52 protein-coding genes and 1 other RNA gene are annotated in these 81,240 nt (G+C 55.8%); 20 read left to right on the forward strand and 33 right to left on the reverse strand.

From position 1 onward, the window contains the following. The 3 genes from HDF08_RS21020 to HDF08_RS21030 all read right to left on the reverse strand — a co-directional run. The coding region (locus HDF08_RS21020; RefSeq protein WP_179640670.1) for a beta strand repeat-containing protein at positions 1–6,810 on the reverse strand (6,810 nt) is incomplete at its 3' end. 682 nt (positions 6,811–7,492) lie between these two features. After that, positions 7,493–8,392: an NAD(P)-dependent oxidoreductase gene (locus tag HDF08_RS21025; RefSeq protein WP_179640671.1), complete on the reverse strand. Its 900-nt coding sequence runs from the start codon at positions 8,390–8,392 to the stop codon at positions 7,493–7,495. A 112-nt stretch (positions 8,393–8,504) separates the two neighbouring features. Next, positions 8,505–8,942, reverse strand: a complete 438-nt coding sequence (locus HDF08_RS21030; protein WP_257031329.1) for an MGMT family protein — start codon at positions 8,940–8,942, stop codon at positions 8,505–8,507. Positions 8,943–9,341: 399 nt separating this feature from the next. Here HDF08_RS21030 and HDF08_RS21035 point away from each other — a divergent pair, with 399 nt between their 5' ends. Beyond that, positions 9,342–10,580 (forward strand): MFS transporter, encoded by a 1,239-nt coding sequence (locus HDF08_RS21035; RefSeq protein ID WP_179640672.1) that lies wholly within the window; start codon positions 9,342–9,344, stop codon positions 10,578–10,580. A 49-nt stretch (positions 10,581–10,629) separates the two neighbouring features. On the opposite strand, the gene HDF08_RS21040 is transcribed toward HDF08_RS21035, so the two are convergent. Together HDF08_RS21040 and HDF08_RS21045 are read right to left on the reverse strand one after the other, a co-directional pair. Next, positions 10,630–12,000 carry a cytochrome P450 gene (locus tag HDF08_RS21040; RefSeq protein WP_179640673.1) on the reverse strand — a complete coding sequence of 457 codons (1,371 nt, stop codon included), beginning with the start codon at positions 11,998–12,000 and terminating at the stop codon, positions 10,630–10,632. Positions 12,001–12,103: 103 nt separating this feature from the next. Further along, on the reverse strand, positions 12,104–13,240 hold the full coding sequence (locus HDF08_RS21045; protein WP_179640674.1) for a fatty acid desaturase family protein: 1,137 nt from the start codon (positions 13,238–13,240) through the stop codon (positions 12,104–12,106). 419 nt (positions 13,241–13,659) lie between these two features. Here HDF08_RS21045 and HDF08_RS21050 point away from each other — a divergent pair, with 419 nt between their 5' ends. Further along, positions 13,660–16,956, forward strand: coding sequence for a fatty acyl-AMP ligase (locus tag HDF08_RS21050; RefSeq protein ID WP_179640675.1), 3,297 nt, complete (start codon positions 13,660–13,662; stop codon positions 16,954–16,956). A 3-nt stretch (positions 16,957–16,959) separates the two neighbouring features. On the opposite strand, the gene HDF08_RS21055 is transcribed toward HDF08_RS21050, so the two are convergent. Continuing rightward, the gene (locus HDF08_RS21055) at positions 16,960–17,724 is read right to left on the reverse strand and encodes a hypothetical protein (RefSeq protein ID WP_179640676.1); all 765 of its coding nucleotides are present in this window, start codon (positions 17,722–17,724) and stop codon (positions 16,960–16,962) included. Between the two features lie 106 nt (positions 17,725–17,830). Here HDF08_RS21055 and HDF08_RS21060 point away from each other — a divergent pair, with 106 nt between their 5' ends. Then, the gene (locus HDF08_RS21060) at positions 17,831–20,119 is read left to right on the forward strand and encodes an MMPL family transporter (protein WP_179640677.1); all 2,289 of its coding nucleotides are present in this window, start codon (positions 17,831–17,833) and stop codon (positions 20,117–20,119) included. A gap of 154 nt (positions 20,120–20,273) precedes the next feature. On the opposite strand, the gene HDF08_RS22300 is transcribed toward HDF08_RS21060, so the two are convergent. Beyond that, positions 20,274–20,969 carry a response regulator transcription factor gene (locus tag HDF08_RS22300; protein ID WP_179640678.1) on the reverse strand — a complete coding sequence of 232 codons (696 nt, stop codon included), beginning with the start codon at positions 20,967–20,969 and terminating at the stop codon, positions 20,274–20,276. Next, positions 20,966–22,411, reverse strand: coding sequence for a sensor histidine kinase (locus HDF08_RS21070; protein ID WP_179640679.1), 1,446 nt, complete (start codon positions 22,409–22,411; stop codon positions 20,966–20,968). Before HDF08_RS21070 ends, HDF08_RS22300 begins: the two co-directional genes overlap by 4 nt. 130 nt (positions 22,412–22,541) lie before the next feature. Here HDF08_RS21070 and HDF08_RS21075 point away from each other — a divergent pair, with 130 nt between their 5' ends. Continuing rightward, the gene (locus tag HDF08_RS21075; protein WP_179640680.1) at positions 22,542–26,063 is read left to right on the forward strand and encodes an outer membrane beta-barrel protein; all 3,522 of its coding nucleotides are present in this window, start codon (positions 22,542–22,544) and stop codon (positions 26,061–26,063) included. Positions 26,064–26,349: 286 nt separating this feature from the next. On the opposite strand, the gene HDF08_RS21080 is transcribed toward HDF08_RS21075, so the two are convergent. From HDF08_RS21080 to HDF08_RS21090, 3 genes are all read right to left on the reverse strand, one after another. Next, entirely contained in the window at positions 26,350–27,756 is a 1,407-nt protein-coding gene (locus tag HDF08_RS21080) for a sigma-54-dependent transcriptional regulator (RefSeq protein ID WP_179640681.1), read from the reverse strand. After that, positions 27,749–29,413 carry a sensor histidine kinase gene (locus HDF08_RS21085; protein ID WP_179640682.1) on the reverse strand — a complete coding sequence of 555 codons (1,665 nt, stop codon included), beginning with the start codon at positions 29,411–29,413 and terminating at the stop codon, positions 27,749–27,751. The genes HDF08_RS21080 and HDF08_RS21085 overlap by 8 nt, the downstream gene beginning before the upstream one ends. A gap of 624 nt (positions 29,414–30,037) precedes the next feature. After that, positions 30,038–30,382 (reverse strand): hypothetical protein, encoded by a 345-nt coding sequence (locus HDF08_RS21090; RefSeq protein WP_179640683.1) that lies wholly within the window; start codon positions 30,380–30,382, stop codon positions 30,038–30,040. A gap of 147 nt (positions 30,383–30,529) precedes the next feature. Here HDF08_RS21090 and HDF08_RS21095 point away from each other — a divergent pair, with 147 nt between their 5' ends. From HDF08_RS21095 to HDF08_RS21115, 5 genes are all read left to right on the forward strand, one after another. Continuing rightward, the gene (locus HDF08_RS21095) at positions 30,530–31,105 is read left to right on the forward strand and encodes a hypothetical protein (protein ID WP_179640684.1); all 576 of its coding nucleotides are present in this window, start codon (positions 30,530–30,532) and stop codon (positions 31,103–31,105) included. Between the two features lie 90 nt (positions 31,106–31,195). Further along, a complete protein-coding gene (locus tag HDF08_RS21100; RefSeq protein ID WP_257031330.1) occupies positions 31,196–32,467 on the forward strand; it encodes an MFS transporter in 1,272 nt (423 codons plus the stop codon). Then, positions 32,464–33,606, forward strand: a complete 1,143-nt coding sequence (locus HDF08_RS21105) for a metallophosphoesterase family protein (RefSeq protein ID WP_179640686.1) — start codon at positions 32,464–32,466, stop codon at positions 33,604–33,606. Before HDF08_RS21100 ends, HDF08_RS21105 begins: the two co-directional genes overlap by 4 nt. Next, positions 33,606–34,910, forward strand: a complete 1,305-nt coding sequence (locus HDF08_RS21110) for an arsenic transporter (protein ID WP_179640716.1) — start codon at positions 33,606–33,608, stop codon at positions 34,908–34,910. Before HDF08_RS21105 ends, HDF08_RS21110 begins: the two co-directional genes overlap by 1 nt. An 18-nt stretch (positions 34,911–34,928) precedes the next feature. After that, positions 34,929–35,375, forward strand: coding sequence for a DMT family transporter (locus tag HDF08_RS21115; RefSeq protein WP_179640687.1), 447 nt, complete (start codon positions 34,929–34,931; stop codon positions 35,373–35,375). Between the two features lie 50 nt (positions 35,376–35,425). Here HDF08_RS21115 and HDF08_RS21120 read toward each other — a convergent pair whose 3' ends face one another. Beyond that, entirely contained in the window at positions 35,426–35,893 is a 468-nt protein-coding gene (locus tag HDF08_RS21120) for an aminotransferase class V-fold PLP-dependent enzyme (protein WP_373563251.1), read from the reverse strand. Between HDF08_RS21120 and HDF08_RS21125 the strand changes: the two genes are divergently transcribed. Further along, positions 35,875–39,597 carry an Ig-like domain repeat protein gene (locus HDF08_RS21125; protein ID WP_179640688.1) on the forward strand — a complete coding sequence of 1,241 codons (3,723 nt, stop codon included), beginning with the start codon at positions 35,875–35,877 and terminating at the stop codon, positions 39,595–39,597. The two genes, HDF08_RS21120 and HDF08_RS21125, sit on opposite strands and share 19 nt — an antisense overlap. 124 nt (positions 39,598–39,721) lie before the next feature. Here HDF08_RS21125 and HDF08_RS22305 read toward each other — a convergent pair whose 3' ends face one another. Beyond that, positions 39,722–40,099, reverse strand: a complete 378-nt coding sequence (locus tag HDF08_RS22305) for a LysR family transcriptional regulator (RefSeq protein WP_179640689.1) — start codon at positions 40,097–40,099, stop codon at positions 39,722–39,724. Positions 40,100–40,442: 343 nt separating this feature from the next. On the opposite strand from HDF08_RS22305, the gene HDF08_RS21140 reads away from it, so the two are divergent. From HDF08_RS21140 to HDF08_RS22310, 3 genes are all read left to right on the forward strand, one after another. Next, positions 40,443–40,871 carry a hypothetical protein gene (locus tag HDF08_RS21140; protein ID WP_218884928.1) on the forward strand — a complete coding sequence of 143 codons (429 nt, stop codon included), beginning with the start codon at positions 40,443–40,445 and terminating at the stop codon, positions 40,869–40,871. A gap of 52 nt (positions 40,872–40,923) precedes the next feature. Next, on the forward strand, positions 40,924–41,553 hold the full coding sequence (locus HDF08_RS21145; RefSeq protein WP_306459736.1) for an SDR family NAD(P)-dependent oxidoreductase: 630 nt from the start codon (positions 40,924–40,926) through the stop codon (positions 41,551–41,553). A 73-nt stretch (positions 41,554–41,626) separates the two neighbouring features. Next, positions 41,627–41,830 (forward strand): winged helix-turn-helix transcriptional regulator, encoded by a 204-nt coding sequence (locus HDF08_RS22310; RefSeq protein ID WP_353070315.1) that lies wholly within the window; start codon positions 41,627–41,629, stop codon positions 41,828–41,830. Between the two features lie 812 nt (positions 41,831–42,642). Here the strand turns inward: HDF08_RS22310 and HDF08_RS21155 are convergent. Then, positions 42,643–45,981, reverse strand: coding sequence for an alpha-mannosidase (locus tag HDF08_RS21155; RefSeq protein ID WP_179640692.1), 3,339 nt, complete (start codon positions 45,979–45,981; stop codon positions 42,643–42,645). A gap of 1,018 nt (positions 45,982–46,999) precedes the next feature. Here HDF08_RS21155 and HDF08_RS21160 point away from each other — a divergent pair. From HDF08_RS21160 to HDF08_RS21180, 5 genes are all read left to right on the forward strand, one after another. Beyond that, a complete protein-coding gene (locus tag HDF08_RS21160; RefSeq protein ID WP_179640693.1) occupies positions 47,000–47,872 on the forward strand; it encodes a helix-turn-helix domain-containing protein in 873 nt (290 codons plus the stop codon). Positions 47,873–48,194: 322 nt separating this feature from the next. Next, positions 48,195–50,333, forward strand: a complete 2,139-nt coding sequence (locus HDF08_RS21165) for a DUF6351 family protein (protein WP_218884930.1) — start codon at positions 48,195–48,197, stop codon at positions 50,331–50,333. A gap of 720 nt (positions 50,334–51,053) precedes the next feature. Further along, complete coding sequence (locus HDF08_RS21170; protein ID WP_179640695.1) at positions 51,054–52,367, forward strand: right-handed parallel beta-helix repeat-containing protein; 1,314 nt, start codon at positions 51,054–51,056, stop codon at positions 52,365–52,367. A gap of 134 nt (positions 52,368–52,501) precedes the next feature. Then, the gene (locus HDF08_RS21175; RefSeq protein WP_179640696.1) at positions 52,502–53,044 is read left to right on the forward strand and encodes a cupin domain-containing protein; all 543 of its coding nucleotides are present in this window, start codon (positions 52,502–52,504) and stop codon (positions 53,042–53,044) included. 714 nt (positions 53,045–53,758) lie between these two features. Next, positions 53,759–55,132 (forward strand): sugar porter family MFS transporter, encoded by a 1,374-nt coding sequence (locus HDF08_RS21180; protein WP_353070317.1) that lies wholly within the window; start codon positions 53,759–53,761, stop codon positions 55,130–55,132. Between the two features lie 55 nt (positions 55,133–55,187). On the opposite strand, the gene HDF08_RS21185 is transcribed toward HDF08_RS21180, so the two are convergent. The 9 genes from HDF08_RS21185 to HDF08_RS21225 form a co-directional block, all read right to left on the reverse strand. Next, positions 55,188–56,000 carry an alpha/beta hydrolase gene (locus HDF08_RS21185; protein WP_179640697.1) on the reverse strand — a complete coding sequence of 271 codons (813 nt, stop codon included), beginning with the start codon at positions 55,998–56,000 and terminating at the stop codon, positions 55,188–55,190. Continuing rightward, positions 55,990–57,063, reverse strand: a complete 1,074-nt coding sequence (locus HDF08_RS21190) for an alcohol dehydrogenase catalytic domain-containing protein (RefSeq protein WP_179640698.1) — start codon at positions 57,061–57,063, stop codon at positions 55,990–55,992. The genes HDF08_RS21185 and HDF08_RS21190 overlap by 11 nt, the downstream gene beginning before the upstream one ends. After that, complete coding sequence (locus tag HDF08_RS21195; RefSeq protein ID WP_179640699.1) at positions 57,063–57,329, reverse strand: 2Fe-2S iron-sulfur cluster-binding protein; 267 nt, start codon at positions 57,327–57,329, stop codon at positions 57,063–57,065. The genes HDF08_RS21190 and HDF08_RS21195 overlap by 1 nt, the downstream gene beginning before the upstream one ends. A 32-nt stretch (positions 57,330–57,361) precedes the next feature. Next, positions 57,362–58,804, reverse strand: coding sequence for a hypothetical protein (locus HDF08_RS21200; RefSeq protein WP_179640700.1), 1,443 nt, complete (start codon positions 58,802–58,804; stop codon positions 57,362–57,364). Between the two features lie 917 nt (positions 58,805–59,721). Continuing rightward, entirely contained in the window at positions 59,722–59,886 is a 165-nt protein-coding gene (locus HDF08_RS21890; protein ID WP_257031332.1) for an acyl-CoA dehydrogenase family protein, read from the reverse strand. Positions 59,887–60,091: 205 nt separating this feature from the next. Next, positions 60,092–61,678, reverse strand: coding sequence for a long-chain-fatty-acid--CoA ligase (locus HDF08_RS21210; RefSeq protein ID WP_179640701.1), 1,587 nt, complete (start codon positions 61,676–61,678; stop codon positions 60,092–60,094). A 76-nt stretch (positions 61,679–61,754) separates the two neighbouring features. Beyond that, positions 61,755–63,806, reverse strand: coding sequence for a glycoside hydrolase family 2 protein (locus tag HDF08_RS21215; protein ID WP_179640702.1), 2,052 nt, complete (start codon positions 63,804–63,806; stop codon positions 61,755–61,757). A 102-nt stretch (positions 63,807–63,908) separates the two neighbouring features. Then, a complete protein-coding gene (locus tag HDF08_RS21220; protein WP_179640703.1) occupies positions 63,909–65,585 on the reverse strand; it encodes a CocE/NonD family hydrolase in 1,677 nt (558 codons plus the stop codon). A 22-nt stretch (positions 65,586–65,607) separates the two neighbouring features. Beyond that, the gene (locus HDF08_RS21225) at positions 65,608–69,219 is read right to left on the reverse strand and encodes a TonB-dependent receptor (protein WP_179640704.1); all 3,612 of its coding nucleotides are present in this window, start codon (positions 69,217–69,219) and stop codon (positions 65,608–65,610) included. Positions 69,220–69,419: 200 nt separating this feature from the next. Here HDF08_RS21225 and HDF08_RS22315 point away from each other — a divergent pair, with 200 nt between their 5' ends. Both HDF08_RS22315 and HDF08_RS21235 read left to right on the forward strand, forming a co-directional pair. Beyond that, positions 69,420–70,289, forward strand: coding sequence for an IclR family transcriptional regulator (locus HDF08_RS22315; RefSeq protein WP_179640705.1), 870 nt, complete (start codon positions 69,420–69,422; stop codon positions 70,287–70,289). A 315-nt stretch (positions 70,290–70,604) separates the two neighbouring features. Beyond that, entirely contained in the window at positions 70,605–71,336 is a 732-nt protein-coding gene (locus HDF08_RS21235) for an SDR family oxidoreductase (RefSeq protein WP_179640706.1), read from the forward strand. Positions 71,337–71,442: 106 nt separating this feature from the next. Here HDF08_RS21235 and HDF08_RS21240 read toward each other — a convergent pair whose 3' ends face one another. The 10 genes from HDF08_RS21240 to HDF08_RS21280 form a co-directional block, all read right to left on the reverse strand. Continuing rightward, positions 71,443–72,030 carry a hypothetical protein gene (locus HDF08_RS21240; protein WP_179640707.1) on the reverse strand — a complete coding sequence of 196 codons (588 nt, stop codon included), beginning with the start codon at positions 72,028–72,030 and terminating at the stop codon, positions 71,443–71,445. A gap of 195 nt (positions 72,031–72,225) precedes the next feature. Continuing rightward, on the reverse strand, positions 72,226–73,380 hold the full coding sequence (locus HDF08_RS21245; RefSeq protein ID WP_257031333.1) for a VWA domain-containing protein: 1,155 nt from the start codon (positions 73,378–73,380) through the stop codon (positions 72,226–72,228). A 28-nt stretch (positions 73,381–73,408) separates the two neighbouring features. Continuing rightward, positions 73,409–74,524, reverse strand: a complete 1,116-nt coding sequence (locus HDF08_RS21250; RefSeq protein WP_179640708.1) for an RluA family pseudouridine synthase — start codon at positions 74,522–74,524, stop codon at positions 73,409–73,411. After that, on the reverse strand, positions 74,514–75,263 hold the full coding sequence (locus HDF08_RS21255) for a prolipoprotein diacylglyceryl transferase family protein (RefSeq protein ID WP_179640709.1): 750 nt from the start codon (positions 75,261–75,263) through the stop codon (positions 74,514–74,516). The genes HDF08_RS21250 and HDF08_RS21255 overlap by 11 nt, the downstream gene beginning before the upstream one ends. Positions 75,264–75,534: 271 nt before the next feature. Further along, positions 75,535–75,719, reverse strand: a non-coding RNA gene (ssrS, locus tag HDF08_RS22340) — 6S RNA. A 68-nt stretch (positions 75,720–75,787) separates the two neighbouring features. After that, the gene (locus tag HDF08_RS21260; RefSeq protein WP_179640710.1) at positions 75,788–76,837 is read right to left on the reverse strand and encodes a TlpA disulfide reductase family protein; all 1,050 of its coding nucleotides are present in this window, start codon (positions 76,835–76,837) and stop codon (positions 75,788–75,790) included. A 106-nt stretch (positions 76,838–76,943) separates the two neighbouring features. After that, the gene (locus HDF08_RS21265; protein WP_179640711.1) at positions 76,944–77,327 is read right to left on the reverse strand and encodes a cell division protein ZapA; all 384 of its coding nucleotides are present in this window, start codon (positions 77,325–77,327) and stop codon (positions 76,944–76,946) included. Positions 77,328–77,343: 16 nt separating this feature from the next. After that, on the reverse strand, positions 77,344–77,601 hold the full coding sequence (locus HDF08_RS21270; protein WP_179640712.1) for a hypothetical protein: 258 nt from the start codon (positions 77,599–77,601) through the stop codon (positions 77,344–77,346). Between the two features lie 287 nt (positions 77,602–77,888). Then, positions 77,889–78,170 (reverse strand): hypothetical protein, encoded by a 282-nt coding sequence (locus HDF08_RS21275; RefSeq protein WP_179640713.1) that lies wholly within the window; start codon positions 78,168–78,170, stop codon positions 77,889–77,891. An 88-nt stretch (positions 78,171–78,258) separates the two neighbouring features. Next, on the reverse strand, positions 78,259–80,820 hold the full coding sequence (locus HDF08_RS21280) for a phenylalanine--tRNA ligase subunit beta (protein ID WP_179640714.1): 2,562 nt from the start codon (positions 80,818–80,820) through the stop codon (positions 78,259–78,261). Positions 80,821–81,240: the final 420 nt, after the last annotated feature.

Genomic DNA, 81,240 nt, shown 5'->3' on the forward strand with positions numbered 1-81,240 from the left:
GGCGGTGACGGTGACGGCTGGGCCTACGGGGAGGACTCCGGCAGGGCTATAGGAGAAGCTGCCGGGGATGGAGGCGGTGGCCTTGATGCCGGTGGCGCCGCCGATGGCGGTGCCGTAGACGATGGACTGGCTGGCCCAGGTGATGGTGTAGCTTCCCTTGTTGATGGTGAGGGAGCCGTTGACGTAGGTGAAGGTGTAGTTGGTGGAGGCGAGTGTGCCTGGTGCGGCAGTGATGGTGTAAGTGTTAGCGGCTGCGGGAGCTGCCGGGGTGGTGGTCAAGGACGGAGCGCCGGTGGTGGCTGAGGCAGCGGTGTCACCGTTGACGAAGCCGGTGATGGTTGCCGTATAGGTTGGGTCGGCGGTGCCGTAGGTAATGGTGTAGCTGTTGGCGGTGACCGTGAGGTTGACTGCAGTGACAGTGAGGGTTCCGTTGACGTAGACGACGTTGTAATTGCCGATGTTGGTGCCCGAAGCAGTAGGAACGATATTGTAGGTTCCGGCTGGGCTGGTCGTCGTGGCGGTGGTGGTCTCGGAGAAGGTGAAGGTATCACCGCTCGCGGCGCCTGTGGCGGTTGCGGAGAAGGTTGGATTCGCTGCTCCGTAGGCGCGGGTGGCGTTGCCTGCGGTGACGGTGAGAGTGCCCTTGGTGATGGTGAGGGTTCCGGGGGCGTAGGTGAAGGTGTAGTTCGTAGAGGCGAGGGTTCCCGCTGCAGCGGTGATGGTGTAGGTGTTAGCGGCTGATGGGGCTGCGGGGGTAGTGGTGAGGGATGGAGTGCCAGTGGTGGCTGTGGCAGTCGTGTCTCCGTTGACGAAGCCGGTGATCGTGGCGGTGTAGGTCGGATCTGTGGTGCCGTATGGGATGGTGTAGCTGTTCGCCGTTACCGTGAGGCTGGCCTTGGTGACGGTGAGGGTTCCGTTGATGTAGACGACGTTGTAGTTTGCGAGGTTGGTGCCTGAGGCAGTCGGAACGATGTTGTAGGGGCCGGCTGGCGAGGTCGCGGTGGCGGTGGTGGTCTCGGAGAAGGTGAAGGAGTCACCGTTTACAGCGCCGGTGGCGGAGGCGGTGAAGGGTGGGTTAGCTTGTCCGTATACGCGGGTGGCGTTGCCGGCGGTGACGGTGAGAGTGCCCTTGGTGATGGTGAGGGTTCCAGGGGCGTAGGTGAAGGTGTAGTTCGTAGAGGCGAGGGTCCCGGGTGCAGCGGTGATGGTGTAGGTATTCGGAGCAGAGGGAGCCGCGGGATTGGTGGTCAGAGACGGAGTGCCGGTGGTGGCTGTGGCAGCGGTGTCGCCGTTGACGAAGCCGGTAATGGTTGCGGTGTAGGCCGGGTCTGCGGTGCCGTAGGGGATGGTGTAGCTGCTGGCGGTGACCGTGAGGTTAGCCGCGGTGACGGTGAGGGTGCCGTTGACGTAGACGACGTTGTAGTTGGCGAGGTTGGTGCCTGAGGCGGTGGGGACGATGTTGTAGGGACCCACTGGCGAGGTGGCGGTGGCGGCGGTGGTCTCTGAGAAGGTGAAGCTGTCACCATTCATGGCGCCAGTGGCGGAGGCGGTGAACGTGGGGTTAGCTGCGCCGTAAACGCGGGTGGCATTGCCTGCGGTGACGGTGAGAGTGCCCTTGGTGATGGTGAGGGAGCCGGCGACGTAGGTGAAGCTGTAGTTCGTGGAGGCGAGGGTTCCCGGTGCAGCGGTAATGGTGTAGGTGTTCGGAGCCGAGGGAGCCGCTGGGGTGGTTGTCAGCGACGGAGTGCCGGTGGTGGCGGTGGCGGTGGTGTCTCCGTTGACGAAGCCGGTGATCGTGGCGGCATAGGTTGGGTCAGCGGTGCCATACGGGATCGTGTAGCTGCTGGCTGTTACGACGAGGGGGGCCTTGGTGACGGTGAGGGTTCCGTTGATGTAGGTGACGTTGTAGTTTGCGAGGTTGGTGCCTGAGGCAGTCGGAACGATGTTGTAGGGGCCGACTGGGCTGGTCGCGGTGGCGGTGGTGGTCTCAGCGAAGGTGAAGGTATCGCTGTTCACGGCTCCGGTCGCGGTGGCGGAGAAGGTGGGATTAGCCGATCCGTAAACGCGGGTGGCGTTGCCGGCGGTGACGGTGAGAGTGCCCTTGGTGATGGTGAGGGTTCCGGGGGCGTAGGTGAAGGTGTAGTTCGTAGAGGCGAGGGTCCCGGGTGCAGCGGTGATGGTGTAGGTGTTCGGAGCCGAGGGAGCCGCGGGATTGGTGGTCAGAGACGGAGTGCCGGTGGTGGAGTTGGCTTGCGTGTCGCCAGTGGCGAAGCCTGTGATGGTGGCCGCGTAGGCGGGGTCAGCCGTGCCATACGGGATGGTGTAGCTGCTGGCAGTAACCGTCAGGTTGCGTTGATTGACGATTATTTGAACGGAAGCAGTTGCCGTGGTGTAGTCGGTGGTGTCAGTCGGAGTAAAGGTGACGGTGAGGGTTTGGGGGCCGGCAGGGAGTACGGTGCCCGCGGCTGGGCTGTAAGAGAAGGTACCTGGGATCGACCCGGAGACGGTAGCGTTCAGCTGGCCCGTGCTGCTTTGGACGAGGGCCGTACCATACGTGATGTTGGCCGGGTTCGACCAGTTGATCCCCGGTGTGGCTTTCGTGATGGTGAGCGATCCGGTGGCGAAGGTCAGACTATAGTTTGAGGACGCGAGGGAGCCGGTGGCGGGCGTGATGGTGTAGGTGCCTGCGGCTGTGGGAGCTGCCGGGGTCGTCGTCAGAGAAGGATTTCCGGTGAAGGCTGTCGCGGCGGTGTCGCCGTTGACGTAGCCCGTGACCGAGTAGGTATAGGGGGGAACTGCCGTTCCGTAGACCACAGTCTCATTGTTGGCGGTGAAGAGAAGCGCCTGTTTGGTGACGACGAGGTTGACGGTCTTTGTTGCTGTCCCGAAGTTCGGGTTGGTCGGGGTAAACACAACTTTGAGTGGAATGGTACCGACCGCAGGAACCACTCCGGCAGCCGGAGTGTAGGCGTAGGTGCCTGGCACTACCGTTGGAGTAGACGATGTGTTGAGTCCCATCGCCACAATGACGACGTTGCGATTGTTCGGGAGGGTGATGCTTTGTACGGTCCTCGTGTTATCGAGGGCTATTTGATATCCGTACAGGTCGGCTTGTTGTCCTGTTACTCGACCTCCGCTGCCATTGTTGTAGTATCCGGTGACCGCAACAAAGGATTCGCCAGGGTAACCTTGATTAACCAGCCAACTGCTGAGGCTGATCTTTGTGGTTGCGGTGGTGCCATCCGTATAGGTAATTGTGAAAGGCTGCGCGGTCTGTCCCCCTGTGGTCGCCGCACCAATCAGTGACAAGCTAACAAAATTCCCTTGAGGCAAGGCAATCGTCGTGCTCGTGACGGCATCCGGAACATTCGCGGGACCTAGTGCATACGTCTGCCCGTTCCACACAACGGAAGAGCCAAGGAGGGTGGCTGAGTAGGCATTTCCACCGTTATCGAAGCCTCCAGTAGAGAAGGTCGATCCATCGGTCTCAAAGGCGTTGACGCGATAGTAGGACGAGAGCGAAACGGAGGTCGTTCCTGGTGTTGTCTGTGCGACTGCATTAAGTTGTGTCGCACTGAGTGCTGTTCCGTAGACGATGGGTGCGGGCGTAGGCCAGACCAGCGTTGTGGCGTTCGAGGGATTAACGAGTAGTTGCACACTCGCGGAAGCGCCCGTGTAATCGGTCTGGTCCGTGGGAGTGAATGTGGCTGAAAGAGTATTTTCTCCAGTTGGAAGTACCGCGCCCAGAGCTGGGTTGTAGACCAGCGCGCCTGGCACCGGCGGGGAGACAAGATCCATGGCGAGGATCGAGACATCTCCTGGTCCCTGCCATGCGGGGAGCGTGACACTCTGAACAATCTTTGAGCTATTAAGCGGGATCTGATAGCCATAGACGCAGGTCAAGTGGGCGTCCTGGCCACCAGTGGAGGTGTTGCGGAACGGGACGCAGGTGACTTCCGTTTCGCCAGGCCAGTTCAACGGATAGACCCAGTCGCTCAGGCTCTGCGTATAGGTCGAGGTTGTTCCGTCGGTATACGTTATGATGAATGGGTTCGCCGCGGTCGTGTTGTTGACCATCGCGCCAAGCATATTGAGGCTGGCGTAGTATCCAGCCGGAAGAGGGATGGTCACGGTCGTTCCTGTGCTGCTTAGACCGGCGACTCCATCGAGTGCGTTGGCGGGTCCCAACTGGTAGGTGATGTTGTTCCAGGTGACGGACGTTCCCAGCAGATTCGACGAGTAAGCATTCCCGCTTTGATCAAAGCCACTGGCAAAGTGCGTGCCATTGCTGTAGATCGCGTTGATGTTGTAGTACGAGGTCAACGGGACCGGCGTGTAGACAGCCACCGTCGCGTCGAGCTGGATATTGCTCAACGGCGTGGGATAGGTTATGGCCGCGGGCGAGGGCCAACTGATCTGAGGATTCGCTGGGTTTACCGTGAGGGTGACAGTGGTGGTCAACGGAGTGTAGTTCGTGTTGCTCGGAGTGAAGGTGGCAGTCAGCGTATAGTTGCCGACTGCGAGCAGGGTGTAAGGAGCTGGATTGTAGGAGAAGGTTCCGGGTGCCGTCGTCGTAGCGTTGAGTTGTGTAGAGGACAGCAGGGTGCCATAGCTGATGGCCGCTGGAGTAGCCCAGATGATGACTGGAGTTGCCGGACCCACGGTTATGACGAGAGGGGTAACAGCGGCGCTGGCGACAAAATTAGTGTCGCCCGAGTAGGACGCCGTGATGTTGTTCACGCCGATTGTGAGGCTTGCAGTGGACAACGTCGCGACGCCGCCGGACACGGTGATGGCGGTGCCAAGGGTGTTGCCGTTGTCTTTGAAGGTGACGGTTCCACCCGGAGTCAGCGCTCCCACCAAAGAAGGCTGAATCATTGCAGTGATGACGATCTGTTGACCAAAAGCCGGCGCTGAGTTGGTGGCGCTGAGCAGGGTCGAGGTAGAGATCTTCGTCGCTGCCAGGGACAGGGTGGCGGACTTGCTTGCGGCAAAGTCCAGATTAGTCGGGAAGGAAGCAAGGATATTGTGGTTGCCGCTGCCGGGAATGGTGACGCCGGTGAAAGAGACACTCGCCGTGTCGGTGACCTGATTGAGCAAAATGCTCACGCTCTTGCTGCCGTTGTTGGCGATTGCGAGGTCACTGGTACCGTCGCCATTAAAGTCTGCCGAGGCGACGGCGATAGGGGTCTTCGCTACGGTAGGAGTCGTCGGCGTCTGAAAGGTGAAGTCACCGTTTCCAAGGAACAGACTCGCTGTGGTCTGTCCGGAGTTGGCAACAGCGAGGTCGACATTTCCATCGGCGTTGAAGTCTCCTGCGACGATCGAGGTGGGGGTGGTTCCGGTGGAAAGCAAGGTAGCCTGCACGGCGAAGGCGCCTGCTCCGTTGCCGCGGAAGATCCCGATCTTCTTTGTGCTGCTGTAGGTCACCGCAAGGTCCAGTTTGCCATCGCCATTGATATCCGCGGCAACGAGCGAGTTAGGAGCGGTTCCATTTCCGGTGGAGATTGGCGACCCTGTGGCCTGGGTGAAGCTGCTGCCGTTTCCGTTGCCGAGCATGACGCTGATGGTGTTGCTCGATTTGTTAGTAACGGCAAAGTCAAGATTGCCGCCGGCGTTAAAGTAGCCAGCGACGATCGCGGTTGGATTGGTTCCGACGTTGACTTGAGAGACGTTCGCAGCAGGAAATGCGCCGGACCCATCTCCCAGCATGATGTCCACGACACCGTTTACCGGGACCAGATCAAGAAGCGTGGCGCTCTGGGCTACCGCGAGGTCAGGCTTTCCGTCTCCGTCGAAGTCTCCAACTACCAACGAGGTTGGGGTGGTGACTTCGAGGAAGACGCCTGGGATGGAATAGGTTGAAGGGGCGCTGAATGTACCGTTAATTCCACCGAGATAGATGGCGACGGCTCCGTCTGCGCTGTTGACGACAGCCAGATCGAGTTTGCCATCCTGATTAAAGTCGGCTGCGACGATGGCGACGGGACCGTTGCCGGTAGTCAGCTTGGTTGGGGAAGCGGTGAACCCGCCTGCACCGTCACCGAAGAGAATCCAGACAGTTCTATCGTTGCTGTTCAGAACTGCGAGATCGATGAAGCCATCGCCGTTGAAGTCGCCAGAAGCGATGCTCTGAGGGCCGCTGCCTACCGTTACCGGCGAAGTGCTGCCCGCTACAGTCTGCTGCCCGGACACGCCTGCGCCAAGGGCAGGAGGGGGAGTGACGATGAGATAGTTGGCGTTTGACGTGTCCAGGAGGGAGATATTTCCGACGGGGAAGCTGTTGGTGCTCCCTGTTCCTGTCACGGTTGCGGTAAGCGAAAACGGTGGAGTGGTTCCGGCCGAGGTCTGAACGAGACTGGTGGTTGTGGGATAAGTTCCTGTAATAGTTACACTTTGAACATCAGACGAAGACGAATAGGCCTGGATCGCACCGAAGACCGCCATGATGGAGTGACTGCCAACTCCGCCAAACTCCTGCTGCAAAACGGCGGTGCCCGACACGGATTGCACCTGGACGCTGCCAAGTACTCTGCTGATGCTGTTGTAGGTGTCCAGGAAGGTAACTACTCCGCCTGAGACCGGTGTCGCACCCGCTTTGACCGTCGCCGTCATGGCCAGTACGGATCCGTTCGCGGCGCTAATCGGCGTCACCGAGAGCGACGTCGTCGTGGCACTCTGGGCAAACGCAAGAGAAGCAGACATCGCCAAAGAGAAAGCCGTCAAAGCCGTGAAAGACTTTGAGAAGGAACGGAAGCTGGACTTGACGATTGCCAGGCAGCTTTTGACTTTGGCGCGGTGTGACGACATGCTTATCTCCGTGACGACTAGTGACGTGACAAGAAGCTTCCAGGCAGACAGGTGCGCCTTACGCAGAAGGGTGGGTGGATGGTGGCCACTTTCGACTCCTGCGCTGGTTTTCTGCTAAGAACTTCCTGAGGCGAGAACTATGTTGGTACTGCTAGGACTCCGAAGAGACCAGGAACTCTCGTGACGCTCTCATCAGGCCTGCATCTTCGCTGATAGAGAATGGAACTGCATGAGAGAGTTATTGGCCTCCTTTGCTCCTCACTAGCATCACTTAGCCGAGGCTTCTCATCCATAGTCCAAAGGTGGCAGCATAAACCCCGCAAAATGCAGGCATTTTTACCCAAAACATGGAAATGTTTCCAGCTACTGACACAGAAGTGTCAGAGGCGCGAAGCCATGGACGCCAGTGTTGGTCTGCGGAATGCCATCGAAGCTTTGAGCGGCCCGGGTTTTTGTTAGAACCTGCAACGTAGTCCCCGGAGATCCGTTGGAGATTTGTCGCAAGACTGCGCGGTCGCATCTGTATTAGAGAGCCAAAAAATCTAACTGCGTCCGACAGATGAGCGCTTAAAAGTCCACGGCTCTTCCGGGGCCGGTTCTAGCGGCTTCCTTATCAGCGATCCCAATTGTCGCTGGCCGAGATCTCGTGATTCTTTGTGGCCGTTTTCAGCGTCTTTGGTATCTATGTCTTGGGACGGCTTGCCACTGTGGTGCCTGTGATGTCTTCCAGCAGCCGGATGGAGCCGCAGATGTCGTCCTCGCCGAAGCCCTTGGCGATTGCGGCGCGATAGAGCTGCCGCGAGAGCGAGGTCAAGGGCGCCGGGACGTTGAGCTCAGCCGCAGACTCCAGCATCAGCTCCATATCTTTCTCGAGCCACTTGACGGAGAAGTTGGTGGTGAAGTTTCTGGCGAAGACCATAGGGGCTTTTGCGGTGAGCAGGCCAGATTTAGCCGCGCTGTTGTTAAGGATATCGAGCATCATCTCGGGATCGACGCCGGCTTTTGTGCTCAGGACGATGCTCTCATTGAAGGCCTGGAGCAGGTTGCCAAGGATCATATTTTGCGACAGCTTGGCGTGAAGTCCCATGCCTGCTTCTCCGCAGTAGTACAAAAGCTTTCCCATCACCTCAAAGTACGGGCGGACTTTTTCGAAGATATCCTTTGGCCCACCGACCATAAAAGTCAGTGTGCCCCCTTCTGCTCCGGCTTTGGAGCCGGTACAGGGCGCGTCGAGAAAGCTGATGTCCTTTTTGGCCAGTTCGGCGGCGATAGCGCGGCTTGCAGAGGGGGCAATGGTGCTGCAGTCGACGATGATCGACCTGGCGGCTGCTCCTTCGGCCAGACCATCTGCGCCGAGGATGACACTGCGGGACATCTCGGTATCGCCTACGCAGAGGAAGGTACAGTCGCTCTGGCGCGCAACGTCGGCCGGAGTGGAGCATGCGATGCCGCCTTTGTTAACCAAAGCAGCAACTTTTCCCTCGCTGAACGACCAAAGAGCCACCTGATGATCGGCCTCGATCAGACGAAGAGCCATTGGGCCACCCATAATCCCCAATCCTAAAAAGCCAAGCTTTGCCATTTGTGTTGGACTCCCTTTAAACGATGTTAGAAGTGAAAGGCGCAGGTGTACAGGAGCGCTATCAAGCCACGAAGGCGGCTAGCAGCACGCGGCTCCCAAGTTTCAACTCGCTTTAGTCGAACGACTCCCAGGCGCGAAGTGCGTGTTCAAAAAGTTCCATATTGACGAGTTTGCCGCGGAACTTGACGCCTTCCATCTTCAATCGCGCTCGCTGTTCGATTGCGGGTTCCCCGCGAAGTTTGATCTCACCGCCAGCGCCGAGCACTCGGTGCCATGGAAGATGATCTGGCGGATCGGTGCGCAGGAGTCTTGCCACAGCGCGATGGTAGAGCGGATAGCCAGCCGCTGCCGCAACCTGTCCGTAGGTGCTGACCTTTCCTGCAGGAATGGAAAGAATGATGCGACGAAATGCTGTGTCACGGAGTTCGTTCGCACGAGCCCCATCCCGTAGAATTCTGCGTTTCGCCTGGGATGTGGGGACAGTCGGGATAGCCCCTGGAAAGGGAGGACGAACGGGCTTGTCATTCTTCCTTCGCGTGCTCATCGTCATCCGGTCTTCTAAAGCTCTCTCTGACTTTTGCCTGCTCTGGAAATCAGAGTTCGGGATCATGATATCTCGTTCGTCATTAGTTCAAACTGCATGAGCGCTCCGCGAAGGAGAAGATGCACCCGTTCGAGATAATGGCGGCTAGCTAGAACGGCGGAGAGCCGCTACTAAGGAAGGCGAACTCATTCGTCTTTCGTCCGGAACCATGATCACCCAGACGTATCTGGACCCGTCTAAGACCAGTGAGCCGAGAGACTTAGGTAAAGACGGACCAACCGAGAGATACTGCGACCGTGCACGGGGATTCTCATCTGACTAAGTGCACTATCTTTCAACCTTATTTCGGTTAGGCTTGGATCAACAAGAGGAAAGTCAGTTCGTTGAATGGAGCCTTAGCTTTTCGTGGTCGCCTTCCTTAGTCGCATCTTTCGAGCGTTTCGGTACCGTGATTTTCGGATCATGTGGCTGGGAGCGTGTGTTTCCACCATTGGGACCTTTGTGCAGCAGTTCGCGCAAAGCTGGCTTGTCTATGACCTGACCAAAGACCCTTTTTACCTTGGGCTCGATCTCTTTCTGGGACAACTGCCGATTATGCTCTTTTCTCTTGTCGGTGGTGTTTTTGCGGACCGTTTGGATCGAAAGAAGATGCTGCTCTCTTCGCAGTACATCCAGATGATCTGCGCCTTCGTGCTGGCAACATTATTCGCTACCCATGCGGTCAAGGTCTGGCACATCCTGACCTTGTCTTTCGTCGTTGGGGTTGGGCAATCGTTTGGCGGACCCGCCTATTCAGCCCTGTTGCCCACGCTGGTGGAACCTGAAGACCTTGCCAATGCAATTTCGATGAATTCAATTCAGTTTAACCTTGCGCGCATTATTGGTCCGACCCTTGGAGGTCTCGCGTATACCGTCTTCGGCGCGACGTGGTGTTTTGCACTGAACGGCTTCTCCTATGTCGCGGTCATCATTTCACTCTTTGTGATCAGGGCGCAGTTCGTTGCACCCAAGACTCAGATGTCCGTTTTGAAGAGCATGAAGGAGGGAATCACCTTCATCAGAGATCGTGAAGGTTTGACTCCGCTCGTCGTGCTGGCGTTTTGCACAACCCTGTTTGGCTTTTCTCTGACTGGATTTCTTCCTGTGATTGTACGGACGATCTTTCACAGAGGTCCAGGAACCTATGAGCTTTTGCTGGTTTTCTCAGGTGCTGGATCGATCTGTGGAGCGCTATTGGTCGCGGCGATGGAGAAGTTGAAAGGACAGGGTCGTATGGCAGTGCTCGCCTTGTTCGCACTTGGGCTTACGACGGCTGGATTCGCATTCTCGAAGTGGCTCCCGATCTCCTGCATTCTGATTTTTCTTGCCGGCATGGCCGTAATGGCGTCCGCTTCTCTTATGTTGTCGGTGGTGCAACTTATTGTGGTTGACTCAATGCGAGGGAGGGTGATGAGCGTCTACAACCTGGCATTTCGCGCTGGAATACCGCTAGGGGCGCTGATTCTAGGGAAGTTGATTCCGATTCTCGGCATTTCGACCGCTGTTGCGGGATTCGGATTGTCTCTTGTGGGTGTTGCGGGTTATTTCCTAATCGTCATGACCAAGGCGCCTACCTTTCAGCGGCAGGTCAAGTCAGGTGTGTGACACGGGTAGACGCCAAGGAATGCTTGCAGTAATAGATTGACGCCGGACTTTATTTTGATACCGGGACTTCGCGTGCGACTGCCTTGGTGAAGGTCATGCGGATTCCGTGCTTGGGACGCAGGATGACCATTGGACGCGCTTCGATCGTCTGGTCCGGGACCAGCTGAAAATCGTAGGTTCTGAGGAGTTCGCTCAGAATCATGAGAATCTGCAGCATGGCATAGTGATTGCCAATGCAGACCCGGGGTCCACCTCCGAAAGGCAGGTAGGTGAATGGCGTTCGCAACTTCTCATTTGCTTTGAGGAAACGCTCCGGGTCGAAGCTCTCCGGGCTTGGCCAGTAGTGGGGCGTATGGTGCGCGCCGTAGACGAACACAATGACAGTCGATCCTTGAGGAATGGCGATGTCGCCTACGCGGTCGTCCGCGATAGCCATGCGATCGACCATCCAGAACGGTGGGTAGAGTCGGAGCGCCTCGTAGATGACCTGAGTCGTGAACTCGAGCCTGGTGACGTCGCCGAAGCTCAGAGACGCATCGCCCAAGACGGAATCGAACTCCTGACGTACTCGCTCGAGAGTATCCGGACGCGAGCTTAGAAGATAGAGAAGCCACGATAGAGCATTCGACGAGGTTTCATGGCCGGCAACTAGAAGTTGCATGCTCTCGCTCAGAACCATCTCGTCGCTCATGCCTTCGCCATCACTGTAGCGAGCGTCCATCAAGGTCTGCAGCAGATCGTTGCCGGGTGCCTGCTGGCGACGTGTCTTGATGTAGTCCATCAGAATGGCGTCGGCGTGGGTCCGCATCTCTTCGTGTCTGCGGAGTTCGCCGGAGACCTCAAACCAGGGATTCAGGTAGGGCTGAATGGTCTGCCTAACGATAAATTCCTGGACGGTGCAGATGGTATGGCTTACGGTGTCGATGTCTTCGTCCTTCAGCTTGGCGCCAAAGAGCGAACGGGCGACCATGGCGAAGGTCATCTTCATCAGATGGGGGTAGATATCGACAGGGCCGAGCTGGATTTGCCGGTTGAAGTCCAGCATCGACTCGGCGAGGGAGTCCTGCATGATCGCGGACAGGGCCTCAAGCTGCTTTCGGTCAAAACCTTTCTGAATGAGACGCCGCTGTGTGCGCCAGGGGTCCCCGTGGGTGGTGAGAAGACCCTTGCCAAGGAAGTGGCCCATCCGCTTTACTTGAATTTCGGACTTCTGATAATTTTCCGAGTTGGTCTTCAATACATGCTGCATGACGGCGGGATTGGTCGTAACGATGGCCTCTTTAATGCCGCCTAAATAGAAGCGAAACGTGTCGCCGAAGAGTTCGGTGTACTTTGACAAGACCTGCACAGGATTGGCGGCCATGGCACGCGAATCTGCGAAAGAGCGAAGTCGTGAGACAGCAGGTATGGGTGTGGGCAACGTTACGTCTCGCTTCCGAGGTGCTTCAGGAGAACAGTAGGAGATCTCATGTGGTTTGTCTGAAGTAGTGGGCCTGGTTAGTTCCAGGCGAGGACCGAGGCGGTCACCCTTCGGTTCCCAGTTGCTTCAAAAGTATCAGATGATGCCAGACTGCACGAGTCATCGTGGGATGTTGCCGGTAGGGAACGCCAAACTCTTCCGCGGTTTCTTTCACAATTTGGGTGAGCGGTGCGTAGTGGGTGTGGCAGACGAAAGGACATAGATGATGTGCAATGTGATGATTGAGGCCGCCCGTGAGCCAGCCGACGATCGGATTGCTGGTCGCATAATCGGCCGTTGTCGCGAAGATGTGATAGACGCCGTTGTCGAACTCACTGCGGTCCGAGGGAAAGTAAGTGCTGTCAATGGTGTGGGTTGTCTGGAATACCAGGGATACGGTCAAACCGATGATCAGATGGACCAGCACAAACGATCCGGCGACCAACCAAGGCGATTTTCCCATCAGCAGCACCGGCAAGATGAGCATGTAAGTGAAGTAGAACGCCTTGCCTGCAAAGAGGATGGTGTACTCGCGGTTGGGATGGTTGATGCGTCTCAGGTAGTCGTGGGTAGGTAAGAAGAACGCCTCAAAGTCCCTGACGAAGACGTAATCGAGAGAGAACATCGCGTAGAAGAACAGCGCATAGATGTGTTGGAACCGATGCCAGCGTGCGCGGGGCTCGTGGGGCGTGAACCGAAAGATGCCACGTCCCGTAAGAGCATCGTCTTCACCATGGAGATTGATGCAGGAGTGGTGGCCTCGATGATGGAGGATGCGCCACATGTATGAGTTGATTCCGCAGACATCGAAGACGTAGTTCAGGCTTTTGTTGATGGACGATACAGACGAGATGGCGTTGTGGTTGCTGTCGTGGGCGATGTTCAGCAAAAGGAATGCCTGGGCAAGACCGCTCAAAACGTAAAGAGCGACGAACTTCCATGAATCCGGCTTGAACGCATAGAGAGCAATCCATGCGCCCACGAGCACTGCCAGCCCCGCGGCGATCTTGGTCCACATGGTGAGGTCGGCTTTGGGCGAAAGATTCTGATCGGCAAAGAACTTGTCGAGGCGACGGCGTAGAACTTTTGGGAAAGAAGACGGGCCGGTCGCGCCGACGGACTGCCGTGCCGAAGCCTCAGAAGGTACCAGATCATCTATATCGGGCTTTAGGGTGATTACCGCTTCGATTTCAGACGTCACCGGAGCCTCCGCATCTTATTAAGTCGGCCCGGCGCACCCCGGTCGGTCGCATCAGCGGACCAGGCCAGCAGCGTATCTGTGGCATCTGGTACACCATCTTCTGCGTCAACATCTCATGGTAACGCGAGGATTTATTGAGAATCAAGGAAATTCGGATTAGGCGAGGGGAGCTTATGACGGCTCGTGCTGAAAGTGGAGATCCATTGGATTGGGTCATTGCTCTGCTAACATAAACCGATCGACCGATGAATCGGCACAGAATCTTTTAGGCCTTCCATTGTCACACTCGGCCTACACTGTAATTTCATATTCCGAGACTCAGTTGCATCACCTGACCAGGATACTGGCACGCCGTAACATGTTTCGTGTTTTTCGTACTGAGTTTTGCTATTCAACCTCGGGGGTATTGCTGATTTATTATGGCGTCGATTTTAGACCAACTGGATAGGCTGGGAGAGCAACACCCGCACAAACTCCTTTATTCGTATCTTGACCTGAACGGCAATACACTCGAATGCTATTCCTACGCGTCGTTTCTTAAACGGACGAAGGCCATAGCCGGTCACTTGCTAAAGGATGGTTGTTTCGCGGCGGAGGACCGGGTTCTGCTCGCTTATCCGCCGGGGCTTGAGATGATCTGCGCGTTTTTTGGTTGTGTGCGTGCGGGATTGATCCCTGTGCCCGTCTACCCTCCGAGTTCTCGTGGCTTCCAGAGCGCTCTGTACAAGATGGTCCACATCGCGAAAGATTGTCAGGCGTCCGGGATTTTGACCAGCGCAGACTACCATGCGTCTTTGAAGACAAATCTCACTCGAAGTGGAGTCTCGGCGTCGGGCGTAGACGTCGACTACATCTCCGGTCTTCCTTGGATTGTCACGGAAAAGTTCGTGGATCCGATTTCGGACGAACTTTTTTTCGGCACTTCAAAGATATTGTTTCTCCAGTACACGTCGGGATCGACGATGGATCCCAAGGGTGTAATGGTGACGCACGAAAACATCCTGCAGACCTGTCCTCTTGTGATCGACCATCCTGACCCGGTCGTCGTATCCTGGCTCCCGCAGTATCACGATATGGGGTTGATTGGGTGCTACCTTTATCCCGCCCTGAGAGGCGGTACAACGTACGGCTTCTCTTCCATGGACTTCATCCAGCGGCCGATTCTGTGGTTTGACACGATAACAACCTATCGTGCTACCGCGACGGCAGCCCCCAACTTCGCCTACGACTATTGCCTGCGCGCTGGGAGGTTGTCCAAGGAGAGCCTGGAAGGCTGCGATCTCAGCTCCCTGCGGGTGTTGATGTGCGCTGCGGAACCGGTAAAACCGGATACGTTCACACGGTTTCTGGAGAAGTTTCAGAGTTGCGGACTAAAGTCGGAGAGCTTTTATGCCGCTTTCGGGCTGGCTGAAAATACTCTTGCCGTTTCACTCGGCGGCCGCAATATTGTGTCCGTTAATAAGCGTGCCCTCGCGTTGGGGAAGGCGCGTATGACGACGGAGGTCTCCGAAATCGACGGGGCTACTCAGATTGTCAGCTGCGGAACTCCGCTCGCGGGTATAGACGTTAAGATCGTGGACCCGGAACAACACGTCGCTTTAGATTTAGGCCACATCGGTGAGATCTGGATTGCGGGAAGCGGCAAGTGTCTGGGTTACTGGAATAATCCGGAGCTTACGCTGAAGCAGTTCCGTGCACGGCTGGTGGACGATAGTCCCTATGACGATGGCTATCTTCGGACTGGCGATATGGGGTTTTTCCATGACGGCGAACTCTACGTGTGCGGTCGCATCAAGGACATGATTATCCTGCGCGGGCAGAACTATTATCCGCAGGATATCGAGAACGTCGTAGAGAGAGCGTCCGGGATAATCCGGAATAATTGCGTGGCTGCGTTCCAGATTCATGAAGACAGTGAACCGGCGCTGGCAATCGTGGCAGAAGTGAAGAACCCTAAGATTCTTCCGGATGCGCGAAAGATAGCCGCCGCAATTCGGAGTTATCTGAACGTAGAAGTGGCATTGATCACCTTCATCGCTCCTCGAGCGATCCCGCGAACTAGTTCGGGCAAGATCATGCGTCATAAGACCAAGCACATGTGGCTGGAAGGCGAGTTTACTGTTCTCTCCGAGTTTTCGCGGGAGAAAGACGCCGGGTGCTCTGAGTCTGATTCTGATGTGAAGTCGTCTTTCGACGAGTTGAAGGCCCGGTACAACCTGACGGGCATGGAAACGTACAACCTGGTGGAAGCGGGACTGGATTCGCTGGATCTTGTCGTCTTCATGCATGAGCTGAAGGAGCTTTTGAAGGAAAAAGGCGCGGACATGCTGGCGCGTCAGGTCGATATCGGTGTCATTCAGCAGGTCAGCGTAGCCGATTTGTTTCAACTGGCGCAACAGTTGGAGCATGCACCTGAAGAAGCATTGGTTCAGCTGCGTCATTCCATTGGGGCTTTCCGAGATGAGCAGCGCAGAGCGGAAAAAGAGATGATGAGCAACGATAGAAATCTCATCTTCGCACCTCCGGTACCTGCACCTTTGCCTGAGCTTCCAGTCCCGAATCATGTCCTGCTGACGGGTGGCACCGGTTTCATCGGACCGTTCCTGATGAAGAGCCTGCTGGAACAGACGCGGGCGAAGATCTACGTTCTCGTCAGGGCTTCCGACGACGATCAGGGCAGGCAGAGGCTGCGAGCGGCGATGGAGTCGATGGGGCCTTGCCCGGCAAGGCTGATGCAGATGTTTGAGGCTCGCGTTATTCCCATCTGCGGCGATCTTGGGCAGCCAATGTTGGGCCTGACGCAGGACGTCTGGGATTTTCTCGCAAGTGAAATGGACACCGTGTTTCACAATGGCGCGACCGTAAACTACTTATTCAACTACGACCGCATGCGTGACGCGAACGTGATGGGGACCAACGAGGTCTTGAGGCTGGCATTTGAGGGACGGTCCAAGGAATTCAATTACGTCTCGACTACCTTCGTGTTCGGATGGGCTGTCAAATCGGTTTTGTACGAGACCGATTTCAACAAGAATATGGAGCTTCTCGACTTCGGATACAGCCAGTCCAAATGGGTTGCTGAACAAGTGGTTGCAGATGCCCGTAACCGAGGGCTCTCCACTCGGATCTTCCGCCCCGCTCTGGTGAGTCCCTCGGTTACGGGCGGAGGCAACAACTTTGATATTGCCGTTCGTCTGGTAGCGTTCATGGTGAATCACGGTATAGGAGTCGATGCTCTAAACCAAGTTAGTTTTGTTCCTGCGGACATCGTGGCGAACAATATCGTTGCCATCTCCACTACTCCCGGCACGGCGAATAAGACCTATCACGTGGTGCGGGACGATTATGCGAACATGCTGGATATTACGGGGCTCATTACCAAATCGACCGGGCGGCAATTCGAAATATTCAGCATTTCGGAGTTTGTTCCCGAACTGATCCGAAGATGCCGTAAGGAAGACCTACTCTTTCCTCTGCTGGATTTTCTGGTGGGCTCGGTGGACAACATCTCGGCGATGGAGTTCAAACGGTATGACAGTTCTACTTATCAAGAGGCTCGCGATGCCTCTACATGGGGCATCGCCGATCCTTCGCTTGAGGATACGGTCGACGGCATTTTGAAATTCATGCACCGCAAGGGGATTATTTCGGTTGCGGCTCGTGAGTCTAGTACTGTTCCATCGCTCGCCGAGCCTCTTGCCTTCACGGATGCATAGTCGCTATTGCTTTTTGAACACCAGCTTCTCGGTTAGGTGCTGGCCTGTCTCCAATGTCCCTGTGGTGGTTAGCGTCATCTGCTGACCATCCGCGGAGACCACCCACCGGTCCTTTTGAGTCACTTGATCGTCTCGCCGGTAAATTGAATCTACTGTGTGTGGATCGATAAGCTGAAGCATGATGGAGTCGTTGCGGGAGTTCGCAAGAACATACTGCTTTCCGTCGAAACGGGCGGTGTAGCTGAACTCACCTGAAAAACGAACCCCACCGTTTCCGTCTGTTTCAATCTTGAGCGCCAAGCCTTGTCTCAAACGGGTCTTACTGAGATCCTGGGTCCACTCGCCGGCGAGAAGGTCCCCGGCAGTTTTTTTGCCTCCGCTTCGCGTCCACAAGGTGATCTGGTCGGCGTGGCCAGCGCTCGTAGTCGTGATCGTTAGCTCATTCCCATCTTTCGAGAGCTTTTCGCGAACCGTTGCCACGACAGCTCCATCTTTTTTTTCCTTAACCTCGGCCTGCTTTTTGTCGATCCTGCGCAATTCGACTTGATTGAACGCCAGATTGCCTGGAACTGGCGTCTCATGTCCGTCTGACTTGGCAGTGAAATCGAGGTGGGTTTCGCCGGTCATCACTACGTGCACTGCGTTATGTAGAGCCGTGACGGAGAGTTTGTTGGGAGGATTCAGGCTCGACTGCGCAGAAAAGAGCGTCCAGGAGCCAAGACGTGGATCGGCGGTTCCAGGTTGAAAGGCGGCAAGTAGTGCGAGCAACGCGAATTTAAGAATTGATCCTCCTCATCAGACGGAACCAATTTAGCAGATTCAGAGAGCCGGGCAGGCTACCCATCGGGTACCTGTTCGACCTCCGATCTGTTTGATGCAGGCAAAGAATGGCATATTTGCCCCTGCTCGCAATTATTTGTATGACATCATGGGTCTCATGCATGTGCGCCGTTTCTGGGTAGCCGGAGTGATCCTTATCGCTGTCGTTGCCCTTCTTCCATTCTCTTTTCATTCTGAGCGTCATCTGGAGACGGCAACCCGCGTTGAAGGTAGCGAAGCGGAGACTGTCCGTCAGGAGCTTGTCAGTCGCTTTCATTCGCCATTTGTGGATCGCGTGGTCCTGGTCGTTCAGGGACTGCCTCCCGCCGATTCGGTGGAGGGTGAGCAGGCGTTAGCAACTATTGTGGCGGGTCTGAGAGAAGAACCTGGCGTGTCTGGCGTCGTCTCTCATCTCGACCTTCGCGATCCTGTCTTTGTGGGCAAGGGCGGTGGAACGTTTGTCCTGGTGGGCCTGTCGTCGACCGGGGGGCCGGTGGAGTTGCTGGTCCCTAAGCTTCACGAGCGGATAAACACTCTCGCCAATCAATTGCGAGGCCGCTATCCTGCAGTCAAGATCGAACTGACGGGCGAGATTCCACTTAACTTTGACATCCGGAAAGCGAGCGCGGACGATGTACGGCACGGCGAAAGCCTGGTGATTCCTGCGACCCTTGTACTTTTGCTGGTGGCTTTCGGCAGTCTGGTCGCTGCTGTAATTCCGTTGGCCGTTGGTCAGCTTGCCATCGCAGCCACCCTGGCAATTACAGGGTTGCTGGCCCACCGCTTCCACTTGTCGATTCTGGTTCAAAATCTGGCTACCATGCTTGGATTAGGCTTAGGAATCGATTATGCGCTCCTGATGGTCAGCCGCTTCCGGGAAGCGATCTCCGCTGGCCACGAGGGATCTGTAGCCTCCGTCATGGCGGCACGTCAGGCCGGTCATACGCTTTTGATTTCAGCATCGACAGTAGCAATCGGCTTTTTAGCACTGTTGACGGTTCCCATCAGCGAGATCCGCTCCATCGGCGTCGCGGGATTTTTGGTAGCAGGGATCAGCGTGTTGCTTACCAATACTCTGGTTCCGGCCGTGCTGGGGTTGCTCGGCCCGCGGATTGATGCTGGCCGAATGCCGTTTACTCCGAAACTGGATGCGCAGCGGGCCGCACATACGGGAAACCGCTGGAGGAGATGGGGAAAGGTGATTGTTGCCCACCCGTTGCTTGCCCTGTTTCTTGCAGGCACCCCTCTGCTTCTGCTTGCATGGCAAGCAACGCATCTTGATACAAGTGTCCCCAAAGGGGATTGGCTTCCGGAGTCCGCGGAATCAGTGCATGCGCTGCATACCCTTGAACAGATGGATCGGGCTGGCGTGGTGTATTCACTTCGCGTCATTGTCCAACTGCCAGCGGATTCGATTGCGCAAACCGACGCGGGATGGAACGCGCTCGATCGCCTCAGCAAGCGCATCGCGAGCGATCCTCGTTGTGCAAGAGTCATATCAATCATAACAATTGCGGAGGGTAACCGTGCCTCGCTCACAGACATCTCGCGGGAGACGCGGCGCACGTTTCTGAGTAGTGACGGACACGAGGCGCTGCTTGAGGTACTACCCGCGACTTCGGTCTCATTGCGGGATCAAGTCGACTGGGTTCGTGAACTCCGCAAGACCGGCGCGGCAACTCTTACCGGTGTGCCCGGAGCAACGCTGCAGATTGGTGGTATTCCGGCACTCAACGCCGACTATCAGACGATTGTTACGAAGCATTTTGTGCCGGTAGTGGCGATGGTGGTGGTGGCCACGCTTCTGGCGCTTCTGGTCGGGTTCCGATCGCTCTTCGCCGCGGTGAAGGCAATCGTATTGAACCTGCTCTCGGTTGCGGCATCCTTTGGAGCCTTGGTCTTAATCTTTCAAGATGGGCACGGGAGTAGCCTGCTGGGAGTACCTGGGGGAACGGGCAGCGTATTCCCCCTTGTTCCTATCGTTGCCTTTGCCATCGTCTTCGGCCTAAGCATGGACTACGAAGTGTTCCTGGTCGCGCGAGTTCTTGAGGCCAGGAGGAGCGGGCTAAGTGAAGTGGATGCAATTCCGGAGGGGATGGCCAGGACTGCGGGTCTGATTACGAGCGCCGCAGCGATCATGATCGTGGTGTTCGCGGCATTCACCTTCGGCAACTTCCTGGTGGTCAAGATGATTGGATTTACGCTTGCAATCGCCGTGCTGATTGACGCGACACTGGTGCGTATTGTGATCGGTCCCGCACTCCTTCGCATTGCCGGCGATTGGAACTGGTGGCCTGGCGGACTTGCCGCGCCACGCAAGGCGCCCGTAGAGAGCTGCGAATGATCCGAACGCGTCTCGCCGCCTATCTATATCTTTTCAGGTTCGATCTGAGGACCTCGTTCGATGTCTCTATTGGTCTTGATGCAGACAGAACTGAATGCTTGCTGCCAATCTCTTCAATCTCGGGTCTGGGCATACGCATAGGCATCCGGTTGAACTATTCTTCACGGAAGCGATAGCCGATGTGGCTCTCGGTCAAGATATAAACGGGGTGAGCAGGGTCGTCTTCAATTTTCTTTCGTAGTTGATTGATGACAACGCGTAAATATTCACGCTCGTTGCAGTAAACCGGTCCCCAAATGGATCGCAGCAGATTTTCGTGCCTGACGGGTCTACCAGCATGCTCCATCAAACAACGGAGGGTCTCGTATTCTTTTGGAGCGAGATGTATCGGTTCGCCCTTCTTCTCTACGAGGCGGCGATTGGCGTCGAGCGTAATATCACCCACTATGCTGACCAGATCTGGTTCTCCAATCGGGGCATGGCGGCGCCGAATGACTCCTCGCAGTCTCGCGGTCAGCTCCCGGATCTGAAATGGCTTTGTGACATAGTCGAAAGCGCCCGCGTTTAGCGATTCGACGACATCCTCTTCATCGTCACGAACGGTGAGCATAATGATCGGTAGCCCGGGAAAAGTTTGACAGATTCTTCGGCACGTTTCCTTACCGCCCATGCCTGGCATATTGATATCGAGGATGACTGCGTCATAGTTCACCATGCGCAGTTGAACGAGGGCATCCTCGCCGTTGTGAGCCTCCCCGATCGCAAATCCTAGCGCCCCCAATGTTTCAAACAGGCTCTGGCGGATTCCTGCATCGTCTTCAACGACTAGCACCTTACTCTTCTGGTTCACACCTTCTCCTTTGCCATGCGAGGTAGCGCGATTGCAAACGTAGTTCCATTGATGTAATCACTTTCAACCCATGTTCGGCCGCGATGTGCTTCGGCGATGCGCCTAACTACAGAGAGTCCGATCCCGGTACCGGAAATTGACTTTACTGATTCGGAACAGCGATAAAAGCGTTGGAATACCTTTTCTCTTTCGTAGTCAGGAATGAACGAGCCTTCATTCCTGATGCTGATGATCAGTTCCGCTTCTTCTTCTCGCAGGGCAATGATCACTTGCGACTTAGGACGGCTATACTTTGCCGCGTTGTCGAGGACCTGAAAGAGAGCCATCTGAAGCAGCTTCCTGTCTGCGTATACTGCGTTGCAGAACGCACTCGACTGAAAGTCGATGGAATGCCCATCAAGCTCTTGCGACGATTCGGCTATGGTGTTTCGAATCAGTTGAGCCACGTCGACCTGTTCGCGCTTGACCTTCAGATCACCGCTATCCAGTTTCGCGGTCAGGAGGAGATGATTCGCAAGATCGCTAAGGTGCCCAGCGTGGCGATCGATTAGGCTAACCAATCGTTCTTCGGCACCCGATAACGTATTCATCGCGAGCAAACCCGAGCTTGAGGCTCTGATCGTCGTAAGTGGACTCTTGAAAGCGTGGGCTAATCCGTCCAATATGGCTGAGCGCAATTGCTCACTTTGTTTTGCAGCTTCTGCATTTGCTTCGGTCGAGAAGGAGCGTGCCCTTTCGATTGCAACTGCGGCAAGCGAGGAGGCCGCATTGATAGAGGCTGAGTCTAGCGAATGCCCGCAGAGGAAGAGGGATCCTATAGGCCGGGTTCCTAGTCGAAGGACACGCCGAGAAACACCTGTGATCAAGTCATCGTCATTTGTTTCGAGAAAATAAGCGGAGCGTACCTCGTCATCGGAGAAATCACAATCTCCACTCTTCCATTGATGCATCTCATAGGCATTCCAAAGGGCTACTCCTTTCACGCGCAGGCTGGACCGCATGAGATCGACGAGCTGCTGATCGACCGCCGCTTCCCGATTGAGGAGCAAAATATGCTGGCTGAGTTCGTAAAGCTTCTGTTGTTGAGCCTGCCGTCGCTCTAGCTCGCGAGCGTGGTGACTCACTCGGTCTGAGAGGCTGCTGACGACCAAGGCCGTTGCTTCAAAGACCAGCAGAGCGATCCAGTCGTGCGAATCCGTGATGTAGAACTGGAACAAAGGCTGGGTGAAAAAGTAGTCGAGGCAGGCAACAGACAGAATTGAAACTACGCTCGCTTCGAATAATCCCCAGCGAAGCGCGATGACGACCACCAAAAAGAGGTGGATGGAGGTTGCGGCGGAGAGATTAAAGTGAAGGCGGTAGGAGAGAAGCGTCAACAGCATTCCAGCGGCACAGCCGCCGGCAATCCTGCACAGGACCCCCTGGATTGATTTGGCAATCATTCGGTTGCCCCTGCCGGAACTATAGCGATTCAGGCATAAACAAACCGTTAAGAAGAAGCTTATGCCTTACTAACGTCGGTCACGATTCACTGAAGGTGTCGGCCTTTTCCGGCATATGAGGTGATTCGACATGAACTTACTTAGAGGCCTACCTTCAGCACGTACGTCCCTTTTAGAGGATACGACCGTGTCGCTTCAACAGAAGCAAAACGGGATTCGACAAACTCACGGGCGTGGGGAACGGTTTGTTCTGAGGCGTATTTTATGGGGCGTCGTCTCCGTGATTATTTGCTGTCTGTTGTTTGCCGCGGGATCGTTTGCCCATGCCCAATCTACGTTTGGGAGCGTTAGAGGCCAGGTGCAGGACGCTAGCGGCTCGGCGATTCCAGGCGCACAGATTGTGCTGCACAGTACAGATGAAAACACAGAGCGCACAGTCGATACCGATACTTCAGGTACCTTCATCCTTGAAAATGTAAAGGCGGGCAAGTACTCGTTGCGCGCTCATCGCGATGGCTTTGCCGATACCGTTGTATCGGGGATCTCAGTCGAAGCACGACAGGATTTGAGACTTGAAGCTACGCTCAATGTTGCGGCACAGATGACAACCGTGGAGGTATCGGGAGCAGCCGACCAGATCAATACGGAAAATGGAACGATAAGCGATTCAAAAACGAATATCGAAATGACGCAGTTGCCCCTGAATAACCGCGCTACCACCACGAGCCCGCTAGGCGCGCTTGGCCTGTCTCCAAACGTTCAGACAGACAGTTCCGGCAATATCGCTCTTGGAGGAGCGAGTTCTTCGATGGTAAATTTTTCCGTCGACGGCATTTCGACTGCCAACGTGCGGCAGAATGGAGCGCTCCAGGACGCCTATCCTTCACAGGAAGGCATCGCTGCAGTGAAAGTGACCGCATTCAACAATAGTGCGGAGTTTTCGCAGGTGGGCGATGTGACATTTACGACCAAGAATGGGACAAGCCAGTATCACGGGAGTGTCTTCGAGTATCTACAAAACCAGGCGCTGGACGCCGATCCGTATGGCTCCAGCGGCAAAGCCCCCAAGAAGTTCAATACGTTTGGGTTCTCGTTGAGCGGGCCGATTGTGATTCCGCATCTATATGACGGACACAGTAAGACGTTTTTCTTTGCGGACTATGAGGGCAACCGGCGCAGCACTGCGGTGTTCCAGCAATATGTCGTTCCGACGGCCGCGGACAGGAGCGGAAACCTTTCAGATATAGGTGGTCCTACGATTCCATCTGCCCAGATCAACCAGACAGCAAAGGCGCTGCTCGCCTATTATCCATTGCCGAATGTGGCTGGAGCTATTGACCAGGCACAGGCCATCAACTATCAGAACTTTCAAGCGACTCCGGCACGCACCGACGGTGCGGATATCCGGGTAGATCAGACGATATCATCCAAGCAATCGGCTTACGCGCGCTTCAGCCGCAAGAACATTACCACAGACTTTGCGAACCCTTTTCTGCCGAATGATTCGGATTCCATTCACAATCGGAGCCTGCTGATTTCGCACACTTACACGATTACCTCAAGGCTGCTGAATGAGTTCCGCTACGGCTTCACAAACGTTACGACCAACGTCAACTTCCCGATTCAAGGCTCCACTGCGCTGAGTCAGTTGGATCTGACTGGTGTGGATATCAGTCAGCACCCGCTAACCTATGCATTCCCCACCTTCAATTTCAGTGCGGGAACTCCGTTTCCAGTCGTTGGAAGAGACAAAGCAGGCGTAACCCAGTCGAAGACGACGCAGTTCAGCGATAACCTGACTTACAGCTTCGGCAAGCACACGGTGAAGGGTGGGATCGATATCCGTCGCGTTCGGTACTTCGATTTGGAGAGCTTTGCGCCACAGTTCGCCTCGGACGACTTCGGAGCATTCATATTTCAACCATCTTACGGAAACGCCCCAAGCGATCAGTTTATTGGCAATGCCTTTGGCGACTTCCTCGAAGGCGCGCCAACTACACTTTACTTCGCTGTCTCGAGCCCAGATGTTGGAGGAACCGCCACGCAATATAGTTTCTTCGCTCAGGACGAATTCCAAGTTAATAGTCGTCTAACGCTTAGCTACGGCCTCCGCTGGCAGATTCTCCCCGGTTTCCAGGAGGACGGCGGCAATCTGGCAAACTTCGATCAACGGAATAACTCGATTGTCGTTCCTGATGCTTTGGCGGGATACCTCACGCGTCAGAACATCACTTCTTCCAACACCGCTTTCCTGCAGTCCTTCAATGCGTGCCCGTCCGGCACGGCGGCTGGGTCGACCGTTCACGGGTTACCGTGCACCGGATACATCACGGCCAGCCAGGATGGATTGCCGCAAAGTCTGCGTCAGACCTATAAAGGTGACTTCCAGCCGCGCCTCGCGATTGCCTATCGTCCGTTCAACGACACGAAGACGGTGGTGCGTGCCGGATTTGGCATCTATACGATGACCAACCTCGGACCGTTATCGTTCAATAACAGCGGCAATCCAACTTCGAATCTGCACACCTATTCCAACTCCAACACCGCCGGACCGAATACGCCACAAATTGTCTTTCCGAACACGGCTCCTGCCACCTCCGGCGGTTCAATATTTGGCGGTGGCGGACTGGACCAGGGAGTTGATCCCAACTTCCGCGACCCCCAGTCAAACCAATGGAACGTGACCGTAGAGCGCCAACTCACGAACGCAACGTCGCTTCGTGCGAGCTATGTCGGCATGCACACCTACCGGCTGAGCATTACCGAGGACCTGAACCAGATTCCCGCCAGCACGATTCCGTACAACATGGGAGCAACGGCTGGAGCTTTCGTGGATTCCCGCGCACCATATCAGAACTGGACGACGCTGCTCAGCACGTTCAATGCAGGTGAGGCAAACTATCACGCGTTCGAGTTGCAGGCGACGCATCGTTTGGAGCATGGGCTCTACGTGGATGCAAACTACACCTACGCTAAGAGTGCGGCCGACAATCAGGGTGATGCTCCGAGCGCGTTCGCCGGCGAGGTCAACTACGGACTTCCCATCGCTGATCGGTTTCATATCAAAGAAAACCTCGGCAATGTTTCCGGTACTCGTCGCAACCGCATGCTACTCACGGGGATGTATCAACTGCCTTTTGGTAAGGGCCGACAGTACATGAGTACCAGCACAGCCAAGGATATATTTCTCGGTGGTTGGGATCTTACAACTATCACACTGCTTGAGACGGGCCCCTGGCTTACCCCCAGCATCAGCGGTTCTGCCGATCAGTCGAACACGAACGTCGTCAATCGCAGCGCTGTGCTGCGTCCGGATCTGGTGCCGAGGGGTACTGCCGGAGCAGTGACCTACAACAAGCTGTCCTTCCTGGCGACACCCGCAGGAGCAGGTCGCTTCGGGAACGCAGGAGTTGGGATCATTCAGGGCCCGGGGACGGCCGCAGTGAGCCTTGGCGTGGCAAAGCGGTTCGCTATCACCGAGAAGGTGAATGCACGGTTCGAGACGACTTTTACAAACGTTCTGAACCATACCAACTTTGCGCCACCCGTGACGGCAATCGATAACTCGCTATTCGGTCAGCTGACTGGCCCGCAAACGGCGGAGAACGCGGGAAATCGGACGGGACAGGCGGCGCTCAGGATCGACTTCTAGTTCGATTGCCAACCTTCGGGAGGCGAGAAGATCTCTTTCTCGCCTCCCTCTTATTCCTATCTCAGTATGCGGAAGTGCCTAGGGCGCCTGGTTCACATTTCCGGTAGCATTCCCGCCCAACAAATCGATCGATTTCACTCGCGCATGCAAAAGACGTTCTCGCTTATACGCAATTCCAATGTAGTCACAAATCTGATCTACGGCTCACGGTACCTTTACGGCGGTCCTTTCCTTGGTCTACGACAAAGTGGCGATTCACTCATTGAACCCGGATTGGTAACGCCGCCTAAAGCATTCCAAATTGGGTGAGTTTTTCGTAGAGCAGCCGTCGATGAATTCCGAGTCGACGAGCGGCGTCCGACTTGTTGCCGTGGGCTGCCTTCAGCGCCTGCTCGATGAGATGTCGCTCCCAACTCCCGACCGCCTCATGAAATAAAAGTCCCGTTGCTGCCTGGACATCGAATATGCCTGGTGCTGGAGTTTTTGCTTTGGTCAATTCCTCCTGTATCTGTTCGCCTGTTATGGCTCGTCCGCCTGCTTTGACGGCGGCGCGTTCGATCAGGTGCTCTAGTTCCCGCACGTTGCCCGGGAACGAATAGCCTTGTAAGGCTGATACGGCGTCTGCGGCGAGCCCGGTTTCGATGGCCTGATTTCGTTTGGCATATCGCGTGAGGAAATACTCCGCTAAGGGCAGGATGTCGGACTGGCGCTCCCGCAGTGGTGGCAGGCAGACGGTAAACGCATTGAGCCGATAGAACAGGTCGGCACGGAAGGTCTTTTGTTCCACATCGTCTTCCAATGGACGGTTTGTTGCAGCGATTACCCGAACATCCGTATGGACGGAGGCTGTTCCTCCGACTCTCTCGAAGGTGTGTTCCTGAAGGACACGCAGCAGCTTCGGTTGAAGAGAAAGCGGCAACTCGCCGATTTCATCCAGAAAGATAGTGCCTCCGTCGGCGGCTTCGAATTTCCCGCGTTTTTGGGCGATTGCTCCGGTGAATGCCCCGCGTTCATGTCCGAAGAGTTCTGACTCTAACAACTCGGGCGGCAAAGCTGCACAGTTGAGGATGATGAAGGGACGACGGCATCGTGCGCTGTTTTTGTGGATCGTGCGGGCAATAACCTCCTTACCCGTTCCCGATTCTCCCAACAGCAGAATGCCGACATCGGTAGAAGCAACCCTACCAATGTTCTTGAAGATTTCGATCCATGCCGGCGAGTTACCGATGAGCTGAGGCTTCGAGTCTTCTTCTGGCCCACTGATGTCTTCAATAGAGCGATCTCTGAACCGCTGTTGTCGCAGCAACTCTACCTCGCGCTGCAGTTCCATGTGCCGGATGGCGCGCGCAACCGTCGCGAGGGCCAGGTCGATGTCGAGCGGCTTGGTAATGAAGTCGTAGGCTCCAAGTTGCATCGCTTGCATCGCATTCGGGCCGGTGCCGTGGGCGGTGAGAATGATGACAGGCATGGTAGTCAGTAGCCCTTCCGATTGGAGGCTCTTGAGAAACTGCTCTCCTCCTCCGCCAGGCATCTTCCAATCGCACAACGTAAGGTCGGGTGTTGCGGTCTGAAGTGAGGTGATCGCGTCCTCAGCATTCGTCGCGACGAGGGTCTTGTAACCTGCATCCGTCAGCAGTTCCCGGAGCGTCTCGCGAAAGTTGCGGTCGTCGTCCACGATGAGTACTTCAGCCATCTTGCGTTGCCTCTTCATTCACCTGTCTTAGGGTATCGCGCTCATCACGATTCAACGGTAATCGGAGTGAAGCAATGGCTCCTCCACCCTCATCATTGGCGAGAAGCAACTCGCCTCCGTGAGACTGAACGATCTCGAAGGATATAGAGAGGCCGAGACCCGTTCCGTTGTCTTTGGTCGTGTAGAACGGGTCCATTGCATGGTTTAGAGCCGCTGGAGTGAAGCCTCGTCCATCGTCCATGACGTCGATACGCGCAAAGCCATTCTCCACCGCAGTGCTGATCGTGACGACCGCTCCTTCCGAGCTGCGATATGCCGCTGAATACACGGCATTTTCCATCAGGTTATCGAGCACCTGGATCAATCGCCCTCGATCTGCTATGACGATGTTCTTAGATGTAGCCTTGCAAACGATTTGGACACCTTTTGCCGCTGCTTTCTCTGCCCATGTCGAGGCTGTGGCCGTGCACAGATCATCCAGCGAGACAGCTTGAAGTTGAAGCTGAATCGGTCTGGCAAAGTAGAGGAGACGGCTGATGATCGTGTCCAGGCGGTCAATCTCTTCGAGAATGACCGTGCTGCTCCGCATGGCTGCTTCGGGATCGGCGGAGCGTTGCCACATCTGCGTCCGCATCCTGATAGTGCCCAGCGGATTGCGCAGCTCATGTGCAATACCGGCCGCAAACTGGCCCAGCGCGGAGAGCCGTTCGTTGTGACGTACCTGAGACTCCAGTGTCCGCTCATTTTCGATCTTTTCGTGCAACGCGAGTGCCAGGGAGTCAATGCCGTGGAGTACGCGACTGAACTCCTCCAAAGGCGGACGCTCTGTACTTTGAGGACCAGACGCCGTGAGGCCGCCCTCCATCGAGCCCAAACGCTCAAGAACGGTGTTCACTCCGCTCCGAATTTCCGTTGTAACGAAAACTGCAAGCAACGCTGTCATCAGTGCGGCGATGCCGAATCCAATGCTTCCAAACAGGAGCTGGCGACTCTGTCCGCCTTCGATTCCGGGAATACGCTCCATAAGCCACACGGCACCCGTGATTTCATCCGTAGTCCCAGTCGTCCGGTCTCCACCGGATTGCTCATGGATTGGAACCGCTACAAAGAGGATGGCGTCATGCGGCCCTTCAAAGCGAAGTGTCTTGATGGTGTTTGCCGCAACGGCTTCACGCGCAAGATTCTCAATCGTAGGCCGCTCGCGGTCTGGCATACCCTTCTCCGGCCCCGGCCCCTCATGGGTGGGAAAGGCGTATCCAATCAGAGCGTCGGCTCTGGCAGCGTAGAAGCCACCCTCGATGCCTTCCTCGTGCTGCAATGTTTCTGCCGTGATCTCTTTGAGCAGATCGGGCTTGGGGTGACGTGGCTCGCCGCGTTCAGAGCGTGGCGGCGGAGGAGCGGCGGGAGGAAACGGAGGCGGTGGTGGCCCCGGCTCAATCGTTCGCAGGGAGTTATCCGCAGTCCGATCGTCGGCATAGTTCCGTGCGAGATTGGAGGCTACGCTGACTAGATGATGCTCCGTGAGTGCGAGCGTCTCCGCGTGGCGGTTGCGAAGGAAGGTAAACAGACTGATTGCCGCGGCGGCGAGGAAAAGAAATGTCAGAACGACGAGCAATAAGATGCGTGAACGAAGGCTTCTCCAAAAGATCTTCGGCATTCGGCTCCTCTCGTCATCTTCTAGTACAGCTTTTATCGAGCATCTATCGCTATGGTATGCAACTTGGCTGCCATCGGTGGCGTGCCCGATATTGATGGCTGCTACAGGGATCAGATGCCACAGCCTCTCCGATACGGAACCCAACTGTACGCAATCCGCACACAACCTGAGGGGATTGCGGTCGGGTAAAGATGCTGTCGATGTCTCCGAACCACTAAGTGTGCTGCGATTGAAAGACTTCGGTCGTTTCGATGAATGGCACACCGCTTGCCTTACTGCGGGCAGAGGTACTGCCGATGAACATTCCATCTTCCCTGCGAATCACCGCTCTTGGGCTCGCATTTAGCCCTCTGGCGTTTGCACAGAGTCCGCCTCCCGGTCCGTCAATTTCGCCCGCAGACGGGCCGCCGAGTATGCCTGCTGCACCTGCGGCGTCTTCACAACTCTCCGTAGTGACCCAATCCTCTCGCGTCCGCGCCTTTAACGCAGGTCCAGGCGGAGAGGTACGCAGTCTGTACCTTCAGAATGGCAGCGTCGTTGATTTGGCACCCTCCATCGGCGAACAACTTGGCTCGGCAGTTCGCAAGGGCGAAAAGATTACCGTGATCGGCACGAAATCGGAGATCAATGGACAATCTTTAGTCGAAGCGGCGAGTGTCCGGCTGAACGATCAGACGTTCTCTGCGAACCTGCCCTCCGGCATTCCTCTCGCCCCTGGCGTAGTTGCTGAAGGTGCGGCCCCGCCACCACCAACACCACAAGCACCGCCGCTTGCACCTTCATCACGACGCAAGAATAAAGCTGCTTCACCCCCGCCCTGTGTCGGGTCGGCTGACACACCTCCACCCCCGCCCGATTTTGGTGGGCCTCCTCCTCCGCCACCGGCCGGAATGGCTCCACCACCACCGCCCGACGGAATGGCCCCCCCGCCACCGCCGCCCCAAGACTGAAAACTGTCTTATGCGCCATGCCGCTCCTGACCGGATGTGCAGGCCGTGTGAGTCTGCCATCCGAGGGGAGGCAGTCTATTTTTCGATGCACTGATCTCATCCGTTCGGTGGTGACAACTCTTCTTGCATCGAACTCTTAACCAGAGGAAAGAAAGGACTATGTTTTATGCTCCCGCCCAAAAAAGCCGCGAAGAAAGCTGTAAAGAAGGCCGCCAAGAAACCGGCAGGTCGCCACCACGATAAGCATCACCAGGCGAACGATCTGCGCCGCGCCTATGAACATATGGGCCGTTTGGAGATTCTCCGAAAGTCCCATAAATCATTAACGGCGGACGCTGTTGGCGAACTTACCAAGCTAGCCCAGAAAGAGATAGAAGGTGGACATCACAAAGATGCTGCCGATCTTTTAAGGGCGTCAGAACACCTGAGCTTCGCCGCTCTTGCCGGCGATAGTCATGGGAGTACTCGTATCTCTGCCGAACTTGAACAGTCCATCACAGAACACTTCGATGAACTGACGCGAAGAGCAGACGAGCACTGGGAAGGTCATACGGGGCAATCCAGCATTTTGGATGCACTCTATCAAAGCTCTCGCAGGAGTGCAGTGAGGGCGTTCAAGGATCGTGACTATCACCAGGCCCTCGAGTTTGCGCGTGCTGCGGAGGCCCTCGCTCATGTAAAGCAGGGTGGGCCACTCAAGCTTGAGAGAGGGCACAAGGACCTGCAGCTCAAAGGCGCATAGCACCGCGAGTAGCCCTCGCTACTTGCTGCCTAAATCGGACTGCTGCTGTAGTGACTCGAGGATTACCAGAAAGAACGGATGGTCAATGCTATGGATATCGATTCCGGCAAGAAGCAGAGTGTCCATGCTCTGGAAGCGACAAACTTCTTTCTCGCCGATGTGCAGACCGGCCTCGGTCCATTTCTCGCAGCGTATCTGGCTGGAGCAGGATGGGAGCCGGGACGCGTCGGGATGGCGTTGACCCTCGCCGGCATCATCACGGTTGTACTGCAGGCTCCTGCTGGTGCCATCGTCGATCAACTTAGGTCAAAAAGGTTGATTCTCGTTCTCGCCTCTGCTGTCCTCGCTTTGGGAGCGGTTCTGCTCAGTATCACTGCCGCTCCCTGGGCGGTGTACACATCTCAGGCTCTGATTGGCGGAGCGGGGCCATTTCTGGGTCCAACACTCGCCGCAGTCACGATGGGAATAGTCGGCGTTACCTTCTTCGACCGCCAGTTTGGCAAGAACCAGTCCTTCAACTCCGCCGGTAACGTGGCCTGTGCGCTCCTGATTGCGGGCGTGAGCCACCTGTTCGGCAATCGCGCCATCTTCATTACGGCAGCGGTGCTGACTGTCCCCACAGTGCTCGCCGTCCGTGCGATCAAAAGTAGCGACATCGACTATGACCTCGCACGCGGTGGTGCGAAACAAGTAGATGGGAAAGAAGTTCCTGCGAGAGCGTCCGTGATGAAAACGTTGGTTGGAGACCGGACCCTCCTATTCTTTCTTGCCTGCGCTTTTCTCTTCCACTTTGCGAATGCGGCCATGCTGCCACAGCTCGGCGAGATGCTATCGCACGGCGCGCGGGCCACTGCCGCCCCATTCATGTCGGCCTGCATCATCGTCACGCAGGTCGTCATCATGTGCTTCGCCCCGGCCATTGGACGCTTCGCGAACTTGCACGGACGAAAGCCGCTTCTGATGCTTGGGTTCGGCGTTCTTCCCATCCGCGCAGTTCTTTATACCCTCACCCACAACACGGAAAGCCTGATCGCTATCCAACTACTGGACGGCGTCGCCAATGCGATCTTTGGTGTTGTCTCGATCCTCGTGGTCGCAGACCGCACGCGCGCTACAGGCCGCTTCAATCTTGTGCAGGGTAGTCTCGCAACGGCAGTCGGGTTAGGCGCAGCTCTCAGTACGACGTTCGGCGGAAAGCTGATTCAGCACTTCAGCTATCGCATCTCTTTTCTATCTCTGGGAGCCATCGCTGCACTCGCATTTCTCTTGTTATGGACGGCGATTCCAGAGACGCTTCCGGAGCGCCACAAACCTGATAGCGATCCCTCTTCCCCAGCCATTACACAGGAGCTTCCAGCATGAAAACTATTGAATCGAAGAGTCCCTTTCAACCGCACTTACCCGATGCTGCTGGCATTATTAGCTGGGTCCATCTCGGCGACCTGCACATGACGAAAGCCGGCGAGCAAAACCATCTCGATCTGGCAGAGATCGTCAACGGGGTCAATCGAGCGTTTGCCGATTCGTTGAGCTTTGTCTTCCTGCCTGGAGACGTAGCAGAGGACGGCAGCCGTGCCGCCTACGCGGTGGTGCGTGGAGAACTCGATCGCCTCAACGTCCCATGGTGCGCCATCATTGGCGATCACGATGTTCATGAGAAGAGCTTTACGAATTTTCTGGAAGCGATGTCGGAGCGAACGCACTATGCATTCACGGTCGGCTCCGTTCGATTTGTGGCGATGAATGCGTTCGATGTACCGGAGCCCGGATCGTTCGCTGTGAGCGGGGATCAGCTTGCCTGGGTGAAGCGCGAGTTGCAGACTGCGACGGAGGCAGAACAGTCCAGCGTTCTTCTGCTCCACTGCTACCCAAGTGATCTAAAGGTCGGGGGTGGCGAACTCAAGGATGCTGTTCGCAACTTTGGCGTGCGACTCATCGACATGGGTCACACGCACTACAACGAGATTGCCAACGACGGAAGGACGCTTTACTCCGCCACCCGGTCTACCGGACAGATTGAAGAGGGCCCGGTCGGTTACTCTGTAATCAACATCGATGGCGATGTTGTGAGCTGGCGATTTGTTGAGTTGGGGAAGCTGCCAGTCGTGGTGATTACCTCGCCGAGTGATGAACGCTTACAGACAAATAGGGCCGAAAGTCCGAAAGAAAATCTGAAGGTTCGAGCGAAATTCTGGGGCGAGGCTGAGGCCTTGAAAGCAACAGCCTATCTGGACGGGCATGCTGTCCCTATGAAGCGGATCGACAATAGCCACGTCTGGGAGGCAAATATTTCTACTCCCCATGAGGGCATCTCTTCCTTGAAGGTCTCAATCGAGGATGCACGCGGGGAAGTCGCAACCGATGAGATTCGTGTTGTGATCGGAGATCTCGCGGAACGACAGCGCGTGGAACGCGATCAGGATAACGCGCTGGAGGCGTGGCCGGAGCATGGACTGCTTGGCACGCAGCTCGGACCCAATAAGAACGGGAAGAAGTGGTGATGATCCCTGCACAAATAGCGCACGTTGTTCTACCTTGTATCGTCGCCGTTAGCATCGTGCTTATGCTGATCCGCCCGCGCGGAATTCCCGAAGTCTGGTGGATATCGGGCGGAGCGTTCATTTTGATCGCGCTCCGCTTGATACCACTCAAGCTGGCCGGGCAAGCTGTTGCGAAAGGTAGCGATGTTTACCTGTTCCTGATCGGCATGATGCTTCTGAGTGAACTGGCGCGGGAACAAGGCGTCTTCGACTGGGTGGCCTCGGTAGCAGTACGCGGCGCAAATGGCAGTTGCTCGCGTCTGTTCCTGCTCGTCTATGTTGTGGGAACTCTCGTGACGATCTTCATGTCGAACGATGCTACTGCGGTCGTACTAACGCCAGCCATTCTGACAGCGGTGCGTAAGGCAAGAGTCTCACCTCTTCCATACTTGTTCGTCTGTGCGTTGATTGCAAATGCCGCGAGCTTTGTGCTGCCCATCTCGAACCCGGCTAATCTGGTGGTCTTTCATACCGGTATGCCGCCTTTAGGGACATGGCTGGCAGACTTCGGTGTCCCATCGCTGCTTTCGATAGTTGTGACGTTTGTCGTCATGCGCCTTATGTTTCGCAAGGAACTCTGCAAGACCATTGAGTGCGAGGTAGAAGATACGAAGCTCAGCGCAAACGGCAAACTTGTTCTCGCTGGTCTCGCGCTGATGATCGTTGTTCTGCTCACCGCCTCTGCCATGAAGAAGGACCTGGGGCTGCCGACCTGCCTTGCGGCGCTGGTGATTACCGCTGTTGTCTCCATCAAATCGAAGAGCAATCCCATCACACTCGCGAAAGAGGTTAGTTGGGGAACACTGCTGCTGGTCGCAGGATTGTTTGTCATGGTCGATGCAGTGGAAAGTCAAGGGGCCTTGGACCTGACGCAACGATGGCTCGCCTGGGCATCAAGTCTCGGCCAGAACGTGGGCGCAATGGTTGTCGGCTTCGCCGTCGGTGTAGCAAACAACCTCGTAAACAACCTGCCGCTGGGGCTTATCGCGGGCGGGACAATCCAAGCTGCCCATGCCACGGGACCGATAGCGAATGCAGTCCTAATTGGGGTAGACCTTGGGCCCAACCTCTCCGTAACCGGGTCATTGGCTACGATCCTTTGGCTACTGGCCCTACGTAAGGATTCTGGTGGTGAGACAGGGGAAGGAAACCTCGATGTCAGCTTCTGGCAGTTCCTGAAGATCGGTGCCATCGCGATGCCGGTAGCGCTCTTCGCCGCCTTGGGAGGAGCGATCTTGATGCAGATCCTCGTTGGACAACGTTAAAACATAAAGGAGAGCCGTATGAATGCCGGATGGATTATCCCTTTCATCATCTTTGGAGGCGCGTTACAGAGTTGCGGCGCAGCCATGAACGGTCAACTTAACAAGCATGTCGTGAACCCATGGCTGGCTTCGGCCATCTCGTTTGCGCTAATTACCTTCTTTTTCGCGGGAGCCTCGCTGATTCATCCGCACCCGCTGCCCACTCAGAATGACTTGGCCGAAATGCCTTGGTGGGCAGTCGTCGGCGGTTTGGTCGGAGCGGTACAAGTTTATGCTGGCCTTACGTTGGTCAACAAAGTGGGGGCGGGGCCATTCGTCGGCTTTACCGTAACAGCTGCACTCATCACCTCACTGCTGATCGATCACTTTGGGTGGTTCAGAATGCAGCCACATCCTTTGAACGTGGGTCGCATCATCGGTGGCGTGCTGTTGGTTGGCGGAATCAGCCTCATCGCCAAGTTCTGACACTATTCCTTTTAAACTAGAACCGGGCGCGATGGTCCCGGCACGGTATTTCAGGAGATCGACGTTCGTCCTAGACGTAAATTCCAAATTGCTGCCACAAGCCTGTCGATGTCTTCATTAGTGTTGTACAAGGCCAGCGAGGCACGAACCGTACTCTCCAGCCCGAAGCGACGCAGAATGGGTTGTGCGCAATGATGACCTGAGCGGACAGCGATGCCGTTCTGGTTGAGGTAATCACCGACTTCCTCGGTGCGGAAGCCATCGAGCACAAACGACAACACACCGGCTTTTTCTTTCGCTGTTCCGATGATATGCAGTCCGGGGATACAAGCAAGTTCGCTCGTAGCATCTCGAAACATGAGCATGAACTGCTCGTCTATGCTTTGCGCAAAGCTGTACTTGATTCCCCTCACTTTGTAAATAGCACCTTCGCTCGCCGGCAGTTTATTGCAGCGGACGCAGCCGAACTCTGTCTGTCCAACGGAATTGGAGATATCGCATGGGTAAGGGCATTTCACTCGCTGCAGTTCGTGGCCTCCTCGCCGTGATCGTGTCGTTTTCCTTGCCGGCGCTCGCCATCGGGCAAGTGACCCCGCAGATCACGCAGCGGGTTGATGCAAGCGTTCGAACACAGATCTCCGGCACGGTACACCCATTGGCTAATACGCAGAATGACCGTGGGCGGGTGGATGCATCTTTGGCCATGAAGGATATGGTTCTAACTCTTCACGCCAGCGCGACACAAAAAGCTCAGCTCAAACAGTTGGCGGATGATCTCCACAACGCCAGTTCGGCAAGTTATCACCACTGGCTGACGCCCGCACAGTTTGGCGCGCAATATGGTGCCGCCGATAGTGACGTAAAGGCTGCGAGTGACTGGCTGACCACCAATGGCTTCAAGATCGAGGAGGTCTCTGCGGCGAAGACCTGGATTCGTTTTTCCGGGGTGGCACAGCAGGTAGAGCAGGCCTTCGGGACAGAGATTCACAAGTACTCCGTAGAGGATGTTACTCACTACGCAAACGCCACAGCGCTATCTCTGCCCGCCGCGCTCGCACCGGCAGTCTCCGGGGTAGTCAGCATCAATAACTTCTTGAAGCATCCGCAGCATGTCACTCCAGGTACCGTCGCACGGAGTGAAGACGGCAAGCTGGTGCGGGTGAAAGGTAGTACTGCGGCACCCTCTACCGCTGGTGTCGACACAATGCTCGCGGCTGGCCCAGCCTTCACGTCGACCGGTTCGCAGGAAGAGAACTACCTTGCGCCGGGTGATTTTGCGAAGCTCTACAATACAACCTCACTGATCAACGCGGGAGTGAATGGCGAAGGTGTCTCGATCGCTATCGTCGGACGCTCCGATATCAGCCTGTCGGACGTCGAGGCTTTTCGCAAGCTCTTCAAACTTCCATTCAATGACCCAAAGATCACCTACGCGACAACTGATCCCGGTGTAATCTCGGGGGACGACGAAGAGGCAATTCTCGACGTGGAATGGTCCGGAGCCGTCGCTCCGAAGGCGAACATCAACTTCGTAATCGGTGCCAGCACACTTACAACCGACGGCGTCGATATCTCCGCCGCCTACATCGTTGACCACGCCCTCGCGCCCATCATGTCGATCAGCTTCGGCGAATGTGAGTCTGAGATAGGCGCAACGGAGATGGCCTTCTATCACGATCTCTGGCAGCAGGCGTCGGTTGAAGGAATCACGGTTCTAGTCTCATCGGGTGACGGTGGATCGAGTGGTTGTGTCATTCCAAGCGAATACCGTGCCAGTCCTTTTGGCCTGGGCGTAAACGGCCTTGCCTCGACGCCGTACAACGTGGCGGTGGGAGGAACGGAGCTCAACGACGTCGACACGAATACTTATTGGAATATCGCAAACGGTCCAAACCTGTCTTCGATCAAGGGCTATGTGCCTGAAACTGTTTGGAACGAGAGCTGCAACGTCTTTCTTCCAATCTCTGCGACAAATTGCTACTACAGTCCTAGCAATGAGAGCACCTATGCCGGAGGTGGCGGAGCTAGCTACTGCGCTACAACGACCACAGACCAAAACGGCAACGTCACTTGCGCAGCCGGTTATCCAAAACCCTCATGGCAGACAGGAGTAGGTGTTCCAAAGGATGCCGTTCGCGATCTGCCGGATGTGGCGCTTGCGGCAGCAGGCGGGCATGATGGGTTTCTGCTCTGCTATAACGGCTCGTGTCAGTGGACTACAAACTCGGATGGAAGTTTGACTCTGACGCAGGCCTCTGTGATCGGCGGAACCTCAGCGGCTTCGCCTTCATTCGCTGGCCTCATGGCGTTAGTGGAACAGAAAAATGGCACCTACCAGGGCCAGGCAAACTATCAGCTCTACAAGATCGCCGCACAGCAGACTCCCTCCGCCTGCAATTCGAGCGCGGAGACAAATCCTACCCAGCCGACGTCCTGCGTCTTTCACGACGTGACCGCCGGTTCGAATGCGATCAGCTGCCCTCTTCGTGATCCCAACTGCACGGTTTCGATTGCAGGCAGTACCGTGTTTGGCGATCTGAGCGGATATTCGGCCACAAAAGGCTACGACCAGGCCAGCGGCCTTGGTTCCGTTGATGCCGCGAAACTCGTTGGCGCGTGGGAGAAGGTCAAACTCCTCGGTTCTGCGACGAACCTCGCGCTTTCGAAGACCACCTTTCCCCACGGAACGTCAGTCACGGTTACGGCAGATGTGCAAGCTCTAGTCGGTAATGGAACACCGAGCGGTTCGATCGTGCTGCGTAGCAACGAACAGCCTCTTCTCAATCCGGAGGTCTTGACCGGGGGCACCTACTCGGGCGCGATCAATAACCTTCCTGGTGGCACCTATCGCATTAGCGCAGAGTACGGTGGTGACGCCACCTTCACAGGCAGCACCTCCAGTCCCGTCACACTTACGGTTTCGCCTGAAGGCAGCACCGCGACCGGTACAACATATACCGCCTCCCGCTTCTATATTCTGGGGAAGCGGCCGATCGTCGAAGCGTCCTCGGCGCAGCTTGCAAACAGCTTCTACGTCCAGTTCCAGATCTCTGGGCAATCCGGCAAAGGCGTACCGACGGGAACGATTGCGCTGAGTATGGGCTCGCAATCAATCGGCAAGTTTCCGCTCGATTCTACCGGGAAGATCTATGTTCCGTGCGGCCCCTACACAAACTGTGATTACGGGCTAGGTACTTATAGTTTCGTCGCCTCCTACTCCGGAGACAGCAGCTTTGATCCGAGCACGTCGAGCGTGCCTTTCACCATCACGAAGGGATCGTTGGAATATGGCGTAGCGCTAAACAACCAGACGCCGCCTCCCGGTGGTGAAGTTGTGGGCACGGTCTTCTTCAACAACGATCCGGCTGTGTTGCCGACAGGGCTGGTGACGCTTACACGTGACGATACCGGCGCAATCCTCGCCACAGGCACCATCAGCAAGAACGGTACGGCTGTGATTCCATTCCTCGCCCCAGCGGGCACATATAACGTCCTCGCAAGCTGGAAGGGCGATGCAAACTATCTCCCTGGGTTTCTCTTCTCCTATGAGCAGATCATCACTACGTCATCCGGGACATCGGCAACCAGGACGACCCTATCGGCGAGTGCCAGCACGGCTGCGATGGGCCAGGAGACCCAATTCATAGTGCATGTTGGAGCGACTGGAAAGACCACCAAGCTTCTAAGTGGAACGGTCACTCTCTACTCAGCGGAAGGTCAACTGGCTGGCTCCATGAACCTCGTGGGCGGTCAGGCCACGGGATTCGTTCAGTGGGGTCATGTTGCGGTCGAGAAGGTCTACGCTGTCTACTCTGGAGATGCGAACTTCTCCGCCAGCAGCAGCTCTTCGTTCACCATCACAGTCACACGAGCGACGGCGACTCTTGCGCTCAAGGCAAATGCCATCAAAGTGGTTGCGGGAACCGAGAGCAGTCTCACCGCTATCCTGAGCAGCGGACTTTCTTCAACCAACGTGTTGGCCCCAACCGGAACCATCCAGTTCTATGATTCCGTCAACGGAGCAGCAGAAAAAGCAATTGGCCACGCTCAGGCACTGAACACTGGCAACGGGGGAACCACCCTGGCAACTCTTGCTCCGGTGCTACCTGAAGGGCGAAATGTGATTACGGCTAAATACAGTGGCGATACAAATTGGAACGCCGTATTCTCGCTATCTTCAGCCGTGATCGATGTGACGGCTGCGAACGCAACAAGAAAGTAAGTGTCGATGCTATCTCCACAGTCTTCTCGGTAAATGTGCGCTCTTATCACGAACTTGTCTACTTTCCGTTTGTTGGCAATTCGTATGAGTTGTAGTGCATTTGACGGAGATTTGTTCTGCCGACCTACATGCCGTCTCGATTAGCGATCGCACGCGAGGAAGATCGCAGAGTGTCGACAAGCCGATCTTCAGCGTTTGTTTTTTCTGACGCCTGAGGAAACGTACCAGCGAAGCTGCACTGAGACGGTGTTCGAGTGCTTTGCGCCTCTTTCTGGAAGATACCGCCGGCATTGGTCAAACGAAATCCGCGTGGAAGATGTTCCAGAAGTTTCTCCTCTAGACGAACCTCTACATTGCGGTTCTGTCTCGATAGCGATGACTGTGCGACGTGGCATCGCGTTGCAGCCCGAGTGAAGCTGCGCTCCTCGGCGATCGCCAGGACCTGATCAACGTAAGCGAAAAAGACGTGCCGATTATTGCTTTTTCGAGCAGATTGTTTCATCTGAGGCAATAATCGGGAAATGTGGCCAAGTTATGATTCTTCTTTAGATAGGGCCAATTATCGAAATATGCCGACGATTGTGTGTCAATTCCGACACTAAGGCGTGTCTAATCTCGTTCTTCCCAAAACCACCCACGCATTTGCCGGCGCTCAGCCGAGATCCACCGGCTCCGGTGGTCCGACGTGATGGATAACGAAGGATTGCTGGCGGCTCGGGCAAAGCTGAAGAAGGGCAAGGTGCGTTACGTCCCTATGCCGTCGGAGTTGGCCGCGGAAGTTCGGCGCTATCCTGCGGTGATCGATGAGGATCGGATCACCCTCTCAATTAGAGAGAAAGGTATACATGAGCGACACAATTATTACTGAATCAACGTCCGCCGCCATCATCAATGCTCCGATTGATTTCGTAGACATTGCAGACTGGGTATTTACTCTTCCCGATAAGGAATATCAGCGCTGTTCCCCAACGCACATCGCTGCTGGCTTCACCACCAGCGATGAGGGCAAACGCATGTCATCGGAAAGACGACCCCGAGTACTGGGAGAATCTGAATCGCAATGGAATACCGTTCGAGTTAGCCAAGCAGGCTCAGAACATTGCTTCGGCAGCTCACAACGCTCAAGAGACACCACTCTTCGCCAACAGCATCGAGAAGAAAGCTCTCAAGCGAATGGAAAAGAAGAACTAAAGGTTGGGCGCTCAGGTATGACCTGGGCGCCATCTTGGTTCAGGGCACTGGATCTCATAGCAATGTGTTCCATGCGAGCTTAAGCCCTCATCATCAGAGCGCCCTTACAAAGACTGAGTATCCGGAAGGAACGAAATGCAAAGACTTCAAGACAAAATAGCACTTGTGACAGGCGCATCGAAGGGCATAGGCGCAGCGACCGCGAAGCAACTCGCTGCCGCTGGTGCATCTGTAGTGGTCAACTTTCACACCAGTGCCGATAGTGCTGACCAGGTTGTGAACAAAATCATCAAGTCGGGAGGAACCGCAGTTGCTGTCAAGGCCGACGTCTCTAACGAAGATGACATAGCGCGCCTTATGTTCCAAATCAAAGAGATCTACGGTCGTATCGATATTCTTGTCAATAATGCAGGGGTCTATGCCTTCGGACCGCTCGAAGCAATTACGGCTGCAAGCTACCATCATGAGTACGACCTGAACGTGTTATGGCTTCTCCTGACGACAAAGACAGCATTACACCTATTTCCTGCTGATGGAGGAAGCATCATCAACATCGGTTCAAGAGTCAACTCTATCGCCCCCGCCAACTCAGTCATCTCGTCAGCCAGCAAAGCAGCGGTCAATGCGATTAAGATGGTGCTTGCCAAGGAGCTTGGGCCTCGCGAGATACGTGTTAACTCACTCAATCCTGGCATCATCATGACCGAGGGTTTGTATCTGGCGGTCTGGCAGACATTCCGATGCGAAAGCACTATGAATCCATAACGCCCCTCGGGAGAATGGGCGAACCCGACGATGTTGCTCTTCCAGTCATCTTCTTTGCTTCGGATGATGCGTGGTGGATCCCCATACAAAGATCGGATCTCATCTCCTGAGTTCGCGGCTTCGGCGCTTGGAACGTGATGGCATTATCGAGCGCAGACTATATTGCGATCATCCCCCACTCTTTGAATATTTTGCCACGAACAAAGGAAGAGAACTCGACGAAGTTCTCTTTGCCGCAGCGAATTGGAATATCAAGTGGGACGAATCTGCAGACTAGCCTTCGCTCGCGGTCTTCGACAAAGTGACCGGTGAGAGACTCGGAACCATACCGACTACGAAACGTCAGAAGAGCATTGCGTACTAGCAATCTGTCGGCATCGGTTATTCCCAGAGCTTACGGTCGATTCTGAACGCAAATATTAACAGCAGTTGTTTGACTGAATCGAGTCAGGTCGAACGATGAGGAGCACCGACCAATGAATGTACTTAAGGGAAAGAAGCAGCTTTTCCATTATAACCACCGAAAGCAGACCCAGCGGATGGACAAGGGGGGTTGTGGTTATGCATGTAGCTGCGCTGCTCATCTGGACTCTCCCGATATCGAGCGGTCTTGCGCAAGATCTGCGCGAATTCATTCGCCCTTATATGCTTTGGACGGGGCTCTTTCAGTCGTGGGATACCTTCGCTCCTAATCCTCTGGCTGCCTTTCGCCTGTGCAACAGGTCATAGCCTTGCTGCCCTGATGGGCAAGTGTGCAGACCGCTTGGAACTTACGCACGAGATCAGAGACAGTTCCATAAACGGCATCGGCTCACCGTTGCCTGGGCAAGGCTCGCACTGCCGGCAGATGGACCTAATTGTCCCAGTCATAAACTCCGGAGGCGCAATGGAACGGTAGGGAAGCTCCGCTCTGATAGCGCAGGATGGTCCCCGTCTGCCATCCTCCGATAAAGGATCAGCGAGGCAGGCTGTCGTTCAGGAATGCGCGTGCTTTACCGAAGGGCAGCTCGTAGATCCCACTAAAACGAACATGTGCGGGTGTCTCGGCTGCTCAGGGCCCGCTCTTGTTGGTTGGTGGCTGACTCCAGTTTATTTTGTTTGTGCCTGCTCCAACGGATGCGGATAGTCGGCGCGGATGGTGAGTATCTCATAGGGGCGGATGGGAAGCGTGACCTCGTTAGCTTTTATGGGTAGGGGTTCGCCGAGCGGCTTCTCCATAAGGTTGGTGCATGTCACGGTTGTAGCTCCCGAGGGCAGGGTAAAGGTGACGTTGGATTGCTTGCCGGCCCACTCAACGACGCGGAAGATCAGGCCGTTCGCGTCTTCGGCTTTTTTCACGGCGGTAAGGACGACGTTCTCCGGTTCGACGGAGAGGTAGGAGTGCTCGGCGAGCTGGGTGCCAGTGTGGGCTTCGACCTGGACCGCCCACAACTTGTAGTTGTACTCGTAGCCCTGACGTTCGGTGAGCGCCTGCTGCCAAGTGCCGGCGTGCGGGTAGAGTTGATAGCCGAAGTGATGATGGCCGCGATCGGCTTCGGGGTCGGGCCATGTTGGGGAGCGGAGCAGCGAGAGGCGGAGGAGGTTGTTTACGCCATCGTAGCCGTACTTTGATTCATTGATAAGGCTGAAGCCGTGTTGGGTGTCGCCAAGGTCGGCCCAGCGCATCGCGGGGACTTCGAACTTGGCTTGCTCCCAGGAGTTGTTACGGGTTGTGGGACGTTCGATGGTGCCATAGGGAATCTCGTAGGTCGCCATCGGTGCGGTGACGGCGAGCGGGAAAGCCGCCTTAAGGAGGATATGGGTCTCGTGCCAGTCGATGTCGTTGTCAACGCTGATGGTGTTCGCATTAGCGTAGAGGGTTATGTCCTGAAGGAATTTCGAGCTTTGCCAGGTCCGGGTGACGCGCACGATGGCGCGCACCGCGTCGCTCTCAATGAGTTTGACTGAATCGACGTTCTCAATGGGGGTCATACGATCGAGAGTACCCCGGTCGATGTTCCAGGCATCGAAATCCTTAGGTGTGTCCGTGAAGGTTTGTAGTTGATTGCCGCAGGCGCCCTTGGCGAGGCTTTCGAAATTTGATTTCTTGTCGAATAGGCTAGTGATGCAACCTGTTTTAGGATCGATCACAACACGCAGGGCGGCGTTTTCCATGGTGGTGCCGCTGGCTTTGAGATCGCTGGCGAAGCGCTTTCTGCCGGGAATTACGTGGAGAATTTCATAGCCCATAGAGGGGACGGACCTGGCTTCGATGAGGAGCTTATAGGTGTTGGTCTTCAAGTTTGATTCGAGGACGGTTGATGGCAGGACGTGGTCGCGCGCGTCAATGACTGAGACGCCGTTCGCGCTGGCTGCGGTAAGTTGGACGTCGGCCATTACGAGACCGTCACGCTGCCATGCAAGGGAATTGAACACGAGGATAGGAACGTCGCCGCCTACGCTGGTGTTGATTTCCGCAGAGAGCGTTTGCAGGGCCTTCGTTGAAATTTCGCTGGTGGCCCGGCGAACCTGCTCGTAGTCTTCTTGTGCGTCTTTATAGATGACGCCGATGCCTGAGCCGGCGGCGAGATCGTGGAACTGGTTGAACACGATTTTTTTCCAGGCTTCATTGAACCCATTATTAGGGTACGGGTCACCTTGCAGCCATGCGAGGGAGGCGACTTTCTCAGAGTTCAGGGCCCACTCTTCGCTCTCGCGCATGTTGCGTTTGTGGTTAGCTTGGGTGGTCATGACACCGCGGGTGTACTCCAAGTACATTTCATCCTTCCAGGTGGGGATGACGATTTTACCTTCCTCTAGTTTGGGAAAAGTATAGCCTTTGGCGATGGACTCGTAGTTCCACTCGGGTGACGTGGTGGAGACTTTTTGTTCGGCGTCGGTGAAAAAAGACTGGGCGAGGCCGAAGTGCATTTTGGGTATAACCCTGTCCGGTTGTGCCCAGTGCTGGCCTTCATCGAGGATGACGCGAGTAGGTCCGCCGCCGTGGTCGCCGATGCCATAGAGATCCATCATGTCTTCCATTCCTGGTGAGCGCTGGCGCGAGATGGCGAGATCGGCGGAGAGGCGAAGGGGATTGAGGTTGTCGTTGTAATAGTCGTGAGGGAAATAAGTGAGGACCCTGCTGCCGTCGGGCGACTCCCACCAGAAGAGTTTGAAGGGGAGCTGGTTAGCGTCGTTCCAAGCCATCTTCTGGGTAACGAAGTAATCGATGCCGGAACGCTTATAGATCTGAGGAAGCTGCCAGTTGTAGCCGAAGGAGTCGGGGTTCCAGCCGATGCGTACATCGACGCCGTAGTGTTGCTGGTACCAGCGTTTGCCGATGAGGATGGAGCGTACGATGGATTCTCCGTCGGGCATGTTGAGGTCCGGTTCCACCCACATGCCGCCGACGACCTCCCATCTGCCTTCCTTGATGCGCTGTTTGATCTCGTCGTTCATCTGCGGGTATTTGTCGGCCATCCAGGCGTTATATTGTGCGGCGGACTGGGTGTAGGTGTAGTCGGGATACTCGTTCATGAGTTGGAGTGCGGTGCTGAAGGTGCGCTTGACGACGTCAACGGTTTCGGTCCAGGGCCAGAGCCAGGCGGCGTCGATGTGCGAGTTGCCGGCAAGGTGGAAAGTGACTTGTTGCAGCATGGGCTTAAGCTGCTCAAGTTCTTTGGTCGCCTGTGTGAGCGAGGCGTCGAACTTCGACTGGTCATTGGCGTTGAGCGCGGAGAGATCCACTGTGGTGATGGCATGTTGGAGAGTTGCCATGTCTTGTGTGGGATTTTTGGAGAGCGTTGGAATGAGAATGGAAGAGGTGAGAAACTCGATGCGAAGATCTTCGGGATTGGGGCGGTGGGGGGCGAAGTCAATCTTGAGCGTGGCGCCGGCAAAGGTCTTTTTGTCGACGGTGTGAAGAAGTTTGACGGCGATGAGGACTTTGTCACCGGGTTTGGCATGATCGAAGAGGAAGATGGGTTCGATATCATCGCCAAGCGCCACGCGGCGGCCGTTGAAGTAAATGATCTGCGGCATGGGGCCGTTGGCGTTAGCATGGAAGCTGAACCAGATGCGCGCGTCGGTGAGGTCGTAGCCGTTGAGGGTTTTGGGGACTTCAACGACGCGTCGATACCAGACGGCTTCATTGGGGGCCTCGCTGCGGGCTTTGATCACAGGCCAGCTGGTGTCATCAAGGTCAAGAGCTTCGCCGTGAGGGACGTCGCCTGCGTGATAGCGCCACTCAGCGGCAGGAAGATTGTCGAAGTTCGAGAGACGTTCGATCACCGTTTGCGATTCAGGTGAGAGTGACTGAATTATCCTTGAGAGCTGCTCTGGAGATTGGGCCTTAGCAGACGAAGAGCAGGCAGGCGCGAGGAAGGCAGCGGCAAGGGTGAGGGTTATCGCTGTGCTAAACCCAGCCGCGAAACGCGGTAGAAAAGTCATTTGTAACTTCCTCTTAAGTTCGCACGAATTCAATTGAACTAATCTTTTCACAGGGTCGTCTCAGAGGTTGATAGCGCGTCGGGGACGTCCAAGATCTTCGATGCGTTTTCCCGAGAAATGCCCGGGTCTCCAGAAAGAGCAGTGCAACGACGATAGATAAGCGACAGCTGGAACAAGAGATATAGGCATGCATGTAGCTGCACCCTGCAATCCTTCAGATCTCTAAGACGTGCTTCTTCATTTCTCCTTTTTATCTAACCGCAAGAGCGCAGTGCCGATGCCTCTCCATCAATATCCAATATCAAATTGCGATTTTGCAATACAGACAAGTGGAGACGACCCTTTGCGAGACTACGTAATTACTTTTGTTCCTCTTCCACGACGTGTGACAAAGCGATTGCGAGTAGTACTCATACGCTTTGAACGCGCGGCGAACTCCGAGGCCTCGGAGATAACGCCCGCAGCGACTTGCAATTTGAAAGCTAGAAGGATCAGTAGAAGTTAATCTTTCCACTGAAACATAACCACCTCCTGTTAGCTGGGCAGCTTCGCCCTCTAGCCCATGAGTTGGGTTGATCAATAACCAGAGACTTCTGTGAGGACTTTGCGGATGCATATTTGGGAGAACTAGAAATTTAGCAGCGTGCGGCTGTCAACTGCCTGTCCAATATATTGAGGGCTTTCTGCGGTGGAGACAGGCCGCGCCTAAGCTGGCTGATCACCATGTAGCCTTCTACGCTGGTTGGCTTCTGTAGCCGCCGAATGATTGCTCATGAGGTTTTTTTCCCTCCGAGAACACGATACGCTGCCCAACGATATTCTTTGGAGCAAACGATCGAACAGTGATATTTGTCTAATCGAATCCTGATGAGAGAGCGTCAACGGCGCCATCTATTACCATCGCGGCTTTTCTGGTCTAATTAAGTGTCGTCTCCCGAGTTGTGTTCAGTTGACTGGATTCATTGCAACGGGCAGTATAGTATCCTTCCGGTCCTGTAATAACTGAAGTGGTCCCTCCATGCGCGCTCGCTTTGAAAAGGTCGGAGGTGAAGAGCGGGTTCTCTACGCTTTTGAGCGCTCGGAGACTTCGTTTCCCTTCTACTGGCACTATCATCCCGAATTTGAACTCACGCTCATCCTCGAAGGCTCAGGGCAACGTCTTGTTGGCGACTCGATCGAGGAATATGGCCCTGGAGATCTTGTCCTACTGGGACCGAATTTGCCGCACACCTATCGTTCAGGTCTAGTAGGAGGCCCGAATCGCGCGTTTGTTCTCCAGTTTCGCCTCGAGCTTTTGGGGAACATATTCTTCTCCCTGCCTGAGATGCGTTCTTTGCGACGCTTTCTGGATCGTGCCACGCAAGGGTTTGCCTTCTCTTTTGCTAATGAGAGCAAAAAAGCCTTGCTGCATGCGCAAATTCTTACTCTTCCGACACGATCTACTTCTGCTCAGATTCTAGTTTTGTTGGAGATACTGGACACACTCGCTAGCACGGCCACTGCCCATGCGCTCTCGCGCACGCACGTTTTGCCGCCGGTTAAGGCGGAAGACCAGAAGCGCATCAATACCATCTGCCACTTTCTGTGTGAGCACTACGATCAAGAGATCGACTACGCGCGGCTTACGAAGAAGCTGCATATGAGTCAGGCTTCCATCTGCCGCTTCTTTCACCGCGCGACGGGCCGCACCATGACCGAATACGTGAACAACTACCGTATCTCTGTCGCCGCACATCTGCTAAAGGAGACGGACAAATCGATCTTGGAGATTGCCTTCGAGGTCGGCTTCGGCAACTACTCACATTTCAACCGGCAGTTCCAACGCAGGAAAGGGAAGACTCCTCGACTCTTCCGTGCCACGTTTGGCAACACTGCCGTGCAGCTCAACTGAGTACACATTTTCGTCAATCACATAGAGGGCATGTGCATGCCGCAACCGATACCTTTCTTTGTGAATGTTTTGCCGTTCCGACGGAGAATCACTACACGTGTCCATGACCTCTACTTCCTTTCGCCAGCCTCCAACGCGTTCACGGTGGACGCATCTGTCGTCGTCGACTCGGGTCGCCGCACTCGGTTGCAAGCTCGTTGGCCTCGATACGGCAGTCGCCTCTAGATCCACGGCTTCGCTGATCACTGCATTTCACCTAATGCTAGGTACGGTTCGCCGACAAGGATCCAACAGTTACTTGGCGAAGACTTGCTGCTTTGCCGTGGCGTCGCTTTTCCTGAGCTCGACCGCGTTGTTCCCAGCTTTTGCCTTCGGTGATCCTGTGGTCGAAATCAGTGTTCTATCATCACGGCCTGACATGGTGAGCGGCGGAGATGCGCTGGTTCAAATCACGGGTCCGAAAGATGCCAAAGAAATAACCGTGTGGGACGACAATCGAAACGTCACAAGCGTCTTTCATTTGAACTCCCGTACCCAGACATTGATCGGTCTAGTCAAGGGGCTATCGGCGGGAGAGAACCATCTTAACGTGAAGTCAGGCCACAACGTCGTAGCTCACCTCACGATCGTGAATCACGCTATCGCGGGCCCTGTTTTCTCCGGCCTTCATCAAGCCCCCTTCGTTTGTGAGACGGAGAAATCCGGCTTGGGCGCGCCGATTGATTCCGATTGCAGCGTGAAGACCAAAGTGATGTATCTGTACAAATCGACCGACCCTCCTGTCGCGGGACAGGAGGGTCGGCCTGCAGCGGACGCTATTCCTCCGGGATTCAAGGTTTACGATTCAACAGCACCTCGGCCGAGTGACTTGGCTGAGGCCACCACAACAGAAGGTAAGAAGGTCCCGTATGTCGTGCGCTGGGAAAGAGGCACGATCAACCGGGCGATTTATGACATATCGTTCCTGCATGAACCAGGGACGCCCCTGCCCGATCCATGGACAAAAACGGCCGGGTGGAATGGGCGGTTGGTTTTTCACTTTGCCGGCGGATGTGGTGGCGGTTACCACCAAGGCCGCACTTTCGACGGTGTGAATCCGTTGTTTGTTTCGTTTGGTTACGCTGACGTCGTCACCTCGCTCAACGTGTTACAGAACAACTGCAATGATGTGATCTCTGCCGAGACTGCGGAGATGGTGAAAGAACACTTCATCAAGAGTTATGGTGTGCCCGTGCACACTATCGGATTTGGCGGATCCGGCGGATCCATTCAGCAGCATTTGATCGCCCAGGACTATCCCGGCGTGCTAGACGGCATTATTCCCATAGCAAGCTTTCCCGATGCCGCAACGATTTTGCCCGGTGTTGTGGATTGCAGCCTATTAGCGCACTTCTTTGATCACTCGTCGCATGCATGGTCCGATGAGAAGAAGACGGCTGTATCAGGATTTGCTACGTGGGGAAGTTGTACGAATCCGAATGACTCGTGGATCCAGCAGGGATTTTCACCCAAGCTTGTTGGGGCTGCGGCATGCAACGAAGCACTGCCGGCAGATCTGGTCTATGACCCAGTGAAGCATCCGAAGGGCGCTCGTTGCGATTACTACGACAATGCACTCAACGTGTTCGGCACTGACCCGGCCACGCATCTCGCTCGGCGAGCGCTCGATAACGTTGGTGTCCAATACGGTTTGGCAGCCCTCAACAAGGGGACCATCAGTGCGGACGAATTCTTTGAATTGAACGCGGGCATCGGTGGTTTCAATGCTGACGGAAATGTGGTGAGTCAGCGAACGACCGCAGATCCAGGGGCATTGCATCTCGCATACTTAACGGGACGGGTTGATACCGGCCACGGAGGTCTGGGCTCTATTCCGATTATTGATGTACGCCAATACACCGATACTCAACCGGATATCCACGATGAATACAGATCGTTTGCTACTCGGGCGCGTTTGATCGCGGCGAATGGCAGCGCCGAAAACCAAGTCATTATGACTATCCCGCTCGCATTGAGACCCACTGCAAATCCATCTGCTTCCTTTGCTGGAGTGGGAGTGACGCTTGTTCCCAAGATGGATCAGTGGCTCGACGCTCTTTCGAAAGATACATCGCAACGAAATCTGATCGATAAGATCGCCGCCGCCAGGCCAGCAGATATTACGGATGCCTGTTGGTCTGATGAAGGGGAAAAAATTGTCGAGAAGAGAACATACGAAGGGGATGGACGCTGCAATCGCCTGTATCCACCTCATGGAGATCCGAGAATCGCCGCAGGCGAACCGCTGCGGGAAGACATCCTGAAGTGCACCCTGAAGCCGATTGACCCCAAAGACTACGTGCGGCCATTCACTCACGGTGAGATGGCTCGCCTGGAATCGATCTTTCCATTGGGAGTATGCGATTACAGCGTACCGGGTGTTGGACAGAGTCCGCTAAAAGGGGTGTGGCAAAAATACTGACTTCAGCTTCAAAACGTAAGGTCACGAGTTTTGTTTTTCTTCTCTCATGATGGTCCTGCATTCTATGTTGTCCTATTCGCTTTCGTTACGACCAAAAGCGTCGCTCTCTCGAAGAAACGACAGCTTGCAATTACGGAAGTGAGAAAGATCGTAACCCTCGAGCACAACAGTAGTAGAGATCACTCGAAGGAACGCGGCGTTATCGACCTGGGTGTTTGCCGGTGTACTGTAACGAACTGGTTATGGCACAGCCTCAGATGCCTGAAATCCAACCATCGCACACGCCTCTACCGGGTGTTTGCGCTTGCCAAGAATTCAGGAGGATCTATGTTCCGTTCATCAGGCTCTTCATCTTCTAGTAAAGTATTGAGCAATCGGCTCTGCGATGTGTCAAGGTGGATGCAAAAGAATGGATTGAGGGTGCTACGCCTGTCTTTTGCCTCGCCACTGTTGGCTGTTTTCGTTTCGGGACTGCTTTTAACGTGCGCAACGGCAAACGCAACTACATATTACGTTGACTCAGTAAACGGCTCAGATACTTCATCGGGCACCAGTTTAATGACGCCTTGGCAAACTCTCGCGAAGGTAAGCGCTACTACGTTTTCACCCGGAGACTCTATCTTGTTTCGTGCGGGTGACACATTTGCAGGTCAACTGCATCCGTTGGGTTCTGGCTCGGCTGGTTTGCCCATTACGATTTCGAGCTATTCGACCGGACCGATGCCGATCATTAACGGAGCCTCTCTCAGTGGTGGCGGGGCCGTTTACCTTCTTGCCCAGTCCTACTGGACGATCGAAAATCTGGAGGTCGTGAGCGACTCTGGAGTGAATAACTTCGGGACGCTGACTACACCGGGAGTCAATCGGAGCGGCATCTTCGTAGACAACGAGAGCGGGGTCATCATAAGCGGGATTACGATCCAGCACAACTATGTCCACGATGTGAATGGCTGCTTCAACTGTAACGGATATGACGCACATATGAATGGCGGTATTGTTGTCGTCGCTGACGGAGGTAATCCCCTCGCCCTTTTGTGGTTCGGATTCAGCAGCTATAACGGTGTTTACATCGGATACAACAAAGTTGCGAACGTAGGTCGCACAGGCATCACATTTTATGATTATTCGACCGGGTACCTGCTGAACCTTGACGCTGCGCATCTCAGTACAGGAGTAACGGTAGAGCAGAACACTGTGAACAACATCGACAGTGACGGCATTATAGTCGCCGGCGCGCTGGGAGGAATGATCGATCACAACGTTGTAGCGAATGCGGGGCAGAAGACCATCGTAGGTTCGACGGAACCAGCCTCGGCCGGACTCTGGCCTACGCGCTCGGAGAATACCATCGTGCAGTATAACGAGGTGTACGGCACTCTAACGCATTACACCGATGGGGAAGGGTATGACGTTGATGCCGCATCCGTCAACACCATCGTCCAATACAACTATAGTCACGATAATCAGGGTGGCTTCATTGTGATGGAAGACGCCAGCAGTTCAAACCTGATCGTGCGCTATAACCTGAGCGTCAACGACTCATATGGCGGTGTGAAGGGCGTCTTTACTTTCTCTGACAGTGGGGTGATACCCAATACCTCGATCTACAACAACACCGTATATATCGCCTCGGGATTGCCATCTCAACCAATTTACTGTGATAGCTGCGGCACCAGCCCAAGTGGACAATACAGCTTTCAGAACAATATCATTGCCAATTTCGGCTCTGGAGGCTACTTGGTACCCACACCGACGGGAGGAGGCGTGATCTCGAACAATTTATTTTATGGGAATCACCCCGCCACCGAGCCGGCCGACCTATCCAAGATCACAAGCGACCCACAGTTTGTGAGTGCATTGTCTACGGCGCCCGTTGGTATCGGATCGGTTACCGGGTATCAGGTGGAGAGCGCTTCGCCGGCTGTTGGCAGTGGTGCACTCATCACAAGCAATGGCGGGCAAGACTACTTCGCCCGACCGGTATCTGCTACAGCAAACCCGACTCGTGGTTTCTTTGAAGAGCAGACCTTCTAGTTTTGGAAGTCGGCTTCGGTAGGCGGCGTACTCAGTTTTTAACCTGGTGCGCCGCTGCCTAAGGAATTTTTGCAAGCGATTATGTCGTTTGAGCTGCTCGTTGTGAGCGGGCGGGACATATGGAAAGAGGTGCAATGAAAAGAGATGAAGTGTTGGCTGCTCAGTCACGAGCTGCTCAGGTTCTAAACGAGGCCGGAATTGTGTTGACTGCTTCGGAGGCAGCAAACATTGAAGTGGCTGATTTGGGATTGAACCATTTAGAAGTCGAAGGTCTCGAACTTGTGACTTATATCAACACGTCTCGCTATTGTGCGAAAGAGTTGGTGCTCTTTGCGAGGCAGACTTTTCCTGAGCATCGGCATCCTCCGTTTGGAGACAATCCCGGCAAAGATGAAACCTTTCGGTGCCTCCAAGGGTTGGTCTGGCTTTATGTCGAGGGGGTTGCGGCCGAAACGATTCAGTCTCAGGTTCCGAAAGAAAGTGCTCCGTACTATACCGTGTTTCACGAGGTTGAGCTTCGACCTGGTGAACAATATACGATCCCACACAATACGCTGCATTGGTTTCAGGGTGGTCCTGAGGGTGCAGTCGTGTCTGAATTCTCTAGCGCCAGCCGTGACGAGTTCGACATCTTCACGGATCCTCGTATTCAACGCGTTGCACAGATAGGCGATTAATGGTGCTGAGGAACGGGATGCGATGCCTGTAACTGGACCTTCCTCGAAAGCAAATAGTTCGAGACAAGTAGCTGAGCTTCTGGGGAACATATTCTTCTCCCTGCCGAGGTGCTTTCTTTGGCAGCTTTCTGCATCGTGCCACGCTGGATTTTGCTTTCTCTTTTGCTAGGTAGCAAAAAGACCTGCTCCATGGTAAATTCGCACTCTTCCAACGCGATCCGACTCGGTTCAAATCCTTGAACTGCTGGAGATATTGGAAGCGCTCGCCCACACAGCGACTGCTGAAGTACTCTTGCGTACACACATGCTACAGCCATAATGGCGGAAGACCAGAAGCTCATCAGTATCATCTGCAACTTTCTGTGTGTGAAAGGCTGCGATGAGGAGGAGATTAACTAAGTGCGGTTTGCGCAGAAGCTGTATGTGAATAGCCTTCCATCTTCTCCGTTTCTTTCAACGTGCCTAGGGCCGCACCATGAGCGTAAATGTGAACGGCTAACGTATCTCAGTTGCCGCGCATTTTGCATTTCACATTTCAACAAGTAGTTTCAGCGCAGGAAAGGGAAGTCCCGGCTCTTCTTTGAGATGTTCAGCAATGCTGCTGTACCGCTCAACTGAGTACACATTCCCGTCAATCAAATAGAGGGCATGCGCATGCCGCAACCGATAACTTTCTCTGTGAACGGTTGACGTTCTGACGGAGACTCATTACACGTGTCAATTGTCCCTGCTTACTTCCCTCGACCGGCTACGCGATCGCGGTGGACCCCTTTGCTGCTTCTCTCCACGCTGATCGCCGCTCTCGGGGGCCTGCTCTTCGGTCTCGATACAGCGGTCATCTCCGGCACGACGGCTTCGCTCATCACTGCATTTCATCTAACGCCGATCACGTTGGGATTCACGGTTTCAAGCGCCCTTCTCGGCACGATCATCGGCACACTTCTGGCAGGCTTCGGCGCCGAACACTCCGGCAGGTCGTCTTGTTTGCGAATTTCGGCGCTCCTTTTCATTGTATCGGCCATCGGTTGCGCGTTGAGCTTCAGCTGGCCAGTGCTGATTGTCTTCCGCATTGCAGGCGGCCTTGGCATCGGCGCCGCCAGTGTGCTGGCTCCAATGTACATTGCGGAGATCGCCCCAGCCGACCTCCGCGGACGGCTTGTCGCGATGTTTCAGATCAACATTGTCATCGGAATTCTGCTGGCTTACTTTTCGAATTATCTCGTTGGACTGCGTGGGCTGGGTGCGACGGAGTGGCGATGGGAGCTTGGCGTGACTGCAATTCCGGCGGCTGCTTTTCTACTCGCACTTATCGCCATCCCAGAAAGTCCGCGCTGGCTTGTGAAACGTAATCGTCGTGATGAGGCTCTGGCAATTCTCCAACGCATCGGCGAGGCCGATCCGGCGGCGCAAATCGCCCGGATGGATGCGCTCTTGGCGGAGGAGGGCCGTCGGGGCTACCGTGCTCGCCTATTTACAAGTTCTCATACGCGAGCCATCTTCCTTGCTCTGACGATGGGAACTTTCAACCAATTGACCGGGATCAACTCTGTTCTCTATTTTCTGAACGATATTTTTTCGGCGTCGGGCCTTAGCTCGGTCTCGGGCTCGTTGCGCGGCGTTGCGATCGGAGCCACCAACCTTGTATTTACCGTGCTCGCCATGTTTTTCATTGACAGAGTTGGCCGACGCTTTCTCCTGATGATGGGCTCGGTTGCGATGGCAGGGGTGCTCGTACTCATCGGGTACTGTTTCCAATTCGGTACTCACGCGAGTTGGCTGCTCTGGCTGCTGATCGCCTACTGCGGGTCGTTTTCATTCTCTGAGGGTGCCGTGACGTGGGTCTATATCTCCGAGCTCTTTCCGCTGGACGTTCGTGAGAAAGGGCAGGCGTTGGGTAGCAATGCGCATTGGATTACCAACGCCATCATCTCGGCGGCGTTCCCGGTTGTACTCAGCATCTCTCGCTCGCTACCGTTCTACTTCTTCGCCGCCATGATGATGCTGCAGCTTTTCATCGTGTTTTTTGCCTTTCCGGAGACCAAAGGACGGTCGCTCGAGTCCGATGCGGCTGCCATTGCTCAGAGCTGATTCTTCGGTGAGCTTGAGAGGTTCACGCCGACTGCCTCGTCAGCCTGAGAAGATTTCATTTGCTGAGGAGTGAGTGAAAGAAGCGCAATGTGCTTTCAATGTGTTGTCGCCAGTAGGACCATTCGTGTCCACCTGGAAAGGTCTCGTAGGTGTGCGGGATGCTAAGGTTGTCTAACTCGCGGTGAAGTATAGCGCTGGCGTTGAACAGCGAGTCGTCCGTTCCGCAGTCAAAGCGAACAGCCGGAAGCTGATCACGATGCTTGCGCGCCCAGTGAAGAATGTCGTGTTCATACACGGGCATGGCGGACAAGTTGAGGTCGCGGTCGCGGACAAGGTTGTGCATCTGCTCGGCATGCGTGATAGACGAGTGCGTGGAGATGCCCCGAAAGCGGTCGGAATATTTGAAGCCAATACGAAGAGCGCCGTAGCCACCCATCGAGAGGCCACAGAGAAAAGTCGGCCCGTGCGAGGAGAACTTTTCGCGGATGCAAGCTGGAACGTCGTGCGCTATCCATGCTTCAGCGTCGCGGCCGGGCATAGGCCAGTAACCTGAGCCATCCCCGCTGAGCCCGTCGGACGGTGCGGCCAGGAGCATAGGGCGAATTTCACCGCGGTCGATGAGATCTTGTGCCGTGCGGTGCGCGGCGCCTTTCAGGAACCAGGCCCAATGACTGCCGTAGACGCCGTGGAGCAAGAGCACAAGGGGAAGCTCGGCTGGGAACGTAGAGCCTCGCGGGATGAAGAGGCTGACGTCACCGCGGCCGCGGAGAGCTGGCGAATGGAAAGTAAGGTGACGCAAGCCGTCATGCTCAAGCTCCGGATCGGATAGCTCGACTGGATCGAAGGGGCCGTGGAATTCAGGCGCCATACGGAAGAAGAACTCCTTTGGCATTGAGCCCGAGATGCATGTGCTCGAAGGCCTCGGCGAGCTCAGTGAGCGAGTAGGTGCGGGTAATCATCTCATCCAATTTAAGAAAACCGGCGGCGTAGAGCGAGAGAAGCTTAGGAAAGTCGGCGAAGGGACGGCATTGGCCATAGAGCGGATTGATGTAGATCTTGTCCCACTCGAAAAGCTGCATATCGATTGAGACGAATTCCTCGATTCCACTGACGGCGACGGCGGTGCCTCCGTTGCGGACCATAGCCAGTGGCGCAGCGCCGAGTGCAGGGACGGCGGTGCACTCAAAGGCAAAATCGGCGCCGCGACCGGTGAGAGTGCGGACGCGTGCAGCGGCTTCCAGCAGACCTGTATCTTCGCGCAGAGACTGAACCGTATCGGTAGCGCCGATCCGACGCGCAAGCTCAAGGCGGTTGCTGTTGAGATCGACCGCGATGATCTTTGCGGCGCGCGCGTGAACGGCACCGAGAATCACGCTCAAACCCACACCACCGCAGCCAAGGACGACGACGGAGTCTCCCTCTGGGACGCGTGCCACATTGATGACGGAGCCGAAGCCCGTCATGACGCAGCAGCCCAGGATGGCGGCCTGCGGGAACGGGATCGAGACATTGATTGGCACGACTGCTTGCGAAGGCACGATAGCGTGGGTGCTCATGGTGCCGAGGTGAAAACTGGAATTGAGATTGCCACCGTAGCGGGCATCGGGGACTACGGGCTGCTCTTCGCAGATGTTTTCCGCGCCGCGGCGGCATTGGAAGCATTGTCCGCAAGGGATGGCCCAGTTCAGCAGCACGCGGTCGCCGGGGCTGACGCGTGTGACGTCCGGACCAGTGGCAACGACAATACCCGCCCCTTCGTGGCCCAGGATGATGCGACGTCCCCAGCTCATGGAGTCGAAATCGGTATGGCAGACACCGGAGGCGCGAATTTTTACGAGGACTTCGTTGCGCTCTGGATCATCCAACGTGACGTCTTCCAGCGCGAAGTGCCCGCGCCCGTCGGTAACAATGGCTTGAGCTTGGGTGGGCATCAGGCGCGCAACTCCACGGAGGTTTTCGGACGGCAGGAGCAGGGCAGGCAGGTGCCGGGCTCGGGCGTAATGCCGGTGTTGTGCAGGTATTCGACTTCACCCGAGATAAGGTCAGTGAGACAGGTGCCGCAGTCGCCGTATTCGCAGCCGGCGCTGATAGCGATGTCGTGCGCCTCGGCGAGCTTGAGGATGGTCGGGTACTCGCCGGTCCAGGGCACAGTCTCGCCGGTGAAGGAGAAGGTAATGGTGATGGAAGTTGCAGACATTCGGTATTCGACGTTGTCCTTTTCTAAGAAAATCAGGCACTGACTTCTTTCATGTCAGGGCGGAGGGATTCGTAGGTAGCGTTGTAGGCGAGGATATTTGGATCGGGCGCAATGCCCCAGTGTTCGCATGCCTTGCTATAGACCTCAGCCCACCAGTTGCGGTGATCGGTGAGTCTGTCTTCGCGCCACTTTGCCCAGTCAACTAGAGTGCGTGACCAGCTTTTGTCCCCGAAGGCAAGTGCTTCAGCCTGTGAACCGATCTGCGGAACGAGCCAGTCGCGGCCCACCTTTGCGTGGACAATCTCATCGGCCCAGTCATAGTCTTGGATGAGTTCGGACAGGCGATTGGCAGATGCGACGGCGACCTCCCACTCGTACTCCTTGCCGTTCTTCTTGGGCATGAGCCCTTGCTCGATGGTGAAGAGAACGGCGTGTCGCTCAAGCGGTTCCAGCATAGTGTTGAGACCTAACGACCAGGTGAAGTTGAAGGGGATGGCGCGCCAGTCGATGCCGAGCGAAACGAAGCCGACCTCACCCATCATGGCGTGACGGGCCTCGTCCCAGAGTTGGCGGGTCATGTCGCGGTAGTACTCCCACGGCTTGCCGGGAGTCTCGGCAAGGATGGAGGACATCATCTCCGGAACGTCGATCTCACGCATGCGTTTGAAGAACAGCATGAGGGTCTTGGGTTGCGCCGGGATCTCGGGGTTGAAGAGCATAGCTTCGGCGTTGACGCCCATGTTGTAGGGATCGATGAAACGTTCGTCGCGCTGTGGGATGGAGTTGTAGTGAAAAGGCTGGGCGGAGAAAACACGCACCGGTTCGGCTGTGGCATGCGGCATAGTGCCGTCAAGACCGCCTGCGTGGGCGAGAATGCTTTGGAGAGATGTGGACCACCCGCCAAGCGTCGCGCGGTCAGTATTGGTGACCATAGCGTGGACGGCTGAGCCTGCATAATCGCAAATCTCGGAGAACTCGACTTGGGCGAAGCGAGCTGCGCGATAGGTGGGATGATCGAAGAGTCGGCTGGTGTCGCGGAGCAAGGCTTCAAGTGAGGAGTGAACAGCGGGGATCGCGTGTTCGTAGAGGCCGAGGATGAGAGCGGGCGTGCTGGGAGCGGCGAGGATTTCATCGAAGAAGATGTCGAGCGACGGGTGCGGTGTGTTATCAAGACCGTAAGGAGGCTGACGCATTTCGCGGATGCGGCCGGCGAGGTGCAGAACATGTTCGGCACAGTAGTGTGCGTGGAGCGAAAAGGCCATCTTGAGTTCATAGATGGGCATGGAGGCAAGGTGGGCGACGAAGATCCCGTGGAGACGCCGGAGCGCCCAGTGAAGACGTTTGAGGCGTTCGACGGATTCGGTGATAGTGAGGCCGTGGGTTGAGGCAGATTTCATATCCATCAGGCCGACGAGCGCTGGCAAGCCGCGGTAGCCGGCATAGTGATCGACAGGCATTGGGTTATCGGTAGACATGGTCTGGTGTTCCTCGTGTGAAGTGTAGGAGAGAGCGAAGCAGCACCGGAACGAGTGTATTTGCAGAATTAAGTACTGGATTGACCGGCGCACTGGCGTGGTGGTTCAGCGCCGAGGAGTGCCTTTGCCGCGGGTTTTGGGTTTGCGATCCTTTTCATTCCAAGGCGGAAGTGATATCTTTGCCAGTCTTCGCACCAGGTAATCCGTTTACGATTCGATGGTCACTTTGGGTTAGTCTTGGTGCCTGGAGATTAACAGCGTCCAATTTAGTTGAGGGTACACCTATCGCGAAAGCAGCAACTCTTGACCGAACCGTCTTCGATGTCTTCCGCGAGGAATTGCCGGAGAGTGCTGTCGCCTCGGCGTTTCAGCTTACGGATTCGCTCCTGCGTGTACTTCAGCGCGTGTGTCCATGCTCGTATGGCGAGCCCCAGCATCTGCTCGGAGATACCGATGCGGTTTCGTTCAGGGTTTCAATTGCGATTTTGTAGCCTTTACCAACCTCTCCAAGCAGCGAGGAAGCGGGACCCGACAATCTTAAATATGAGCTCGCAAGTAGACGACGCTCTGATCCCCAGCTTGTCATCCTTGTGACGACCGAGAAGCCCGGAGTATCCTGGTCACCAGGAATGTCGTAATTCTCTTATATCCAAGCAGCGAATCCACGGTCGTGAAAACAATGAACAGCTGCTTCAGCAGTGTTTGATATCCATAGCTTGCTTCCATTGAAAACGTAGTGCTCACCATCTTTGCGGGGCGTTGTTGTGAGTCGAAAGCATCCGATCCCGAACTCGCTTCGCTTAGCGCATAGAAACAGACCAGGTCAGTCACAATTCGAGGAAGGTGGTGTTGCTTCCGCGCGTTTTTAGAGTACTGCAAGAGTGCATTCACAGTCAGTGTGTTTTGTACGTCGGCCATCACTCCGACCGCAGGTCAACGGCGGAAATTTCCTGAATGGTGAGAATCGAACTAAAGAATGAAGCGCCCACACCGCCGAACTCTTCCGGCATTTCAATCCCCATCAGGCCTTGATCGAAGAGCTTTTTCACCAAGGCGGAATCAATCTTCTGTACCTCATCCATAGAATGCACCCAAAGGCGCTATCTCTTTCCGTGCGAAATTGCGCACGGACTCTTGAAGCAACTTCTCGTCCTCGCTCAAGACAGCCTTGAGTCGTGTGTGTTGTCAATCATAGTGGCCTGCTTTCTTCTGAATTTGGTAGTGTCGAAGCTTCCGCTCAGGTGTGCTGACTAGATAGTTGCGATTTCGGGTCAATACTCTCCATCGCTAGCCCTGTATTCGCTTCTCTTTGCCATTCCAAAACTGCTCTCGGAGCTGATATTTCAGAATCTTACCCGTCCCTCCCTTTGGGAGTGGTTCCTTCTGGAGGACAAACTGTTTCGGAAGCTTGAACTTAGCTACTTGCTTACCCGCCCACTCAAGCAATTGCTCCTCGGTGATCGTGGAGTTGTTTCGTGTAACAACGATTGCGACTGGCACCTCTCCCCACCGGGGGTCCGGAGCGGCGACTACGGCGCACTCGACGACGTCGGGATGTGCCTGAATCACATGTTCCAATTCAATTGATGCTATGTTTTCTCCACCACTGATGATGACGTCCTTCTTCCTGTCTACAACCTTAACGCAGCGTTCTTCGTTCCAAACTGCCATATCTCCGGTGCGTAACCAACCGTCCACGATGGCATCTTGGGTCAGGTCGGGCTCGAGGAAGTAGCCATCCATGATGTTGTCTCCACGTACGACAATTTCTCCGACGGAAGTACTATCCTGCGGAACATCAGTTCCAGCATTGTCGATGATGCGGACCTCTACGCCAAGACTCGGCCAGCCCGCCGATGCAGCAAATTGCCGCCGGCGTTCATCATCTGGAAACGTCATTGCGCTCTTCTGCCGTGCAATGCTGACGACGGGCGATGTCTCGGTTAAACCGTAGCCACCCATGATTGCGCAGCCAGGGAATAAGGCTTCGAGCTGCGCCACCAGTTCGGGCGATGCGGCTGCACCACCGATGATGATGTGTTTGAGGCTTGATAGATCGAACTTCGTGCGTTCGGGGCAAGCAACCAAAGTTGCCGCCATGGTGGGGACGAGGATCGTGAACGATGCTTGTTCTTCCTCCATGAGACCGAAGACAGCTAGTGGGTCGAAACGTCTAACCATGACGTGCTTGAAGCCGCACATCGTCGCGAAATGGGGGAAGCCCCAACCGTTCGCGTGAAATAACGGGATCGTGTGCAGAATGACCTGGTTATCGCTGTGGTCGAGGCAGCCCGCAAGAGCCAATGCATGCAGGTAGAGGGATCGATGAGATAACATGACGCCCTTTGGGCGGCCTGTGCTTCCACTTGTGTAAAAGAGTTCGGCAATACTTGTTTCGTCCAGAGACATGAGATTAGGTAGGGGCACAGGCTCCAATGCCATTAACGTCACAAGCGACGGACGGTCATCCAAGTCTTCGTCGATGGGGATGAAGCGGCAGGCGGGTATTGCTGTTCGAAGGAGCTCGATAGTAGGACTGAAATCTTGTTCATAGAACACTAACCGAGGTTGAGAATGCTTAAGAATGACTTCAAGCTCACTCCGATGAAGGCGAACGTTGAGAGGCATAACAACACCTCCTGCTAGGGGAACGGCAAAGTAACTCTCAAGCAATACGTTGCTATTGAAACTGAGAAATCCTACACGGTCGCCCGGTTGTACTCCTTCGGCGAGGAGACCTGCGGCTATTCGACGACACCGCTCGACGAACTCCGCATAGGTATATCGGCCATCCCCGGAAACCACCCCAATCTTGTTGGGATACAAGTCCAAAGCCCGCAGTAGGCAACGAAGCGGTGTGAGTGGGATATGCATGTTGTTTGGGGTCCTCGGTCGTTCTTGTATTTACGGACAATATTTGCTCGCCCACTGGGTTCGAATCAAGTCAATTTCAGCTAAGGAGCTTCGCTAACTCAGCAACAACAGGCTTAGGGTTTCCGTCAAAATCGACGATGGAGGCATTTTCTGTGCACGGAAAAGAATCGTGCCCCATCCAGATAATCAAACCGCCGCAGGCCGGAAAGCGGGACAGCACCGATCGTAGCGCGATCGTCAATGCCGCTTCCTGCCGGGCGTTCATCCATGCGACGAACTCTTCGAGATCTCGTGGTTCACGTCCTTTCTCTTTCGCGAACTTCGGCCAGTCGATCCACCAGGATTGGCGTGCCCATAGAGGATTTTCGCTCGTGCCCGGCACTTCAGGAAGATCTCCCTTATATTTCCGGATAATGCTGACGGGACTCGTCGAGGGCGCACCCATTTCGGAATGAAACATGGCGTCGTCTCTGGCCCATAGCGTCGTCCACTCCCCCTCCGGTAGGCCGTCGAGATTCCACGGTCCGTGCACATCCCAGAACACGCCCTTGCCACAATCCTGGAGACTAAACACACCCACGGGCCCATACGGGTTCGTCGCAAGAAAACGTCGGCCTGAGTCTTCGCGCGCGACAACTTCAGCCATTCTTACGACGGCTGGATGATTGCGGATGGTCAGCGTAGGCTGATTGCTCTTCACGCCATTTTTGTCATCCTGCAATTCGTTACCACCGCACCAGAGAAGAAGCGATACATGATGCGCTCTGCGTTCTATATATGACTGAGCAATTTTGCCAAGTTCATCCACACTGGCCGGGTCGTCCGGCGGGTAATTATCCAGCCCTGAGCTTGAGAGAGGAAACTCCTGCCAAACTAACAGCCCTAGTTCGTCGCACAAGTTGTAGAAGTTTTCTTTCTCGAGAACGGCACCGCCCCAGACGCGTACCAGGTTCATACCGCAATCACGATAAATGTTCGCTCGCTTGCGGTAGTCTTCCTCTCGAACATCGGCAAAGTTAGGGCGGATCGGCGTCCAGTTAACGCCGAAGAGAAACACGGCTTTCCCGTTCACAACACAAAGATAGGGATCGGCCGTGTCTGGCGCCCCCTTCGTTCTCCGCCACTCAATACTCTTAAAACCGACTCTTCTGGACTGACGCTCTAGCAAACGTCCGTGGTCATCTAATAACTCAACTTCCAAGTTGTAGAGCGATTGTGGACCCATACGATTCGGCCACCAGAGATCGACTGGTAGTTCATTCCATTGCAGGCCGCTACTGGAAAAGTCTGGAGCGTTGACCTCTACAGTTCTCAACTCGCGTGCGCGGTCCGTTAGCGTGATTCGAACCTTGCTGCCTCCATGAACACTGCCCCAGACCTTTAGCTTGCCTTTGCCGCTAGCAAGATCGACATCGGAAAAGCATCGGAGTGTCTTAATCTCCGCGCCATGAGTGATTTCAAGCGTGACGGTGTCCCATATGGCCGTCTGCACGATGCGGTTGACCCAATCCCAACCAAAGTAGAATCGTGGTTTCCATTCGTTCATGCGCGACGTGTAGCCAACCTGTCCAAGCCAGCGAGGGCCCGGTGTCAGCCGAATGGAAAGCACATTGCCAGAAGGTTTGAGCGCAGAGGTCAGGTCGGCGACAACTGGAACAAACGAATTCCGGAAAGAAGCTACCGTTGTTTTGTTCAGGACTATATCGCCAGCATAGTCAAGGCCCGCGCAACGAACGCGTACTTGCTGACCGTTTTGCAGCCATTCATCAGGGATGGCTACCTCATAGATCCAGTCACGATTTTCAAGCCATTCGCACTTTCTCGCATTCAGGCCAACGTTCCAATCTTCGATGATGCCGGCTTTAAGCAAGGCGGCCTGCACGGATACCGGGATGGAAACGGTAAGTGGTCCAGCATCAGGCACGGCAAAGCTAGCGTCATCGTGGGTCTGTGCAAAGTTGCTGTAAAACGGAGAAAGACCGATCAGTTTCCAGCTCAGTTGTGACAGATCGTAAGTGGTTTTCATGGAAGGCGACTGCGAAAGGGGCCGCTCCTGCAGAGCTTCGACCAGAGAAGCTGCGTGCGCAGAAACGCCGGCTGAAAGTGCGCCAATTGCACCCAACTTCAACAACTCTCTTCGGCTTAGCTGAGATTCTTCGTGAGACAAATCAAACTCCTTGGTTTTTTGCTCCGGATTCGAAGGACCAGCATTTTCTGTGAGTCAGCTCTGTTACTGCGGAATAACTGGCAGAAGGATTGCCGAGGGATGTTCGCTGTCATGAAAGATCGCGTTCGTCGCCTTGATCGGATTCTTTTCCTGATCGAAGTTGGCTCCGGTGTTCGGGTTGGAATCGAACCGGGGACTATTGCTGCTCGATACTTCTACGCGCAAGCGATGGCCGGGCAGAAATACGTTGCTGGTAGGGCCGGCAGCCACTGTAGCTTTGTAGATCTCACCAGGCTTCAGCGGCTCAGGCTTCTCCATCGAGTTTCGGTAACGCAACCTCAAGATTCCGTCGGTAAGATTTTTGGCGTAGCCGTCGGGACTTACATCCACGACTTTAACCGTGAGATCGGTATCCACGGCGGATGAACGCACATAGACTTCGGCCTGTATGTTTCCTGTCACCTCAAAGTCGTTCTTGAAGGACTCTGAGGTGTAGACGAGGACATCGGGGCGCTGTTCGATTGAGCGTTGATCAAACGCACCACCTGGTGGTGTTGGGGCGCAGCAGAGCCCTCCACCCTGAGTTGAAACAGGATTTGAGGGGTCATAGACATATTGATCGCTTGACTCTTTCTTCGGTGTGGCGGGACTCAAGGAGCCATCGCCGGTGAGTGAATTCGCCTTGCCGCCCGAGTGCAGGTAGTAGCGAGTGCTCTGTGCTCTCGCAAGAGGCCATGCGTCTTCTTCGCGCCACGAGTTCTTTCCCATGACGAAAAGCTTTACGGGCTTTTCGGTCTTGAACTGGTTCGCTGTTCCCTTCAAGATGAAGTCATACCAGTCAAAGACGAGCAACGGATTAGGATTGGCCGTAGGGCCGAAGTCAACATCGCCGGACTTCGAGGAAGCCATTCCGTGCGTCCACGGGCCGATGATCAGCCGTTGCTTTGCTTGCACTGCCGGATTGCCATGCTTGCTGACGCTTTCGTAGTCACGCAAGGCACCCGAGATGAAGACGTCATACCATCCACTCAAGTAAAGGCCTGGCGCAAGTATCTTTTCTGGCCGCGTGTCGATCGTCATCAGCTTCCAATACTCGTCATAGTCCGGATGCAAACGCCAGTCGCGATAGAAATCTACCGAGTGAAGGTCGGCAGGTGGTTTCTGTGTCACGGGATCAGCTGAAACTCCACTCACCCAGCTGTCGGTCACATTTTTTTCTAACGCTCCTCCCTGATAGATAACGCCTTCGTGAAAATTTGAGGGCACCATCCACGGGGTGATGGCCACCAGGTGAGGAGGTGATGTGACAGCAGCTAACACTTGCGTGATTGCTACGTAGGAACCACCCCACATCACTACCCTGCCGTCGGAACCTGGAAGCGATGCGGCCCACTCTACCGAGTCGTAACCGTCAGAACCTTCGTTCTGGAACGCGTACCAACTTCCTTCCGAAGCGAATCGTCCACGACAATCCTGAACAACCGTGATGTACCCGTGCGAAGTGATGAGACGGGCGATAGGGTCTCCAGCCGCTTTACCATACGGTGTACGAACCAGGACAACTGGATATTTTCCATCGCCTTTAGGACGATAGATATCAGCCTGCAGCCTAATACCGTCTCGCATCGTTGCCGGCATGTTATGGTCGACGACGAGATCTCCGGCGTTTTGTGCCGCCGCGATGGACACGGTTGCACACAGAAACGCGAAGACGCACCCTGCCCAGCTATGTCGTGTCATACATCCTCTTCCCTATTGGCCTTTAGAAAGCCAGCTTCAGTCCAAATTGAATGATCCTTGGAGACACAGTTGTTGAACTGATGTAGCCAAAAGTCGGAGAATCAACCGTAGCGTTTGGCGCACCAAAATTGGCCCAGTTGAAGAGATTGAAGGCCTCCGCACGAAACTCCAGGCGAATCGCTTCGTGTATCGGAGTCTCCTTGATCAGCGAGAAATCGACATCCTTTTGGCCCGGGGTCCGAATAGGCAGTCCCCGCCCCAATTGGCCGTAGTCCAACGGGCCAGGCAATAAAAAGGAACTTCCTGGCTTAGGCATATCTGTTCCTGGCGTCAAGCCCGGAGACTTGAAGTAGTGTGTCAATCTGTTCTTGTTCGATCCACTGCCTTGAAGATTAGCTAGTGTCGCGCCGGGGATCAAATCCGGCGTCAGGTATCCGTCCGAAATGACAGCACTGTAGATTGCCTGCGACATAAGAAAGGTGATGGGTTGGCCTGACTGAAAAGTCATAATGCCTGCTGTCTCCCACCCCCCGGTAAATTTTTCAACGAACCCGTGCCGGTTCTTGAGAGGATCGGGAAGCTGATAGACCAGGCTGGTTGTCGAACGTGTTTTCCGGTCCCAGTCCGATAGACCCCAGTGATTATTAAGGTTGTTGTCTCCAGGCGGCTGCGCGTTACCTGCGCCACCACTCAAACCTCCCGAGCCTGCACCTGGGGCACCTGAGTTAAGGGAATTGTTGTCCGCCGATCTTCCGAACGTGAACGCTGAAAGAAACTGCAGACCGTGGCTCATACGTTGGTTGAACGTGAGCACAAGCGCGCTGTACTTGGAACTACCATTGAACCTATCCAGGGTTAAGCCACGATCTGCAATAACGCCCGCAACTGGTACACGATCCTGAATATTCGCGTAGGTATTCGTCGTAATTCCACGGATTGGATTCGAAGGGCTAGCGATGTCTGGCTGATTTGCCGCCAGCGCGTTGAGCAATCTCAGTCCATGCGAACCCAGATAGGCGATTTCAACGACAGAGTTTTTTCCGAGCTCCCGCTCAATGGAGAAATTGAACTGCTGTACGTAGGGGTTTCGCGCGTTTGGATCTAGCACTTGGTTGTAATAGCCAGGAGTTCCGCCAGGGACATATTGACGAGGTTGCCATAAGGGGAATTGATCATCGGCCGGCAGGTTCAAGACATCGAAGGGATCCTGCAGCGTAGGAGTAGGTTGCCCGACGAGCTGCTCAACGTCATTGAAGGGAATTCCGTCGGCCTCATTGTCGGCCGCAGCAGTGGATGAGCGGGGATAGAAGAGCCCATAACCCCCACGCACGGACCAATGTGCCAACGGCTGCCACGCGAAGCCAACGCGCGGACCGAAGTTCTTGAGGTCCTCTCCTTTCACGAGCGTATTACTCTCGAGAGCTACCCCACTGGGAATGGTCTTGCCCGGATGAAGTCGAGCATAGTCCCGCGCCAAAGTGTACCCAGTATAGGACTGAGAGGCGTTGGGGATGCCAAAGGCCCCCTCTGCAATGAGTGAAGGATCAAACCCTGCGATCCGACCTTCAGTATCGTGCGGCCATGCGAAGTAGTCCCACCGCAAGCCGACATTCAACGTGAAGTTTTTAGCAAGCTTAAAATCATCCTGAGCGAAATAACTCATGTCGTTGAAGCGGTAAGATTTAGCGAAGCTCCCGGTGGCCCCCGCTGTATCGATGATATTGCTGTAAGGAAAGCCTATTGAGGCAAGACCATTTTGAGCAGCACTCTGGCCTAGAAGGAAATCCTGGAAGGTCTCCATCAAAATGGCGCCAGGTTTTCCGGTATTCGAATCCTGAGGCAGTTGGTGACGAGTATATGACCCGCCAAAGCGGATGTTATGTCTCCCGATAACCTTCGAAACAGTGTCTGCGATGATGTACTGATTCTCGGAGTTCGCGGCGTATACCGAGTTGGCGCTTGCCGATATCCCGGCCTGAGCTATGAGGAACCAGGGAAAGTAGGAACCACCATCCGGCAAAGGCTTGATCCCTACGTCCGATGCACTAATGGGGTCCTTGGCATTTGTGACCAATGCGACCCGCAGGAATGCAGCGCGTACCTCATTCACGAGCGTGGGCGAAGCAGTGAACGTATGCGACAAAGTAAAGTTTCGATTCTGGTTTTTTGCGACGCTGGTAAAGCCGGGCAAGTTCCCGAGCAATGAATTTTGATTGATGTTTGCCGTAAAGATTTTGGCTGATAACAGCTGGCGATTTGAAATCTGGTAATCAAGGTCAAGCGCGTATTGATCCTCGTTGTAGTGGCCGGGAAGGCTGAAACTAGCGTTTGAGTACACCTGGCCGTCGCCTGCACCACCCAAGCCGTCGCTCAGGGCACTGGCTGGAAACGATGGGAACAGATACTGGCCATTCGGTAATTTCGCTTGCAGAATGTTGATAGCGACCGGATTGATGTTCGAGCCGTCGGTGCGAACGCAATTGATTCCCGCAGCACAAACTCCGGCGGGATAGCCGACTCGTCCGCCATAGATTGCACCCAAAGAGGAGATCAAGCTTGCTGTATTGCTGCGATCCCCTGCGGGTAGCAACGGGTAAGATGGCAATGTATAGACAAACCCCGGCGAAGCCCCATTGATTTGCCGAGTCCCTTGATAGCCAAAGAAGAAGAAAGCTTTGTTTTTTATAACAGGGCCGCCAAACGTGCCACCGAATTGATTCTGACGCAGAATCGGCGTCTTGTTTCCGTTTCCAGCCTCTATCTGCGAGCCTTTGTAGAAGTACTCGTTTGCATTCAGCACGTTGTTGCGAAAAAACTCAAACACATTGCCATGAAATTTATTTGTGCCACTCTTCGTGACGAGGTTCACATTAGAACCGCCCGCCTGGCCGTATTCGGCCGAGTAGAGGCTTGACTGGACCTTGAACTCCTCGACTACGTCTGGCGATGGAACCGCAATAAAGTAAGCACCCCCCGTCACAGCGGCGACTGCATTCGTCCCATTGAGATTGATGCTGTTGTCATAATATCGGCCACCAGCAACGGAGAACCCTTGAGTGCCATTGCCGAAAGCTGCGGCGACCGGCACATCCGTTACCACACCGCCCTGTAGGGTGAGAAGTTGGGTGAAGTTCCGGGTCGATAGGGGCAACGACGAAACCTGGTTACTATCGAAGACGTTTCCTGTGGTCGCAGACTCTGTTTGCAACAGCTCCGTCTGATTACTAACCGTCACGATCTCGGTCACGTCCCCTACGGCAAGTGCTACCTGTCCCAAGCTGGCCGTCTCCGTCACGAGCACGACGACGGGTTGCCGCACTAGCTTCTTGAAGCCTTTCGCCACCACTTCTACCCGATAGCGTCCTGGCTCAACGAGAGTAAAAAGAAAGATGCCGTCTGCCTTACTCATCGTGGAGCGAGTGGTGCCAGTATCCAGGTTCGTTTCGGTTACGGTAGCTCCGACTACGGAAGCGCCACTGGGGTCGAGCAAGGAACCGGTGATTCCTCCTTTGGCTCCCTGCGAATAGGCCACATTCATTCCTGCCAGGAAGACCAGCACAAGCTGGAGTATGGCGTGCAGGACATGCCTGTAGCGCTCCTCCACAACCTTTCCCATCTCCAGTGCTTGCCTCATGTTCCTCCCCTTTTCTAGGTGCCAGTGCGGGATCACTAGAAATTTCGCAGCGTGTGGCTGTCAAATATCTGCTCAATAGATTGAGGGGTTTTCTGTCGTGACGTAGTCTGCAACATCATTGACAGTCCGGCACTCGTGGTGGCATCCTCGCAAGGATTTCCTTAATAGACTGAACACGCGGTATTTGTGGAGTTACCCAGGTGACTTTAAGAGAAGTTTCAACCCGTCGGAATCGAGCAGAAAGGACAGATCTCGGTACGTCTCTAGATCGCGCGCTTGCTATTTTAGAGATGGTTTCAGGAAACGGCGGCGGTACAACAAATGCAGAACTAGCTCGTCGCCTATCGATTCCCACGAGCAGTTGTTCCTATGTGCTACAACGATTGGAGAGGACCGGGTACCTGACAAGGTCAGAAGAAACTCGGCGCTACGAGCTGGGAATTAAAGTTCTCGGCTTGGCGCACGGTGTGCTCCGCGATACAGGATTGCCGGGAGCAGTGGATTCAATTCTTAAAGAGATTGCGGAGAAAACTGGCCAGGCCGTGATTATAGCCATTCTTTGCAAGGATCGCATTACGATTTTGAGAAGAACAGGACTTCCCGAACTGAATGGTGTCGATTTCGAAATGGGATCCAGTTTCCCGGCACATGCGACCGCAATCGGAAAAATGTTGCTCGCGCGGCTTTCAGATGCTGATCTGCGCGAACTTCTCGATTCACAGCAACTCGTAAAGCGATCGCCGAGAACGATCAACTCCAAAGACGACTTGATGCGGAACCTGGTGGATATCCGGAGGCGTGGCCACTCGACGAGCAACGGCGAACTGTTTATGAGAATCCGAGGGCTGGCGGTGCCTATCATGGATGACGCCGGGCAAACCTGCGCCGGGCTGACAGTTGCAGGTCCTCGCCTGAGACTGGATGATGACGAAGCCATCCGAACTATTCACGATGGCGCCGCAATGATCTCAAAGCGATTGCGAGAGACAGCCGAGCATAGGCGATCCTTGAATTCGCCCTTCGATGTACTTACAGCACTACGGCATTTCGCTGCGGATCGGATCATCTAAGGACTCACCTTCAAGACGCCATCGCCACAGTTGACTCTCGATCTCCAAGTCAGGAAGCCCTCAATACGGTCGATCGCGATGGATCATCTGTCTCGCACCGGAGCATCGAGAGAAAAGTTGATGCAGGTGGGCAAGCTGCCATGCAAGTTTGGCCGGGAACATAACAGGATTGTTATATGGTTCGTTCTGAAAGACGCTCATAGCGGAAGAGACCGGGGCGGCCCCGATTTCTTCCCACAAGACGTCTTCTAAGGGCCTAGGCTTGATTGCTGAATCCAACCAAACCCATGAATCATCTTCACTGGAAGAGGCACGATGGTAAAGGGACAGGTAGTTGCAATTACAGGGGCGAGTAGCGGCATCGGAAAAGCTACCGCTCTTGAGTTGGCTCGCCTGGGAGCAAAGCTTATGTTGGGCGCACGGCATGAAGAAGCTCTTTTGCAAGTAGCCGAAGAAATCCGCGCTGCCGGAGGCGAGGCCGTGTACCGCATTACGGATGTGAGCAGGCGTGAGGACCTTCTGAAACTCGTACACCTTGCCCAGGAGACCTTCGGTCAGCTCGATGTTCTGTTCAGTAATGCCGGTGCCATGCCCATCGGACCATTCGACGAGCTTGCCGTCGATGACTGGGAGACGATGGTGGACGTTAACATCAAAGGCGTGCTCTTCGGGATCGCTGCTGCACTCCCCGTCTTCCGTCAGCAGGGCTCCGGGCACTTCATTCATACGGCATCGACGGCTGCCCGTAAGACGGTTCCGAATCAGGTGGTATATTCAGCCACCAAGGCGGCGGTGCTGGCTCTTTCCGATGGCCTCCGTCAAGAACTTGCAGGCCAGATACGCGTCAGCACTATCTTGCCAGGATTCACCGACACCGCCTTCAGCGAGCATGTGAAAAACCCTGAGATGAAAGCGCAGATGCAAAAGGCGGGAGAAAAGTTCGCGATGTCACCCGAGACTGTGGCTAGAGCCGTTGTTTATATACTGGAACAGCCCGAAGGAGTAAATATCGGTGAGGTAACGCTTCGTTCGAAGGCGCAGGCATGACGTTTATTGCAGCTGTAAATACCGGCAAACGCGCTGCATGGCAGTTGAGATGTGGCCACCGCTGAAGAATTAAGCCCATGCCATCCGGCAGGACTGAGTTTCGGGGCTAGCGTCCTGGAGGCGCGGGGACCATGACGGCGCCGGGGTCGACTTTGGGGATGCCGAAGTGTCCACTGAGATGGACGAGGTCGAGGGGGCGAAGCTCGCAGGCGATCTGGATGACGCTCATATCGCGCGCAGAGCGGTTGATGACGGTGACTCCGGTGATGTCGGCGCCTGCAAAGTGGAGCCAGAGATCGGTGACGGTGTTGCGGGGCTGGGCGGTGTTAGCGGAGTTCTGGTTGGCGTTGACGAGGTGCTTCCAGCCGGCGGCGTTGTAGGAGGCGATGATGGCGTCCATTGCTTCGGGGGTGTAGAAGGCGGGGCGAGGATAGCGATAGTTATCGATCGAGATGCCGGTGAGAGCGGCGGGAGCGCGGTTGGCGTCGAGGCCGTTGGACTCAAGGAGATTCTGGGCGATCTGGATCATGCTGCGATCGAAGCTGAAGGAGGTGTGGGTGGCGGGCTGGTCGGCGAGGTTCATAAGCGCGCCCTGGAGGTCGAGCGGCGGGGGCGGCGGCGGGCCAGTGGGTGGTTGCGCGATAGCCACAGCGGTGTAGAGGGCAAGGGTGAAGAGGACGGGACGCAGTTTCATGGATGTCTCCCTCATGGATAGGACCCGGATTTTGGCGGGGAGTTCTCCCCGGTGCACCTATTATTTGCCTGTTGGGGTGAGGGTGCAAGTTTCGGGCTTTGCGGCTGGCTCACTCAGGAGATGTCCTGCCGGACGAGCGCCCTGCGCGGACGGCGGTCACTTCGTGACTTGTATACCCCTTCGGTTGGCGCTCCGTTATTGCGGTGGGCGGGGGGAGAAGTAGCCTTTTTGGGCGCGGACTTTGTAGCGGGGGTCGTTAGCCTGGAGGTAGATGGTGCGGAAGGAGCCGTCCATGCGAAGGCCGGCGGGGCGGTAGACCAGGTGATACTGGCTGCGCAGCTCCTCTTCGATGTTGTGGAAGCCGATGGCTACGTCTTCGAGCTTGGTGGGGTAGAAGGCCTGGCCGCCGGTGGCGTCGGAGATGGCTTTGAGGACGTCGTCACCCTTGTCTTTGCTGGGGCTGATGTTGGTGGAGATGGTGTAGACGATGGTGTCGGCGCGCTGACACATCTTGATGGCGTCGGACTCCTGAACGCGGGAGTAGTTGTCGTCGCCGTCGGAGACGAGGATGAGGGCGCGACGGACGGCTCCAGTCTCCTGGAGTGGAAGCATCTGGTCTTTGCAGGTTTTGTAGAGGGCGTCGAAGAGGGCGGTGCCGCCGCCAGGACGGAGTTTGCGAATGCCCTGATTGAGGAGATCGACGTTGTTAGTGAAGTCCTGAGCGACGTCGGTTTCGATGTCGAAACCCTCGACGAAGGCGCGGTCGTTGAGGTGGAGGATCTGGAGGAGGAACTCGATGGCGGAGTCCTGCTCGAACTGGAAGCGCTGGCGGATGGAGCTGGAGGTGTCGAGCATGATGCCGACGCGCAGGGGGAGGTTGGTCTGCTGGGTGAAGCGGAGGACGGCGGTGGGAGGACGGCCGTCGTCGAGGAGGCCGAAGTTTTCGCGCTTGAGGCCGGTGATGAATTTGCCGTGCTTGTCGGTGACGGTGAAGATGAGATTGACTTCGTTGACCTGGACCTTGATGGTGTCGACGGGCTGGTCCAGGGGGGCGTTGGCTGGGGGTGGGGCGGCCTGACCTGGGGTTTGAGTCGGCGTAGTTGCGGGGGACGTTGTCGTGGAAGTTTGGGTTGTTGGGGGCGGGGTCGCTGTCAACTGAGGTGTGGAGGTGGGCGGCTGCGGCGTCTGGGTCGCAGCTGTTGGTGTGGCTGGCGCGGGGGTGGATGGTGTCCCTGGTGTTGATGACGGCCCCGGGGTAGTCTGCGCATGCAGGATCGGTGCGGCCAGGAGGAGGGAGAGCAGGGCAGATCGTAAAAAGGCGGGGAGTTTAATGCTTAAGGCAGGGTTCATTCGGTTGGGCGCGGTCACTCGGATGATTTTACTCAATTGCGGACGAATTGGTGCGAATTGCACGCAAAAACGACTCTAGTTCGACAGGGAGAGGTGCGGCGAGATCCATCGGTTTGCCGGTCTGGGGGTGGGTAAAGGAGAGATGTGCGGCGTGGAGGAAGTTGCGGGTGAGGTTTGTCTCGGGCGGCAGGCCGGGGATGGCGTGGGGCGCGCCGTAGAGGGTGTCGCCGACGATGGGGTGGCCGAGGGATTGGGCGTGGACGCGAATCTGGTGGGTGCGGCCGGTCTCGATGCGGACCTCGACGAGGGTGAAGGGGCCGTGTGGGGTGGTGAGGCGTTCGAGTACGTGGAAGTGGGAGACGGCGGTGCGGCCATCGGCTCGGCGGGTGGTCATGCGGCTGCGGCGGATGAGGTCGCGGGCGATGGGGAGGCTGACGGTAGTGTCGTCTTTTTTGAGGTGGCCGTGGAGGAGGGCGACGTAAGTTTTGGTGACCTGGCGGCGGAAGAACATGTCGCCAAGTTTGCGGTGGGTGCTGTCGTCTTTGGCGACGAGGATGAGGCCGCTGGTGAGTTTGTCTAGGCGATGGACGATGCCGGGGCGGAGGTCGCCGCCAACGTCGGAGAGCTTGGCAAAGTGGAAGAGGAGGGCGTTGACGAGGGTGCCGCGGTTGCGGGCGTCGTCCGTAGAGCCGGCTCCGGCGTGGACCATCATGCCGGCGGCCTTATCGATGACGGCGAGGTACTTATCTTCGTGGAGGATATGGAGGGGAATGTCCTCGGGGACGGCGTGGAGGGGCGCGGGCTGGGGGGAGCCTTCGATCTCGATGGATTCGCCGCCGTGGAGCTTTTGTTTTGGCTTGGCGGGATTGCCGTCGACGCGCACCTGGCCGGCTTCGATGAGGAGCTGGACGCGGGCGCGGGAGATGTCGGGGAGGGCTTGGGCGAGGTAGAGGTCGAGTCGAAGGTTGGCGGCGGCAGGGTCGGCGGTGAAGGTGCGGATTGCGTCGGAGTCTTCTTCGACCTCGTCGAATTCGAGGACGGACACTGGGGGTGGGGCGGTCTCTTCCACACCGCGGGTGGCGCGGTACTCGGGTTTTACGGTGCGGCGGCGCTGGCCCTTGGGGAGCATGTTCTTAGACGGCATGGGTGACCAGCTTTCTTGGCAGCAGCAGGATGACGGCCGCTACAACGATCATACCGAGGGCGATCCACTGGATGGGGTCGAGGAGGATATAGGCGGAGGTGGTGGTGTAGGGGTAAGGTTGGCGGAAGAAGGTGAGAAGGAACTGGAGGGTGCCTGCTGCGACGAGGGCTATGGCGACGGTGTCCCCTGGCTGGCGGCGGTGTTTGAGTTGGCGGAGAAGCAGCGGGGTGAGGATTGCTGCAGCAATGGCGGCGTAGAGGGCGACGGGGTGGAGACGGATGTGGCTGGGTGGAATTCGGATGCCCCAAGGGAGGGTGGTAGGGAGGCCGGCGTCGCTGCCTTCGGCGAAGTGGCCAAGGGCGAGGAAGGCCCAGACGAGCGAAGCGCACGGGCTCCAGGCGTCGAGGGTGTCGAGCAGTGGGAGGTGGCGGATGCGTAGGTAGATTAGAGTGGCTGCGAGGGTGAGTTGGATGCCTGTGGCGGTTAGGAAGGGCACGATGAGTAGAAGGATGGGGTAGGCGAGGAAGTTGTGGAGATTGGTGGCGATGAGAAGAATGCGGGAGAGAGTGAAGGCAGAGAGGAGGGTGAAGAGGCCGGCGTTCCAGAGGCGGTCGGGGTTGAGGCCGACGAGGGCGGCGGTACGGAGGCTGAGTGTGAGTGCGGCCATGAGGCCAAGTGCGGCGAGGACGCCGAAGGTGGGGAGGAGGAGATGGCCGGAGTGGAAGAGGTAGGGGTGCACGTTCTGGGTGGTTTATTTTGCTGCTGGTGCTTCTGTTTTTTGGTGCTGGACGAGCGAAAAAGAAAATATAGATGTTCTTCGACTGTGAACTCACAAAGCGCGTGATTCACTTCGCGCGGACAACCCCTCTGATTTGTTCCTTCAGACTTATGGGAAGGAGCGTTTCCTCTGGAGTAAAGCTGCGTGGTGCCTGCATAGCGCGTCAGTGGAAGGAGAGTTGCGTGCCTTCGTTTTAATAACTCACGGTGATTTGCGGAGTGTGAGAGAAGAAGACCGACCCACTGGGCCGTACGTCGAGTCGCTGGTGAACCCGTCTAAGACGGCGGGACCCTGCCGTGGTTCTTTAGGCGTTCCTGACTGGAGGACAGCACACCGAACCATGTATACGAGCCAGGCCCCTGTTCAATGAATATTGGTTCAACCAGCGTGGGTCGCGTACCTGCTTTGCAGGCCGGTTTCTTAATTTGGATGCTATCGGGATGTGGGGAGATTCGCAACTCGATGGGCGGTGAAACCGCTTAACTCTAGTTTCCCGAGTGGCTTGCGGGTTGTGGCTGCGGAATCGATTTCGCGCGGGCGATGAGTTTTTTGAGTTTTCCTTCGACATCTGAGCCGGAGCCAAGCATTTCGGCGGTGAGGACGCCGTCTGAGTCGATGGTGAAGTAGTGAGGGATGGCTTCGACGCCGAATTCTTTGCTGAGAGAGTGGTCGGCGTCGCGATACTGGACCCAGGTCATCTCATTCTTGTTGATGAAGTTCTTCCACTTGGTCTCGTCGGAGTCCCAGCTGACGCTGATGATGACCAGCGGCTGACCGGTGAACTCTTTTGCGATCTTCTTGACGTGCGGAAGCTCTTCGTTGCAGGGGCCGCACCAGGTTGCCCAGAAGTCGATGAGAACGACGCGGCCGCCCATGGCGTCGAGGTTGAATTTGGAGCCGTCGAGCGCGGTGACCTCGAAGGCAGGGGCCATCTTGTGGAGGACGAGAGCTGGGTCTTCGGCGAAGTGCTGGGCGCGGAGATAGCTGGGATCATTCGGGTTGATGCAGGCAAGGCAGCTTTTGAACTGATCTCGGGCGGCGTCCATGTTGCCGAGATAGGCGAGTACTTTGCCATCAAGGTAAAACGCGGGGGCACTCTTCGGGTTATCGGCGATGGCGGCTTTCAGGGCGGAGTCGGCGGCGTGCATCTGGTCGGGTTTGTGTTTGTCGCCAGCTTGGAGAATGAGGGCGTAGCCGCGATTGACCTCGGCACGAGACTTCGTCTCTGGTGTGGTCGCGAGGGCTTCGAGGGAAGAGGCGGTAGCGACGGCGTCTTTGTAGCTGCCAGTTTTCAACTGTAGCGAGAAGATTTCGTTGAGGGTGTCGGCGTCTTTTCCGTCTGCAATTTTGTTGGCTTTTTTGTAGGCGTCAAGCGCGAAGGAGAGCTGCCGGTGCTGCGCGAGTTGTTTGCCTTCGGCGATCGCAGACTGGAACTTTGGATTTGATTTGTAGTCTGCGGAGAGTTGTTCGCCTAGAACAGGCAGAGAGAGGAAGCTGACAAAGAGAATAGTGACAGGAAACATGCATCTGCGCATCGAAGGGCTCCGGAACGATGATGGTGGCGCACCGATCATTACAGGCCAAGGTCTTGCGCTCAAGTTAAAAACACGGAGGGAGCCGGATCATACGACGTTGCGCTGATCAGCCGACTTTGCGGTCTTCGAGGAGTTCGTCGAGGAGGTGGGATAGGTTGCCGGCACGGGAGCGGAGAGATTGCTGGGAGTTCTGGAGGCTGCCGGCTAGGTTGTCGCTGCGGTCGCGGGCGCAGCAGAGCTCATCGGCGATGTTGAGGGCGGCGAGGACGGCTACGCGGAGCGAGTCGACGGTGTTGCCGTGGGCGGAGACGGCGCGCATCTTGGCGTCGACCATGGCGGCAAGACGTTCTATGTAGACGGGGTCGGTGCCGCGGAGGTGATAGATCTGGTCGTAGATTTCTACGGCGATGGACTGGCTCTGCGCGGGCTCAGGGGTGGGTGATTGACTGGCCTGGGCTTCGCGTGTCTGAGCTTCGAGAGTCTGGTTCATCGGGTCTCCTTGGGGGTTAGAGGAGTTCGTCCATCTGCTGGAGCATCTTTTCGACGCGCTGGCGGACGGCTTCACGCTCTTTGGTGAGGGTGGTGAGCTCGGATTCGACCATGGTGGAGAGGGTTTGCTGCTCAGCTAGCTGAGCGCGGAGGGTGGCTACTTCGGCTTCGGCGGTGGCGCGGGCTTCGCGTTCGCGCTTGACGACTTCTACGGCGCGAAGGACTTTTTGTTCGAGGGCCTGGAATTCATCGATGCTGATTGAGGAGGTGCTCATATTGTCTTCAGTATAGACGGCGGAGACGAGGATATTTGCTGGGGAAAAACGGGGTGGAATCTATTTGGGTGCGGATTATTTTCGGGTTGTGGCGGAGTGGCTGTTTTTCAGGGGTTTTTGCGATTTTGGGTGGTTTTGATGTGGTGGATTTGTGGTCTGGGTGTGGTGATTAGTGTGGCTGAGTATGGTTTTTCGCCGTCATGTTTTCGGCTGCGAAAAATGTGACAGGGTTTTGGGATTTATTTTTTGGCTAACTCAGATTCCGCTCAAGTGCCCGTGTCGCTACGTCACGAACATGCGAAGGGGCCGCACATTGCGCCTAAAGTCATCATCGCATAGAGGAGTGCTCCGGCATTGGCGGCAAGTCCAACCCGGCGACCCCAGCCCGATCCGAATAGCGAAACGACAAGCAAAGCCAGTGAGCCGTAAAAACTGACACTCCAGAGCATATTCAATTCGCGCGCATGCTGAAGCCGCTCTTGAACGTGCACATCTATAAGGGGTGCGGCATATCGTTCATAGATGAGGAGGGCGACACCGAACAAGAGAAGGCCCAACGCGCGCTGCATGCGATGCCAATCCTACGTCTCCAGACAGCGAAGTTTGGGTTCCTCATGCCGCCATCCTCTCCCGCATAGACTATGTTTTCGATAACAACTATTTTGATGTTTCGTTTGCGCCGTCGCGGATGGTGCCGCCGAGTGCGGTGAGGGCGGCTATGATGCGGGTCCACCTGTTGGTGAGCTCGTCTTCGCGGAGGGTGCGGTCGTTGGACTGGAAGACGGTGCGGAGGAGGAGCGAGTAGACGCCGGGATACTTCTTCTGGTCGCGCCATACTTCAATGGGCTTCAAGCTTTGCAGCTCGGGAATGGCGAGGGCGTGGATGGCGTCGGAGACGGTTTGCCATTGGGTCGCGTCCGGGAAGACGAAGGAGAAGTCGCGCTCGACGGCCTGGTAGCGGGAGAGATCGTGGGCAGTGATTTTTTTGAGGGGGAGCTCGTAGAGGGCAGCGAGGTTCAGTTGCGCGAGGTAGAGGGGCTGGCGGAGTTTGCGAGCTTCTTTTTGCGTGTGGACCAGTTCGCCGAAGTGGGCGATGGGGCGGTTGTTTACGAGCGCTGTTGCGCTGCGACCTGGCTGGAGCCACGCTGGGGCTTCAGGTGTGAAGGTGAGCGACTGTGCGGACGAAATGCGGGGGTCTCTCCGCTCCGGCGGCAGAAGCGCCGCCTCCGGTCGAGATGACGACTCTTTTTCTGACGCTAGAGCGCGGGGTGGAAAGGCGTCTCTTGCCGCGTTCAGGTCGAAGAGGGAGAGGAGGGATTCGATGGCACCCTTGAGCTCGAAGAAGGGGGCGTCGGCGGCGACTTGGAGTGGGGCCGTGGGTTGTGGCGAGGCGGTGGTGAGGCCGAGGGAGAGCTGCGGAATCTCGTGGACGTCGGAGATGAAGGCGCCGTCGGCTGGGATGGTGCCGGTGAAGATCTGGCCTTGCTCGAAAAGGCGGACCTCGCGGACGTCGCGGTTGAGGTTGTGAGCGAGCATGGTGACCATGCCGGGGACCAGCGAGGGGCGCAGGAGGGAGGCCTCTTCGGAGAGGGGATTCTCCATTGGGACCGGGATCGTTGCTGCGGTTGGGGAAGGCGGATCGCTGTCGCGATGGCCCACACGTGACGGTGAGGCTGCCACGTGTGGGGCACCCGGATTCGGACTCGAATTGGTGGCGATGTTTGAAGAAGACGGTTCACTTTGCGAATAACCCACCCTTTGCGATGAGACCGCAAAGGATGGGGCACCCAGTTCTTTGGCTTCTAGTTCTTTAGTTTCCGGTTCTTTGGCTTCCGGTTCTTTGACACTCGATTCCTCGTCCGTTTTCTGGGCAGGACCTGTGGCCGCGTAGAAGAGGTCGGAGTCTTGCTGGGAGGCGAAGGTGCTGGAGATGGATTCGCTGAAGCCGAGGGCCAGGAGGCGGGTGCGGACTGCCGCTTCTTTCGCATGCGTGGGTTGGGTGAGGACTACGCCCGGTGCGGGGAGGGTGTTGGCGAAGCGGTTGTAGCCGTAGACGCGGGCGACCTCTTCGATGAGGTCGATCTCGCGCTCGAGGTCGAGACGCCAGCTGGGGAGTTTGGTGGAGTAGACGGCTTGATCGTCACGCAGACCGTGGAGGAGGAGCTCGCAGCCTAGCGAGGTGAGGTACTGGGCGACGATCTCGGATGTGATGCCGTGGGGGGCGATCGTCTGGCCTAGGTGGCGTTGAACTTGTTTGACGGAGAGGTCGATGGGGGGGCGATTGGCGGTGCGGGCGGCTACCTCGGGATCGATGAGGTCGATGAGTTCGCCTTCGGGCTTGCCGTTTTGTTGGCTTGCGCCGCCGCCGCTTTGGGCAACTCCACTGTTCAGGATGAGCTGGGTGACGAGGGCGTTGGCGATGGGAGCGGCGTTGAAGTCGGCCCCACGCTCGAAGCGGTGGGAGGCGTCGGTGTGGAGGCCGTGGCGGCGCCCACTGCGGCGGACGGTGGCTGGGTCGAACCAGGCGGCTTCGACGAGGATGTTTTTGGTCTCGGGGGTGATCATGGAGTCCCAGCCGCCCATGACTCCGGCTAGTGCGAGAGCTTTCTTTTCGTCGGCGACAACGAGGTCGTCGGCTTCGAGGGTTCGGTCGGTGCCGTCGAGGAGTTTTAGCTTTTCGCCTTTGTGGGCGAGGCGGACGATGATGCCGCCTGCGATCTTGTCGAGGTCGAAGGCGTGGGTGGGATGGCCCATGCCGAGGAGGACGAAGTTGCTGGCATCGACGGCGTTGGAGATTTGTTTCTGGCCGAGGAGGGTGAAGTAGTCGGCTACCTGGGCGGAGCTGGGGGCGATGGTGACGTTACGGATAACCTGCGCGGTGAAGCGGCCGCAGAGGCCTTTGGCTTCGGGGGCGATGCGGACGGAGAAGGGGGCGTCGACGAGGGTGCCGATGGGGAGTTTGGGGTTGAGGGGGGCCAGCGGCAGGTTGTAGATGGTGGCGGCCTCGCGGGCGATGCCGTAGTGGTTCATGGCGTCGACGCGGTTGGTGGTGATGTCCATCTCGAAGAGGTGGCCGTTGGATTTGCCATTGGCGGACGCGCCGAGGGAGTGGATGCCTTCTACGGCGATGCCGCGGAGGGTGAGAGCTTCGGCGAGTTGGTGATCATCGACCGGGATGTTGGGGACGTAGGTGCGGAGCCATGGTGTGATGATGTTCATGATGTGAGGCTTTTAGTCTAACTGTTTTGGCTTATGCAGACTGAAGGGCCACGGGTGCCTAATTATCTTGGCGGCAGATTCAGGCATAGCGACAGGAATAGCAGGGGACACGAAGACAGTGACGTGCTGAATATCACTCTTTTCGATCGGCTTCGTTTCCATGCCGTCAGGCTGGATTTGATATCGGACGATGATGGGACAGTTCCGTGGGCCGCCATATTCATTGGCGCGGAGTCCTCTTACATAGGTTGTCGCAGGAATTGTTAGTGGTTTAGGGCCGCTGAGAACTTCGACTTTTTCGACCTCGCCGCTTTGCTTGAAAGAGACTAGGGCGTGTTCACGCTATCTGAGGGCTTCGACGATGAGGGCGAAGTTGAGGAAGCCGATGAAGAGCACGTCGAGTTTCTCGAACCTGGAGAA

Source organism: Tunturiibacter empetritectus (assembly GCF_013410875.1).
In the GTDB taxonomy this organism is placed as follows: Bacteria; Acidobacteriota; Terriglobia; order Terriglobales; family Acidobacteriaceae; genus Edaphobacter; species Edaphobacter empetritectus.

What these genes read in the sequence shown, in the direction of transcription:
- HDF08_RS21025 (WP_179640671.1), bottom strand. Translation starts at nt 8,392, where the DNA reads ATGGCAAAGCTTGGCTTTTTAGGATTGGGGATTATGGGTGGCCCAATG.
- HDF08_RS21030 (WP_257031329.1), bottom strand. Translation starts at nt 8,942, where the DNA reads ATGACGATGAGCACGCGAAGGAAGAATGACAAGCCCGTTCGTCCTCCC.
- HDF08_RS21050 (WP_179640675.1), top strand. Translation starts at nt 13,660, where the DNA reads ATGGCGTCGATTTTAGACCAACTGGATAGGCTGGGAGAGCAACACCCG.
- HDF08_RS21060 (WP_179640677.1), top strand. Translation starts at nt 17,831, where the DNA reads ATGCAGGCAAAGAATGGCATATTTGCCCCTGCTCGCAATTATTTGTAT.
- HDF08_RS21070 (WP_179640679.1), bottom strand. Translation starts at nt 22,411, where the DNA reads ATGATTGCCAAATCAATCCAGGGGGTCCTGTGCAGGATTGCCGGCGGC.
- HDF08_RS21075 (WP_179640680.1), top strand. Translation starts at nt 22,542, where the DNA reads ATGAACTTACTTAGAGGCCTACCTTCAGCACGTACGTCCCTTTTAGAG.
- HDF08_RS21080 (WP_179640681.1), bottom strand. Translation starts at nt 27,756, where the DNA reads ATGGCTGAAGTACTCATCGTGGACGACGACCGCAACTTTCGCGAGACG.
- HDF08_RS21085 (WP_179640682.1), bottom strand. Translation starts at nt 29,413, where the DNA reads ATGCCGAAGATCTTTTGGAGAAGCCTTCGTTCACGCATCTTATTGCTC.
- HDF08_RS21090 (WP_179640683.1), bottom strand. Translation starts at nt 30,382, where the DNA reads ATGGCGCATAAGACAGTTTTCAGTCTTGGGGCGGCGGTGGCGGGGGGG.
- HDF08_RS21095 (WP_179640684.1), top strand. Translation starts at nt 30,530, where the DNA reads ATGCTCCCGCCCAAAAAAGCCGCGAAGAAAGCTGTAAAGAAGGCCGCC.
- HDF08_RS21100 (WP_257031330.1), top strand. Translation starts at nt 31,196, where the DNA reads ATGGATATCGATTCCGGCAAGAAGCAGAGTGTCCATGCTCTGGAAGCG.
- HDF08_RS21105 (WP_179640686.1), top strand. Translation starts at nt 32,464, where the DNA reads ATGAAAACTATTGAATCGAAGAGTCCCTTTCAACCGCACTTACCCGAT.
- HDF08_RS21110 (WP_179640716.1), top strand. Translation starts at nt 33,606, where the DNA reads ATGATCCCTGCACAAATAGCGCACGTTGTTCTACCTTGTATCGTCGCC.
- HDF08_RS21115 (WP_179640687.1), top strand. Translation starts at nt 34,929, where the DNA reads ATGAATGCCGGATGGATTATCCCTTTCATCATCTTTGGAGGCGCGTTA.
- HDF08_RS21125 (WP_179640688.1), top strand. Translation starts at nt 35,875, where the DNA reads ATGGGTAAGGGCATTTCACTCGCTGCAGTTCGTGGCCTCCTCGCCGTG.
- HDF08_RS22305 (WP_179640689.1), bottom strand. Translation starts at nt 40,099, where the DNA reads ATGAAACAATCTGCTCGAAAAAGCAATAATCGGCACGTCTTTTTCGCT.
- HDF08_RS21140 (WP_218884928.1), top strand. Translation starts at nt 40,443, where the DNA reads ATGAGCGACACAATTATTACTGAATCAACGTCCGCCGCCATCATCAAT.
- HDF08_RS21145 (WP_306459736.1), top strand. Translation starts at nt 40,924, where the DNA reads ATGCAAAGACTTCAAGACAAAATAGCACTTGTGACAGGCGCATCGAAG.
- HDF08_RS21155 (WP_179640692.1), bottom strand. Translation starts at nt 45,981, where the DNA reads ATGACTTTTCTACCGCGTTTCGCGGCTGGGTTTAGCACAGCGATAACC.
- HDF08_RS21160 (WP_179640693.1), top strand. Translation starts at nt 47,000, where the DNA reads ATGCGCGCTCGCTTTGAAAAGGTCGGAGGTGAAGAGCGGGTTCTCTAC.
- HDF08_RS21170 (WP_179640695.1), top strand. Translation starts at nt 51,054, where the DNA reads ATGCCGATCATTAACGGAGCCTCTCTCAGTGGTGGCGGGGCCGTTTAC.
- HDF08_RS21175 (WP_179640696.1), top strand. Translation starts at nt 52,502, where the DNA reads ATGAAAAGAGATGAAGTGTTGGCTGCTCAGTCACGAGCTGCTCAGGTT.
- HDF08_RS21185 (WP_179640697.1), bottom strand. Translation starts at nt 56,000, where the DNA reads ATGGCGCCTGAATTCCACGGCCCCTTCGATCCAGTCGAGCTATCCGAT.
- HDF08_RS21190 (WP_179640698.1), bottom strand. Translation starts at nt 57,063, where the DNA reads ATGCCCACCCAAGCTCAAGCCATTGTTACCGACGGGCGCGGGCACTTC.
- HDF08_RS21195 (WP_179640699.1), bottom strand. Translation starts at nt 57,329, where the DNA reads ATGTCTGCAACTTCCATCACCATTACCTTCTCCTTCACCGGCGAGACT.
- HDF08_RS21200 (WP_179640700.1), bottom strand. Translation starts at nt 58,804, where the DNA reads ATGTCTACCGATAACCCAATGCCTGTCGATCACTATGCCGGCTACCGC.
- HDF08_RS21890 (WP_257031332.1), bottom strand. Translation starts at nt 59,886, where the DNA reads ATGGATGAGGTACAGAAGATTGATTCCGCCTTGGTGAAAAAGCTCTTC.
- HDF08_RS21210 (WP_179640701.1), bottom strand. Translation starts at nt 61,678, where the DNA reads ATGCATATCCCACTCACACCGCTTCGTTGCCTACTGCGGGCTTTGGAC.
- HDF08_RS21220 (WP_179640703.1), bottom strand. Translation starts at nt 65,585, where the DNA reads ATGACACGACATAGCTGGGCAGGGTGCGTCTTCGCGTTTCTGTGTGCA.
- HDF08_RS21225 (WP_179640704.1), bottom strand. Translation starts at nt 69,219, where the DNA reads ATGAGGCAAGCACTGGAGATGGGAAAGGTTGTGGAGGAGCGCTACAGG.
- HDF08_RS21235 (WP_179640706.1), top strand. Translation starts at nt 70,605, where the DNA reads ATGGTAAAGGGACAGGTAGTTGCAATTACAGGGGCGAGTAGCGGCATC.
- HDF08_RS21240 (WP_179640707.1), bottom strand. Translation starts at nt 72,030, where the DNA reads ATGAAACTGCGTCCCGTCCTCTTCACCCTTGCCCTCTACACCGCTGTG.
- HDF08_RS21245 (WP_257031333.1), bottom strand. Translation starts at nt 73,380, where the DNA reads ATGAACCCTGCCTTAAGCATTAAACTCCCCGCCTTTTTACGATCTGCC.
- HDF08_RS21250 (WP_179640708.1), bottom strand. Translation starts at nt 74,524, where the DNA reads ATGCCGTCTAAGAACATGCTCCCCAAGGGCCAGCGCCGCCGCACCGTA.
- HDF08_RS21260 (WP_179640710.1), bottom strand. Translation starts at nt 76,837, where the DNA reads ATGCGCAGATGCATGTTTCCTGTCACTATTCTCTTTGTCAGCTTCCTC.
- HDF08_RS21265 (WP_179640711.1), bottom strand. Translation starts at nt 77,327, where the DNA reads ATGAACCAGACTCTCGAAGCTCAGACACGCGAAGCCCAGGCCAGTCAA.
- HDF08_RS21270 (WP_179640712.1), bottom strand. Translation starts at nt 77,601, where the DNA reads ATGAGCACCTCCTCAATCAGCATCGATGAATTCCAGGCCCTCGAACAA.
- HDF08_RS21275 (WP_179640713.1), bottom strand. Translation starts at nt 78,170, where the DNA reads ATGCAGCGCGCGTTGGGCCTTCTCTTGTTCGGTGTCGCCCTCCTCATC.
- HDF08_RS21280 (WP_179640714.1), bottom strand. Translation starts at nt 80,820, where the DNA reads ATGAACATCATCACACCATGGCTCCGCACCTACGTCCCCAACATCCCG.